Origin of the sequence: Nostoc sp., assembly GCF_036917375.1 — a bacterium.
Classification (GTDB): Bacteria; Cyanobacteriota; Cyanobacteriia; order Cyanobacteriales; family Nostocaceae; genus Nostoc.
This window is the reverse complement of the sequence record NZ_JBALDN010000092.1, coordinates 1-115,343: the sequence shown is the minus strand read 5'-3', so window position 1 is coordinate 115,343 and position 115,343 is coordinate 1. Positions and strand designations below refer to the sequence as shown.

The 115,343-nt window shown below is 42.2% G+C and carries 84 protein-coding genes and 1 pseudogene (1 of these 85 running past the window's edge); 54 read left to right on the top strand and 31 right to left on the bottom strand.

Translation table 11 applies throughout. From position 1 onward, the window contains the following. The 10 genes from V7K45_RS23950 to V7K45_RS23905 all read right to left on the bottom strand — a co-directional run. On the bottom strand, positions 1-769 hold the 5' portion of the coding sequence (locus V7K45_RS23950) for an aliphatic sulfonate ABC transporter substrate-binding protein (protein WP_335007456.1). 338 nt of this gene lie to the left of the window's left edge; only the first 769 of its 1,107 coding nucleotides appear in the window; it begins with the start codon at positions 767-769; its stop codon lies beyond the left edge, outside the window. A 742-nt stretch (positions 770-1,511) separates the two neighbouring features. Then, positions 1,512-2,333: a class I SAM-dependent methyltransferase gene (locus V7K45_RS23945; protein WP_335007455.1), complete on the bottom strand. Its 822-nt coding sequence runs from the start codon at positions 2,331-2,333 to the stop codon at positions 1,512-1,514. An 82-nt stretch (positions 2,334-2,415) separates the two neighbouring features. Beyond that, a complete protein-coding gene (locus V7K45_RS23940) occupies positions 2,416-3,597 on the bottom strand; it encodes an acyl-CoA dehydrogenase family protein (RefSeq protein ID WP_335007454.1) in 1,182 nt (393 codons plus the stop codon). Positions 3,598-3,927: 330 nt separating this feature from the next. Next, the gene (locus V7K45_RS23935) at positions 3,928-5,409 is read right to left on the bottom strand and encodes an amidohydrolase family protein (protein WP_335007453.1); all 1,482 of its coding nucleotides are present in this window, start codon (positions 5,407-5,409) and stop codon (positions 3,928-3,930) included. A gap of 110 nt (positions 5,410-5,519) precedes the next feature. Then, the gene (locus V7K45_RS23930; protein WP_335007452.1) at positions 5,520-7,010 is read right to left on the bottom strand and encodes an amidohydrolase family protein; all 1,491 of its coding nucleotides are present in this window, start codon (positions 7,008-7,010) and stop codon (positions 5,520-5,522) included. Between the two features lie 58 nt (positions 7,011-7,068). Beyond that, positions 7,069-7,224, bottom strand: coding sequence for a hypothetical protein (locus tag V7K45_RS23925; RefSeq protein WP_335007451.1), 156 nt, complete (start codon positions 7,222-7,224; stop codon positions 7,069-7,071). A gap of 56 nt (positions 7,225-7,280) precedes the next feature. Next, positions 7,281-8,339, bottom strand: coding sequence for an ABC transporter substrate-binding protein (locus V7K45_RS23920; RefSeq protein WP_335007450.1), 1,059 nt, complete (start codon positions 8,337-8,339; stop codon positions 7,281-7,283). 19 nt (positions 8,340-8,358) lie between these two features. After that, entirely contained in the window at positions 8,359-8,688 is a 330-nt protein-coding gene (locus V7K45_RS23915; protein ID WP_335007449.1) for a 4Fe-4S binding protein, read from the bottom strand. Continuing rightward, positions 8,685-10,301, bottom strand: coding sequence for an FAD-binding protein (locus tag V7K45_RS23910; protein ID WP_335007448.1), 1,617 nt, complete (start codon positions 10,299-10,301; stop codon positions 8,685-8,687). Before V7K45_RS23910 ends, V7K45_RS23915 begins: the two co-directional genes overlap by 4 nt. 512 nt (positions 10,302-10,813) lie before the next feature. Further along, positions 10,814-12,628 carry an iron uptake porin gene (locus V7K45_RS23905; protein ID WP_335007447.1) on the bottom strand — a complete coding sequence of 605 codons (1,815 nt, stop codon included), beginning with the start codon at positions 12,626-12,628 and terminating at the stop codon, positions 10,814-10,816. Positions 12,629-13,728: 1,100 nt separating this feature from the next. Between V7K45_RS23905 and ssuD the strand changes: the two genes are divergently transcribed. The 6 genes from ssuD (at position 13,729) to V7K45_RS23870 (ending at position 19,734) form a co-directional block, all read left to right on the top strand. Continuing rightward, positions 13,729-14,877 carry an FMNH2-dependent alkanesulfonate monooxygenase gene (gene ssuD, locus V7K45_RS23895; RefSeq protein ID WP_335007446.1) on the top strand — a complete coding sequence of 383 codons (1,149 nt, stop codon included), beginning with the start codon at positions 13,729-13,731 and terminating at the stop codon, positions 14,875-14,877. A gap of 98 nt (positions 14,878-14,975) precedes the next feature. Continuing rightward, the gene (gene ssuC / locus V7K45_RS23890) at positions 14,976-15,803 is read left to right on the top strand and encodes an aliphatic sulfonate ABC transporter permease SsuC (protein WP_335007445.1); all 828 of its coding nucleotides are present in this window, start codon (positions 14,976-14,978) and stop codon (positions 15,801-15,803) included. Positions 15,804-15,920: 117 nt separating this feature from the next. Beyond that, positions 15,921-16,691, top strand: a complete 771-nt coding sequence (locus V7K45_RS23885) for an ATP-binding cassette domain-containing protein (RefSeq protein WP_335007444.1) — start codon at positions 15,921-15,923, stop codon at positions 16,689-16,691. Between the two features lie 219 nt (positions 16,692-16,910). Next, entirely contained in the window at positions 16,911-17,441 is a 531-nt protein-coding gene (locus tag V7K45_RS23880; protein ID WP_335007443.1) for a GNAT family N-acetyltransferase, read from the top strand. 127 nt (positions 17,442-17,568) lie between these two features. Further along, positions 17,569-18,516, top strand: coding sequence for a D-2-hydroxyacid dehydrogenase (locus V7K45_RS23875; RefSeq protein ID WP_335007442.1), 948 nt, complete (start codon positions 17,569-17,571; stop codon positions 18,514-18,516). Between the two features lie 267 nt (positions 18,517-18,783). Further along, positions 18,784-19,734, top strand: coding sequence for a D-2-hydroxyacid dehydrogenase (locus V7K45_RS23870; protein WP_335007463.1), 951 nt, complete (start codon positions 18,784-18,786; stop codon positions 19,732-19,734). Between the two features lie 108 nt (positions 19,735-19,842). On the opposite strand, the gene V7K45_RS23865 is transcribed toward V7K45_RS23870, so the two are convergent. Beyond that, entirely contained in the window at positions 19,843-21,042 is a 1,200-nt protein-coding gene (locus V7K45_RS23865) for an acyl-CoA dehydrogenase family protein (protein ID WP_335007441.1), read from the bottom strand. 2,263 nt (positions 21,043-23,305) lie between these two features. On the opposite strand from V7K45_RS23865, the gene V7K45_RS23860 reads away from it, so the two are divergent. The 28 genes from V7K45_RS23860 to V7K45_RS23725 all read left to right on the top strand — a co-directional run bounded on the left by V7K45_RS23860 (position 23,306) and on the right by V7K45_RS23725 (position 68,594). Then, complete coding sequence (locus V7K45_RS23860; RefSeq protein WP_335007440.1) at positions 23,306-26,416, top strand: peptidase domain-containing ABC transporter; 3,111 nt, start codon at positions 23,306-23,308, stop codon at positions 26,414-26,416. A gap of 130 nt (positions 26,417-26,546) precedes the next feature. Beyond that, positions 26,547-28,091: an HlyD family efflux transporter periplasmic adaptor subunit gene (locus V7K45_RS23855; RefSeq protein WP_335007439.1), complete on the top strand. Its 1,545-nt coding sequence runs from the start codon at positions 26,547-26,549 to the stop codon at positions 28,089-28,091. 159 nt (positions 28,092-28,250) lie between these two features. Further along, positions 28,251-29,036: a peptidylprolyl isomerase gene (locus V7K45_RS23850; protein WP_335007438.1), complete on the top strand. Its 786-nt coding sequence runs from the start codon at positions 28,251-28,253 to the stop codon at positions 29,034-29,036. 438 nt (positions 29,037-29,474) lie between these two features. Further along, positions 29,475-29,720: a hypothetical protein gene (locus tag V7K45_RS23845; protein WP_335007437.1), complete on the top strand. Its 246-nt coding sequence runs from the start codon at positions 29,475-29,477 to the stop codon at positions 29,718-29,720. Positions 29,721-30,251: 531 nt separating this feature from the next. Next, the gene (locus tag V7K45_RS23840) at positions 30,252-33,344 is read left to right on the top strand and encodes a tetratricopeptide repeat protein (RefSeq protein ID WP_335007436.1); all 3,093 of its coding nucleotides are present in this window, start codon (positions 30,252-30,254) and stop codon (positions 33,342-33,344) included. 72 nt (positions 33,345-33,416) lie between these two features. Further along, complete coding sequence (locus V7K45_RS23835) at positions 33,417-33,830, top strand: Nif11-like leader peptide family RiPP precursor (RefSeq protein ID WP_335007435.1); 414 nt, start codon at positions 33,417-33,419, stop codon at positions 33,828-33,830. A 241-nt stretch (positions 33,831-34,071) separates the two neighbouring features. Continuing rightward, positions 34,072-35,334 (top strand): nif11-class peptide radical SAM maturase 3, encoded by a 1,263-nt coding sequence (locus tag V7K45_RS23830; protein ID WP_335007434.1) that lies wholly within the window; start codon positions 34,072-34,074, stop codon positions 35,332-35,334. Between the two features lie 6 nt (positions 35,335-35,340). Continuing rightward, positions 35,341-35,511: a hypothetical protein gene (locus tag V7K45_RS23825; protein WP_322703265.1), complete on the top strand. Its 171-nt coding sequence runs from the start codon at positions 35,341-35,343 to the stop codon at positions 35,509-35,511. Positions 35,512-35,619: 108 nt separating this feature from the next. Then, the gene (locus V7K45_RS23820) at positions 35,620-36,900 is read left to right on the top strand and encodes a calcium-binding protein (RefSeq protein WP_335007433.1); all 1,281 of its coding nucleotides are present in this window, start codon (positions 35,620-35,622) and stop codon (positions 36,898-36,900) included. 390 nt (positions 36,901-37,290) lie between these two features. Next, entirely contained in the window at positions 37,291-39,300 is a 2,010-nt protein-coding gene (locus V7K45_RS23815; protein ID WP_335007432.1) for a tetratricopeptide repeat protein, read from the top strand. 205 nt (positions 39,301-39,505) lie between these two features. Next, complete coding sequence (locus V7K45_RS23810) at positions 39,506-41,494, top strand: tetratricopeptide repeat protein (RefSeq protein ID WP_335007431.1); 1,989 nt, start codon at positions 39,506-39,508, stop codon at positions 41,492-41,494. Between the two features lie 3 nt (positions 41,495-41,497). After that, a complete protein-coding gene (locus V7K45_RS23805) occupies positions 41,498-42,526 on the top strand; it encodes an NAD-dependent epimerase/dehydratase family protein (RefSeq protein WP_335007430.1) in 1,029 nt (342 codons plus the stop codon). A gap of 19 nt (positions 42,527-42,545) precedes the next feature. Beyond that, on the top strand, positions 42,546-43,811 hold the full coding sequence (locus V7K45_RS23800; protein WP_335007429.1) for a class I SAM-dependent methyltransferase: 1,266 nt from the start codon (positions 42,546-42,548) through the stop codon (positions 43,809-43,811). A 39-nt stretch (positions 43,812-43,850) separates the two neighbouring features. Then, positions 43,851-44,648: a sugar phosphate nucleotidyltransferase gene (locus V7K45_RS23795; protein WP_335007428.1), complete on the top strand. Its 798-nt coding sequence runs from the start codon at positions 43,851-43,853 to the stop codon at positions 44,646-44,648. Then, a complete protein-coding gene (locus V7K45_RS23790) occupies positions 44,645-45,298 on the top strand; it encodes a PIG-L deacetylase family protein (RefSeq protein ID WP_335007427.1) in 654 nt (217 codons plus the stop codon). Before V7K45_RS23795 ends, V7K45_RS23790 begins: the two co-directional genes overlap by 4 nt. Before the next feature lie 39 nt (positions 45,299-45,337). After that, positions 45,338-45,895, top strand: coding sequence for a dTDP-4-dehydrorhamnose 3,5-epimerase (gene rfbC, locus V7K45_RS23785; RefSeq protein ID WP_335007426.1), 558 nt, complete (start codon positions 45,338-45,340; stop codon positions 45,893-45,895). A gap of 161 nt (positions 45,896-46,056) precedes the next feature. Continuing rightward, entirely contained in the window at positions 46,057-46,941 is an 885-nt protein-coding gene (locus tag V7K45_RS23780; RefSeq protein ID WP_335007425.1) for a hypothetical protein, read from the top strand. 37 nt (positions 46,942-46,978) lie between these two features. After that, positions 46,979-47,917: an NAD-dependent epimerase/dehydratase family protein gene (locus V7K45_RS23775; RefSeq protein ID WP_335007424.1), complete on the top strand. Its 939-nt coding sequence runs from the start codon at positions 46,979-46,981 to the stop codon at positions 47,915-47,917. Between the two features lie 14 nt (positions 47,918-47,931). After that, positions 47,932-49,272, top strand: a complete 1,341-nt coding sequence (locus V7K45_RS23770) for a DUF4910 domain-containing protein (protein ID WP_335007423.1) — start codon at positions 47,932-47,934, stop codon at positions 49,270-49,272. Positions 49,273-49,989: 717 nt separating this feature from the next. Continuing rightward, on the top strand, positions 49,990-50,157 hold the full coding sequence (locus V7K45_RS23765) for a CopG family transcriptional regulator (protein WP_335007422.1): 168 nt from the start codon (positions 49,990-49,992) through the stop codon (positions 50,155-50,157). A gap of 541 nt (positions 50,158-50,698) precedes the next feature. Then, complete coding sequence (locus V7K45_RS23760) at positions 50,699-52,480, top strand: ShlB/FhaC/HecB family hemolysin secretion/activation protein (protein WP_335007421.1); 1,782 nt, start codon at positions 50,699-50,701, stop codon at positions 52,478-52,480. Between the two features lie 123 nt (positions 52,481-52,603). Further along, positions 52,604-55,153 (top strand): S-layer family protein, encoded by a 2,550-nt coding sequence (locus V7K45_RS23755; protein ID WP_335007420.1) that lies wholly within the window; start codon positions 52,604-52,606, stop codon positions 55,151-55,153. 74 nt (positions 55,154-55,227) lie between these two features. Continuing rightward, complete coding sequence (locus V7K45_RS23750) at positions 55,228-57,717, top strand: S-layer family protein (protein WP_335007419.1); 2,490 nt, start codon at positions 55,228-55,230, stop codon at positions 57,715-57,717. Positions 57,718-57,864: 147 nt separating this feature from the next. Further along, on the top strand, positions 57,865-60,465 hold the full coding sequence (locus V7K45_RS23745) for an S-layer family protein (protein ID WP_335007462.1): 2,601 nt from the start codon (positions 57,865-57,867) through the stop codon (positions 60,463-60,465). 87 nt (positions 60,466-60,552) lie between these two features. After that, positions 60,553-63,111 (top strand): CHAT domain-containing protein, encoded by a 2,559-nt coding sequence (locus V7K45_RS23740; RefSeq protein ID WP_335007418.1) that lies wholly within the window; start codon positions 60,553-60,555, stop codon positions 63,109-63,111. 193 nt (positions 63,112-63,304) lie between these two features. After that, complete coding sequence (locus V7K45_RS23735; RefSeq protein WP_335007417.1) at positions 63,305-64,291, top strand: DUF928 domain-containing protein; 987 nt, start codon at positions 63,305-63,307, stop codon at positions 64,289-64,291. 194 nt (positions 64,292-64,485) lie between these two features. Next, positions 64,486-67,296: a CHASE2 domain-containing protein gene (locus V7K45_RS23730; RefSeq protein ID WP_335007416.1), complete on the top strand. Its 2,811-nt coding sequence runs from the start codon at positions 64,486-64,488 to the stop codon at positions 67,294-67,296. Next, positions 67,293-68,594 (top strand): hybrid sensor histidine kinase/response regulator, encoded by a 1,302-nt coding sequence (locus V7K45_RS23725; RefSeq protein WP_335007415.1) that lies wholly within the window; start codon positions 67,293-67,295, stop codon positions 68,592-68,594. The genes V7K45_RS23730 and V7K45_RS23725 overlap by 4 nt, the downstream gene beginning before the upstream one ends. On the opposite strand, the gene V7K45_RS23720 is transcribed toward V7K45_RS23725, so the two are convergent. Both V7K45_RS23720 and V7K45_RS23715 read right to left on the bottom strand, forming a co-directional pair. After that, positions 68,578-69,582 (bottom strand): HNH endonuclease, encoded by a 1,005-nt coding sequence (locus V7K45_RS23720; protein ID WP_335007414.1) that lies wholly within the window; start codon positions 69,580-69,582, stop codon positions 68,578-68,580. The genes V7K45_RS23725 and V7K45_RS23720 overlap by 17 nt on opposite strands. 433 nt (positions 69,583-70,015) lie before the next feature. Then, positions 70,016-71,689, bottom strand: a complete 1,674-nt coding sequence (locus V7K45_RS23715; RefSeq protein ID WP_335007413.1) for a mechanosensitive ion channel — start codon at positions 71,687-71,689, stop codon at positions 70,016-70,018. A gap of 253 nt (positions 71,690-71,942) precedes the next feature. On the opposite strand from V7K45_RS23715, the gene V7K45_RS23710 reads away from it, so the two are divergent. Continuing rightward, on the top strand, positions 71,943-72,392 hold the full coding sequence (locus V7K45_RS23710; RefSeq protein ID WP_335007412.1) for an SRPBCC family protein: 450 nt from the start codon (positions 71,943-71,945) through the stop codon (positions 72,390-72,392). Between the two features lie 103 nt (positions 72,393-72,495). Here the strand turns inward: V7K45_RS23710 and V7K45_RS23705 are convergent, their stop codons facing one another. After that, entirely contained in the window at positions 72,496-73,320 is an 825-nt protein-coding gene (locus V7K45_RS23705; RefSeq protein ID WP_335007411.1) for a SirB1 family protein, read from the bottom strand. A gap of 557 nt (positions 73,321-73,877) precedes the next feature. Here V7K45_RS23705 and atpD point away from each other — a divergent pair. The 4 genes from atpD (at position 73,878) to V7K45_RS23685 (ending at position 80,322) form a co-directional block, all read left to right on the top strand. Next, positions 73,878-75,326, top strand: coding sequence for a F0F1 ATP synthase subunit beta (atpD, locus tag V7K45_RS23700; RefSeq protein WP_322636279.1), 1,449 nt, complete (start codon positions 73,878-73,880; stop codon positions 75,324-75,326). A 139-nt stretch (positions 75,327-75,465) separates the two neighbouring features. After that, positions 75,466-75,879 (top strand): ATP synthase F1 subunit epsilon, encoded by a 414-nt coding sequence (atpC, locus tag V7K45_RS23695; RefSeq protein WP_335007410.1) that lies wholly within the window; start codon positions 75,466-75,468, stop codon positions 75,877-75,879. 282 nt (positions 75,880-76,161) lie between these two features. Continuing rightward, a complete protein-coding gene (locus V7K45_RS23690; RefSeq protein WP_335007409.1) occupies positions 76,162-78,276 on the top strand; it encodes an SPFH domain-containing protein in 2,115 nt (704 codons plus the stop codon). A 183-nt stretch (positions 78,277-78,459) separates the two neighbouring features. After that, positions 78,460-80,322, top strand: a complete 1,863-nt coding sequence (locus tag V7K45_RS23685; RefSeq protein ID WP_335007461.1) for a serine/threonine-protein kinase — start codon at positions 78,460-78,462, stop codon at positions 80,320-80,322. 10 nt (positions 80,323-80,332) lie between these two features. Here the strand turns inward: V7K45_RS23685 and V7K45_RS23680 are convergent, their stop codons facing one another. After that, complete coding sequence (locus tag V7K45_RS23680; protein WP_013190996.1) at positions 80,333-80,632, bottom strand: 30S ribosomal protein PSRP-3; 300 nt, start codon at positions 80,630-80,632, stop codon at positions 80,333-80,335. A gap of 136 nt (positions 80,633-80,768) precedes the next feature. On the opposite strand from V7K45_RS23680, the gene V7K45_RS23675 reads away from it, so the two are divergent. The 3 genes from V7K45_RS23675 (at position 80,769) to V7K45_RS23665 (ending at position 83,558) form a co-directional block, all read left to right on the top strand. Further along, entirely contained in the window at positions 80,769-81,239 is a 471-nt protein-coding gene (locus tag V7K45_RS23675; protein WP_335007408.1) for a DUF29 domain-containing protein, read from the top strand. 40 nt (positions 81,240-81,279) lie between these two features. Next, on the top strand, positions 81,280-82,083 hold the full coding sequence (locus tag V7K45_RS23670) for a TIGR01548 family HAD-type hydrolase (RefSeq protein WP_335007407.1): 804 nt from the start codon (positions 81,280-81,282) through the stop codon (positions 82,081-82,083). 86 nt (positions 82,084-82,169) lie between these two features. Beyond that, the gene (locus tag V7K45_RS23665; RefSeq protein ID WP_335007406.1) at positions 82,170-83,558 is read left to right on the top strand and encodes a cytochrome P450; all 1,389 of its coding nucleotides are present in this window, start codon (positions 82,170-82,172) and stop codon (positions 83,556-83,558) included. A 58-nt stretch (positions 83,559-83,616) separates the two neighbouring features. Here V7K45_RS23665 and V7K45_RS23660 read toward each other — a convergent pair whose 3' ends face one another. Together V7K45_RS23660 and ruvB are read right to left on the bottom strand one after the other, a co-directional pair. Further along, entirely contained in the window at positions 83,617-84,420 is an 804-nt protein-coding gene (locus V7K45_RS23660; protein ID WP_335007405.1) for a tetratricopeptide repeat protein, read from the bottom strand. 211 nt (positions 84,421-84,631) lie between these two features. Further along, positions 84,632-85,732 carry a Holliday junction branch migration DNA helicase RuvB gene (gene ruvB / locus V7K45_RS23655; RefSeq protein WP_335007404.1) on the bottom strand — a complete coding sequence of 367 codons (1,101 nt, stop codon included), beginning with the start codon at positions 85,730-85,732 and terminating at the stop codon, positions 84,632-84,634. A gap of 244 nt (positions 85,733-85,976) precedes the next feature. Here ruvB and hisF point away from each other — a divergent pair, with 244 nt between their 5' ends. Further along, complete coding sequence (gene hisF / locus V7K45_RS23650; protein WP_335007403.1) at positions 85,977-86,750, top strand: imidazole glycerol phosphate synthase subunit HisF; 774 nt, start codon at positions 85,977-85,979, stop codon at positions 86,748-86,750. Positions 86,751-86,849: 99 nt separating this feature from the next. Beyond that, positions 86,850-87,041, top strand: a complete 192-nt coding sequence (locus V7K45_RS23645; protein WP_094348875.1) for a hypothetical protein — start codon at positions 86,850-86,852, stop codon at positions 87,039-87,041. A 189-nt stretch (positions 87,042-87,230) separates the two neighbouring features. On the opposite strand, the gene V7K45_RS23640 is transcribed toward V7K45_RS23645, so the two are convergent. Next, on the bottom strand, positions 87,231-88,712 hold the full coding sequence (locus tag V7K45_RS23640; RefSeq protein ID WP_335007402.1) for a GTP-binding protein: 1,482 nt from the start codon (positions 88,710-88,712) through the stop codon (positions 87,231-87,233). Between the two features lie 234 nt (positions 88,713-88,946). Here V7K45_RS23640 and tpiA point away from each other — a divergent pair, with 234 nt between their 5' ends. Both tpiA and folP read left to right on the top strand, forming a co-directional pair. Continuing rightward, positions 88,947-89,678: a triose-phosphate isomerase gene (tpiA, locus tag V7K45_RS23635; RefSeq protein WP_335007460.1), complete on the top strand. Its 732-nt coding sequence runs from the start codon at positions 88,947-88,949 to the stop codon at positions 89,676-89,678. A 52-nt stretch (positions 89,679-89,730) separates the two neighbouring features. Next, complete coding sequence (gene folP / locus V7K45_RS23630; RefSeq protein WP_335007401.1) at positions 89,731-90,591, top strand: dihydropteroate synthase; 861 nt, start codon at positions 89,731-89,733, stop codon at positions 90,589-90,591. 3 nt (positions 90,592-90,594) lie between these two features. Here the strand turns inward: folP and V7K45_RS23625 are convergent, their stop codons facing one another. Then, positions 90,595-91,431: an SPFH domain-containing protein gene (locus V7K45_RS23625; protein WP_335007400.1), complete on the bottom strand. Its 837-nt coding sequence runs from the start codon at positions 91,429-91,431 to the stop codon at positions 90,595-90,597. A 71-nt stretch (positions 91,432-91,502) separates the two neighbouring features. After that, positions 91,503-91,637, bottom strand: coding sequence for a hypothetical protein (locus V7K45_RS23620; RefSeq protein ID WP_335007399.1), 135 nt, complete (start codon positions 91,635-91,637; stop codon positions 91,503-91,505). Positions 91,638-91,807: 170 nt separating this feature from the next. Here V7K45_RS23620 and V7K45_RS23615 point away from each other — a divergent pair. Continuing rightward, positions 91,808-92,153: pseudogene (locus V7K45_RS23615) on the top strand (hypothetical protein). 292 nt (positions 92,154-92,445) lie between these two features. Continuing rightward, entirely contained in the window at positions 92,446-92,625 is a 180-nt protein-coding gene (gene rpsU / locus V7K45_RS23610) for a 30S ribosomal protein S21 (RefSeq protein ID WP_069073049.1), read from the top strand. A 268-nt stretch (positions 92,626-92,893) separates the two neighbouring features. Here rpsU and pth read toward each other — a convergent pair whose 3' ends face one another. From pth to psbH, 3 genes are all read right to left on the bottom strand, one after another. After that, complete coding sequence (gene pth / locus V7K45_RS23605) at positions 92,894-93,535, bottom strand: aminoacyl-tRNA hydrolase (protein ID WP_335007398.1); 642 nt, start codon at positions 93,533-93,535, stop codon at positions 92,894-92,896. Positions 93,536-93,663: 128 nt separating this feature from the next. Then, the gene (locus V7K45_RS23600; protein ID WP_335007397.1) at positions 93,664-93,936 is read right to left on the bottom strand and encodes a TatA/E family twin arginine-targeting protein translocase; all 273 of its coding nucleotides are present in this window, start codon (positions 93,934-93,936) and stop codon (positions 93,664-93,666) included. Between the two features lie 141 nt (positions 93,937-94,077). After that, a complete protein-coding gene (gene psbH / locus V7K45_RS23595; RefSeq protein WP_094348882.1) occupies positions 94,078-94,281 on the bottom strand; it encodes a photosystem II reaction center phosphoprotein PsbH in 204 nt (67 codons plus the stop codon). Between the two features lie 85 nt (positions 94,282-94,366). Here psbH and psbN point away from each other — a divergent pair, with 85 nt between their 5' ends. Beyond that, the gene (gene psbN, locus V7K45_RS23590) at positions 94,367-94,498 is read left to right on the top strand and encodes a photosystem II reaction center protein PsbN (protein ID WP_292866665.1); all 132 of its coding nucleotides are present in this window, start codon (positions 94,367-94,369) and stop codon (positions 94,496-94,498) included. 196 nt (positions 94,499-94,694) lie between these two features. On the opposite strand, the gene V7K45_RS23585 is transcribed toward psbN, so the two are convergent. From V7K45_RS23585 to V7K45_RS23570, 4 genes are all read right to left on the bottom strand, one after another. Further along, complete coding sequence (locus tag V7K45_RS23585; protein ID WP_335007396.1) at positions 94,695-95,699, bottom strand: transaldolase; 1,005 nt, start codon at positions 95,697-95,699, stop codon at positions 94,695-94,697. Between the two features lie 149 nt (positions 95,700-95,848). Beyond that, positions 95,849-97,279, bottom strand: a complete 1,431-nt coding sequence (pyk, locus tag V7K45_RS23580; protein ID WP_335007395.1) for a pyruvate kinase — start codon at positions 97,277-97,279, stop codon at positions 95,849-95,851. A 228-nt stretch (positions 97,280-97,507) separates the two neighbouring features. Then, positions 97,508-98,551, bottom strand: a complete 1,044-nt coding sequence (gene gap / locus V7K45_RS23575; protein ID WP_335007394.1) for a type I glyceraldehyde-3-phosphate dehydrogenase — start codon at positions 98,549-98,551, stop codon at positions 97,508-97,510. A gap of 276 nt (positions 98,552-98,827) precedes the next feature. Beyond that, a complete protein-coding gene (locus V7K45_RS23570; RefSeq protein ID WP_335007393.1) occupies positions 98,828-100,666 on the bottom strand; it encodes a vWA domain-containing protein in 1,839 nt (612 codons plus the stop codon). Positions 100,667-100,925: 259 nt separating this feature from the next. Here V7K45_RS23570 and V7K45_RS23565 point away from each other — a divergent pair, with 259 nt between their 5' ends. Beyond that, positions 100,926-101,285, top strand: coding sequence for a Rieske (2Fe-2S) protein (locus V7K45_RS23565; protein WP_335007392.1), 360 nt, complete (start codon positions 100,926-100,928; stop codon positions 101,283-101,285). A gap of 254 nt (positions 101,286-101,539) precedes the next feature. Here the strand turns inward: V7K45_RS23565 and V7K45_RS23560 are convergent, their stop codons facing one another. Continuing rightward, positions 101,540-102,082 carry an Hsp20/alpha crystallin family protein gene (locus tag V7K45_RS23560; protein WP_335007391.1) on the bottom strand — a complete coding sequence of 181 codons (543 nt, stop codon included), beginning with the start codon at positions 102,080-102,082 and terminating at the stop codon, positions 101,540-101,542. An 825-nt stretch (positions 102,083-102,907) separates the two neighbouring features. Between V7K45_RS23560 and V7K45_RS23555 the strand changes: the two genes are divergently transcribed. Then, complete coding sequence (locus V7K45_RS23555; RefSeq protein ID WP_335007459.1) at positions 102,908-108,709, top strand: PAS domain S-box protein; 5,802 nt, start codon at positions 102,908-102,910, stop codon at positions 108,707-108,709. Positions 108,710-109,055: 346 nt separating this feature from the next. Here V7K45_RS23555 and V7K45_RS23550 read toward each other — a convergent pair whose 3' ends face one another. The 3 genes from V7K45_RS23550 to V7K45_RS23540 all read right to left on the bottom strand — a co-directional run bounded on the left by V7K45_RS23550 (position 109,056) and on the right by V7K45_RS23540 (position 112,173). Beyond that, complete coding sequence (locus V7K45_RS23550; RefSeq protein WP_335007390.1) at positions 109,056-110,702, bottom strand: ABC1 kinase family protein; 1,647 nt, start codon at positions 110,700-110,702, stop codon at positions 109,056-109,058. A 76-nt stretch (positions 110,703-110,778) separates the two neighbouring features. Beyond that, complete coding sequence (locus V7K45_RS23545) at positions 110,779-110,919, bottom strand: hypothetical protein (protein WP_335007389.1); 141 nt, start codon at positions 110,917-110,919, stop codon at positions 110,779-110,781. Between the two features lie 189 nt (positions 110,920-111,108). Then, complete coding sequence (locus V7K45_RS23540) at positions 111,109-112,173, bottom strand: mannose-1-phosphate guanylyltransferase (protein WP_335007388.1); 1,065 nt, start codon at positions 112,171-112,173, stop codon at positions 111,109-111,111. Positions 112,174-112,288: 115 nt separating this feature from the next. On the opposite strand from V7K45_RS23540, the gene V7K45_RS23535 reads away from it, so the two are divergent. The 3 genes from V7K45_RS23535 to V7K45_RS23525 all read left to right on the top strand — a co-directional run bounded on the left by V7K45_RS23535 (position 112,289) and on the right by V7K45_RS23525 (position 115,268). After that, positions 112,289-113,809 carry an LCP family protein gene (locus tag V7K45_RS23535; RefSeq protein WP_335007387.1) on the top strand — a complete coding sequence of 507 codons (1,521 nt, stop codon included), beginning with the start codon at positions 112,289-112,291 and terminating at the stop codon, positions 113,807-113,809. A gap of 126 nt (positions 113,810-113,935) precedes the next feature. Next, positions 113,936-114,442: a pentapeptide repeat-containing protein gene (locus tag V7K45_RS23530; protein WP_099100594.1), complete on the top strand. Its 507-nt coding sequence runs from the start codon at positions 113,936-113,938 to the stop codon at positions 114,440-114,442. Between the two features lie 46 nt (positions 114,443-114,488). Beyond that, the gene (locus V7K45_RS23525) at positions 114,489-115,268 is read left to right on the top strand and encodes a hypothetical protein (protein ID WP_335007386.1); all 780 of its coding nucleotides are present in this window, start codon (positions 114,489-114,491) and stop codon (positions 115,266-115,268) included. Positions 115,269-115,343: the final 75 nt, after the last annotated feature.

The window sequence follows — 115,343 nt, the reverse complement described above, 5'->3', positions numbered from 1 at the left end:
TCGAGTAAAAGTTGCCAGTATCGCGCAACTTACCACCATCTGCTAAAACACGAGCTATTTTATTTTGTACATTTCTGGTAGCGAATGGCTCCCAAATATACCAAGCATCCACCTTGTTCTGACTAAATGCCGCATTTGCATCTGGCGGTGGTAAAAAAACTGATTGGACATCGCTCAGTTTTAGTCCGGCATCTTCTAACGCTTTAACTAATAAGTAGTGACCGATAGAAGCTTTCTGGAAAGCTACTTTTTTACCCTTCAAATCGGCAACACTTTTAACAGGAGAGTTTACAGGAACTAAAAGTGAAATAGCTTTACCACTGGGGCGTGTAGTAGCTAAATAAACAAGAGGCGCTCCGGCTGCTTGTGAAAATACAGGAGGCGATTCGGCTGTAGATGCAATATCCAGTCCATTGGCATTCAATGCTTCTAGCTGTTGTGGCCCAGCCGCAAACTCAGGCCACTGTACTTTAAAACCCAGAGGCTCTAATCGCTTTTCTAAGGAACCCTGTTTTTCTAAAACTGCTAAAGCAGAAAGTTGTTTTGAACGTACAATCCGTACTACTTGCTTCTCAGTTGACTTCTGTGTAGTGCTAGATGCAGCTACAGACTCAGGGGAAGCTGATGACTGCTGAGTGTTATTTTTGGCTTCACCACAACTCGATAAGACTGTCGATAGCATTAAGCAGTAGCCCAAAGCAAACAACAACGAACGACGCGTTGTTCTCTGGTTTTTTCTGAATTCAAACTTTCCTTTTAAAGCTGGCATGGGTTGTTTTATTTATTCCTCGATCGGTGGTCAGAACAATTATGATTAACTGCGGTCTAAATAACCAAAAAAACTCTTGTTTATTAATATAGTTGAAAAATAGACTAATTCAATATTTTTTCAAACATAAAATAATGGTATTAATTTACGTCAAGCTATTATCATCATTGCCATTAAATTATGCGAATCTATTATAAGTAAATAAAAAATTTGTACGACACTGTTGATTGTAAATAGCTATGGCAGCCTGTAAAATCCTTCTCAATATACATCAAAAAAAGAATTCAGTACTGGGTCTAAATTTCCGACTGATTGCATTCTGAATTATGATTTCTCTTGTAATTTTTATTGGTGATTCAAATTTAAAAAGTAAAGAATTTGTTTTTCAAAATCCGATAATCCAAGACGCGATAAATCGCGTCTCTACAAGGGGATTGTGCTGATAGAAATGTATTTGGTTATAGATACTATGACTAATTTTGCAAGAACCATTTTTATCATGTTTACGTGTCATGGAGAACATTTTTTTAATAAATAAAAATAATTTTTGGCAATGTCTAAAATAGAAAAGAGAGTGGGTATTACCCACCCTATAACGACTCGAGGAACTGAGAATTTAAGAATTGAGAGGGAAAAATTTAGGAAGTGGAGTGAGAAGGGCCCACTCCAGGGTCGTGCTAGTGGAAGATTGAAATTTGTGGCGTTTTGATTCTGAATTATTTTTCAATCATGTTCAATTTTGTTAGTGCTTCCAAGCGACTAAAATTGTAGCTTTGAGTTCTTCTGTAAAATGTCCAGACGGCTCAACTGCTAGTAGCGCTTCTCTAAGATCCTTTTCAAATGCTGGGCCGTTATCGCCATAGAAAATTTTCAAAGAGAAAGCTGTAGTGTATAAGTAGCCAAGATAGCTATCGACAGTCCAAGATTTTTCAAATAGCACTTCATAGTTTTCTTGACGAGCAAAAGCCGAATTGCCAATTACGACTTCATGAGGAGGATCGACTGGCTTACGAGTGCCTTGTCCTCGTTGTCCAGTCCGCCGCTCATTGCCTAACCATTTTTTTACTACTCCAACAGCAGCTTGTTTCCAAGGTAGATTGCTTTCCCAAGGGTTATCACCAGTCTGAAGCAGTGCTAATCCACCATCATCAGTTAACAATTCATAAAGGCGTTCAAGCACTAGTTCGCGTTCCATCCAGTGGAAGGCTCTACCAATAGTGGTTAATTTAAATTTCCCTAAACTAGAGTCGATTAACTCTGCTCCTTGTTCTAACCAAGTGATATTATTTGCTCCGACTGCTGCTGCTTGCCGTTTAGCTTCTGCAATCATGTCTGGATCGGGATCGATCGCAACAACTTCCTCAAATTGGGTACGTAGAGGAATCGAAATTAATCCTGGGCCAGTACCTAAATCAAGGAGTCGTCCTTGACCATTGAGATTAAATATTTCGGTTAGTTTGTCGAATACAATCGGTGGGTATTTGGTTCTATATTGAGCGTAGCCTTCAGCAGCTCCCTCAAATAAACTTGGGTCGTAGGTAGGAAGTGTTTTGAGTTGAGTCATATCAATTTTGGATTTTAGATTTTGTAGAGACGCGATTCATCGCGTCTTTGGGATAAAGGTGGAGAGAGAAATAACCAATGTCCTAAGAATATTGGGTGATGACAGGTAGTTGCTCGTTGAGTACCCAATCACCGATCGCACGCAATTTGTAATCCACAGGATCGTGCAGGGTAAAGGTTCGTAAATCTCTCCAGTAACGGTCAAATCCATATTTGGTTGCTGTGGCGCGGGTTCCCGTCACTTCAAAGATGCGGTTGGTAATATCTATACCTACACGGGTAGCTAATGCCTTGGCTGCGGAAACTGCGATCGCAACTTCTCCTCTTTCTTGATGAGTCAGTTCGACATCCTTATCCCATGCTGCTTGTACCTTCTCGGCTGCTTGGTCAGCTAGAGCGATCGCAGCTTGGATTTCCAGCCAAAAGTCTCCGTAATGATGCAGAATATATGGGTCTTGAGTCGCACTATCTACTCCTGATGTAATCCACGCTTGAGTAGTAGTTTTAGTATATTCACGAGCAGCAGCGAAGGCTCCTTTAGTAATTCCTAGATAAACGTTGGTTTTTGTTAGCTGGGCAATAATCCCAAGAAAAGTTGAGAAGGCACTATCATGGGGATTTGGTGGCCCCAAAATCTCATCTTTTTCTACTAAGACATTGTTAAATGTATAACTGCCGCTATCAGTGCGACGTTGCCCAATATTATCCCAATCTTGATTAGAAACTAACCCTTCTCTATCTTTGGGAATTATGAATATGAAAGGCAATTCTACGCCATCTTCTAAAGCAGAGAATACCCGATAATCTGCAACGGAAATACCTGTACCAAAGCTTTTAACACCATTAACCCGAAAATTCTCGCCTTCTGGGTTAATTTTCAGCCTAGTATCTTTTGTATTAATTGCATTTGCCCAAAATAAGTTATTTTTAGCAGTTTCTCTATAATATTTTTCTTTTTGGGCTGGTGTGCCGGAAACATGACCCAAAGCTGTTAAATTGAGATGATTACCATATAATTGACCAATTGAACCATCTGCTTTTGATAGCTTTCTGACAATTTTTAAAGCATCAATCCAAGTTGCACCAATGCCACCATATTGCTTGGGTACAATCAGTGGCAACAAACCACTTTCACGCAGTTTATTAATTTCCTCTTCTGGAACTCCAGCTTTAGCATCCCGTTCAACTGCGGATTGAGCAAGTTCCTTGGATAGAGAAGTTGCTAGGTCAACGTAATCCTTTGGTTTTGTAATATCTAGCACCATAATTAAATCACCTTTTGTAATTCGTAATACTTCGGCTACGCCCTTCGACTACGCTCAGGACAAGCTCAGTACAAGTTCGTAATTCGTAATTAAGGCAAACACAATTACTACAAACAGTTTTTAATTCGTTGCTCTATGAATCTGAGACAAAACATCCTTTCCCAATGCAGAATTTAAATAAATGTAGAGTGGGCAAGGCCCACGCTACAAGTGAACAGAGGAAATGGAACATGGAACGTTGTAATTGTCCTTTGTCATTAGTCCTTTGTCCTTTGCAAATAACCAATACTTCGACTACGCTCAGTACAAGTGACTAATGACTAATGACAGTTATTTTTTAGCAGCCAGATATTCGTTGGCGGCTTTCTCAACACCTGTACCCTTGAAGAAGTCTTGATTAAGACTGGTGTACAACTCCAAGGGATGGATTGAGAGGAAGTAGCGGAGGTCTTCTTCGGTAATGATTTCGCGTTCTGCCATTGAGTAAGCGTTGGCAGTAACGGCGGTGATATCAGGTACATCCCAGTGACCTGAATCTGAACCTAAGAAGGCTTTAACGCGATCGCCAAATGGGTTAGCGGCACGATTAAAAGCTTGGCTTACACGGGTATCGTCTGATTCTGTACCGAAGTAGAAATGATTCAAGAAGCGATCGCGTACATCTTCTGGCTTCTCAATTCCTGCTAGTTCAAATTCGTCGAGTTCGCCTGGATCTTCTGGCGCTAATAGTTGATGGTGGAATCCTAAACCGTCACCAATCCGATCTAAGCGTCCATCTACAAGTTCGCCACCGTAGCGAGTATACAACTCTACTAATGCTTCCTTGTCGATAATCGCAGGATTGTTATTTGACAACAAATGTTGTTTGTTGCGGGTTTCCCAATGCCAAATAATATCAGCGTATAGACTAGCACCCCAAGCTGAACCACCTTCCAAGAAGGCAAACTTTAATTGTGGGAAGCGGCGGGTAACTCCACCAAAGAACAGCGATTTGCATAATGCTTCTGCTGCAAAGGCAAAGTGATTAATGTGATTGTACTGGGCGTTGGTGACAGAACGCTGTGTTGTCCAACCTTGGCTAGAAGCATGAGTTGTGGGTACAACTTTTAGTTCTACGCACTTAGCCCAGAATGGATCGTAATCATACTGGCTATCTAAGCCAAAGTTATCAATCCAAACCACTTCGTTAGCGACTTCTTTGCCGTATTTTTCAAAGGCAGGAATTGGACGACGGACATAACCTGGGATTTGAATCGCTTTGAGTCCGAGAACATTCACCGCATATTCCAACTCTTCAATCCCTTCTTCGGGAGTGTGGAGTGGGATGGCAGCGATGGGTGTTAATCGGTCAGAATAAGGGCGGAAAATATCAGCATGGTAGGTGTTAACTGCCCGACAAACAGCCCGCCGCATTTCTTCGTTGCCGATATTCGGGGCCATTGTTGCCAAATTGGGGTACACAACGGCAAAGTCTGTACCTGCTTCTTGCAAGCGTTCGTGCAGCAACTTGGGCAAGCTAATGGTAGCCAAATTCAAAGTATTTTTTGTCGGACGACCCCACCAGTTAGGGCGATTGGTGCGATAAGCAAAACGTTCTTCCCAACTTTGCTTGTACCACTTAAAACGGGAAGATCCTGGTAAATTTTCTTTGAAACGTTCGACAAGTTCAGTTCCACCAACTTGTTCTAAATAATCTAAGACTGCTGGTTCAAATTCCTGGGTATGTACATCGGTGTCAATGATAGGATAACCAAGTTTTTCCCGAATTTGAGCAGACCTGGTTTTTTGTGGGCGGTCTAGAGCAATCGTCATGATAATTTACCCTAAATTATTCAAATTTTTTGTAGGGATTGGCAAAGACGCAGAATCAATCCTTTGTAGAGACGGCGATTTATCGCGTCTCTTTAACCGAACCGTATTGCCTAGTTTCTAGTCTCTTTTGCAGCCAAAAATTCATCTGCGGCTTTCTCAACAGCCGTACCTTTGAAAAAGTCACGATTCAGGCTGGTGTACAACTCCAAGGGATGAATTGACAGGAAATATTGCAAATCTTCTTCGCTGATAATCTTGCGTTCTACCATTGAATAGGTATTAGCAGCGATCGCAGTAATATCAGGTACATCCCAATGACCAGAATCAGAACCCAAAAATGCTTTAACACGATCGCCGTAAGGATTAGCTTTACGGTTAAAAGCTTGAGCTACACGGGTATCATCTGATTCTGTACCGAAGTAGAAGTGATTCAAGAAGCGATCGCGAATATCCTCTGGCTTGGTAACTCCTGCAACCGCGAATTCATCTAAATCACCTGGTTCTAGGGGAGATAATAAATCAGCGTGGAAACCTAAACCACTACTTAGCCGATCCAAACGACCATGTACTAATTCACCACCGTAACGGGTATAGAGTTCTAACAGTTCTTCGCGATCGATATTGGCGGGATTGTTATTTTCCACCAAATGGTCTTTATTGCGAGTATCCCAATGCCAAATCAAATCAGCGTACAAACTAGCACCCCAAGCTGCACCTCCTTCTAAAAAGGCAAACTTGAGTGTGGGGAAGCGGTGAGTGACACCACCAAAAAATAGAGATTTACATAGTGCTTCCCCAGCCGATGCAAAGTGACCAATATGGTTGTATTGGTAATTGCTAATGGAACGCCGATTGATCCAGCCCATACCGGAAGAGTGGGTGGTGGGAACAACTTTCAGTTCTACGCACTTCGCCCAGAAGGGATCGTAATCATATTTACTATCCAAGCCAAAAGTATCAATCCAGATGGCTTCGTTGGCTACTTCTTCGCCATACTTCTCGAAGGCGGGAATCGGGCGGCGGACATGTCCGGGGATTTGAATTGCTTTGAGTCCCAGCACTTTCACCGCATATTCCAACTCTTCGATCGCCTCTTCGGGCGTATTCATGGGAATCGCAGCAATGGGTGTTAAGCGATCGCTATAAGGACGGAAAATATCAGCGTGGTAAGTGTTAGCTGTACGGCAAACAGCCCGCCGCATTTCTTCATTACCGATGTGTGGAGCCATCGTTGCCAAGTTGGGGTACACAACGGCAAAGTCTGTACCAGCTTCTTGTAAGCGTTCGTGGAGCAACTTGGGTAAGCTAATGGTAGCCAAATTTAGGGGATCGTTAGTGGGACGAGTCCAGAAAGGAGGGCGGGCGGTGCGGTAAGTGCGACGTTCATCCCAAGATTGCTTAAACCATTTAGAGCGAGATGCACCCGGTAAGTGTTCTTGGAAACGTTCTGCGATAGCAGTTCCAGCAACTTGCTCTAAATAATCCAAGAATGCTGGGGGAAACTCTTGGGTATGTACATCGGTATCAATGATCGGATAACCCAGTTTTTCCCGAATTTGAGCGGACTTAGTTTTTCTGGGACGGTCTAGTGCAATAGTCATAGGTTCTACCTTGATTTTTCAATTGGATTGGGTAGATAGTACTGATTAAGAAGGTTGTCTACTTTCTTCTTACCAGCATTTCTTTGAAGAAGTTGAGAGTTTTCTTTACATATAATGTGGCGGGATTAGTAAAGACAAAATCTCGAAAATCAGCAAAGCTGATCGTATCCTTCTCCACAAACTTGTATATATTAGTTGCAACAGCAATATTCATAAAATCTTCCTCTAAATTGAGGAGTATTTTTGTGTAACAAGCTCAGACAGATAAAATTAACGAGGCTGTTCTTTAGCAACCCAATCTGTTAATTTAAAGTCGGATTTTGCTAAACCCTGGGAGACTAAAAATTTCTTTGTCCCCTCTAAAAGTTTCACGCCTTCGGCTGGTAATGGTTCTTCTGAAACTTGTCTGAGCGGGTACGATATTTTGATGATATCGAGAGGATATTTAGTAGTTTGAGCATGGTACTGATAATATTCTTCAGAATTCGCTTTTAAATCCTTAGCTGCTTCTGTGAGAATTGCATTAAATTTCTGCGGAAAATCAGGCTGTTTCGCCAAAAAGCTTTCGGTTGCGACAACTAATGATGTCCCTGACAAACCCTGATGATTTGCCGAAGAATCAATCACTGGAAACCCTTGCGATTTGAGAAAAGGGCCTAGATCGCTTGAGGTTGCATAAGCTGCTACATCACCACGTTCTAAAGCCGCTTTTGCTTCAGTGGTCATTAAGTGAACAAGTTTTACATCTTTGGCAATTTTAGCTTCAGCTAATAGACCCAGCAGGTATCGATGCATATAAGAGCCTTTTTGGGTAGCTATTGTTTGACCCTTAAGTTCAGCAAGCGATCGCGCACCATTCTTTTTCGCTACTAACCAGGCGGTTGTATTAAATTGGCTGATCCGCAACAGTCGGGTTTCCTGACCCCTTGCTCTTAAAACTATGGCTGGTGTGTCGCCTAAAGAGCCAACATCTAATTGTCCGGCGACAAGCGCCTCATTTAGATCCGGCCCATTAGGAAATCTTGCAAAAGTGATGTTTTTAAATCCTGCTTTTTGCAACTCCCGATCTAAAATTCCTTTTTTCTTTGCCCAACCAAGTGCCCCTGTAGGTTCTGAACTACCTACATAACCTATTCGTAGGGTAGAAATATTATTAGATGCTGCGACAGAGTTGTTGACATTAACAGCCTCAATGGATTGAGCAGATTTAGTTTCGCCTTGGCTACATCCTGTAGTTACTAACAGTAGGATACAAGCTACTGAGGTTGATAATCTGGAAGTAAATTTATTTTTATTGATATAACCTGTTCCTACTGGTAACAACAGCATGACTATTTTCTCCGCCGCACTATTTCATCTGCTTCAAAATTTGGAATGTTTCATCGGCTTTTGCTGTTGAGGTGCGTTTATGTCCCCAACCAACGTTTTCACGGTAACTACCCAATAGCCCAACTTCTATTAATTCTGCCTCGTTGACTAAAGCCTTCGTATCGCTTTCTGGTGCAACATAAAGAGCATCAACTGGACAATACAACTCGCACATATAACAGGTTTGGCAGTCACTCTGTCGAGCAATGGTTGGCGGTGCATCAGGTACACGGTCAAACACGTTGGTTGGACAAATATTCACGCAGATATTACATTTTATGCACCGCGATTCGCTGACCAACTCAATCACACTGCTGCTCCTATTTTAGATAAAGACTTTTCTGTACTTAGCGGCTGACTCTTCACCCAGACTCGATCTAATCCGCCACTAATTAGGTGATGTTGCTGGTTAGCATCAAGTTCTGGATAGTCTTGATGTTTGTGCATACCACGAGTTTCTTTACGTTCTATGGCGCTGCTGTACATCCATCGCGCTGTGGCTACCATTGCCGCAGCTTCTCGCGCCCGGATTAGCTCTTTATCTGATGTTACCTGGCTACTGCGAAGTTCTTGCCAAAGATGATTTAGCTTACCCAAAGACTCGGTTAAGCCTTGTTCTGTACGGAAATAGTTCTTTTCGTAAGGGAATACTTCAGCTTGGACTGCTTGAATAATTTCATCAGTTGCTAAGGAGCGAGCGCTCCCACTTTGTAATCCTACCTCTCCAACACCTTTAACTTGTCGTTGAGTGTTGTGTTCCCCCAAACTGCGGCTATATTCAGCAGCCGATTTCCCCGACCAATAACCAGAAGATATTGCCCAAGCTGCATTATGACTTCCACCGCCAGTAAATCCGCCACAAATTAGTTCCCGTGTAGCTGCATCTCCAGCCGCGTAGAGTCCCCGTACAGAACTGGCACAACTCTCATCTACAATCCGAATTCCTCCCGTACCGCGCACAGTTCCCTCTAGGCGCAGAGTCACAGGGAAACGTTGGGTAAATGGATCGATACCTGCACGATCGAAGGGTAAAAAGAAGTTGGGCTGTGCTAAACGCATAGATGGGCGCATTGATTCCGCCGCTTTGTCTATGATGGCGTAAACTGGCTGTTGCAGTAATGTCTGGGCTATTACTGAACGTCTATGAGAACTTGCCCCTGGAATTACAGTACCGTCTTCGTAAGTGAAAGTTGCCCAATTATAAAACAGGGTTTTGGTAACTGAAGAAAAGGCGGGAGAGATGCCATAAGCATTAGAAAATTCCATACCCGACATCTCGGCTCCTGCTTCTGCCGCCATCAGATAACCATCCCCCGTCAGGACGTTGCATCCTAACGCTTTACTGAGAAACGCACAGCCACCAGTTGCGATAATTGTGGACTGCGATCGCACTATCCATTTCTCACCAGTCTGACGGTTCACACCTGTTGCACCAGCAACAGCACCATCTTCATCAACCAGTAATTCTAAGGCGGGACTGTTGTCTAAAATCTTGACTCCAGCGCCTTGAATTTGCCGCCGCATCAGCCGCATATACTCCGGCCCTTGCAGCGATCGCCGGTAGGGTTTGCCTTCATCGTCGGTAGGGAAGGGATAACCCCACTCTGCTAACTGATTAACGTTTTCATAAGTCTGATTTAGTACCCGATCCATCCAATTGCGATCGGATAAAAACCCACCCAACGATTCTCGACTCGCCTTTGCTGTTTCCCGTGCTTCTGGATCGGGTGGCACGTACCACACACCATTTCCAGATGCAGCAGCGCATCCAGTTGTGCCGCAATATCCTTTGTCCACCAGGATAACTTTAGCTCCACTTGAAGCAGCACTCCATGCCGCCCAAGTCCCAGCCGGGCCACCTCCAATCACAAGCACATCTGCTTGGAGGTCGAGTTCAAAATCGGTTGTTAACGTCTTCAGCATCTACCATTTCCCCCCATCGATAAAGTCTTAAGCATCAAGTCTTCACCCCGTCCATGCTGCAAAATCAATCAATATTTAAAAATCTAGAAATTGTAATCTCTTAATACAGGTTCTTACTAGCTCTGATATCGCCTAAATACATTATCTTGATCGATAAACCGTAGTTTATAACATAATAAAGTCTTTCACAGTTTTCAACAAAAAGCAAGTATTTTACCAAACAACTTCAAACGTAAATTTATGTAAAATCAACTGAGTTATCTTTCTCAATAGCTTGCTCTGTAACGTCTTTTGTGTAGTGGTTCAATTTTGGTTCATAAAATACTTAAATTCGATAAGTTTGCCGTAGTTTAATAAATTTTTTTAAACGGTTTTGTCTAGATAGAAAAGACGCGAAATTGGATTGTCTTTGTCTTGCGGCATTAACATTCGCTCACTTAAGACTCAAGAATCCCCGGACTTTTGATTAAACGAATGTAAAAATTTTTATTCAGTCCGGGGAGTGTCAAAGGTTAAAACCTAAAGACAGTACGAACCCAAGCAAATAAACTATCAGGATTGCTGGCATCCGAGTTCGGTGCAGTAATCCAGATCAAACCCGGTGTAACCTCAATATTATCTCCGATTCTATATTGGTAGAATGCTTCAACGTGCAGCGAAGTATCTTTATCCGCTTGTCCTGCACCCGCTCCCAAATCTACACCCCTACTGAGACTAATCATTTTTGGTTCCATACCAACTAAAACCCCGCCTAGAGCACCTTCACTAAAAAGATCCGGGAATGCCAGTCCTACCGCCCAATCCATAGCTTCGCCATCTCCGCGTCCCAAATAGCGGTGTGCTGCATAACTTACCCACGCATTGACTGCAAACTTGGAATTAACTTGATAAAACGCCTGTAGACCATAAAGGTTGCCTATAGTTGCCGCTCCCGGCACGGTGCTGTTTACCAGGTTACTCCCAACTGCTGGCCCGAAATTTGTTCCGCTAAAACCTATGGTATTTGGTGGGCTATAGGTATTAACGTAAGTTGCAGCTATCCGAAAATTCCTATTACCGGAGTAGTATATCAACTGTGCTAAAGCTAAATATCTGCCTGTAAATAAGCCGTTATTAGTTGTGGGATTACCACCGTTTGGTGCGCTGTAAGCTAGCCCTAATTGAACCTGTTTGCCAAATCCCTGGAGTATGGCAATTCCAGGGCCGCTATCTCCATAGTTATAGACCAAAGACCGCCGTGAAAATCGTGAAATCCCATTAGCACCAGTCGCAGAAGACGATTCAAAATATGGGTTAACTGGACCAGAAAGACCTATCTCACTAGCTCCATCGGACAAGGGATAAATGTTGACTTGGGTATTTGGAGTAGCTAGAAACCGATAGCGAACACCACTGAGAATTAGAGTGTTGCGTGCAAAAGTAATACTGGAGTTATCGGCAGTTCTCCCCTCATAAGTTCCCAATAATCCAGCTCTTGTTTGTCCCAGTGATTCAATATTTCCACCTCCTATTGTTATACCTAGTGAATCTTTTCCGTTAAAACTGGAGTTTAATCGTAAAGTCGTTGAGCCTTGAAGTGTGACATTATTAGGTGCTGGTCTCTTGGTGACAACATTATTGCCCGCTATAAGTTCGCTAGCAACAATCTGGACTCGACCTATAAGTTTGGTTGTGGTTGTAAACTGAGTTGCTTCTAACTTTGCAGATCGTGCTTCCAGGCTATCTACGCGTCCCCGAAGTTGGGCGAGTTCTGGAGAAAATTGTTCTTGTAGTTTTTTGATGGTATCCAAGTCTTCGCGTTTAACTAAATCTGTTGTCGAAGTCGCTATTAGTTCATTGAGGCGATCTAAAGCTGCATTCAACCCAGCGGCAAATTCATAGCGCGTTAGAGAGCGATCGCCTTTAAATGTACCATCTGTATATCCTGCAATTACACCGTAGCGCTCAACTAGAGACTGTAATGCTTGAAATGCCCAATCTGTCGGCTTAATATCTGATAGTTGCGAGACGGATGTAACTTGCCCTGCTGCATTATTTGGAGCTTTTTGCTTACTTGGCGGTGTAGCTTGCAACAATTGTGATACAGGTATCACTAGATCTTGCAGCTCGTTTGGAGCTTTTTTACGAGTGACTGGTGCAATTGAAGTGTCTACTGTTTGATTGACAACTGCTTCTGGAGCTTTGTTCTCTTCTACTTCAATAGTAGATACATCAGATTTAGGTAATTCAGCCTGACTTTTAGCTGGGTGAAAAACCAGTATAGCTAGAATATCTAGCACCGAAAGCAGGAACACTATGGATCTATAATTCCAGCGAAATTTCGACATGACTCCTTAACTCCTCAACCTTAAAGATGAATAAATTCGCTCTTAATTTGGCATAAAAGACAAGACAAATCATTGCTCTAATGTTTAAAAAAACGATTAGAACATAGATTAACCAGGCTTTAGCCGCTGAAAAAAGTGCAAAGTTCTGATAAATATCGAAACCAGTACTAAGTAGTTGAATGTCTAATCCTAAATTCGCAGCAAACTAGGAATTGTGATGTTTAAAATAATCCTAAAAACATCTAGAATCAGACAATGACTGCCTTAGCAAAGACTTTTCTATTTTTAAGGGAAACTCAACCACACCTTATATGAACCGATCCTTCTAATACATCCTAAAATCCTTTTTTTGGTTATGCTGTATAAAGTTCATCAATGGCTACTGACATTGACTCAAGCTTGATTTAAATGCGATTATTTGCCAATTAACATTAATTGAAAACACCATTTTCTAATCAGCTATATTTTGACAGCATCAATTGTTATGCAAGTACGATACTTCTATCGACTTACCGTACATTGGTAGCATTATCTTTGCATAGAGCTTGGTACAATGCAAGACCTAGTACTTTTTCATCAGAGCCATGAAGATGACCGCGGCCACTCTACTAAGCCTAAGTAGGTTGATAACTACAGTGGCACTATTGAAAAGGACACTAGACCATTGACAGCAAGGGCTAAGGATTTGCTAAAAGTGTATTTAACTCCGCAGCAAAGCGGGAATTGCGCTCGAACCGAATTGCTGTTTGCTGAAAGCCAACCCAAGAACGTAAAGATCGTAACCTTTATCCAAACACAGACTTAGAAAGTGCTAAGTTAGCAAGGTTTCTGTCGATGAAACCAGAAATGAACACTTCAAAGTCGCAAAAATGTGGGTAGTTGACACAAAACTTGTATTCTTCACGACAGCTATTGTTGCAAAAAAAGTGTCATGATTATTGGGATTGTGCGTGAAAACGTCAATCTTGTGGGCAGTTATTCTTTATGAATCATTAATCTATCACTGGCGTTTTAAATAATTTCCTGTAAAATGCTGATTATAAACTACGGTAATTCGATCGGTCTATCGTAGGAAGCCCCTTGTACCCTGCCTGACACAAATGCAAATTCTTTGGTTTATCCCTACTGGATCTCATGATGGACGCTATTTAGGCACAGATATTGGCTCTCGTGTTGTCACACCTGATTATTTACAACAAATTGCCCAAGCTGTGGATAGTTTAGGCTACACGGGCGCATTGTTACCGACAGGGAGTTCTTGTGAAGATGCTTGGATAACTGCCGCTGCTTTCATATCTGTCACCAAGCAGATGAAATTTCTGGTGGCAATTCGTCCAGGGATTACTTCCCCAGGTGCTGCTGCACGGATGGCAGCAACATTTGACCGAATTTCTAAAGGAAGATTGTTAATTAATGTAGTGACAGGTGGAGATCCGGTGCAGCTGGCTGGGGATGGCTTGCATCTTAGTCATGACGATCGCTATGATTTAACCGATGAATTTCTCAGAGTTTGGCGGGGTATCGTCAGTGGGGAAACAGTCGATTTTAAAGGAAACTACCTGGATATCAAAGGTGGTAAACTCCTATTCCCACCAGTCCAAAAACCTTATCCACCTTTGTGGTTTGGTGGCTCATCTGCTGCCGCCAAGCGGGTTGCTGCTAAACATATAGATGTTTACCTGACTTGGGGCGAACCTCCACAACAAGTGGCCCAAAAGATTGCCGAAGTTAGAAAATTGGCGGCTGAACAAGGTAGAACAGTCCGTTTTGGGATTCGCTTGCATGTAATTGTGCGAGAAACCGAGTCAGCTGCTTGGGATGCAGCCAATGAGCTAATTAAGTATGTGGATGAGGATGCGATCGCTAAAGCTCAGAAAGACTTAGCTCAATCTGATTCTGAAGGACAGCGGCGCATGAGTCAACTACATAGTGGTAGTCGAGAAGTTTTAGAGATTAGCCCCAACCTCTGGACAGGAATTGGATTGGTGCGGGGTGGTGCTGGTACGGCCTTAGTCGGAGATCCTGACACAGTTGCCGCTAGGATGCTGGAATATCGCAATTTGGGGATAGAAACATTCGTTTTCTCTGGATATCCCCATTTAGAAGAAGCGTATCGCACCGCTGAATTATTATTTCCCCGCCTACCTTTGCAAAGCGAACCTGCACCTTTAACACCACCAGTCTTGAGTTCTGTTGGCGAAATCGTCGCCAATGAAAAATTTGCGAAACAACTTACAAGTGCTTCATGACCTAATAGTTAGTAATTTGCTCTTTAATTACAAATTACTAATTTTGTTGGTGATGCTTCTAGATTCATCCTTTGGAACAATCTAAAATCCCAAATTCCATGACTATTACCTTTAAAAGCACCAAAAGCAAAAACAAGATATCCCTGAGCGAGGTGTTAAACAACCCGCAAATCGAGAAAATAGTTCCCTGGATTGTACCTGTTACCATATTAATTCTTTGGGAACTTGCTTCTAGAACTGGTCTACTTTCAAGCAGGATTTTACCAGCCCCTAGTGGTGTAATCGCTACAGCGATTAAACTTGGCTCAACTGGAGAACTATTCCAACATATAGGAATTAGTGCTGGGCGGGCGATATCTGGTTTTATAGTTGGTGGCAGTATTGGGTTCAGTTTAGGATTGCTCAATGGCTTTTCCCGGATCGCAGAAAAGTTATTGGATAGTTCCTTACAAATGCTCCGTACTATCCCTAATTTGGCATTAATTCCGCTAGTGATTCTCTGGTTTGGGATTGGCGATCAAGCTAGATTATTTCTAGTATCTATGGGGGTATTTTTCCCGATATATCTCAATACATTTCATGGCATCCGTAGTGTTGACCCCGGACTGATTGAAATGGGAAAAGTTTATGGATTAAAAACACCACAACTTCTGTGGCAAATCATTTTTCCAGGAGCATTGTCTTCGATTCTCGTTGGTGTCCGTTTTTCATTGGGGATTATGTGGCTGACACTCATTGTGGCAGAAACGATCGCGGCAGATTCCGGTCTTGGTTATATGGCAATGAATGCCCGTGAATTTATGCAAACCGATGTTGTGGTTTTGAGTATTTTAATCTATGCACTGCTGGGTAAATTAGCAGATGCTGTTGCTAGAGGGTTAGAAAAAAAATTCTTGTCTTGGAACCCCAGTTATCAAAAGTCATAAATGCTAAATTCACCAGAATCAAAGGTTGAAAAATCTTGATTTTAAATGTGGTTTCCTTTCTTCAACATCTCATCAAATAATTAAATTCCAATTGCTCTCAAAAAGGAGGTTTTGCAAGTGAGTTCAAATGTACAGGGTACACAACTAAGTATTTTGGATTTGACGAAATCTTTTGGCAAGAAAACTGTTTTAAACTCGCTGAATTTAGAAGTTGAAGCAGGTGAGTTTGTCGCTATTGTCGGACGAAGTGGTTGTGGTAAAAGTACCTTATTGCGTCTTGTGTCAGGATTAGATAGAGCAACTTCAGGTGGAATACTACTTGATGGAGAACCACTACATAGACTCAGCCGCTCTGTAACAGTGATGTTTCAAGATCCCCGCTTGCTGCCGTGGAAGCGCGTTGTTCAGAACGTGGGGTTGGGCTTAGAAGGTAATTGGCGTGAAAAAGCTTTGTGGGTACTCAATAAAGTCGGACTCAAAGATAGAGCTGATGAGTGGCCTTATGTTTTGTCTGGAGGACAACGGCAACGGGTATCATTAGCCAGAGCGTTAGCCAGTCAGCCCCGTTTGTTATTGCTAGATGAACCTTTGGGAGCATTGGATGCTCTAACTCGGCAAGAAATGCAGCATTTGATTGAAAATTTGTGGCAAGAGCGAAGATTTACTGCGTTTTTAGTTACTCACGATGTGGAAGAGGCTGTGGCGTTGGCAGACCGAGTGATAGTGATCGATCAAGGAAAGATTTCTATGGATTTACCTGTGAAACTTTCACGCCCGCGAGATCGAAGCAGCGAAGTGTTTATCAATATCAGAGAAGCTATTTTAGAACGAGTAATGAGCAATGATAATACTCAGGTAAACAACCAGTTATTACAGCTGAGTAGTTGAGATTTAAGCTTTTTGTAGTCAATCAATATTAAACTTGAGGTAGCTGCGGTAAATAGGCTACTTCGAGATTAAAACTTGCTCTTAAAAAACAGCTATATATAGCAATAAAAAATTATTAATTAACAATCAAAATACCTCTCAGTCTTGCTCTTTGCTAGTCTAGGTGATTTTTTCTATACTCACGATCTAGATAAACTAAAATATAATAATCTATATCGATTGATTGAAAAAAATAATAAATATCTAATGATTGTCAAAAAGTTAACAAAGTATAATGCAGAAGATTATAGACAGATCAGATTAGAAGCTTTAGATAAAAATCCAGATTCATTTGGCACAACCTATCAAGAAGAAGCAATTAAGACGATAGAACAATTTCAGGCTAGAATTCCAGTAGATAATAATAACTTTATTTTGGGATGTTTTGAGGATAAAAATTTAATTGGAATAGTCGCATTTCAGCAAGAATCAAGAATAAAACTCCGGCATAAAGCATATATTAGTAGCATGTATGTTCAAGAAAAGTATAGGGAAAAAGGTATAGGTAAATTATTACTAAATGAATTAATTGAAAGAGCAAAAACTATTAAAGACGTAGAAATATTATTACTTGATATTGTTAAGAGTAACTTTTTAGCAAAACCACTTTATTTATCATTGGGGTTTCAAATATATGGAACAGAGAAAAGAGCGTATAAATATAATAACCAATATTTTGATTTAGAGTTTATGTGTTTACATATTAAATAATTATCCATGAAATATTAGTAAATATCATCATAATTTGTGCCAAGAAAAAATGGCACTCATTTTTTTGTCACATATATATAGGCAATTTCCAGAAATAGCCTTGTAAATAAAGAAGAGGTAATCTACAATGAAGCTCATTTTGCCGCTCGATTTGGTTGCTGACATTGAGCCACATCTACCACCCAATACACAGGTTGTACGAGTAGATGTTGAAGGAAATTTAGATGGGGATGCTAGCGATGCTGAAGTTTATTTCAGTTGGTTTTTATCCAGAAGTCCGACGCTGCATAAAATACTAGAAGCAGCACCAGCACTACGTTGGCATCATGCACCAAATGCAGGGGTGAATCACATCCTGACACCAACTTATTTGCAAAGAGATATTATCCTCACAAATGGGGCTGGAGTACATGGAATTCCGATCGCAGAATTTGTCATTACTTACATACTGGCTCATGCCAAACACCTGCCAGAATTATATGCTTTACAGGCTGAACGTCACTGGAAAAGAGGTTTTGCTATCCAAGAGTTAACAGATGCAACCTTGCTAATTATTGGCGCTGGTGGTATTGGTCAAGAAATTGCCGCCCGTGCTAAACCCTTCGGCTTAAAAATTATTGGCAGTCGTCGTCATCCCCAAGAGCTACCAAACTTTGATAAAGTAGTGGGTGCTGATGAATGGCGATCGCTCCTGCCAGAGGTGGATTATGTAGTTATTGCAACACCTCTAACTCCCGAAACCAAAGAATTTATTGATGAATCTGTATTGCGATCGCTCCCAAATCATGCCTACCTAATTAATATTGCTCGCGGCGGCGTAGTCGATGAATCGGCATTAATAAAAGCGCTTACAGAAGGTTGGATTGCAGGTGCAGCATTAGACACAGTTAACTCCGAACCGTTACCACCAGAAAGTCCTTTGTGGTCACTTCCTAACATTTTTATCACCCCTCATACTTCCGGTCATTCACCCAAGAGTAAACAGCGTTCAATAGCTCTATTTATCGACAATCTAAAGCGTTACCAAGCTGGTCAGCCTTTACGAAATGTAGTAGATAAAAAAGCAGGATACTAAACAATTACAGCAGTTTTCTTTTGCATGAGGTACAAATTCACTGGTTTTGAGGCAGAAGGCAGTGTTTCGACTACGCGGCAGTTGAGCGTAGTCGAAACTCAACAACCAGGCAGGAGGGAGAAGAATAATTTGATTTGTGAATCCTTGGTTCTGTACCTCATTTAGTTGCAAACTGCTGCAAAAATTAAAAACTAAAACTGAAGAGGTGCTGCCAATTGGGTTGCACAATCCAAAATCCAAATCCAAAATGGAATTAGGGAGTAGTAAATTGTGAAATTAATTTTACCCGATCATCTCATTGCAGATATAGAGCCACACCTACCATCTAATATCGATGTAGTAGAGGTGGATAGTGAAGGTAATCTCGATGGTGATGCCAGTGATGCAGAGATTTATGTCAATGGATTTTACCTGAAAACCTCTACTCTTGACAAAGTACTGACAGCAGCACCCGCGCTGCGTTGGCAACAGTCACCAAGTGCTGGCGTAAATCACATCCTCACGCCAACTTTTTTGCAAAAGGATATTATCCTCACTAACGGCGCAGGAGTTCATGCAATTCCAATTTCGGAATTTGTACTGGCATTTATGCTCTATCACGCCAAGAATCTGCGGAAATTACAAACTTTGCAGAATGAACACACTTGGGTAAGAGGAGTGTTTCTCGAAGAGTTGGCAGACGCGACTTTATTAATTCTCGGTACAGGAAATATCGGTCAAGCGATCGCATCTCGTGCTAAAGCCTTTGGAGTTACAGTATGGGGTAGTCGCCGCCATCCGGAACCCCTGCCAAATTTTGACAAAGTAGTGGGTGCTGATGAGTGGCGCTCGCTCCTCCCAACCGCAGACTATGTAGTTATTGCCACACCATTAACTCCAGAAACTAAAGGCTCGATCGATGAAGCTGCGTTGCGCTCTATGCGTCAGTCTGCTTACCTAATTAACATTGCTCGTGGTGCGATCGTAGATGAAGCTGCATTGGTTACTGCACTACGTGAAGGCTGGATTGCGGGTGCTGGATTAGACACTGTTGCAACCGAACCTCTGCCACCGGAAAGTCCCTTGTGGTCGCTACCAAACGCCTTTATCACACCCCATTGTTCAGCCTTGTCGCCACGCCTGAGAGAGCGCATAGCACAACTATTTATCGACAATCTTCAACGCTACCAAAACGGTCAGCCCTTGCGGAATGTTGTAGATAAGCAAGCTGGATACTAAATATTGGGCATTGGGAATTGGGCATTGGGCATTGGGCAATAAATAATCAATAGTTTTTCTTCCTCACTTCCTCATCTCCTATTTCCCATTCCCTATGCCCCATGCCCATCATTTAACTTTCAGCACCGACTTTCCTAATGACTGGCAAATAACATCATTTTGCGGCGTATGTATACGGCTGCACAAAACGTCACGGTAGTGACGCTCTAAAGGATTTCTTTTTAATAAACCAGGATTGCCAGTTAATTCTAAGGCAATTTCTACAGCACGAATCGAGTTGGTTGTGGTGAGATATTTAACAGCTTGTGCCTGTAATCCTACGTTAGGCTCATACTCACCCTTGTCAATATCTTGAGCCAAACTATAAATCAATCTATTATTAGCAAACAGCAGCGCTTCTATCTCACCCACGGCAGTTTGGAAGCGTGGCAGAGTTGCCAGTGGCTCTTTGAGATTAGAAGGCGATCGCTCCCAAAGATATTTAACAAGCCAGTCTCGCGCACTACTAGCAACACCGAGATATAAGGCACTTAGTGTCAAACTGCCCCAAGTGGAAATTAGCGGATCAAAAGATGGTGCAACTGATATAGGGTTGATATTTAGAGCATACTCTGAGGGAATTAATACATTCTCTAAAATAAGGTCATGGCTGCCTGTAGCTCTCATCCCTAAGTGATCCCAGGTTTCGACAATTCGCAAACCTGGCAGATCGCGCGGAACCAGAAAATTCCCAACTTGTGGTTCATCTTCGGTTGTCCGTGCCCAAACAACAAAATAGCTGAGGATGGGACTGCCTGTGGTGTATTGCTTATGTCCTGTTAAACGCCAGCCGTCTTTTGTGCGTTCGGCAATTGTCGCTGGCAATCCGCCTCTCGCTGGCGTTCCTAGCTCTGGTTCAACACGGGCTGCATTCAGCAGGGCAATGCCTTCGATTGATTCACGACACAGCCGCTTATATACTTCTGGATGCCAGCGACGGCTACGGGCTGCATGAGCATGTTGAAGATAGTGCATTGTCAGTACTAATGCGGTCGAAGCATCGCCACGAGCTATCCCTTCAATCACCCGACAGATAGTTGCCAAACCTAAATCCTGGCCACCGAATTCACGTGGAATAGTGAGGTTGAGTAATCCTGCCTCATGCAAAGCTGTAAAATTCTCGAAAGGAAAGGAAGCATCTCTATCATGTGCCCCTGCGCGGCTGGCAAAATCTTTGGCCAGAGCCTCAACTTGGTCGAAAATATTGGGGATAGTTTCTAAGCCTTGGGCTACAAAGGTGTCTGGCACTGCTTGCTCCAACTGTGACATAAGTACTCCTTCGTAATTCACTGTACTACTAAATCAGAGATGTTTTTCAATATGGAAGCATCTCAAGTTTGTAGGAATATCAATTTTTCGCACGACGCCAGTCTTCCTTTACCCCCAATCCTCATTGCTTTAACTGTATTACTTCTAATGCTCCTAAAAATACTACTTAAAATCGACCAAGATTTAGTAATTTAGTGCTTTTTGTCAGTATGACACAAACTCTTTTCATAGAGCAAGCCAAGCAGAAAATTCAGCGATCGCCCCACAACTACTTAGGAACTGAATTCTCTACTGGTCTTTTAAGCTAATCATCATTCAAATTAAATCTCCGCGTTTGGAACCAAGCACGGAGAAACAAGCGTTTAAATATTCTCTGTTGAGAGTAATATAAAGATTCCTAGATAACCCAGGGATAATTTTCTCATCAAGTAGATTTTCCGATGGATAAATATACAGCAACAGCATTGGCGATCGCAACCAAGGTGATACTGGTTGCTTTTATAGCGGTTCCTCTATTACTGAGGTATAACTGGACTTGATATATAAATTTTTAACTTTGAGGATGTACCTTATCTGATTAAGAACCGTTATGGATGATTTTCTATATTTTACCAAATCGATGGTGTCGCACTTTCGTCAGGGCAGTGCCTCTATAACCACCATTCAATTTATCCATTTATTACTTTACTCGATCGCATCGCAATCTTAGGTTTTAAAAGACGAATTTGCGATTTATTGTCATTTTTTGAACTATAGACTCATTTAAACACGATGATTATTTCTCAACTTCTATCAAGCTGTAATATGTATTACTGCTATGCCCTTGATGCTAAAAATGCTAAGATTACGGTAGTTAACTAGTGTTGTGTGCCCGATCACAACATTAATGTGTTTTACCTCACAGCTAATTTAAACAACTTAATTGTTACCTTTAAGGAAACAATAGTTGCCTATATGACTACCATCATGTTATGCCACTTAGCTATTTAAAGATTTAATGTATAAATGGTTGTGAAATATATTTTTTTTGTTAAAAATCATCTATTAAGTGACTTGTCAGAAAATTTACATTAAGAAACTACTAAAATATCTAAATTTCAGAGCATAAGGAGTGTAAGCTAATTATGTAAATATCATGTTTGTATGTAAATATGATGATGTTCGCAAGTCTCTTTTGGTCACTTGCATTTGTTACACAATAGGAGGTATAATACAAACGTTAAATAACTTGCTAGATGCTCCCTAAAAGATACTAAGCAGTGCTGGAAAAAGATCCATTCTGGAATCTCCAAGCAAACTGAAGCAATATTTGTTTAAGGGGATTTTTGCTTAGTCGGTAAAATACTACTTAAACGAAAATTACCATGTGCTTTTATAGCTTGATAGTTTTTCTAGTCTTCTGTTTCCTGTAGCCTACTCAAAATCCTTTTTTGTTCCAGGTTGCACGATCGGGATGAAGCTATCCCGGAGACTATCCCCTAGACTCGCCAAAGCACTAGGGAATAATATGCTGGGAGCTAATTGCACATTGTGTAAATTTCTGATTAACACTACAACGTTAGTCAGATTTGTAGTTGTGGTTTTTTTGCTGTCAGGCTTTGATTACACAACTGCTAATGAATTACGTTTTCACAGAATTTACGACTCAATGCAATTTCTAACTACAATTATGTCACACCATTTAAGTCAAGACAAGGCTGTTAAAAAGTTAGGAATGTCTGAAAACATTCTTTTAAAAATTCTTCCGAGTCAGGTCTTGTTCAAGAGTATGAAAGCTAACTTTCAACCATAACATTGTCCTGAACTAGAAAAAACTTCAAAAGTTTGTGATTGAGAAACGAAATACTTTGCATAGCTATTGCTGCATACAGCAAATTATATTGCGAAAATAGTTCCTCTTAATCATCACCTACAACTACTGCTGATTGCAAAAATGAGCAATCCATATTTGTGCAGAGTCTGTCAATGCAGCTAGTTGCTTTTGAAGCTAAATGCCGATAAATAAAGCTCTAGCTCGATATTCTGGCATTTACACTAGTTATTGCTACATCAATAACTCGCTGCAACAAGTAGATTTGCCCACTCAATAAAAATACCTGGTATGTAAAAGATAGATGCTTTCCTAGCGTACTGCTTCTCTCTAAACTCTACTTTAATAAAGCTTAGAGTTTCCTCGGTGAAAATACGGGATTAAATAATATTTTTAATAAAGTTTTGAATTGGATTCCGACTGATAAGTAAATTTTTTTGTGGAGATTAGAAAATGCCACCAGTGCTTTCTGAGCAACATGTGGGTGAAAGAATTTTGTACACCTTGGGTACAAAACTTTCAGAAAAAGAATTAGAGAACTTCTTGGCAGAAATGGAGATTGTCGAGCCACCATCAGCAAAGCAATTCTGGGAATCTGCACAGACGAATCCTGGTATATACATTATTCTTACAGGTAAAGTCCGACTATTAGATAGCTCTGAAAATTTAATTACTACCTTTGGTGCATGGTCTGTTTTTGGTGAATTGACCTTGTTTCCCGAAGCTAACTTTAGTTCTTATGTAGCTAGAGCTTCGACAAGCTTAAAACTTGGCTATTTCAGGCAAGAAGCATTGCAAAGGTTGATAGACAAGTATCCTAACATTCGCGATCGCCTATTTGCCCGTGCAGAACTTTGGGATTTGTTGTTGTTATGTCGCCAAGTATCGCAATTCCCACGCCATACATCACAAGTTTCGGGAATGCTCAAAGCCTTATCTTTGTTTGAGCGACACCAGTTAGACACTGGCTCAGTAAGTCCACAAATATCTCAAGATTCACAGTTGTGGTTATTGTACAAAGGTCAACTGCGGCATTCTGAAGGCGATTCTTTGACACCAGGTACAATCTTTGCTCAACCAAAACAAGGAGATTGGGAAACAACGCAACCAACGATTGCTTACATTCTAAAAAACGACCAGATGCAAACAGCACTAGAATACTTCCCGGAGTTAGGGGAGTGGGCTTTTGCCATGAGTGTCAGCGGGACGGAATTGGAGACTGAGGACACAACGACCGGCTCAGTACATCGCAGGGGATTGGGTACTAGAGAAAAAACTTTCCCATCTCCAAAATCTAAAATTATTCCTTTTCCCCAAAAAGAGAAGCAGTCACAACAACAGCCAACAAAAAAATCGCGTTTTTACTTTCCCAGCCCAAAAGTACAAGTGGGGCATTGGTGGAAACGCATCACCAAAAGCTATCCTTTCTATGCCCAACAAAGTGCAGCTGATTGTGGCTCTGCTTGCTTGGTGATGATTGGTAACTATTGGGGCAAACATTTTAGTATCAATCGTCTACGGGATATGACCAATGTCACTCGCAACGGTGCATCCCTAAAGGCTATGGCAGCAACAGCAGAATACCTGGGTTTTGCCACCCGTCCAGTGAAAGCTACTCTTGATAAATTTGCAGAACAACCTTTACCTGCAATTGCTCACTGGGAAGGCAAACACTTTATTGTTGTCTATGAAATTACCAAAAAGCGGGTGATTGTATGCGACCCAGCTCTTGGTCAACGCAGTCTGACAAAAGCTGAATTTCAAGCGGGTTGGACTGGTTATGCATTGTTACTGCAACCGACAGCTCTACTAAAAAGTGCTAAGGACGAAAGTAGAAGCTTCTGGAAATTTTTTGAGTTAGTTAAACCTCACTATCGAACACTGCTAGAAATTTTCATAGCTTCGATAGTTATTCAATTATTTGGGTTAGTAACGCCAGTATTTACCCAGTTGTTGCTCGACAGAGTACTTGTACAACGCAGCGTTCCAACCTTAAACGCCATTGGTTTGGGAATGATTGTTTTTGGGTTGTTTGGTGTTGCTGTCAACGGTGTACGGCAATATCTCTTATTTCACACTGCTAACCGCATTAGTATTGCCTTACTCGTAGGCTTCATCAAACATACCTTCCGTTTACCCCTTGCTTATTTCGAGTCTCGTTTCGTTGGGGATATAATCTCGCGCATCCAAGAAAACCAAAAAATTCAGCACTTCCTGACTGGTCAGACACTCTCGATTGTGTTGGATATGCTGACATTAGTGGTTTATCTGGCTTTGATGTTTTCCTATAGCTGGCGGATGGCATTATTCGTGCTATGTACTGTACCGCCATTTTTTATCTTGGCGCTGGCCAGCACAAGTATTTTGCGCCGCATCTCCAGAGATATTTTTAATGCAGCTACCAAAGAACAAAGCTATCTCATCGAATCCCTAAGCGGAATTCGTACAGTCCGTTCATTAGCAATTGAACAGACAGTGCGTTGGCGTTGGGAGGAACTGCTAAATGATTTAATCAAAAAAGACTTTAATGCTCAAATAATTGACAATCGCTTGCAAATTATCAGTGGCGTAATTCACACCTTTGTAAATACTTCATTGCTGTGGTATGGAGCAACCCAGGTAATTAATAACGAACTAACTATTGGGCAATTAGTTGCTTTCAATATGTTGGTGGGTAACGTTTTGAGTCCTTTCCAGCGACTGGCTTTACTGTGGAATGAATTACAGGAAATCGTGATTTCCACTGAACGCATTAATGATGTGTTGGAGGCGGAACCAGAAGAAGACTTAGAAACTAAACCCCGCAAGTCGTTGGGTAAACTTCGCGGTAACATTTGTTTTCAAAATGTTACCTTTCGTTATCACTCAGAAAGCGACACTAACGTATTAGAAAATCTCAACTTTGAAATTAAACCGGAACAGATGGTTGCAGTCGTAGGGCGCAGCGGTTCTGGAAAAACAACTCTCAGTAAATTGATTTTGGGTTTATACCCACCGACAGATGGCAAAATCCTCATTGATGGTAACGATATCACCAGTGTATCTATGCGATCGCTCCGTTCCCAAGTCGGCGTTGTAGACCAAGATACTTTTCTGTTTGGTGGAACTGTTCGCGAAAACATTGCGATCGCTAATCCAAATGCTTCTTCAGAAGAAATTATCCAAGCAGCAAAATATGCTGGAGCCGATGAATTTATTCAAAAATTACCGCTGGGTTACGAATCAGAAATTGGTGAAAGCGGCGGAATGCTCTCTGGTGGACAGCGCCAACGCCTAGCTATTGCTCGTGCTTTGCTCGGAAATCCTCGGTTATTACTGTTTGATGAAGCCACTAGTCACCTAGATTCAGAATCAGAACGGATTATTCAAAACAACCTCAAAACAATTCTAAAAGGACGTACAAGTGTAATTATTGCCCATCGCCTCTCTACAGTCCGCAACGCGGACTTAATCCTGGTTTTAGATCAAGGTATTTTGGTAGAAAGCGGTACCCACGACGAATTAATCGCTAAAAAAGGTCATTATTACTACCTGAATCAACAACAGATGTCTCAAGTTAGTTGATGGGGCATTGGGCAGTCTTTTTATTCTCGACGAGACTCTGCGTAAACAATTTTGAATTTTGAATTTTGAATTTTGAATTTTGAATTGATTTCTCCCACACTCCCCATCTACTGTTATTGGAAAAAAAACCATGCCACATCCCAATAGATCGTCCCCACTTCCCCCAGATGAGCAAGATGAATATCAAGGTTATAAACAGCAAGAGGAATCGGTATTTGACGAACAGACAGAGGCAGAAAATGAAAGTCAAGATTTGTACTACGGTACAGAAAAACTACTCAATGCCTTACCTCGAATTTGGACTCGTGGTTTGTTATATACGCTCATCGGCTTTGCTGGTCTATTCTTGCCTTGGGCAACCCTGTCGAAAGTCGATGAAACTGGTAGCGCCAGAGGGCGTATAGAACCTAAAGGCGCAACTCAAAAATTAGACGCTCAAGCTGCTGGAAGTGTGAAAGCAGTTACGGTCAAAGAAGGAGATACAGTTAGAGCCGGCCAGGTTTTACTGGAACTGGATTCTGAGTTGCTGCAAACAGAACTGCAACAAGTCCAGAGCAAATTGCAAGGGCTACAAAATCGGCAATCTCAACTGGAACTGCTGAAAAATCAACTCCTAATGTCAACGAGTCTTTTAGAACAACAAAATAAATCCCAAGAATTAGAAAAATTGGCTCAACTCAACCAGGTGCAGCAAAACTTGGATGCCAAACTGAGTAGCTATAACCTGCAAAAGTTAGAAAAACAATCATCAGTTAAACAAGCACAGCAGCAAATTTCCACCAGTCAAGATGACCTGGAATCGGCTAAAAAACTTTTGAGTATAAATTCTAACCAAGTTGAACGTTATAACGGACTTGTTGACAAGAAGGTAGTTGCTGCAATCCAATTAGAGGAAAGCAAAAAACAAGAGGAAGAAAGCAAACGACTTTATAAAAAGTCTCTATCAGATATTAAACAAGCCGAATTGCGTTTAGCCCAAGAGGTAAATAATTATCAAGTAACTATCAAAACGTTGGAGTCTGATATCAAACAAGCAAAACTCCGACTGCAAGAAGAACAAAGTAGTTATAAAAGTGCCGTGCAAGCTGGACAACTAGCTGTAATGAAAAATCAAGAGCAGCTAAAAGATATACAGGCACAAATAACAGCAACGCAATCGGAAATCGCTCAGACTAAAAGTCAGCTTATATCTACAAGATTGCAAATTCAGCAGCGCGTGGTGCGATCGCCGATTAATGGGGTGATTTTTGAATTACCCACCACTAAACCAGGAGCGGTGGTACAAGTCGGTCAAAGGATTGCCCAAATTGCACCCACGAAAACAGACTTCGTACTCAGAGCAAGTATGCCTAATCAAGATAGCGGTTTCTTGAAGTTAGGAATGCCAGTAAAAGTCAAGTTTGATGCCTATCCCTTCCAAGAGTATGGCATCGTGCCAGGAAAAGTTACTTGGATCTCGCCTGACTCGAAAGTTAGCCAAACACCCCAAGGCAACATCGAAACCTATGAATTAGAAATCACTTTAGACCAGCAGTATGTCCAAAATGGCAACAAACGTATTCCATTAGGTGCGGGACAGACAGCAAATGCTGAAGTCATCATTCGTCAACGGCGAGTTATTGACTTTGTTCTAGATCCGTTCAAAAAACTGAAAAAGGGCGGTTTGGAGATGTAGTTAAAGGTATCGTACTGGAATCAGGAAATAGGACAAGGGAGATTGGAGGAATAATTAGTGCCCCGTACTTATTTGCCTTGAGCGAAGCTGTTCGCGTAGCGTCTCGCAGAGAAGGGATGCCCAATCCCCAATCCGCTTAATTATTGGAGATATCGTGTTATGCCCCACAATCTGACCATTTCTACCTCAGATATCATTCACAGTCTTAAACTCTCCTGTCAGATACCTGCTGTTGTGGAAGCGATCGCATCGCAAAGTATTATTGCCGAAGTTGCTCAAGCGGTAGGAATTACAGTCACGCCAGAAGAACTACAGCAAGAAGGAGATAACTTAAGGTTCGCCAAGAAACTTGTCAAAGCTAAAGACACCTGGTCATGGCTAGAAAAACACCACCTCTCTGTGGATCAGTTTGAAGAATTAGCCTATAACAACATCCTTTCGCGGAAGTTAGCGAATCATCTATTTTCCAATCAACTGGAAAAGCATTTTTACGAACATCAGCTAGATTATATTGCCGCTGTTACCTACGAAGTTGTCTTCGAGGATCGAGACTTGGCTTTAGAGCTTTTTTATGCTCTAGAAGAAGGCGAAATCAGTTTTCCAGATATTGCTCGTCTATATATTTCAGAACCAGAAGCCCGTCGTGCTTATGGATACAAAGGACTCCGATACCGCAAAGATTTTCGTCCAGAGATTGCAGCCGCTGTCTTTGCTGCTGCACCACCAGAAGCTCTCAAACCGATAACGACTCCCAAGGGAGTGTATTTAATTTGGGTGGAAGAAGTTATTCAACCCAAATTAGATGAACAGTTGCGCCAAAAAATCATTACAGAATCCTTTTCTGATTGGTTAAAGCAACAAATCAACGCGATGAAAATAGTTACTCAAATAGACTCAGATAGTTCGCAAGAGGAATTAAATATGTTATTCACCAAGACTAAATAGTTAAGGAAATCTCAAATGTTTTTGTCGCTAATTATCTCCCCTGATTTAGGGTAGATTTCTCTAGTATTCAAAAATGTTGCAGATACAGTTTTGATTTACCTTAAAAATTAATAGCTTTTGTGTTTTTAGTGTTTTGTAAATATATCTACAAAGTGCTGTATTTGCGCTATTTAAAACTTAAATTAAACCGCTATAACTCTTGCTAGGCAGTAATAATCTTAATTTCTGCTTAAATTTGTCATACGATTTTTTCTAACTTCAATTAGGGCTATATATAATGATTTTCCAACATAAATATATTAGTTTTTTTAATCATAAATTCCTCAAAAAAGCATTGACTTTTTTGAGGAATAAAGTATATTAGATGTATAGCCAAACGAAACAAGTTGGTTAGACCAAACATTCCCAACAACAGTTACAAAATTTAGGAGAACTCAAATGATCATTTCTGACCTGAACTACTTGGAAAATACCTCTGAAGAAATTCTTGGTGGTTGGAAGAAGATTGTAATCGTTAAGCCTGTAATCAAAAAATTCAACAGCGTTGCACAAGCTGATGCAGATGCTTCAGCAACTGGCGGCAGTAACAACGTAGCCGTAACCTTTACTAACGCTACCGTCACTCCTACTAGTGCTACTGCTTCCTCATCAAGCTTTGCTCAAACTACAGGTACCAAGCCGTAATTAGTAGTAATAATTAAACTCTACTCACAAAAAGTATTAACTTCTGCAAGTAGAGTTAGGCTCGAAAGCTTAGTATATTGATAAATGCCGAAGGCTCTTTGCTCATTTGAGCCTTCGGCTTTTAGCAAAGTACATCTTTTGATATTAAAAAACTGTTTGTGCAAGAAAATTTTACAATTTACAACATTTAATTCTCAACTCAGTTTACAGTCTGTGTTTTTGCCTACCCTGAATTAAAACTCTGGGCTAATAGTTATAACAGGAGTATTTTACCGTAGCCTTAAGCTTCTCGTAGACCCCCGAAAGTAGAGAAGGGTAAAATTCTTTTCGATTAAGTTTAGGAAGTAATCAAGCAGACATGATATCAATCGATATCAGTTATGAGTTCCAAAAGCTTGAGTTCCTTGCAGATATAGGAACAAAAGACATTTTAAATAAAAAAATTGTATAAATATAGCCCATAAATAACAGGATATAAGCTCCTGAGTTTATTTATGGGGATTGTTAATTTTGAATTTGGAGCAAAGCGACGTGACCACAATTCCTGATGCTCTCCAACTCGCAAGTCAATATCACCAAACCAAGCGCTTCACCCAAGCCGAAGAGATTTATCGTCAAATTATAGACGTAGATCCCAAGCAGTCAGAGGCATTCTATGGATTAGGTCTGCTGGCGCTGCAACGGGAACAATATCAGAATGCAGAACAATTTTTTCAAGCAGCCTTGCAATTACAACCGGAAGCAGGGTCAATACATAACAGTTTGGGGTTTAGTCTGCAACAACAGGGTAAACTAGAAGAAGCGATCGCCTGTTATGAAAAAGCACTCTTAATTCTCCCTGACAGCATAGAAGTACAAATCAATATCAGTAATATTCTTCACATTCAAGGTAAGCTGTCACCAGAAAAACAAGCCCACTATGCAGAGTTGAATGAGCAGTTTGCTTTAAGTAGGCAACAGGCAGGCGATTTCAAGATAGCAGAATTATATTATCGCCAAGCTATTGCATTGCAGCCAGATTTAGTATCATCTCATACTAATTTAGGAGAAGTACTCCAAAAACAAGGGCGATTCAATGAGGCCATCGATTCTTACCAACAAGCACTAAAAATTAAACCAGACTATCATTACGCCTATCACAACTTAGGGTATCTTTTCCAAGAGAAAGGAAAATTTGCAGAAGCAATAGAAGTTTACGAAAAAACTTTAAGCATTCAACCTGATTTTGCAATCACCTATAACAACTTAGGAAATATTCTCAGGGCACAAAATAAGTTCGATGCTGCCATAGAATCCTATCAAAAAGCGATTAAAATCCGACCTGATGTTGATTATATATATTGCAACTTGGGAACAACATTAAGAGATGATAACCAAATAGAAGCAGCAGTCCAGGCATTTGAGCAAGCCGTAAAAGTGACACAAAACTACGATCTGGCTAAATTTGGTGCTTGTATGAGCCAACTACCAGTTATCTATTCTGATGTTGAAGAAATTGCATTCAGACGCAATCAGTATCAACAGTATTTGCAAAGTTTAGCTAAATATTATGAATTAACTAATTGGGAAGAACGGGCAAAAGCATCTGAAGCTGTGGGAGTATTTCAACCTTTTTATTTGACATATCAAGGCTTAAATGACCGAGATTTACAGCGAACTTATGGGGAAATGATTTTCCAGATTATGTCGAGTCGCTATCCCCAAGATAGTCAGCCACTGGTTCTGCCAAATTTGGATAAAAATCAAAAGGTTCGTATTGGTATTGTTTCTGGGTTTTTATCTAGTCATTCTAATTGGAAAATCCCTATTAAAGGTTGGGTAGAAAATATAGATCGAAGTGAGTTTGAATTATTTGGTTATTATACTGGGGACAAAACAGATTACTCAACAATGAGTGCCAGCAAGGCTTTTGATAAATTTGTTCAAGGTGTTCGCTCAACTGAACAATGGTGTGAGGTAATCACAAAAGATAAATTACATATCTTGATTTTCCCAGAATTTGGGATGGACCCAATGACGCTCAAACTGGGTTGTTTGAGATTAGCGCCAATTCAAATGACATCTTGGGGACACCCTGAGACTAGTGGACTCCCGACAATTGACTATTACTTGAGCAGTGACTTAATGGAACCAGAAAATGCTCAAGAACATTATACAGAAAAATTAGTTAGATTACCCAATCTATCTATTCATTACATGCCTTTAGCAATTCAAACAGAAGAAATTAAGAAATCAGATATAGGTTTAAAAGAGGATGATATTTTCTTCTGGTGTTGTCAGTCATTATATAAATATTTGCCCAATCATGATGATGTTTTCCCCTCTATTGCTAAAGAATTAGGAAATTCTAAGTTTGTGTTTATTAAAAGCAAAAGTGAAGAAATTACAGAAAGATTTCGCCAGCGCTTAGACCACGCTTTTGCAGCATTAGGGTTGGATTATGAAAATCACTGTTTGTTTTTGCCTTTCCTCAATAACAGTAAGTTTGCTGGGACTACAGCTTTAGCAGATGTTTTCTTAGATAGTATTGGTTGGTCTGGATGTAACTCCACGCTCGAATCTATTGCTCATAATGTTCCGGTTGTGACTTTACCAGGAGAATTGATGCGATCGCGGCATTCTCTGGCAATATTGCAAATGATGGGTATAGAAGAGACGATCGCTTCAGATAAATCAGAATACGTCCAAATTGCCATCCGTCTGGGGAAAGATGCTAAATATCGGCAATATATTTCCCAGCAAGTTGCAGAAAATAAACATAAATTATATGGCGATTTAAAGCCAGTCAGAGCGCTGGAAGATTTTATTTTGCAACTGGTTAACAAACCAAGACAATTTAACGCCGAAGAAGTTGCTGAACTGTTTCAACTTGCACTTCAAGATCATCGAGCTAATCGCTTAGACACAGCCGAACAGCTATATCGTCAGGTGATAGAAAAACAACCAGACTATTCAGAAGCATTATACAATTTAGGGATGCTGGCACAGCAGAAAGGTGAGTTGCAGGAAGCTCAGAAGCATTTGAGTGCAGCTTCGCAAGTTCAGCCTAACTCGGTGAAAATTTGGTTTAGTTTAGGCAATTTACTTCAAGGCCAAGGACAGTTACCAGAAGCTGAAGCCGCTTACCGAAAAGCTATTGCTTTGCGACCAGATGCAGGGACAATTTACAACAATTTGGGCTACACCTTGCAACAACAAGATAAGTGGGAGGATGCGATCGCATCATATCAAAAAGCTTTGGAATTTCAGCCCAACTGCATAGAAGCAGAAATCAATTTAGCGAATGCGCTTTTTGCTCAAGGAAAGCTTTCACCAGAGAAACAAGCCTATTACGCAGAATTGAATTATCAGATGGGTATTGCCCACCAAGAAGCAGATGATTGGCAAACTGCTGTTGCTTACTATCGAACTGCGATCGCAATACAGCCTGATTTGGTAGAAGCCCATTATAACTTGGGGATGGTACTGCAAGCACAAGGGGAGCTAGAAGAAGCGATCGCTTGCTATCAAAAAGCTTTGGAGTTCAATCCCCAACACCAGGAAGCCAACATAAAACTAGGAGAGATTTACCAAAACCAGCAACAAAAAGTTACACAAGTTGACTCACTAAAAGTTTCTGACTAAACGGATTATTTCACGCGATCGTCAATTTTCATCAATCTAAACTTCAACTTTCAAATTAAGGGGGTAAAATTTATGTCATTAACAATTTTCGAGAAAGTTAAAGAGTTCATAATCAGACTAGTCAAAGACGAGGCTTTTTACACTCAATTGATGAGTGATAAGATTGAGGAAGTGATAAAAGTCATGGAAGAAGGTGGCTATAATTTTTCTCAAGAAGAATTTGAAACAGCCTCAATTAAAATCTTGGAGTTAAAAGAACTAGGCCAGTTTGACGACCTCAGTGAAGAGGAATTAGTAGGAGCCTTTGGCGGGCTTACAAACACAGTCGTTCAACCATTGTATGGAGTTGTAGTCTCACCTCCCGAAGAATGTGGAAAACCACCAGTTAAAAAATGTAGATGGATTCCTAAACCAAATCCAAAGCCAATAGCTCCAATTATACGACCGTTATATGGAGTAGTTGTTAGTCCAACAGAAGTACAATAACACGATAAAACGATTAAGAAATAGAATGCTTAGTTTATCCCTCTTTTGTCACTCTCGGAAAACAATAATCGAACCCAAATTCTGAGACTTTGAATTAATCAAGCTTTGAGACTTTATTTTCTAACAATAGCTATTTTTAATTAAATAGTGGGAAGTGAAGCTCCAAAAGGGTTTTAGTAATTGGATTTTACTATTCTGAGAAAAGAGGGTTATTTTGAGGGTTGAGATTGAGAATTAACCTATGACATATCACCGCAAAAGCTACGCAGTTTGGGAAATTACCTTAAAGTGCAATCTAGCTTGTAGTCACTGTGGTTCTCGTGCAGGACATGAACGCACCAATGAACTTTCTACAGAGGAAGCTTTGGATCTCGTCAAGCAGATGGCAGAAGTTGGAATTAAAGAAGTTACTCTCATTGGTGGTGAAGCATTTTTGCGTCCAGACTGGCTAGAAATTGCCAAAGCTATCAATGAGGCGGAAATGTTATGTGGTATGACTACGGGCGGCTATGGCATTTCGTTAGAAACCGCCCAAAAAATGAAGGAAGCAGGAATTCGTACCGTCTCTGTTTCTATTGATGGCTTGGAAGCAACTCATGACCGCTTGCGGGGAAAGAAAGGCTCTTGGAAATATGCATTTAAGACCATGAGTCATCTGCGAGAAGTGGGTATTTCTTTTGGTTGCAATACCCAAATTAACCGTCTGTCAGCGCCAGAGTTTCCGTGCATCTATGAGTGCATTCGTGATGCAGGTGCTCGTGCTTGGCAAGTTCAGCTAACTGTACCAATGGGTAATGCAGCCGATAACGCAGATATCCTCCTCCAACCCTATGAACTGTTAGATATTTACCCCATGCTTGCCCGTGTGGCGCGTCGTGCTTACCAAGAAGGCGTGCAACTTCAGGCGGGAAATAACATTGGTTACTACGGCCCTTATGAACGACTCTTACGGGGAGGGGGAAAGGAGGATGACTTCTTATTTTGGCAAGGTTGCGGTGCAGGACTCTCAACCTTAGGAATTGAAGCTGACGGAGCGATTAAAGGTTGTCCCTCACTGCCCACTACTGCCTATACAGGTGGTAACATTCGAGAACAGACCTTGCATGATATTATCGAAGGTGCAGAAGAACTACGCTTCAATCTAGGAGCAGGAACACCTGAAGGTACAAAACACCTGTGGGGTTTCTGTAAAACCTGCGAATATGCTGAACTTTGTCGTGGGGGTTGCAGTTGGACAGCCCATGTTTTCTTTAATAAGAGAGGTAATAATCCTTACTGTCATCATCGCGCTCTTGTTCATGCTAAACAAGGTATGAGAGAGCGTGTAGTTCCGAAAGTCAAGGCGCAAGGATTGCCATTTGATAATGGCGAATTTGAGCTAATTGTCGAGTCTACAGATACTTTATTGCCAGCAAATGACCGATTACACTTTACTGCTGACAGCATTCAGTGGTCAGAAAGTTGGCAACAAGAACCCCAATTTTATTACTCTATTGTGAGATAATAAATCATGGCAGAAAACTCCGAAATTAACACAATTTCAGAAGAGAAAACTGACCTTGAGTCATCACCATCTCAAGAATTAGAGAAAATCCCACTACTTCCACGTTCCGCTTGGAATAGTCAATTAACCTATTTCAAAGTGCTGTTAAAAGCGAAACAAATCCTGGATAAAAGCTAACAGGTTCATTAGGGATATCAAGAGATTTAGCTCGTAAATTAGGAGAGAATTACTCCGCAAATCTTTACGTGCAAATTTGTTAACTAACAAAATCAACACAGGTTTTTTATGGCATCAAGAATAAGTCTAACACTGACAGTCCCAAGGTTACTTTCTTTCAATGGTAGAACTAATCTCAATAATAGGCCCGATCCCAAGCCCGATCCTAGCCCTAATTTTGCCACCGCTGAAGGGGATGCTAATTTTTCTAACTATAGTGAAAGTGCTGCAAGCATTTTAACTACTACCCAGGCAGATACCTTAGTTAAAGGTGGTATAACTGCTGCAATTGCTGAAGCTAAAGCAAGTTTTGATCCAACTTTTTCATCACTTTTCACTCAAGCTGCTGTAGTTGGATTAAGTGGTCAATTTGAAGGTACTTCCAACAGCGAAGCAAAGGTACTTGCTAGTTTTGCAGTTGGTCGTAATGAAAGCTTCTCTTTTGATTTTTCAGCAGATTTAGAATTGGCAGCCAAAGAAATTGAAAATCCTGACGTTGAATATAACAAGGCTCAGTCTACAACTACTTTTTTGGTATTAGATACTACAAATCCTAACAAGGCCAAAGTATTAGATTATTTTGGCATCCAGGGTAAATTAATCTCCTCCGATCAAATCGGGGATCTAACATTTGGTCGTAGTCGCAATGTCACAATTGACAGTCGTAATAAAGATTCTGATATAGATGGCGACAATGGTAGTGACTTCCTCAATGGTAATGCTGTTGGGACTTACGAACGGAATTTTAAGCGCAATACCAACCTAACTATAGTCAAAATTAATACTAGTTCTGTTGAATTGGCAGGAGATACTTTAATCGGCAACCTGGGTAGAGATGTTATCTATGGCACGATTCGCAAGGATAATCTGACGGGAACCAACGGGGCAGACAAACTTTATGCCAGCTTGGGGGATGATAAGCTATCTGGAAAAAGAGGTAATGATAACCTCGACGCCGGCCAAGGTAATGATTCGCTAGATGGTGGCGATGGCGATGATACACTCTATGGCGGTAAAGGCAATGATACACTCTATGGTGGTAGTGGTAATGATGTCTTAGTTGGTGGCGATGGTAATGATACATTTACTTTCAAACGTAGCGATACCTTGTTTAAAAAAGACTTCGATGTCATTCAAGATTTCCAGGTTGGTGTTGATAAGCTTGTATTAGATGGCTGGGGAAGTCGAGGTAACATTACAGATACTAGCGATGGCGCTCTTCTCACCTTAAATTCTTTGTCTCTTGGTAATTCTTTGTCTCTTGGTAATTCTTCGTTTCTCAGTATTAATCCTCAACAAAGCATACTATTTTCAAACGTGAGTGCAAGTGATATCAGCTCGGTAATATAATTTGCTTAAGGCTAATTGCTCGTTTCATTTCCTAATAGACTCTGATTTACAAGTATCTCAGTCAAAACAATCGGGTGAGTAAAAATTCTGATTGTGCAAGAAAATGTAGATACCTTTTCTGGAAGAGGTTTTGCCAACAGGAACCCCTATGGTGTACGCACTGAAATTACTTGAGTTGGTGTAATTTTTAATTACTAACTTAAGGTTTATTTCTCGGACATACTGTTGACAAAATCTCTTTTTTATCTTAATTTAATGACTTTGCTTTATTAACAGCGAAAAATAGATAAATAAAATATTTTATTGATAGTTATCCCTTATGTTTTGAAGTTATAGTAATCTATAACAATCTAAGATCGAATTAAATATAATTATAAATACTCCATAGTTATGGATACTACAAACATTTCAGAATCTAAAGCTAAATCTCTTATTCAAATTGCGCTACAAACGCATCATTCAGGTGACAAGAATGAAGCTGAATCGCTAGATAAAACAGAAGTAGCTGAAATCCTCGAACTAGCAGCTCAACAGCAACGAGAGAATAGTTTATTGGAGGCGGAACAGCTATATAGTCAAGTTTTGCAAAAACAACCTGATAACCCTGAAGCTTTATATGGTTTAGGGATGTTAGCGCAGCAGATGGGGCAACTTCAAACTGCTGAACAGTTGTTAAGTGCGGCTTCACAAGTTCAACCAGATTCTGTTAAAACTTGGTTCAGTTTAGGTAATTTGTATTTAGTTCAAGAACAGTTTTCCGAAGCAGAGAAAGCTTATCGGCAAGCTTTAGTTTTATTACCTAATTCATTACCAATTTACAACAACTTGGGATATACTCTGCAACAACAAGGATTATTTGATGAAGCAATTAGCTATTATCAAAAAGCTTTAGAGTTAAAGCCAGACTTTATCGAAGCAGAGACTAATTTGGGCAATGCGTTACACGCTCAAGGTAAGCTCTCCAGCAATCAACAAATCTACTATGCACAATTAAATAATAAATTAGGTGTTGCCCAGAAAAAAGCAGGAGATTTGAAAAATGCTGTTACTTGTCACAAGCAAGCGATCGCACTACAGCCAGATTTCTTAGAAGCTCATTATAACTTGGCTTTAGCGCTGCAAGAACAAGGAGAATTACAAGAGGCGATCGCATCCTATCAAAACCTTTTAGAACTCAATCCTAATTATGGAGAGGCTTACCTCAATTTAGGCAAAATTTACCAACAGCAGAATAATTTAACAGAGGCAATTTCTGCTTATCGACACGGGTTAAAGCTAATTAATCCCCACTATGCCAAAGTAGTAGCAGCTACCCAAGCACTTGAAAACACAGATGAGATATCAGTAACTCCTCTATTGCCTCAAGGAGAAGTGCAAATAGGTAAGTATTACTTTCCACTAATCCCTCCAGTATCGGAAACGGAAGATAAACGACCTTTTTGGAGTGTGGTTATTCCTGCATATCAACGTCCTGACTATCTGCTAGAGTCCTTAGTCAGCGTCCTAGCTCAATGGTCAGGTATTGAGGAAATGGAAATTATTGTGATTGATGATGCAAGTACGCCACCTCTGTATCAACTAGTAAATGCGATCGGGCGAGGTATAGTACGCTATTACCGCAATCCGCAAAATCTCAGACAGCAAGGAACTTGGAATGCAGGAGTTACTAATAGTCGAGGATTGTGGATTCACTTACTTCATGATGATGACTATGTGTTGCCAGGTTTTTATACTCGCCTCAAGCAAGGTCTCGAAGGTTGTCCAGATTCCGTTGGAGCAGCTTTTACAGGTTATGAAAATATCAATGAAATAGGAGAAATTACTTTCCGCCAACAATTATACGGAACAGACAAAGGTATAGTTTCGGACTTATTGCTATATGTTGGTGTAGCAAACCCATTGAATCCACCTGCTGTTGTGATTCGTCGAACAACCTATGAACGGCTAGGTGGATATCATCCAGAATTAACCTCTACTCTCGACTGGGAACTCTATAAACGGATCGCTACCTTCTATGATTGGTGGTACGAGCCAGAAATTTTGGTTCATTATCGCGTGCATTCCCAAAGTATGAGAACTGAACTTTCCTTATCTGGAGATCGGGTAGCATCGATCCGTCGTTCTATTGAGATTTCTGAAAGCTATCTTCCAGCCGATCTTTGTGCAGAAATTACAGCACAATCACGTAAACACTACTTCATTAGTTGTTTAGCAGATACAGAAGTTCCTCTCCACGCTGGTCATCTTACTGGCGCTTTTCGCACACTTGAAGAGATTCTCAAAATCGATCGGTCTGCTGAGTCCCTAGCACAGTTATTTACTTGGCTAAGAACAGATATTGCCACTCCTCTGAGGGATGAGATCGCCTCCAGGTTGATCTCTTTGCCTCTCGATAATTAGATAGTCAAAACCTTAACTAAATACTGGGAGTTCGCCCATTTTTTTGAAGTTAGAGAAATTGGTAAATGAGGTATAAATAAGATTTTTGATAATAGCGATCGCAATCTGGGACAAACGCTATAACCCTTATTTTTACGTTCCATCTTTTTTATAACTGCCTAGAAAATGAGCCAACTGGGAGTAATAAATCATAAAAATACTTAAAATGACAACAATTACTGAATCTCTCCAAATAGCATCGAAACATTATAGAGCCAATGATTTAATCAAAGCCGAACAACTGTACCGTCAGATTTTGGAAAAAGAGCCTAACCACCCAGAAGCTTTATATGGGTTAGGCATACTGGCACAGCAAGTCGGTCAGTTTCAAAATGCCGAACAGTTGTTCAATGAACTCCTCCAGATTCAGCCCAACTCAGTCAAGGCTTGGTTCAGTCTAGGTAATTTATATCAAGCCCAAGGTGAGTTACCAGCAGCGGTGGCAGCATATCAGCAAGCCATAGCCCTAAAGCCAGACTCAGCGCCACTTTATAATAACCTTGGCTATACCTTACAACTACAGGGCAAATGGGAAGAGGCAGTTGCTTGCTATCAAAAAGCATTAGAGTTACAGCCCAACTGTATTGAAGCTGAAGCGAATTTGGGTAACGCATTGCACGCCCAAGGAAAGCTTTCTTCCCAACAACAGGCTCAATACGGGGCGTTAAACAATGAGTTAGGCAAAAGTCGGCACCAAGCAAAAGATTTAAAGACTGCCGTGGCTTACTATCGAGCTGCGATCGCTTTACAGCCTGATTTGCTCGATGCTCACTATAACTTGGGAATTGCGCTTCAACAACAAGGTGATTTTGAAGAGGCAGTAGCCTCTTATCAAAAAATATTAGAACTCTATCCTCACAACGGAGAAATTTACTTCAAATTAGGCAAAATTTACCAAGATCAAAACAAATTACCAGAGGCAATATCTGCCTATCAACAAGGTTTGAAGCTCACAAATCGCCACTACCTCAAAGCATTTGTAGCTGATGCAGAAACCGATAAACATCAGGAAGTGCCGATTACACCAGAGCTTCCTCAAGAAGAGGTAATTGTGAGAAACTATAAGTTTCCCAAGATTCCAGCAGTTGTGGCTAGTGAAAAAAAGAGGCCATTCTGGAGTGTGGTGATTCCTGCATATAAACGCACTGACTATCTTCTCGAATGTCTAGCTAGTGTTTTAGCACAATGGACTGGAGAAGAAGAAATGGAAATTCTGGTAATGGATAATGCCAGTACGCCACCACTATTCGATCTAGTGAATTCTATTGGCAGAGGTATAGTAAGCTACTACCGTAATTCGCAAAATATTGGGTTAGCGGGAAACCATAACACAGGTATTACACTCAGTCGAGGGCAATGGATTCACATACTTCACGATGATGATTATGTTCTCCCTGGTTTTTATTCTCAACTCAAGCAGAGTCTAGAAAATTGTTCGGATTCTGTTGGAGCAGCTTTCACAGGTTTTGATAATATTGACGAAAAAGGGGTATTTCTTTCCAAAGGAGATATTTTTTACTGGTATGGAGAGCACAGAGGTATTATTCAAGATTGGCTGTCACAGATTGTAGTGACAAATCCGTTGAGACCCTCGGCAATAGTTGTTCGTCGGCAAACCTATGAAAGACTAGGGGGATATTGTTCTGAGTTGAGCGATCTTAACGGGTGGGAAATTTGTAAACGAATTGCTACTTTTTATGATTGTTGGTATGAACCAAAAATTTTGGCTTGTTATCGCGTAGATACAAGTTGGTACACTAACAAAATGTCGAATAATCTTTTTTTGACAGGAAATCATGCAGTATTTCTTCGCCGTGCTATCGAGATTACAGAGAGCTATCTTCCAGACGATCTTTGTACAGAGATGACAGCAAAAGCGCGTAGCTATAACTTTGAATATCTTTTAGAAAGGAGAGTAATCATTCCTCTAAGAGCCGGTAAACTAACTGGTGCTTTGCGTATGCTCCAAGAAGCTCTAAAAATCGATTGTTCTCCTGAAGCAGTAGCCAAGTTATTTGCTTGGTTGACTAAAGATGAAGCTGCTCCCTTACGGAATGAGATTGCTACCAAGTTGCTTGCTATTCCTGGAGAAAATATTCCAGACAATACTCCTACTACTGAATTAAAATCCCCACAAACTGCGATCGCACTATAGGATATGAAAATACTTGTAACTGGAACTGAAGGTTATATCGGCTCATTATTAGCTCCTCTCTTGATCCAAGAAGGTCATGAAGTTATTGGTTTAGATACTGGCTTTTATAAAGTAGGTTGGCTATATAACGGCACCAAGTTAACTGCCAAAACCCTCAACAAAGACATCCGCCACATTACAACAGAAGACCTACAAGGTGTAGAAGCAGTAGTTCACATGGCAGAACTCTCTAACGACCCTTTAGGTCAGTTAGCCCCTGATATCACCTACGATATCAACCACAAAGGCTCAGTACATATAGCGAAACTGGCGAAAGCAGCTGGAGTCCAACGCTTTGTCTATACTTCATCATGCAGTGTCTATGGTTTTGCCACTGAAGACTACGTTAGCGAAGAGTCTACAATTAATCCCCAAACGGCTTATGCCAAATGCAAGGCACTTGTCGAACAGGATGTAAAACTCCTTGCTGATGATAGCTTTTCTCCCACCTTTCTCCGAAATGCTACAGCCTATGGCGCTTCTCCAAGAATGCGCTTTGATATTGTCTTAAACAATCTAGCAGGTTGGGCTTGGACAATTAAAGAAATCAAGATGAACAGCGACGGTACACCTTGGCGTCCCCTAGTACATTTATTGGATATCTGCAAAGCAATTATCTGTACCTTAGAAGCTCCGCGTGATGTAATTCATAACCAAATTTTCAATGTCGGCGATACAAATAGCAACTATCAAGTCAAACAAATTGCTCAAATAGTTGCAGATGTTTTTACAGACTGTCAATTGAGCTTTGGTAAACACGATCCTGATAACCGCAGCTATCGAGTTTTATTTAATAAAATTAACCAAAATTTACCAGGATTCAAATGTGAATGGGATGCCCAACGAGGTGCCCAACAACTATATAATGTTTTTCAGCAAATTGATATGGATAGAGGAACATTTGAGTCTAGAGGCTTTACTCGCTTGAAACAACTAGAATACCTCATTCGCACTCAACAAATCGATCGAGATTTCTTCTGGCAGACTGTTTAAAAATTTCAGATAATAAGTTATGAATTTGCTAAAACCAACAAATAATCAGCTAATAACTGGTAACTGTCTATTCTGTGGAACAGGGTTACACCATACCTTTGTAGATTTAGGTATGTCTCCACCCTGCGAAAGTTATCGTAGCCTCAAACAACTCAATGAAGTAGAGCCATTTTATCCGCTACATGTCTATGTTTGTGAGGAATGTTTTTTAGTTCAACTCCAAGAATACATTAGTCCAGAAAATATTTTTAGCGACTATGCTTACTTCTCTTCCTACTCTGATAGCTGGTTACAACACGCCAAAAAATACGTTGATTTAGTAGTAGAACGTTTTCAATTAAACCAAGAAAGTCAGGTAATAGAAATTGCTAGTAATGATGGCTACTTGCTGCAATACTTTGTTGCCAAAAGTATCCCGGTGCTGGGAATAGAGCCAGCAGCCAATGTTGCTGAAGTAGCAATTAAAAAAGGTATTCCTACAGTTGTAAAATTTTTTGGACAGAAAACAGCGCAAGAACAGGTTGCTCAGGGTAAACAAGCAGATTTATTACTTGGAAATAATGTTCTTGCTCACACTCCATATTTGAATGATTTTGTCAAGGGAATGAAAATTATCCTCAAACCGCATGGTATAATTACTATGGAGTTTCCCCATCTGATGCGTTTAATTGAGGAAAATCAGTTTGATACTATTTACCACGAACATTTCTCTTATTTTTCCTTTCTTACTGTAGACAAGATTTTTGCTGCTCACGGGTTGACAATTTTTGATGTAGAAGAATTAACTACTCATGGTGGTTCTTTGAGAATTTATGCGCGCCACAACGAAGACTCTTCTAGACCCGTTACTCAACAAGTATCAGCACTGAAATATCGAGAAGAAGCGGCTGGTTTTACACAATTAGAATACTATTTTTCCTTTGGCGAACAAGTTAAAGAAACTAAACGCAAGTTATTAGATTTCTTGATTAAAGTTAAGCAGGAGGGAAAATCAATTGTTGGTTATGGTGCTCCAGGTAAAGGAAATACTCTCTTAAACTATTGTGGCATCCGCACAGATTTTCTTGACTATACAGTAGACCGTAACCCTTACAAACAGGGTCAATTTTTACCAGGAACTCATATTCCGATTTTTCATCCAGACAAAATTGCCGAAACAAAGCCTGATTATATACTAATTTTGCCCTGGAATCTGAAAAATGAAATTATGACACAAATAGCTTACATTCGGGATTGGGGAGGTCAATTTGTTGTACCAATTCCTGAAGTTAATATCTACTCTTAAGTATTTAATATTTTTGATTATCAAAAAGGGGTAAGTGACATGAAAGTAGTTTTATTTTGCGGTGGTTTAGGAGCCAGAATGAGAGAATATTCAGAAAGTATTCCTAAGCCAATGGTGAATATTGGTTATAGACCAATATTATGGCACGTCATGAAATACTATGCTCACTATGGGCACAAAGATTTCATCTTATGTCTTGGTTACAAGGCCGACCTCATTAAAAGCTATTTCTTAAATTACAATGAATGGCTTTCTAATAACTTTAGCCTTTCCAACGGTAGCCAAATTCAGTTATTTAATCGGGATATTCAAGATTGGAATATTACATTTGTAGATACAGGGTTAACTGCCAATATTGGACAAAGATTCAAGGCAGTAGAAAAGTATTTAGAAGGAGAAGAAGTATTTTTAGCTAACTACAGTGACGGTTTGACAGACTTACACTTACCAACCTATATCAATAATTTTTATCAGCGTGATAAGATTGGTAGTTTTTTATGTGTCAGACCAAGCCAAACTTTTCACTTAGTTGATATGCAAGAGGATGGTTTGGTAAAAAATATCCAAGATGTAAAGCAATGTGATATTTGGATTAATGGAGGATATTTTATTTTTAAAAAAGAGATTTTTGACCATATAAATTATGGTGAAGAACTGGTCATGGAGCCTTTTCAAAGATTGATTGCGAAAGAAGAACTTTTTGCATATAAATACACTGGCTTTTTCGGAGTCATGGATACATTTAAAGAGAAACAACAGTTGGATGATATGTATGCTCAAGGTAGAAGACCTTGGGAAGTTTGGGGAGATGAACAAGTACAAGTCGACCATATATGATCCAACTTAGTTTGAATAAAATAGAAGAATCTGAGTACAAAATTCTTTGTCTCGGCTCTCATTGCGATGATATCGAGATTGGTTGTGGAGGCACAATCTTAAAGCTGATAGAGAATTATCAAGATGTTGTTATCTATTGGGTTGTCTTTAGTTCCAATGAGCAAAGAGCAGAGGAAGCAACCACAAGCGCTAATCTCTTCTTAGAAGAAATCCCAGTCAAGAAAATTATCATTAAAAATTTTCGAGATGGCTTTCTACCTTTTCAAGGGATAGAGGTGAAGGAATGCTTTGAACAGTTGAAGCAAGAATTTTCGCCAGATATAATCTTTACTCATCATCGAGACGATCGCCACCAAGATCACCGCCTAATTTCTGACTTTACTTGGAATACCTTTAGAAATCATTTAATTTTAGAATATGAAATACCCAAATATGATGGTGATTTGGGTATTCCTAATTTCTTTGTGCATTTAAATGAAACACTCTGCCGCCGAAAAATTCAATATATTTTGGATGCGTTTCCTACCCAGAATAATAAGCAGTGGTTTACAGAAGAGACTTTTCGTTCAATTCTCAGAATTCGGGGGATTGAATCAAATTCACCGAGTAAATATGCGGAAGCCTTTTACTGTCGAAAAATAGTTTTCTGAAAAATTAAAATTTGAATTTAATCTCAGGTTTGGAAATTCATGATATTTACTGAAACTAAAATAAAAGAAGCATTTATTGTTGATTTAGAACTGCACCGAGATATTCGGGGCTTTTTTGCTCGGAGTTTCTGTACTCAGGAATTTCAAAATCGTGGCTTAAAACCTACTATTGCCCAATGCAATTTATCTTTTAACTATAAAAAAGGAACATTGCGGGGTATGCATTATCAAATGCCTCCTTCTCAGGAAACAAAATTGGTACGTTGTATCAGGGGGGCTATTTATGATGTAATTATCGATTTGCGTCCAGATTCTCCTAGCTATTTATCTCATATTGGTATAGAGTTAACTGCTGAAAATCGTCTTGCTCTTTATATCCCAGATAGGTGCGCTCACGGTTTTCAAACTCTGAGCGATGAGACGGAGGTGATGTATCAAATGGGTGATTTTTATGCACCAGAATATGCTGGTGGGTATCGCTATGATGACCCAGCTTTTGGTATTCAATGGCCTCTATCTGTGACTGAAATTTCGGATAAAGATCGGGCTTGGAGTTTATTTGAATCGAAAAAAATTGTAACGCCTACGGTGATGTAAGACTTTTAAGATCGATTTAAAAATATATAGTTACTAAGTAAATATAGGATTAAGAACGCACACAGGCGCAGAGACACAGAAAATCAAAATTTAATTTTTCAAATTTTGATTTTCATACTTAAGACTGTGTTCAAACTTTGTTACAGCAAATAAGGGGCGAAGTGAGTACAATTTATTTTGATTCGATTTTTAGTGATGAAATCAGACGCAAGCATCTTTATAATGGACAAGTGTTTGTCTATTCTCCTTGCGCTAGTGCGATCGCACTATGTGATTTTGCTCGTGGTCTGGTTGAAGAAGCGTTTGCCCCTTTAGATCCGAGAGAAGCACAACATAGCCTGCCTGTAGAGAAATACGTTGAGATTTTAGCACAACTCAAGCCAACTTTTATCCATCATCCTGAATCTAAACAACTCATTCAAGGCATCTTGAAAGAAAGTGGATGTGACTTGAACAAAACCTATTTCGATGTACCTCGCCTGAGAACAGCAACTAGCGATCGCTATCTGACTGCTGGTATTGCTTACGCTTTCCATCCTCATCGTGACACCTGGTATTCTGCTCCTCTGTGCCAGATTAACTGGTGGATTCCTGTCTACGATATTACCCCAGAGAATGCGATGGCATTCCATCCCCGCTACTGGAGTCAACCAGTTAAGAATAGCTCAAGAGATTATAACTACGCTCAGTGGATTAAAGAAAGTCGCAAAAATGCGGCACAGCACATTAAAACAGATACGCGCAAGCAACCCCATGCCGAAGAAACTTTAGAAATGGAGCCGCAATTGCGGTTAATTACACAAGTCGGTGGTATGATTCTCTTTTCAGGAGCGCAGATGCACTCCACTATTCCCAACACATCAGGCTATACTCGTTTCAGTATTGACTTTAGAACTGTACATTTTGATGATGTCATAGCTCAAAAGGGTGCGCCAAATATTGATTCAGCTTGTACAGGAACTTCTTTAGGCGACTTCTTACGAGGCACTGATTTTTACCCGATTACTGACACATTGTTATTGTCTACAACAAACAATCTCTTATAGAAGAACTTTTGTTTTCCATCCAGTCTGTGAGCAATAAATGGTGAACTCTGTTGAAAAATTGTCTGGACAAACAATACTGATTACAGGTGCTAGCGGATTTCTGGGATCTCATTTAGTCCGTCATTTATGCCACAATGGTGCAGAAGTACATGCTGTTTCTCGCAGTTTTCATACTTCTGATATCAGCTGCTTGCGATGGTGGCACGGTGATATGGAAGACATTAAGTTTGTTCAAAATCTTTTCCACAGCATTAAACCTGACGTAATCTTCCATTTATCCGGTCTTGTGACAGCAGTTCCTAATCTAGAGTTCATATTGCCTACCTTTCATAGTTTACTGACTAGTACTATTAACTTATTGACGGTAGCTGCCGAAATTGGTTGTAGTCGCATTGTGTTAATAGCTTCTTTAGAGGAACCAGAACAAGATCGTCCTGAAGTAGTTCCTTCTTCTCCTTACGCTATTGCTAAATTTGCTAGTAGTACTTATGGTCGGATGTTCCATCGACTCTATCAGACACCTGTAGTTCTTGTTAGACCCTTTATGACCTACGGGCCAGGACAAAATGTGTATAAGATCGTTCCTTCTGTTATTCTTTCCTTGTTGCAAGGGCAAGCTCCAAAACTTAGTAGTGGAAAGCGTCAAGTTGATTGGATTTATGTCGATGATGTGATTGCAGGACTTCTCGCTGCAACACAAGTTCCTAGTGTAGAGGGTTGTACATTCGACTTGGGTTCGGGAGAACTAGTACCCATTCATGCAGTTGTGTCCCAGCTTGTTAATTTGGTCAACCCTCAAATCCAGCCACTATTTGGTGCTTTACCTGAGCGGCCGATGGAAAGAATAAGAGTAGCTGATACGGCTTATACATACGATAAACTAGGTTGGCAACCTTCAATTTCTCTAAAGAACGGCTTAGAATTAACTGTAAATTGGTATACAAAACATCAACAAAAGATTGGATACACCAGTTAACAAGGATTCTATTTATGGTTGCAGATAGACTTCAGAATATTAATTTAGTCGATCTAAAAAATTCATTTAACTTAAAGGATATCAGTCTAGAAATTTACCAACTAATTTCTGATTTATATCCCATTTGTCGTAGTATTACAGGTGATGGTTTTAGAGAAACTTTAAAAAGTCTCCAGCAGTATATTCCTTTGTCAGTTCATGAAGTGCCAACAGGAACAGAGGTATTTGATTGGACAGTTCCAAATGAGTGGAATATTAAAGATGCCTATATCAAAAACTCTCAAGGTGAAAAGATTGTAGATTTTACTAATTCAAATTTGCACGTTGTTAACTATAGTATTCCTATACATCAAAAAATATCTCTTCAAGAACTTAAATCACATCTATTTACACTTGCTGATTATCCTAATTGGATTCCTTACCGAACTTCATATTACAAAGAAAGTTGGGGTTTTTGCCTGACTCACAATCAGTATTTGCAACTAAAAGATGAAGAATATGAAGTATGTATTGATTCTTCTCTGCAACCAGGTTATTTGACTTATGGTGAGTATTATATTCCCGGAAACAGTACTGATGAAGTTTTGATTTCTTGCCATGCTTGTCATCCTTCACTCTGTAATGATAATCTTTCGGGAATTGCGATCGCTACTTTTATCGCTAAATATTTAAGGCAAACTACACCAAGATATTCCTACAGATTTCTCTGGATTCCCGGAACCATCGGCTCAATTACATGGTTGGCTGTCAATGAAGCTAAAGTCAAGAACATTAAACATGGCTTGGTATTAACTTGTTTAGGAGATGCAGGCAACTTTACCTACAAAAAAAGCCGTAGAGGTGACACTGAAATCGATCAAGTTGCTGCTTATGTACTCAAAAACTCAAAGCAAGATCACAAAATTATAGATTTCTTCCCCTATGGCTATGATGAGCGACAATATTGCTCGCCAGGATTTAATTTAGCTGTAGGTTGCTTCATGCGATCGCCTCATGGTAGTTTTCCTGAATACCATACCTCAGCAGACGATTTAAATTTCGTTCAACCCCAATATCTAGCCGAGTCATTCTTTCAATGTCATTCGATGTTGCATATCCTCAACAATAACGAAATCTACTACAACAAAAATCCCAAATGTGAGCCACAGTTAGGTAAAAGAGGAATATATCGGGCAGTTGGTGGTAACAAAGATAGCGGGCTAAATGAAATGGCAATCTTGTGGGTTTTAAATTTATCTGACGGTCAGCATACTCTATTGGATATTGCAGAAAAGTCGGGAATATCATTTGATGTCATTAAATCTGCTGCCGATACATTATTAACACATGACTTATTAACAATTAAAACCAATTAAGTTTGAAAAAGATTGGAAAAATGAAATTCGCTACGATACAAATGCAGGCAAGCCCTTCTCACCAGATTGTCTAAAACAAGATGCAGGCTTTACAGCTATTTTCAGATAAATAAACCACGCGGTAGGAGCGCAAGACCTTCATCGGTGTCAACTTAACGTGAAACCGCTCGTCCGCCGGGAATTGAAATTCCCGTCTCATAGCTAAAGTCATCTTCAGATGACTAAAAGATTGCCAAAAATCTCCAGTCTACTGAAGTAGACTTAAGCTATTAGCCCGAAAATTTATTGACGGGCGGGCATCGAAGCCAACAGATAAGCTATTTCCAGCTTAAGTTGACACCTATGCAAGACCTTGCGCCCCTATTTTTCCCCAAAACGCGAAAAGTATTGGGAGGTGGGTTTGATGTGTGTAGCCGCGAATTCTATTTGCTAGGGCTGTCAACCTTTTCTATATTATTATCCTCAATTGTTCTGTGAGAATACTTATTTTGTATTGATATATTTAATATTAGTTTTACATTCTATTTATAATTACTGCCTAGAAAGTAGCTTAACTTTATAATCTAGAATATACTTCATATCTTCGCTATTGCTAGGAAAAATATCCTATTTAACTTCATGATTACTTGAACTAAATGTCATTACTTATACCATTGTAAGAGCAGTTTAGATGATTGATATTAGAGAAGTAGTTTCAAAACATACTTTGTCTAGTACATGAATAAAAAATGGGCTGTTAAACGACTTACAATCAATCTCACATCAGGTGAGGCACAGAAGCTTGAACAATATTGTTCAACAACTGGCAGACCAGCAACTGATGTAATTCGGGAGTTAATTCGCTCTCTTTATCCTAAAGATGAAAAACCCTCTGAAAGCTCGTGAATCAAACTGCAAAAAAGTGAAACAGGATAAGTACATCTTAATTTGTCAGTGAAATATGCTGCTTAACAGTTATCAGCTAACAGTGAATCCCTATAACTAAAGTTAGGGAATTTAAATAAGAATACTCTCTTACAAAGTTCAGAGCCGAGGAAATCTTCGCTCTGACTTTTGCTTTGAATATCGTGCAATCATCTTGATACACTTACATAATTAAAAATATCAAATTAATTGAATAAAAGGTAGAATTCAGCATCAAGATGTTTTTACTAGCTTGCTTACTTGTAGCGGTAGTGAGTCTGCAAGTGTTTTGTAAACCACCAAATTTGAAATTTTGTGGCTGTTTTTAAGCAGTAATTTATCCATTTTTTCGCGCAAAATACCCTTCTTGTATCTGGCTTTCCTCCTGAACTATTTTTTGACAATTAGTAATATTACTGATCTTTTCGGAAAACTTTTAAGTTAGATATGGTACTTACCACTTATTTACTTATACTTTCCAAAGTATTAAGAATTTAATTCCTAATTTATTTAATTACAAATAATGCTTAGAAAAACCTTGGTTATAAATCAGCCGAAGGTAAGCAAGTCCTTGGGCGAACTGAGAATTTTTGCTGGATTTATAACACTCAGCTTTGCGATCGCCGCAATATTGTGTAACTATCAGGATGCAATCGCCCAAACTCCCGAACCTCAGACATTACCCCCAGGTCGGTTAGACGATCTTCCTGAGACTCCGTTACCCTCGGATGTGCTACCCAAGCCACCAGACGAGAATCAATTGCTTCCATCCCTAAAATTACCGAATCAGCCGATTCTGGAGCAGAATGACCCTAATACCAAATTTCGGGTAGATCGCATTGAAGTTTTGGGCAGTACAGTTTTCAAAGCAGAACAGTTTGCCGCTGTCACGAATCCCTTTGTGGGACGGGAACTGACATTTGCAGAGTTGTTGCAAGTTAAAGATGCCATCACCAAGCTTTACACTGATAACGGCTATGTCACCACAGGCGCATTGATTGCACCGCAGACAATAGAAGCTGGAACAATCAAAATTCAGGTGATTGAGGGTAGTTTGCAAGAAATTAAGATTGTCGGTAATAGGCGATTACACACTCAATACATTCGCGATCGCATCAAACTTGGTGCAGGTAAACCCCTAAATGTACCGCGTTTAATAGAAAAGCTGCAACTACTCCGTCTCGATCCGCGGATTCAAAACCTGTCAGCCGAGTTGCAGACAGGCGTGCAACCGGGAACCAATGTGTTGCAAGTGGAGGTTAAAGAAGCAGAAACTTTTAAGCTGACAGCAAGCCTGGATAATGGGCGATCGCCAAGTGTGGGTAGTTTCCGCCGGGGAGTGGATCTGCAAGAAGCCAATTTATTGGGTTTGGGCGATACCCTGAGCGTGGGATACGCCAATACCGATGGCAGCAATACAATCAATGCCAATTACACGCTGCCGATTAATGCCCGTAATGGCACTGTATCCTTCGGTTTTAGCCAAGGGTGGAACCACGTGATTGAAGAACCATTCAGTGTCCTTGATATTCAGTCAAATACCCGCTCTTACGAATTGAGCTATCGGCAACCACTGGTGCAAAAACCAACCCAAGAGTTGGCAGTGGGGCTATCGTTCTCGCGCCAGTCAAGCCAAACTGAGTTAGGTATTGATAATATTGGGCCGTTTCGGCTTTCCCCAGGTGCAGATGCGAACGGAAAAACCAATATTTCTGCCCTGCGCTTTTTTCAAGAATATACCCAGCGAAGCAACCAGTATGTATTTGCGGCGCGATCGCAATTGAGTTTTGGTGTAGATTGGTTCGATGCTAATGTCAGTGAGAATGAACCAGATAGCCGCTTTTTCGCGTGGCGGGGACAGGCGCAGTGGGTGCGACAATTAGCACCCGATACTCTATTTTTAGCTAGGGGCGATTTCCAATTGGCAACAGATTCCTTAGTGCCTTTAGAGCAATTTGGTCTTGGTGGACAGCTAAGTGTACGGGGCTATCGCCAAGATGCATTACTCACAGATAATGGTCTGTTATTTTCGGCGGAATTTCGAGTCCCAATTGTCCGGGCTGCCAAAATTGGCGGAGTGTTGCAACTGACACCCTTCATTGATGTAGGTAAAGGCTGGAATACCAAAGGCGAAAATCCATCACCGAGTACGCTTGTTAGTACTGGGTTAGGGCTGTTATGGAAACAGGGTAATGACTTATCAGCCCGCGTAGATTGGGGCATTCCCCTAATCTCGGTGGACGGTGAAAAGCGATCGCTCCAGGAAAATGGATTGTACTTCTCAGTGAGTTATTCAGCGTTTTGAGACAATCAATAATCCTTATGACTATGAATATATAAATACGGATTGCTCAGAGAGTTTTATTCAAAAAGCTCTTAGAGTTTTGCTAGTCATGGTTTTAGGCAATTTGAAATGTTGGCAAACTAAATGAAAACAACCTTTATTTGGCTGGGTTTGGTGAATAGTATATTCAGAAGTGGGATGTTTATACCTCTGGCTGCTATGCTCCTCTGGAGCAATTCAACCAACGCCCAGGTGACACCTGATAGCACCCTCAACACCACCGTCTCCCAAAGTGGTAATAACTTCACCATCATCAATGGCAATCAGATTGGGAAAAACTTGTTCCATAGCTTCAGCCAGTTCTCTTTGCCTACAAATGGTTCCGCCTTCTTCGATAATGCCACCGATATCCAAAACATCTTTGCCCGTGTTACAGGTGGTAGTGCGTCTAATATCGATGGGTTAATCCGTGCCAACGGTAGCGCCAATTTATTCCTGCTCAATCCTGCGGGTATTTTGTTTGGGGCCAATGCCCAACTGAATATTGGTGGATCGTTTGTTGGTACAACTGCAACCAGCATTAAGTTCTCTGACGGGGTGGAGTTTAGTGCTACCAACACTACACCAGCCCCTTTGTTGACGATCGATGTGCCAGTTGGCTTGCAATTTGGTAGTAGTCCAGGAGCCATTACCGTCCGAGGGTCAGGACACAATGCCCAATTAGGCGACTCACTTCAGGTTTCTGGATTAAACCTTGGTACGAGAGGATTACAGTTGCAACCTGGAAAGATGCTGGCATTGCTGGGTGGGAATGTTGCCTTAGATGGAGGATTACTCTCCGCACCAGGAGGGCAAATAGAATTGGGTAGCATCACTAACGGAAGCGTCACCCTCAATTCCATCCCTGAAGGATTTGCACTGAGTTTTCCTAATGCTTCGAGTTTTGGCAATATTCAGATAACTCAACGAGCTTTAGCATCTACACGCGACCTCAGTGGGCAAAGGGGAGGAGCCATCCAAATTCAGGGTAAACAGGTCAGCATCCGAGATGGTTCGCTGATATTAGTGCAAAATCGCAGCAACCAAACTGCTGGTAATATTGCAATCAATGCTACAGAGTCCCTCCAGATTATCGGCAAGTCTCCTGATTTTCAAAGTTCCAGCAGTTTAATTAATGAAACTATATCCCCAAGTGCGGCAGGGAATATTATCGTTACCACCCCACAATTGAATATTGATGGGGGTGGGTATATCTTAAACCGTACCTTTAGCACAGCACCGGGTGGCAATATTGCAATCAATACCGATCGAATGCGGGTGAATGGTTTTGCATTTGGCGATCCTTCTCCTTTTCGAGCAGTCAGCCAGATATTAGCCGCTTCCTATGGGGCTGGAAAAGGTGGAGATGTCAACATTTCCACTCAAAACCTGTCTATTTTAGCTGGCGGCAATATAGCAGCAAGACCCTACCGTTTCGGTAATGGCGGCGATCTTATCGTCAAGGCAGATACAATTCAGGTGACAAATGAGGGAGCGCCAAAGGGTTTGTATTTTAGTTTGTTGTCTACTGCCACATTCGGGTTTGGTAATGCAGGGGATTTGAAAATCGATACCCGCAAGCTGTCGGTTCAAGCTGGCGGCAGAGTGTCAGCTTCTAGCATAGTTTTAGGAAATGCGGGTTCACTGACTATCAATGCGTCTGAATTGATTGATGTGAATGGTGTCAAAGATGCAGAAAATCCCAGCTATATTGGTACTGCTGTTCGTCCTGTTTTTGGAGTTTCCAGCGCTACTTCAGGTAACACCACAATTAACACCCCACTTCTTAACATCAGTAATGGTGCAACAGTTTTTGTCCAAAACCTTGGCTTAGGTAAAGCTGGTACTTTAAACATTCAGGCGAACACCTTACGACTCGACAATAGGGCCAGTATTTCAGCATCCACAAAAGCAGGCGGTGGCGGTAACACTAATTTACAACTGCGGGATTTACTACTGATGCGTCATGGCAGCTTTATCAGTGCAGAAGCAGGTAGCAGTGGTAATGGTGGCAATATTACGATTAATGCTCCCAACATTGTGGGTTTAGAAAATAGTGACATTATTGCCAATGCTGTAAAAGGAAAGGGTGGCAATATTCAAATCGCAACCCAAGGGATTATCGGACTCAAGTTCCGTCCCCAACTCACTCCCGAAAATGACATTACCGCTAGTTCTCAATTTGGGGTTAGCGGTACCGTTCAAATCAATAATATTGGTGTCGATCCCAACTCTGGGTTAGTTCAACTACCAACCAATGTAACCGATCCATCGCAACAAATAGCCAGTGGTTGTTCTGCAAAGCAAGACAGTCGATTTGTGGCAACGGGACGGGGTGGTGTGCCGCAAAATCCCAATCAAGATGTGACGAGCGATGTCTACGACGGGCTACACCTAAGCACTTGGTCTGATGTCCGCGATATCTCTGAATATCGCAAAACTGGGGAAGTCACAGCACAAATGCTTGAATCTTCAAAGGTTCTTGTCCAAGCTACTTCCTGGCATCGGAACACCCAAGGCAAAATTGAGTTAATTGCGGCTCAACCAACCCATGTACAACCATATTTAACCTGTGGTGCACAAACTGAAGTTCCAGGAATTGCAATGCCTGCGGCAAATTTCGTTTTTAGAAAGCTACACCAAGATGACTACTAAAACTGTTGATGCTGTTCAAACACAATACCGTTTAGGGAACCCTATATATATTAAGTATTGATAGAAAGTGAGCGATGAAAGCACCCTCTGTTTGCTGGGGTTTGATCGATATAATGCTGACAGGTGGGATGCTCCTTTGGTGTGCCTCTGTGAGTGCCCAGCTAACTCCTGATGGCACCCTTAATACTACTGTCTCCCAAAGCGGTAATAACTTCACCATTACTAATGGTAGTGCCGCCAACAGTAACTTATTTCACAGTTTCCAGCAGTTTTCGGTTCCCACAGGCGGTTCGGCTACTTTTGATTTAACGAACACGCCCAACATTTCTACCATCTTCAGCCGTGTTACTGGCGGTAATATATCTAACATTGATGGCTTGATTCAAACCATTAACAGCAACAACCCCGTTAGCTTATTTTTGATCAATCCTAGTGGCATTGTCTTTGGTCCCAATGCCCAACTAAACATTGGGGGTTCGTTTATTGGTACCACTGCAAATAGCATTAAGTTTGCTGATGGGGTAGAGTTTAGTGCCAGCAACACTACAGCAGCACCTCTGTTGACAATCAATGTGCCAGTTGGCTTGCAGTTTGGGCAAAACTCAGGCGCGTTGGCGCAGCCTGCCGTAGGTATCGCAGTACAAAACTCGATTAATGGCATCCCCCAAACTCCACTAGGTTTACAGGTAAGTTCAGGTAAGACCCTTGCTTTGTTAGGAAATGGAATTGACTTAGCGGGTGGCGTTCTCAAAACCGTAAATGGCTCCATCGAACTCGGTAGTGTGCAGTCAGGACAAGTTCGCCTAACTCCCACAAGTCAGGGATGGACATTTGATTATTCTAATGCTGGCGAATTTAACGATATCAGGTTGACTCGGCAAGCACAAATATTTGGCTCTGGGCTTGGAAGTACTGCCATTCAAATGCAGGGTAGAGATATCAGTTTTTTGGAAGGTTCGACTGTTATCACTCGAAATCAAGGTTCCCTCTCATCAGATCGGATTACGATTAATGGTACTCGGTCGTTCGCCCTCGCAGGAACAAACCCACAGGGAACTAAAAGCAGCCAATTGGCAAGCAATACAATCGGGGTAGGGCAGGCTGGAAACATTACTATCTCAACCGGGCAACTATTGCTGCGGGATGGAGCGCAAATCAAGTCTCAAAACTTGAGTTCGGGGCGGGGTGGGAATATCGTAGTTAAGGCTTCCGAGTCTATCTCAGCCAGTGGATTTAATCCTGTCAATCCTTCAGTAATGACATCGATTCTGACAACCTCGCTTGGTTCTGGAAAATCAGGAAACGTTACTCTTTCAACTCAAAAATTTACAGTTACGAACGGCGCCAGTATTGGGTCAACTACTCTTACAACTGGTGATAGTGGCAATGTCCAAATTGATGCCTCAGACTCGATAGATGTTTCTGGAATTAATAAGGTCACATTTCTCCCTACTACTGTGGCGTCATCAACAGTAGGAAGTGGAAATGCTGGGAATCTGACCATCACAACTGCACGATTAACAGTGCGGGATGGAAGCTTAGTCACCTCCTCAACTGGCGCAACCGGAAATGCTGGTAATGTAAAGATTTTGGCTTCAGACTTTATCGAAGTGAGCGGCACATCACAAGATAGCATTGTCAGTAGCAGTATTGGATCTAATGCACTACGCCTCGATCCTGTCACCCGTGCGACTTATCATCTGCCGGAATTTCCTAGTGGTAATGCGGGAGGGGTAATCTTAATGACGCCTCAATTGCGCGTTACGGATCGAGCTGACATCGGGGTGAAAAATGAGGGTACGGGTAATGCAGGTAATTTCGAGATTTATGCTAACTCGATTTTCCTCACTAATCGCGGAACGATTTCCGCAGCTACACAATCTGGCAACGGAGGTAATCTCGCTGTTAATGCTCAACAACTATTGCTAATGCGGGGTAATAGCAAAATTTCTGTTGAAGCCAAGGAAGCAGGGGATGGTGGTAATATCACGCTCAACGCTCCGCTCGTTGTGGGTTCAGAAAACAGTGACATTATTGCTAATGCCATTAAAGGCCGGGGGGGCAACATTCAAATCACCACCCAAGGCATCTTTGGGCTGAAGTTCCGCAACCAACTCACTCCTGATAGTGATATTACTGCCAGTTCCCAATTTGGGGTAAGTGGCACGGTTCAAGTTAATACTATCGGTATCGATCCAAATTCGGGTTTAGTCGAACTGCCTGCAAATGTCACCGATTCATCCCAGCAAATTGCTACAGGCTGCGCAGGCGGTGAAGGCAGCCGCTTTGTGGCAACGGGACGGGGTGGTGTGCCGCAAAATCCCAATCAAGATGTGATGAGCAATGTCTACGACGGGCTACGCTTACGAACCTGGGATGATATACGAAATTTGTCTGCTTACCGCAAAACTAGCAATGTCATTGCTCAAATACCCCCATCTCCACATATTCTAGTTCAAGCTATAACTTGGCATCGCCGCGCTGACGGCAAAATTGAATTAATTGCCGCTCCTTCTGTTGGCAATATACAGCCGTCGCTCACTTGTATGGCTGTGCCAAATTAAATTGGTGAAACGCGATCGCCGTTCAATTCCAAAAGTGACTATTATATATGACACCATTTTGGGAACCCTAGTTAATTAGGTACAATTGGAAATTCCGTGATGAAATTAACTTCTACTAGGTTCGGTGTCAGTAATAGAATTTGTAAGATGCTGCTACCATTGGGGGTAATCTTCTTGGGGTGTAACAGTGCGATCGCTCAAGTGACATCCGATGGCACAACTAACACCATTGTCAATCCAAGTGGTAATAATTTTAATATTCTTAACGGAATTGAAAAAGGTAATAATTTATTTCATAGCTTCAGTAATTTCTCTGTACCTACAGGTGGTTCAGCCAGATTTGATTTAATTAACACACCAAATATTACAACTATATTCAGTCGGGTTACAGGTGGAAATGTTTCCAATATTGATGGGTTAATTAGCACGCTTAATAGTAGTAACCCGGTAAATTTGTTTTTGATGAATCCTGCGGGGATTGTGTTTGGGGCAAATGCCCGCTTGAATATTGGTGGCTCCTTTCTGGGGACGACGGCGAATAGTATTAAGTTTGCCGATGGGACGGAATTTAGTGCTGTGAATGCTTCGGGTACTCCTTTGCTGACTATAAGTGTACCTGTGGGTTTGCAACTTGGGGCAAATGCTGGAGCGATACAAGTTCAAGGGGCAGACTTGCGAGTTAAAACCGGACAAACACTAGGGTTAGTTGGTAGTCAAATCGACATGACAGGGGCAAAACTGACGGCACCAAATGGGCATATCGAACTATGGGCTGTGCAGAATGCTGGGATTCAAATGGAAAATCAAGCTCAATGGCAACTGACGAGTCCTGTGGCTACGACAAATTGGGGCACAATTACGTTACAACAAGCTTCATTGGTTGATGCAAGTGGAATTAACGGGGGTGCAATCAACATCCGTGGACGTGGGTTGACGGTGCAGGATGGGTCGAATATTAGTTCCACTACCTTTGCTGGGCAAGGTAAGGGAATTACTGTCAACACCACAGACTTTGTTGATCTGCTGGGTGTTTCTCTCCCAGGACAAATTAATCCTGGCATTGGAACTTCTTTAGGTAGCTTTTTTGGGCCTCCAGCAACTGGACGAGCTGGAGATGTAACAGTAGAGACAGGACACTTAAAGTTAGCAAATGGAGCTTGGCTTCAGTCCTTTTCTAATGGCAACAATTCTCGATCGGGAGATGTAACTGTTCGGGCTTCAGATGTAGAGGTGGTAGGTTCTAATCCATTTTTTCAAATCCCCACCTCGATTACCACCACTCTCTTTAGTGGCAAGAACAATCAGAGTGGAAATATTTCCATCGAAACAAATCGGATGCGGGTGCAAGATGGTGGAATCGTCAGTACATCTTTGATACCCTTTAACGGTGTTTCTCCTCCCACGGGCAAGGCTGGAAATATCTCAATCCGAGCAACTGAGAGCCTTGATATCTCAGGATACACACCCTCTCTACTACTGTCTGGAGTGGGTACGAGAATTGGTCAAACAGAAGGAGACGCAGGAAATATCTCAATCGATGTTGGACGTTTGCATCTTTTTAACGGCGGGTCTATCCGCAGTACTTTATCAGGAAAAGGGAAAGCGGGAAATATCACCATTCAGGCGCAAGAGGTAGCAGTTAGCGATCCAGTAATTGATGTTATCAGCAAATTACCTGGTGGCATTACTGTTTCCGTGGGTGATAATTCAGTAGGTTCAGGTGGAAATATCGCCCTAACTGCTGACAACCTACGGCTCTTTAATGGAGGACAGATCACCTCTTCTAGCCAGGGTCAGGCAAATGCGGGGAATATTAACTTACAGGTTAAAAACATTGATATCCAGGGTATGTCTCAACCTTTAACTAACGGTCAAATTGTACCCAGTGCGATCGCAGCATCTTCAACAACTAATTTTAACGCTGGAACAATAAAAGTTATATCTAATACGGTTAAAATACGTAATGGCGCGGAAGTGACCGTGAGCAATATAGGAGGCGGAGATGCAGGTAATTTGAATATTACAGCCAATAATATTTTCCTCGACAATAAAGCCAGTCTGCGATCGGAAGTTAAAGGAGGTAGTCAAGGTAACATTCACCTCCAAGCAAATGATGTTTTGCTGTTACGTCGTGGCAGTAATATTACAACTAATGCCACTGGTACTTCTACCGGAGGTAACATTGATATTACTGCTGGAGCTATTATTGCCCTTCCTGACGAAGATAGCGATATCGTTGCCAATGCAGTACTCGGAAGCGGTGGAAATATTCAAATCACCACTCAAGGCATCTTTGGGCTGAAATTCCGTCCCCAACTCACCCCAGAAAGCGACATCACCGCCAGTTCCCAATTTGGAGTGAGTGGTACAGTTCAAGTTAATACTATCGGTGTCGATCCAAATTCCGGCTTAGTCGAACTGCCTGCAAATGTCACCGATCCATCCCAACAAATTGCTACAGGCTGCGCTGCTAGTGAGGGTAGTCGATTTGTGGCAACGGGACGGGGTGGTGTGCCGCCAAATCCCAATCAACAAGTAACGAGTGATTCCACTTGGTCTGATATCCGCAATCTAACTGCATACCGCAAAACAGGCGAAGTGATAGCCCAAATACCCACAAAAGAGGCAGTTCTTGTCCAGGCTACAGGTTGGCGACTTAATACACAAGGAAAAATTGAGTTAATTGCAACTCAACCAGACGCTCATGTGCAACAGCCCTTAACTTGTGCTGCGGTGCCCAAGAGTTAATTTGCTCAGGAATCTTATAACCAAGTTGATTAAATTTTAAAGTGATATAGTATACAAGCCACTCAACTATTGTAGTGATAATTACTTATGGGTTTTCAAATTAAACAACTTCGTTGGCTATATATCAGTCTGAGTATTTTGAGCTTGTGTTTGGCAATAACTATTACACCTAGTAGAGCGTCTCTGCCAGTACCAACAACTTCTACCCTGAATGTGTCAGCATCTACTTCTCAACCGACCAATTGGCTAGAACAGGGACGAAACCTCTACCATTTAGGACGCTTTGCAGAAGCAGTGACAATTTGGCAAACGGCAGCACAACAGTATCATACCCAAGGCGATCGCCAGGGCGAAGCTCTAAGTTTAAGTTACCTCTCACTGACACAACAGGAGCTTAATCAATGGCAAGCAGCCCAACAGTCTATTGAGCAAAGTCTGAAACTGTTGCAAACCTCCATTCCCTCTGCTGATGCAATTCTCTGGGCACAAGCGCTCAATACCCAAGCAAATTTGCAATTGCATACTGGCAAAGCCGAAACCGCCCTCGAAAGTTGGCAAAAAGCTCAAAAATTTTATGAGCAAGCAGGCGACACAATGGGAAGCCTGGGTAGTCAAATCAACCAGGCACAAGCTTTACAAACTTTAGGATTTTATCGTCGTTCTAAACAACAGTTAGAGGTACTGACTCAAAAGCTGGGAGCAATGCCAGATTCAGAAGTCAAAGTCAGTGGACTGCGATCGCTTGGTTTAGCCTTGCAAATAATTGGCGACTCTGGTAAAAGTCAACAGATTTTAGAGCAAAGTTTAGCGATCGCTCGCCAAATTTCAGCCCAACCCCAATTAAGTTCTATTCTGATCGCCCTGGGCCAAACTGCCGTTGACTTGCAAGATCCAGAAGCCGCATTAGATTACTTTGAACAGGCTCAACTCTTAACAACTAACCCAAGCGATCGATTACAAGCGCGTTTAGCTCAGTTCAAGCTTTTTCTCAATTACGACAAACTGGAGTTTGCTAACCCACTCGCACCTCAACTACTCCAACAACTCCGAGAACTGACCCCCAGTCACACCTCACTCTACGCAGCGATCAATTTTGTTGCCACTCTCAACCACCAGTCAAATCGCGAGCAAATCCTACCGCTGAAAGATTTGGCGCAACTGATGGCAGTCACAGTCAAATCTGCACAGCAAATCCAGGATACTCAAGCCGAAGCTCATGCACTAAATCAGTGGGGAAAACTCTATCAGCGTACACAGCAATTATCTGAAGCACAGGAGTTAACTCAGAAATCCCTTAACATTGCCCGCCAACTTCAAGCTAACGATATCATTGCTCAATCTGCTTGGCAGGTAGGACAATTGTATAAACAACAAAGCGATCGCTCAAAAGCGATTACCGCTTATACAGAAGCAGTCAACGCTTTAAAGGCACTGCGGGGAGATTTGGTGGCTATCAACCCTGATGTCCAGTTCTCTTTTCGCACCAGTGTGGAGCCTGTCTACCGAGAACTGGTTGATTTACTTCTAGAGAATCAACCCAGTCAAGCAGAACTAATCCAAGCTCGTGAATTGATTGAGTCCCTCCAAATTGCGGAACTCGATAACTTTTTTCGGGAAGCCTGTTTAGATAAAACTCAACAGATCGATCGGGTCGATCCCACTGCAACCGTCATTTATCCAATCATCCTGCCAGATCGTTTAACAGTAATTCTCTCCAAAGCAGGGCAACCACTCCGTTCCTATGTCACTCATAAATCGCAAGCTGAAATTGAGCAGACTCTAGACAATTTTTTGGTTGCGCTTAACCCTGTTTCAGATTCTAAAGATCGAGATCGATTGTCTCAACAAATTTATGGTTGGTTGATTCGTCCAGAGTCAGCAGATCGAGCATTTATTGATACCAAAACATTGGTGTTTGTTTTGGATGGTCGATTGCGGAATATTCCCATAGCAGCTCTTTTTGACGGTAAGCAATATCTGATTGAGAAGTATGCTGTGGCACTCTCACCAGGATTGCAACTAATGGCAACGCGATCGCAAAACCACATCAGTGCGATCGTGGGTGGCATTAGCCAATCTCGCGCTGGCTTTAGTGCTTTGCCCGCCGTTGAATCAGAAGTGAAACAAATCTCCAAGGCGGTATCTTCTAGGATGTTACTGAATCAGGAATTTACCAGTCAAGCCCTTGCTGAACGTGTGAAATCTAGTAGTGCAGGTATTATCCACCTAGCAACCCACGGACAGTTTAGTTCCCGCCTCGAAGACACCTTCTTGCTCACTTGGGATGGACAAGTCAATGTTAAAGAATTATCTGAACTCCTGAAAAATCGCGGTAGCGATCCATCAAAAGCCATCGAGTTGCTGGTACTAAGTGCCTGCGATACTGCCGCAGGCGACGATCGCGCCGTCCTGGGACTAGCGGGCTTGGCTGTCAAATCCGGCGCTCGTTCAACTATCGCCACCCTATGGCCCGTCAAAGATCGGGCAGCCGCGATGCTCATGACTCGCTTCTATGACCAACTCCGACAACCCAAAATCACTAAAGCTGAAGCACTAAGACAAGCACAAATTAGCCTAATTCGCCAAACTGATTTCCACGAACCGTTCTTTTGGTCTGGCTTTGTTTTGATCGGCAACTGGATTTAGCTAAGTAATACAACGGACTTCACTGCAAATAATTTAGGCTATTTTTTACAGCGTTTCATCTAAAGCTCGCCTATACTGCTAGTAGAAGTTCCCTGATTTTACTCTTACTTAGACTTATTCTCTGAGCTTCTGAACATAGTCGAAAGAAACGTATTTTGTTTGTATCACATTTCAATGACATAAGGAAAAAATCATGAAACGTCGATATTTAGCTAGTACATTGAGCGTCATCGCTCTAATCGCTAGCAGTATATGGACTACTGCCCTTGCTGTTACATTTACCCCACCCCCCAACAGTACCTCTCCTAGACAATCAACGGGAGGAGCTTCTCGCGGTAGTATATTTACCCCTGCTGTCGGCAAAGGTGCGCCCAGACAAGCAACTGGAGGAGCTTCTCGCGGTAGTATGTTTGCCCCTGCTGTCGGTAAAGGTGCGCCCAGACAAGCAACTGGAGGAGCTTCTCGTGGCAACCTCTTTACACCTGCCTCTGGCAAAGGTACACCCAGACAGGCAACTGGAGGAGCTTCTCGCGGCAACCTCTTTACACCTGCCCCTGGCAAAGGCGCTCCCCAACAAGCAAGTGCGGGTGCTTCTCGCGTTGGTACTTACTACTTGAATTCATCGATTATAAGTACAACGCAACCAGCAGCACTAATCGCCCTTTTACCCCAAAATTTCTATGGCACAACAGTATCTGAACGTCCCACAATCTTGGTGTATCTCCCAGCTTCCAATGCCGAAGAAGCAGTGTTCAGCCTCAAAGATGAAGCTGGCAATATGCAACATCAGATGAACATTTCAGTTGCAGGAAAAACTGGGGTAATCGCGATCCAATTACCAGCTAATGCACCTGCTTTAGCCGTTGGTAAAAACTATCAATGGTTCCTAGCACTCAAAGTAGATGGTCAACTCAGTCCGAGTACGCCTTACGTTGATGGTTGGATTCAGCGTATCCAGCCCAGCGCGGAGTTGGCAACAGCAATCCAAGAGCAAGATGCTTTGAAGCGGGCTACTATTTTGGGTAAAAACGGTGTTTGGTATGACTGTGTGGCAACACTTGCATCGGTATATACCACTCAACCTAACAATGCAACTCTCCGCAAACAATGGGAAGAACTTCTCTCTTCAGTTAGTTTGAAGGAGATTGTAACAGCGAACTTATTAGCATCTACTAACTAATCCCAATTTGGGCATTGGGTATGGGAACAGACAAAGTAGACAAAGGAGAGGGGGGAGACAAAGAAGAAACTTGTTCAATAATTCCTCCTTGTCCCCTTTGTTCCACTCTTCTTACTTCCACCCAGTCCCCATTACCTCTTATCTATCCCCAGAGGGAACCCCACCTTCCCCAATCCCCATTGCATGACACAAATATGTGGCGCAGATTCCAGGCTTTTATCCAACGTACTCGCAGCGTTTTGATTATTACTCCTAGCGTTGCCTTGACGGTTATAGTTGGGCAATCGTTGGGACTTTTCAATTTACCGGAATGGAAAATTCGCGACGAATGGGTTCGTCAGCGATCTTCACAGGCGATGCCTATGGCGGGCTACGCCTACGCTGATGAGATTGTGATTGTTACAATCGATGAGCGCGATATCCAATCGGTGCGTAAATGGCCAGTTCCAGACTGGGCGCTAGCACGATTACTAGAAAAAATCCGGGCGCAGCAGCCGAGAGCCATTGGCTTGGATCTCTATCGAGATTTACCGGAAGGAAGCGGACACGAGCAACTTGTTCAAGTCTTTCGCAATACTCCCTATTTAATCGGAGTTGAGAAAATTACTGGCGAACGCGTCGATCCCCCGCCGGAATTGAAAAAACAAGATCGAGTAGGATTAGCAGATTTAGTCTTGGATGGCGATCGCTTTGTACGTCGCGCCCTCTTGACAGCTGAAGATGCCAAAGAGAAAAACACGATTAAAGCCGGACTGGCAACCCTTGTAGCTCTAAAGTACCTCGAAGCTGAAAAAATTAGTTTAGAAAGCATTAACCCCCAAAAACAAAAGTTTAAGTTGGGTAAGGAAATTTACTTACCACTGCAAAATCAAGAAGCAGGTTATACCGATGCCGATTTAGGAGGCTATCAAATTCTGCTCAATTGGCATGGTTCAGAAGCAGCATTTCGGACAGTTGCGATGCGCGATGTGTTAGCAGGGAAAATTCCAGCAGATTTGATGCGCGATCGCATGGTATTTATTGGATCGATTGCCTCCAGTACCAATGATTTCTTCAGTACACCCTTCTCTTCCTGGATCTCTGCTCAAAAACCGACTCCAGGTGTGGTTGTTCATGCCAATATTGCTCATCAGCTAGTACGAGGAGCAAAAACAGGAAATGCCAGTCTGCACGGTGTTTCTGGCATTTATTTATCACTCTGGATTGTTTTGTCGTCTGTCATTGGTTCTACAGGCAGTTGGTTGTTATCCAGTAACAGGCTGTGGATTCCCGGCGGCAAAATTCTTTGGGCAACTGTAGGCATCAGTGGAGTCTGTATATGGGGTGGCTATGGGATGTTTTTGTCTGGTGTTTTAATTCCGGTAACACCCACCTTAGCCGCGTTTATCAGTAGTGTGATTGCAACAACTAATGCCTATAAACAGCGAAAGTTAGAAGAAACAAATCGCCAACTAGAAATTGCCAACAGTCAACTATTGGATTATTCCAAAACCCTAGAGACAAAAGTCGAAGAACGCACTCATGAATTAATGGAGGCAAAGCAAGCTGCCGATGCTGCCAATCAGGCCAAAAGTGAGTTTCTCGCCAACATGAGCCACGAACTACGTACACCTCTCAATGGCATCCTTGGTTTTGCCCAGGTACTAGAAGGATCGCCAAACATGACAGCTAAAAATCTAGAAGGAGTCAGCATTATCTACCAATGCGGCTCGCATCTTTTGATGCTGATCAATGACATTCTCGATCTCTCGAAGATAGAAGCAAGGAAATTGGATTTAGTTGTTACTAGTGTGCATCTGCCTAGTTTCTTACATGGTGTGACTGAGATTTGTGGTATCCGGGCTGAACAGAAAGGGATTAGATTTAATATCTTAATTAGCGATCGCCTACCACTGGCCGTTGAAGTTGATGAAAAGCGACTGCGGCAAGTGTTAATTAACTTGCTGGGCAACGCGATCAAATTTACAGATAGCGGTAGCGTAACGTTCAAAGTGGAAGTCATTAGTCAAGAGTCTAAACAGATGACTAATGACAATGGACAAATGACACATCAAAAGATTCGTTTTCAAATTGAAGATACGGGTATTGGGATGTCACCAGACCAACTTGAGAAAATCTTTTTGCCCTTTGAGCAAGTGGGTGAAGCAGGACAGCGATCTGAAGGTACTGGCTTGGGATTGGCGATTAGCCAAAGAATTGCAGGATTGATGGATAGCCAAATTCAGGTGCAGAGTCACCTGGGTGAAGGAAGTCTATTTTGGCTGGATTTGACAGTATCAGTACCACTCGATCATGACTGGCTTGGAGGAGAGATGTCTAAGATGGATTACATCCCAACTCCCCAGAAAATTACTGGGATTCAGGGTAGTGCGCCTCAGATTCTGATTGTTGATGACGATCGCAACCACTGTTCTATGTTAACCAGTCTGCTGCAAGAAATTGGCTGTCGAACCCTAGAAGCGACCGATGGCAAACATGGGCTACAAGTAGCAATTGAACACAATCCAGATGTGATTCTACTCGATTTAGCCATGCCCAATATGGATGGTTTTGAACTAATGGTTCACCTGCAAGCGAATCCACAAACCTGTTCTATTCCGATTATTGTCTCTAGTGCCAGCGTTTTTGAGGAAAATCGTCAGCGGAGTTTAGAGGCAGGGGCAACAGCATTCTTGCCTAAACCTCTCCAGATTGACGAACTACTTAATAGACTGCGATCGCTCTTGGGAGTGGAATGGATATATGCCGAATCTTCGCCTCCCAAAGGCGAGCAGATTACTGGTAGCGAATGGGTTCTACCATCCCAAGATGTTTTGCAACAACTCTATCATCTGGCAATGATGGGAGATATCTCGGCGATTGAGGGAATGTTAAGAGAACTAATTGAGGAAAACAGTCAACTAGCTCCTTTCGCAGCAGAGTTAAGCAAACTCACTGCCAATTTCCAAACCGGAAAAATCCGTAAGTTACTCAAATCATTTGTCACAACGGAGTTACATCCATGATCGCTGTTCCTATCTCGAAACCCATACATATTTTATTAGTGGATGACAATCCAAACAACCTCAAGGTGCTATCGGAAGCGATTCAGAGGTGCGGCTGGAAAGCCCTCATGGCAACAGATGGAGAGTCAGCGATTGAACAAATAGAATATGCTCATCCCGATCTGATTCTTTTGGATGTGATGATGGCAGGTATTGATGGATTTGAAACTTGTCGCAGACTGAAAACCAATCCTATCACTGAGAATATCCCAGTAATTTTCATGACTGCCCTATCCGATTCTACAGACAAGGTGGCGGGATTGGAAATAGGTGCAGTTGACTACATTACCAAACCCTTCCAACACGAAGAAGTCATTGCCCGTTTAAAGTTACACCTCAAAATTTCCCATCTCACCCGTACATTAGAAGAACGCGTGCAAGAACGCACCGCAGAATTAACTCAATCTCTACAGCAGTTACAACAAACCCAACTACAAATGATCCAGAGTGAGAAAATGTCCACTTTAGGGCAGATGGTTGCAGGTATTGGTCATGAGATTAATAATCCGGTTGGTTTTGTTGGCGGAAATTTATCTTATATTGAGGAACATGTAAATAATCTACTTCGCCTAGTGAGCCTGCAACAGGAGAAGCTAACGCAGTCAGACTCGGAAATTCAAGAGCTTCTTGAAGAAATTGACTTGGAGTATCTGACAGAGGATCTGCCGAAACTACTGGCATCAATGCACCAAGGAATTACCCGTCTGAAAGATATCAGTCTCTCTTTGAGAACTTTTACTCGCGCAGATATTTCATCTCAGGTGGAGTTTCAGATTCACGAAGGAATTGATAGCACCTTAATGCTGTTGAAACATCGACTCAAAGGTAATGGCGATCGTACTAAAATCCAGGTTGTCACACAATACGGTGAGTTACCTCCAATCAGTTGTTATCCCGGACAACTGAACCAGGTGTTCATGAATATCATCGCCAATGCCATTGATGCATTTGATGAACTGCATCAAAACAATTGCGATCGAGATATTGCTGCTTGCCCGAACATCATCACCATTACCACATCGGTTGATCCCCAACAAAAAACCGTCACAATTTGTATCCAAGATAATGGCCCCGGTATGCTTACTGAGGTGCAATCTCGAATTTTCGATCGATCTTTCACAACCAAGGCTGTGGGCAAGGGAACCGGGCTGGGATTAGCGATTAGCTACCAAATTATTGTTGACAAACACAACGGACAAGTCAAATGCTTGTCAATACCTGGTGAGGGGACAAAATTTATTATTACTCTACCGATGTAGTTTCTATGCCAAAACCTCCAGCTTCGAGATGACGAACTAGCGATTGAATAATGGGTGTAGCAATACTAATACCAAATAAAGCATTGAAGCCTGCAACAACCACTGGTGCTGACAAAATAACTGTAAATTCTGGAAATAAAGCTAACACAGCCACCAAGACCAAAAAAACAATTGGTGTCGCAATACCTGCTGCCTTCGCTGCTTCAAAAATTAGATTTTTATACTCTTCAACAGTGATGTCACCTCGATAAAGATCCAAAGAGTAAGAAATTGCCGTGACTACAACCTGAGTGAGAATAGCTGTTCCCGTTGCAGTAATCCCAAGTTTCGCGATCGTCCCAGAATTGCTGACAATAGAATCTACCGCATTATAAACCCGAATATAAAACTGTTCGCCAACGGTCATGACTTTGGCTCCTCGGCGGAGATTGTCAATACCTACTTCCCAAAGAATATTATCAGCAGCATTCGAGCCACCTTGGGAACGTGGATTGATGTGGCTACCATGCTTATCTCTAAGAAATTGACGAATTGTATATTCTTTACCTCCAAGCTTTGATGTGCCAGGAATTTTCTCAAAAAGCTTCATGACATCTGCATCAGAGCGAGGTAAGTCCCCCACTCGAACACCAGCACGATATCTTAGCCTATTTGCAATCTTGGGCATTTCTTGAGCTAATTCGGCAGCTGTCTTTGGTAAATTTTGCAAAGCATCAGCCATAACCATGCTAGATGCAGCAACTCCAACAGCAGTTTGTTGAAATGTTTGACTAACATTTTGAACAGTTTGAAAACCTGATTGTGTTGCGATGGTTGATAAACTTTGTAAATCATTAACTGCATGAACACTTGAAGTAGTCATCTCGCTAGTAGCGTTCTTAATTCCATCAACTACCTCATTCATCCCGTTTACTACATTGTTGGCTGCTTCTTGAGCTTTATCTCGAACTGTATCTGCCAACTTTTGTGCTTCGTTGATAAAATCCATGTTTTCTGCCGTGGAGTATTTGCTCCAGTTTCTCTTTCTAAAACTAAGAAGCACCTCAGCATTCATGACGAATTTACTTCCAAAATTTTTAAAGAGATAGTAATCACTTTATATTGTTTGTGTATGTTATACCAATTCAATTAATGATTGCAACACATCCTTGGGTGAAGACGCGATGAATCGCGTCTCTACAAATGGTCTATTTGTTGCATTCTTTTTTTAAACTTGAAAGCGATCGCCGATTATTATTGAGCTTCAAAACTCGGAACTTGAGCTTCAGAACCTGACATCAGCAGTTCTCTACTCAAACTCCGAGTTTCTGAGCTTCTAACTTTCAACCTCTTAAGCAAAATTGCCGATAGATTTTCTGCACTATTGATGCTTACGGCTACACTTTTCCAGATTTACAGATAAATTGTGCCTTCATCAATTTTTAGTTTCTACCTTTGAAAGAGTTTAGCCATTCTTGAACTTGCTCTCGTGCAATATCGCGCCCCCCAAGACCAAAGGCTAGGGCAATAGCAACTGCGATCGCACCTAGTAAAAGTCCAAAGGCTAAATTCACAATATCACTGGCAACTCCAATCTGTTGCAGTGCCATTGCAGAAACTAAGGCAATAATTGCAATCCGCGCCACTTGTCCCAAAATCTGGGCTTGGCGATCGCCGGAACTGGTAATGATGTTAAAAGCCAGATTTGCCAGGAATAAGCCAATGGCAAAGATTACCAATCCCGCCAAAATCCGCCCGAATATAATCACAATCCCAGACACTAATGCTGTCAGGGCTGGAATATTCAAAATATTCACCGCTGCCACCGTGGCAAACAGCATGATCCCCACTAAGGCAACAATGCCTACAATTTCCGATGGAGTGCGAGTTGGAATCGGGGGGGTTGCTGATTCTGTGGAAATGACGATTCGTCTGCTGGGTGTTGCCAGACCCAAAATAGTGAAAATGTTATTAAACCCTAAATTGGTGAGGATACTTGTAACCAAGTCCGCGATAAATCGCCCGATGAAATAGGCAACAATCAAAATTGCTGCGGCTGTAAAGATGGCAGGTAGGGCGTTGAGAACCTGTTGCAGCATAGCGATCGCAGGTACAGAGATCGCATCAATTCGCAAAGCATTCAGCGCTGCGATCGCCACAGGAATCAAAATCAAAACATAGACAATTGTGCCGATAATACTCGATAGAGGTTGTACCCCCGCACTTGTAGATAATCCCAACCGACTACCTAAATGGTCAAGACCAGTTGTCGCCAACAAGTTCGTCACAATCCGCCGTACTACATTAGCGATGAACCAGCCAACTACAGCAATCAAGATCGCCGCTAAAATGTTCGGCAGAATTAGCAGAACTTCTGTAATTAAAGCTTGTACTGGTTGTAAAGCCTGCTGTAGGCCAAGAGTATCCAAAACTGGGGCGAGAAACAGTAAAAATATAAACCAATACAGAGCATTGCCAATAGTCTCACTTAGAGACAACTGATTCAGGCTGGGTGGGCTGTCTTCTGGTTCTGGATTCAAACGCTCATCCAAATTCAATGCCTGTAATGAGCGCACAGTGATAATCTTCACAATGGTCGCCAAAAACCAGGCGGTTCCCAAAAGAATTCCCGCACCAACCAACTTTGGCAAAAAGCCAATAAGTTGATTGAGAAAATTATTTAGAGGTCGAGAGGCTACCTCAAGATCCAATGCTTGTAAAACAGCTACCGCCGTCAACAAGATAATGCTCCAAAAAACTAAGCTGGAGATTAATTTCTCCACTTGGGGAACATCTTGACGACCCGTTATCCCTGCGGCAATGCGGTTATCAATGTTTGTGCGATTGAGGATTCTTCGCGTCAGCCAGGCTGCTAAGAAGGCAATTAGCAAACCTACTGCCAAAATTGCCACTGCCCCTAGTAGACGGGGTATAAACAGAATCAACTGTTGACCAATACCTTGGAGATCAGCGATTCCTTGATTTACTGCTGGTTGCACCGGTTGCAGGCTGGGCGATTGTGCCAAAAATTGCTGCACCCTCGTGGATAAACCAACTCCATAGGCGTAGCCCGTCGTAGACATCACCTGGGTTATTTCTTGCCAAGTTGTGTTCATGGTTTTCGGGAATTATGCTTAAGTATTCGCCGCAAACACTGAGTCAGTGTTTTGCCTATCAATTTACCAGTAAAAACATACATATTTACTCATATTTGATTTAATATACGGGGATTGGGCATAAGGGGCAGAGGGGCAGAGGTGCAGAGGGAAAAACTTACTGCAACTTCTCCCCTGCTCGCCTTCTCCCTCATCTTCCACTGCGCTGAATTTTGCGTTACTCTAATTGCAGCAACAGCACCAAAGATGTGGAATGTCCCAAGTTTTGGAACAATCGATTCAAATTAATGCTACAGCTACGGTGGTGGAGCGCTGTATTAGCGATTTAGCTCTCATGCACCGTTGGCTCAACCCCGTTCTCCGTTGCGAACCTGTGGGCGGAGCTTGGAGTACCGATGTCGGCAGTAAAAGTCGTTTTATTATTCAAATTCCTCTAATAAAACCCACCTTGAATAGCGTAGTTGTAGAACGACAACCGGGTTTAGTAGTTTGGGAATTTCAGGGATTTTTTCAAGGGCGCGATCGCTGGGAATGTCAACCTACAGAAAAGGGAACGCTTTTACTCAATCGCTTTGAGTATGATATCCCTAATCCCTTAGTAAGTTGGGGCTTCAACACCTTTGCTGCATCTTGGACAAAAGAAGATATGCAAGCCCAACTGCGTCGCCTCAAACGAGTCGCAGAAGAAGAAAATAATTCGTAATTCGTAATTCGTAATTGGGCACAAGAGGCAGAGGGGCAGACGGAAAAAACTTACTGCAACTTCTCCTCTGCTCCCCCGCTCCCCTGCTCCCCTGCCTCTTCCCCTACTTGTCTTTACCCAATTCGGTAAGTAGCCGCCGAATCACAGATGCATCGTCGGCATCGGGAACTTTTGCTAAATAATTTTGTAAGTCATCTACGGCTTGGGGGTAGTAACCGAGTTGATAGTAGATCAAACCGCGATCGCGTAATTCTAAAGTTAAACCAGGAAATAGCAATAAAATTCGTTCAACTGCTGCTAGGGTTTTTTCTAACTCTTGCTGTTTGAGGTAAATAAATTTTAAATTTGTCAACATCCGGGCTAAAAATTGCCGATTACTGACTACAGCTAAAAATTCTGGTTGTAGCGTCACGGGTTGCTGATAAAGTTGAGACAGGCGTTCTTCACAATCTTGGGCAAATATTATTTCACCCCCATTAAAAGCATCCACAAAAATCTCTATATCGGGAATATCTGGACGGATCAAGAAATGTCCTGGCATTCCTATACCCACCATTGGAAAATCAATCCGTCGAGCAACTTCCAGGTAAACCAGCGCTAAGGTAATGGGAATCCCCAATCGGCGATCGATTACATCATTGAAAAAGCTGTTGCGCGGGTCGTAATAGTCAATTTTATTACCAGAAAATTTTAAGTCTTCGTAGAGATACTGATTAATACTTTGAACTATCCGCAGAGGATAGCGTGAGTCAGGCAGACGTTCTTGTAGCTCCCACGCCATTGTATCAAGGGCGTTGAGATATTCCTCTGGGTCTAGCTTGGGATATTCTTCTTGTGCAATGTACAAAGCTGCCTTTGCTAAGTCAATTTGCTCGTCAGACTGCTGAATCTCCTGGTAAAAATATTGTCGTGCTGACGATAAATTCATAAGCTGTTGCTCGGTGGAGGTGTGAGGATGAAGCCGCAGGTACGCCCAACTCAGGCATCATAGCTTGGCTAAAAGCTATTTTTTATATCTATCTTCATCTTATGGATATTCAGAAGTTTTGGAAATGTAGTTTACATATATCTATTACTAACTAACTTTTAACAAATGCAGTGTTGGTGATGTCTTCAATGGGCTGTACTCACGCAAAGTACATAACGTAATACAAAACATTATTTCAAGCCCAAAATTAGATATCAAATATCTAGCTTTTTGCTTGCAAGTGTAAGCATCTAAGTAATTGAGAGTAGTAGTATTTTTTAATACAAAGTAGGATAGCTAGGGCGATCGCATCTGAAAAAATAAGATTAAGATCGACTTGAGCATATTCTGTCAATCTGGTCAGGATGAGGATCGCAACCACAGCCGCCAAACTCCTTTTTAAGGAATTACTAAGAGAGTTATGTCCCCGTCCGATGCTAGAGTGAAAGGTGACATTGCTTATTCTTATGTCTTCTCCGACCTTAATCTGAAATCTAGCTTCACTCATTAGGCGCAGCATGGTAACAACCGCAGAAAAAACAAACATTGGTTACATTACCCAAATCATTGGCCCAGTTGTAGACGTTAAATTTCCCGGCGGGAAATTGCCACAAATCTACAACGCTTTGAAAATCGTTGGCACCAACGAAGCTGGACAGGAAATCAACATCACCGTTGAAGTACAGCAACTGCTGGGCGACAATCAGGTGCGGACTGTGGCGATGAGTTCTACCGAAGGCTTAGTCCGCGGTTTTGAAGTCACCGATACAGGCGCTCCCATCAACGTACCAGTTGGTAAAGCCACTTTGGGTAGGATTTTCAACGTCCTTGGCGAACCTGTGGACAACAAGGGTCCTGTAAATGCTGAGGCAAGTTTACCCATCCACCGCTCTGCTCCCAAATTCACTGACCTGGAAACAAAGCCTTCCGTGTTTGAGACTGGGATTAAAGTTGTTGACCTTCTGACTCCCTATCGACGCGGCGGTAAGATTGGTCTATTCGGCGGTGCTGGTGTTGGTAAAACCGTGATCATGATGGAGTTGATCAACAACATCGCTACTCAGCATGGTGGGGTATCCGTTTTTGCTGGCGTGGGTGAACGCACCCGTGAAGGTAATGACCTCTACAATGAAATGATTGAATCTGGGGTTATCAACAAAGACAACCTCAATGAATCAAAAATTGCTCTAGTTTACGGTCAAATGAACGAGCCACCCGGAGCTAGAATGCGGGTTGGTCTTTCGGGATTGACAGTAGCAGAATACTTCCGCGATGTGAACAAGCAGGACGTGCTGTTGTTTATTGACAACATTTTCCGGTTTGTACAAGCAGGTTCAGAAGTATCGGCGTTACTCGGTCGGATGCCTTCAGCGGTAGGATATCAGCCCACATTGGGAACCGACGTAGGTGAACTGCAAGAGCGGATTACCTCAACTACCGAGGGTTCGATTACCTCCATTCAAGCAGTGTACGTACCAGCGGATGACCTCACTGACCCCGCACCTGCTACCACCTTCGCCCACTTAGACGGTACAACAGTACTATCTCGTGGTTTGGCAGCTAAGGGAATTTATCCCGCAGTTGACCCCCTTGGTTCAACTTCCACCATGCTTCAACCCAATATTGTCGGTGACGAACACTACAATACAGCGCGGGCGGTGCAATCAACTCTGCAACGTTATAAAGAACTCCAAGACATTATCGCCATTCTCGGTCTAGATGAATTGTCTGAAGAAGACCGTCTCATTGTCGCGCGGGCCCGGAAAGTTGAGCGTTTCTTGTCTCAGCCGTTCTTTGTAGCAGAAGTATTCACCGGTTCACCTGGTAAATACGTGAAGTTGGAAGACACCATCAAAGGGTTCCAAAAAATTCTGTCTGGTGAGTTGGATGCTCTGCCAGAACAGGCTTTCTACTTGGTTGGCGATATTAACGAAGCGATCGCCAAAGCTGAAAAAATCAAAGGTTAGTCATTAGTCACTTGTACTGAGCGAAGCCGAAGTATTGGTCATTAGTCATTAGTCATTAGTTAAATTGCTAATGACTAATGGCAATTACAAAAGACAAAGGATAAAGGACGAAGGACGAAGGACGAAGGACAAAAGACAAATGACATTAACCGTTCGTGTAATTTCCCCAGATAAAACAGTCTGGGATGCTCCAGCTGAAGAAGTCGTTTTGCCTAGCACTACAGGTCAACTAGGTATCCTAACTGGACACGCACCACTTTTGACTGCTCTAGATACTGGCGTTATGCGAGTTCGTGGCGCTAAAAATCAGAATTGGGAAGCGATCGCTCTTTTGGGTGGCTTTGCCGAAGTCGAAGAAAATGAAGTGACAATTCTGGTTAACGGCGCTGAACGTGGCGACAAAATTAACCTTGATGAAGCTCGTACTGCTTACAACCAAGCAGAAGCGCGTCTAAGTCAAGTTTCCGCAGACGACCGCCAAGCCCAAATTCAGGCAACCCAAGCCTTCAAACGCGCCCGCGCTCGGTTTCAAGCTGCTGGCGGTTCGATCTAATTTAACTTTATATTTCCACTTTGTAGGTTGGGCAATTTCCAACCTACAAAATATTTATTCAGAAGAACTCAGGAGTCAGGAGTCAGGAGTCAGAATTTAACGTGAATTCTGTAAGGATGCTAAAACTCCATCCCTTTACGGATAGAGCATTCTGAATCCTGAATTCTGACTTCTGGCTTCTTATTTATTAATTTTAAAAAAATTACGCCAAGTTTAAGAAATCGAGGCAAGCTTTGGTGGAGTGTTAAATTAGCTAATTAGTTGCCCAGATGGGCACAGATTATGAAAAGCTTTTCATCTTTGCTTGGTACTCGTAAACAAAATAAGGTAGCTCGTTTAGCAGCATCTATCGTAGCAACGTTAGCACTTGCTGGTAGTATTCATTCTGCCAATGCTACTTCTGTCAAAATAACTACTGCAAAAGAAATCACTTCGGCATCAATCCAGCTAAATCAGACCACATCAAATATTGCTCAGTTACAAATTAGCAAGACTCAATATCAAGCTGCTGGAATTAATCCTGTTGTAGTGGTTCCAATTCTACTTGTTGGCGGTTTAGTTATATTTGTCCCCCTATTCTTTGGCGGACTTGTAGTAATTGGCGAGCGTGAAGTAGGCATTGTAGTTAGGAAATTTACCCTTTCCGGGCGCGGACTCCCCGCCGGCAGTTTAATTGCCCTCAACGGCGAAGCTGGCTTACAGGCAGATACTTTAGCTCCTGGCTGGCACTGGGGCTATTGGCCTTGGCAGTATTCTGTAAAAAAAGAGCCAGTAGTTGTCGTTCCCCAAGGGGAAATCGCTTTGATTGTGGCAGCAGATGGCGCATCCAACCCACCAGAGCGGATTTTGGGTAAAATTGTCGCTTGCGACAACTTCCAAGATGCTCGGAAATTCCTCACTCAAGGTGGCGAAAAAGGGCGGCAAATGGGTTTTCTGACGGCTGGTACGTACCGGATTAATACCGCCCTGTTTAAAGTCATTATGGCAGCAAATGCCAGCGCTCATGGCATGGCTCCAGAACAGTTGCGGGTCTACAGTCTAGCATCTGACAAAGTTGGCATTGTCACTACTTTAGATGGTTTACCAATCTCTGCCGGTGAACTTGCAGGCCCGATAATTGAGGGACACGACAACTTCCAAAATGGTCAGAAATTTATTAATGGCGGGGGGCGGCGAGGTTTGCAGGAACAGACTTTGCTTTCTGGTTCTTGGAACTTGAATCCTTGGTTTGTCCAGGTTGAGCAAGTACCGATGACGGAAATTCCCATTGGGTATGTGGGTGTGGTAATTTCTTTCGTAGGTAAAGCACATCAAGATGTCAGTGGTGCAGCTTTCACCCACGGTAATTTGGTGAATCAGGGACATAAGGGTGTGTGGGTCGAACCACTATATCCTGGTAAGCACCCGATTAACTCTCGGATCATGAAGATTGAACTCGTGCCAACGACCAACATTGTTTTAAACTGGTCAGGTCGGACTGAACGCCACAGTTATGATGCTAAATTGGCTTCTTTAACAGTGCGATCGCGTGATGGGTTTGCCTTTGATTTGGAAGTAGCACAAATTATCCATGTCGGTGCTTTAGATGCTCCGAAGGTAATTTCTCGCGTTGGTGCAATGCAAAATTTGGTAGACCACGTATTAGAACCAACTATCGGCAATTATTTCCGCAACTCAGCCCAAGACTATACTGTACTAGACTTTCTCACCGCTCGGAGCGAACGACAATCTGAGGCTGCTGAGTATATTAAAACAGCATTGCGGGCTTATGACGTGCAAGCGATCGACACCCTGATTGGTGATATTCAGCCACCAGCGTCGTTAATGCAGACACAGACAGACCGGAAAATTGCTGAAGAAGAACGCAAGACTTATGAAGTCCAGCAGATGGCGCAAACCCAACGGCAGCAGCTTGTTCGGGAAACAGCACTGGCTAATATTCAGCAAGAAATGGTGAAATCGGAACAGAGTGTGCATATAGCTGACCTCAAAGCCCAAGCCCAAATTAAGCAGGCGACTGGTGAAGCTGAGGGGACAAAACTCCGGGCAATTGCTGAGGCTGAAGGTATCCGAGCCACAGGTAACGCTAAAGCTGAAACCTACCGCGCTGGTGTGGAAGCCTTGGGTTCACAAGGTTATACAGCAATGCAATTAATGCAGATTATCGGCGATCGCAATGTCCGCTTAATACCAGATGTTTTAGTTGGCAGCAATGGCAGCAATAACGGTTTAGTGGATGGGCTACTATCCATGATTTTATGGAATCAAACTGGTAAGGGTGAATTGACACCAACACCTTTGCATCCACAACCAATAGTTGTTAACAAAGGACAACCAACCACAGAAAACGGTTATCCACCTATAGCTGTGAATTTTCCGGGGGATAAGTTAACTTAACGTTAAAAGGGCGGTTAGAAACCGCATTTATACAGACAAAACCCATCCCCGTGGGTTTCAAACCCTCAATTCTTTCTTAGTCCGCCTCTGCGGACTAAGTTTCTGTCGCCGCGAATTCTATTCGGACTGGCTGGCTGTAACTCTAGCGGAGTAATTTTGCTTTTACAAGAGCGCTATCGTTTAATGAAACGGATTGGTAAAGGGGGATTCTCTAAAACCTACCTCGCTGTAGACGAGGGTGAGTTTCCTCCAATTCCTTGCGTCGTTCAAGAATTATCGCAAGAATACGAGACTTCTATTACTTTTCAAGAAAAGGCGCAACAGCTAGAAAAATTAGGCAAGCATCCGCAAATTCCTGCATTATTAAATTATTTTCAGCAAGATGGGCATTTCTATTTAGTGCAGGAGTTTATTGCAGGTACTAATTTAGCTCAGGTGGTTGAAGAAGAAGGCGCTTTTAATGAAACTCAGATTTGGCAACTGTTAGAAGATTTGTTGCCAGTTTTGCAGTTTATTAGCGATCGCCACATCATCCACCGCGATATTAAACCCCAAAATATCATCCGTAGATCCCCAATTACCAAGAAGGGGGATTTCGTCATAGTCGATTTTTCCACTGCGAAAATTGTCACAGAAATCGATCGGCTAACATTGGAAACCAGTATCGGCAGTCCAGAATACGCTGCACCAGAACAAACGAAGGGAAAAGCGGTTTTTGCTAGTGATTTATATAGCTTGGGTGTAACTTGTATTTACTTACTGACCCAAATTCCTCCCTTTGATTTATATGATATTGCTAACGATTGCTGGGTTTGGCAACAATATCTTACGACTAATGTAAGCGATGTCTGGCGACAAGACTCAAAGAGTCTACGCTTGGCGCAAATCCTCGACAAGCTGCTGCAAAAGACTATTAACCGCCGCTTTCAATCGGCTGATGAAGTTATGCAAGCAATGGGTATGGAATGTAAAACTCAAAATTTTAAATTACCAAATCCTCCTTGGCGCTGCTTGCATACCTTAACTGGGAATTCTGGGACATTAAGTAGTGTGAATGCCCTTGCCATTAGTGCTGATGGTTACACTTTAGCCAGTGCTAGTGATGACAAAAACATCAAATTGTGGGATTTAAATACTAAAAAAGTCCTAGCTAGCTTATCAGGACATTCCCAAGCTGTAAAATCAGTTGCTTTCAGTCCAAATGGTCAAATTCTGGCAACTGCTAGCGATGATAAAACTATCAAATTGTGGCAGGTTGAGACATTAGAGCAAATCTGCACTCTTTTGGGACATTCCCAAGCTGTAAAATCAGTTGCTTTCAGTCCAGATGGGCAGATTCTCGCTAGTGGTAGCTGGGATAAGACAATCAAACTCTGGGATGTCAATACTGGCAGAGAAATTTGCACTATAGCTGGACACCAATTAAAGGTAAATTCAGTGGCATTTAGCCCCCAAGGACAGTTTTTAGCCAGCGCCAGTTATGACAGAACAATTCGCCTGTGGCAGATACCAACAAGAGACAGGGGAGCAGGCAGCAGGCAGCAGGGGGATATGAATAGTGCTAAGTTAAAAAACTATCCACAAGGGGCGGAGGATATTGCCCCTTTCCCCCTGCCCTCTGCCCCCTTGCCTCCTGTTGAAAACCGCCCATGCTATAGCTTGTTAAGCACCCTTTCGGGTCATGCATGGGCGGTTTTGACAGTCGCTTTTAGTCCCGATGGTCAAATTTTGGCGACGGGTAGTGATGATAACACTATTAAGTTGTGGGAGGTAAACACAGGTCAGCTAATTTGCACACTTGTAGGCCATTCTTGGTCTGTGGTGGCTGTGGCTTTTACTGCCGATGGCGAAACACTCCTAAGTGCAAGTTGCGACAAAACAGTTAAACTTTGGAGGGTAAGCACAGCAGAAGAGATTGTTACTCTCTCTGGTCATGTAGACTCAGTATCTGCTGTTGCTGTGAGCAAAGTTACACAATTAATTGCAAGCGGCAGCCGGGACAAGACTATCAAACTGTGGCAGCTTGTAGAACGGGACAATAGCTAATTTTGTAATATCAAGCGCTACCTGTAAAGGCAACTTCTGGAAATTTCAATTGAGCTTCTGCCATTGGACGGTTTCTGCCTTCCTCTTGCCAGTAGTTAATCACTTCTGTTGCTTTATTAAGCAACTCGACACGATCCACGTCAGTAATCCAATGTTTGGACTCTAATTCCTTTTTTAACTCTTCCCAGGCGTCATTTCTGGGCCAAAAAAAGTACTTAGTCAAGGGACTGGTGCCTTTGCCTACAACTTGATCGACTGCGAGAGCAACGTTCTCGTCTAACCACAGAATTTTCAAAATAAACTTGGTCAATCACACCTCCGGGAATTTCCGGGCATTATTTAACTAGGATAGCGATCGCTTATTTTAACGCAATACCCTATCAAATGACCAAACAGTAATTGGATTGGGCTAGCATAAGGTGTAGTCGGCGCTAAAAGAGATGCTTATGACTGCTCAACTGCCCCAATCTCAAATAACATCTGGTTCAGATTTGTATGAGCAAGATTATTACCTGTGGATTCAAACCACAGCAGAACTGCTCAAGCAAGGTCGGCTCACAGAACTGGATTTAGAGAATTTGATTGATGAAATTGAAACAATGGGCAGGAGTGAAAAGAAAGCACTAAGAAGCAATTTGGAAGTGGTGCTGATGCACCTCTTGAAGTATAAATATCAAGGTGAGAAGCGCTCTGGTAGTTGGCGAGCAACAATTCGGGAGCATCGCAAACGCCTCAGACAAGCTCTAGAAGAAAGTCCTAGCCTCAAACCATATTTTGATGAGGTTTTTGGGCTGTGTTATGACGATGCTAGACTCTTGGCTGCCGATGAAACTGAATTGCATCTAGCTATCTTCCCCGAAAAATCTCTCTTCTCGCCAGAGCAAGCCCTTGACCCCGATTTTTTACCTGAGCCATGAGCGCATTATGATGATGTAAAACTCTTTTGCTTCTTACTCCATGACTCAACCAACTTCTGTAAAAGCGATCGTTGTTTTCGATATTGATGGCGTTGTGCGCGATGTTAGCGGTTCTTATCGCCGGGCGATCGCAGATACCGTAGAACATTTTACCACCCAAGCATATCGTCCAACCCCACTTGATATTGACCAACTCAAGTCTGAAGGCGTGTGGAATAACGATTGGGAAGCATCGCAGGAATTAATTTACCGCTACTTTGAAACCCAAGGACAGACTCGCGAGCAATTGCAACTAGATTACAGTGCGATCGTTGCGTTTTTTCAATCACGTTACCGAGGCTCAGATCCAAATAATTTTACAGGGTATATCTGTAATGAACCCTTATTATTACAACCTAGCTATTTAGAGCAACTTACCCAAGCCGGGATTGCTTGGGGATTTTTTAGCGGTGCGACTCGTGCTTCTGCTAACTATGTATTGGAAAAGCGCCTCGGTTTGCAATCTCCGGTGTTGATTGCGATGGAAGATGCGCCAGGTAAACCAGACCCCACTGGGCTTTTCGCTACAGTTCGTGAGTTAGAAAATGGAATTGAGCAAAAATTAGCGATCGTGTATGTGGGAGATACGGTAGCAGATATGTATACCGTTGAGAAAGCGCGGAGTCTAGATTCTTCTCACACTTGGATTGGTGTAGGGGTTTTACCGCCCCACGTCCAGGAAACAGCAGCCCGTAGTGATGCATATAGTGAGACATTAATAGCAGCAGGAGCAGCAGTAGTTTTGCGTAATGTGGAAGAATTGACTCCGAGACAAATTCAAGAATTGGTAAGTTCATTTGCTTGATCTGTCTTCTAAGCTTAATTAAGCTAGGGGTGCATGAATGACTGGCTGATAACAATCTTGCTTTAATTATTGGGAGATTAATAAAAATGTCTGCAATTAAACTGCCTAACGGCCCTCAAACTCACCCTTGGGTACAGACGTATCAGTGGCTGACTAATCCTTTAGAGTATATGGAAGCCTGTGCTAAACGCTATGGTGATATCTTCACTCTTCGGATTGGGCCAGTTTTTACTCCCCAAGTATTCATTAGTAATCCCCAAGCGATTCAGCAGATTTTTACGACAGATCCCAAACAGTTAGATTCTGGTGCAGCAGCAGGTTCAGGAACGCCTTTATTGGGACCAAATTCTCTACTATCCTTAGAAGGAAAACCTCACCAGCGCCAGCGTAAACTGCTGACACCTCCTCTACATGGGGAAAGAATGCAGGCTTACGGTGATTTAATCTGTGAAATCACCAAGCAAGTAACTACTAAGTGGCCAGTCGGGGAAACCTTTACAGTCTTGTCATCCATGCAAGAAATCTCCTTTCAGGTGATTTTGAAGGCTGTATTTGGTCTAAAGGACGGACTTCGTTATGAAAAACTCAAAGAAACACTGATTGCTATCTTGAATCCAAAAAGACCTGTTATACGGGCAATAATGCTGTTTTTCCCATTATTACGACAGGATTTAGGGCCTCGCAGTCCTTGGGGAAGTTATCTACGTTTGCGGCAAGCAATGGACGATCTCATCTATGCTGAAATCCAAGAAAGGCGATCGCTTGCTGACCAGTCTCGAACTGATATTCTGTCTTTAATGATGGCGGCTCGTGATGAAGCAGGTGAGCCGATGACAGATTTGGAATTACGTGATGAATTGATGACTTTATTGATTGCAGGTCATGAAACTACGGCTAGTTCTTTAGCATGGGCCCTTTACTGGATTCATCATCAGCCTGAAGTCCGTGAAAAACTGGTGCAAGAATTGGATAGCCTGGGTGAGAACAAAGATGCAAACACCATTTTCCGATTACCTTATTTAAATGCAGTTTGTTCAGAAACAATGCGCCTGTATCCGGTGGCGATGTTGGGATTAAATCGATTGGTTAAATCACCTTTAGAAATTGCAGGCTACAAATTTGACCTTGGTACTATATTGGTTCCTTGTATTTATTTGAGCCATCATCGAGAAGATTTATACCCCAATTCAAAGCAGTTTCAGCCAGATCGTTTTCTGGAACGCCAATTTACTCCATCTGAATATTTGCCTTTTGGTGGTGGTAATCGTCGCTGTATTGGCATGGCATTTGCCCTGTTTGAAATGAAACTGGTATTGGCAACTATACTATCTGATTGGCAAATGAAACTAGCTGGTACACAGTCAGTACTGCCAGTTCGCAAAAGCTTCCTGTTAGCACCAGGGGGTGGTGTACCAATGGTGGTAACTGGAAAGCGTCAGCAAAATCAGCGAGTTCTTGAGACTAACTTAGTGTAAAAAGTCTCAGAATCAGGTGGGAGCGATCGCTTCGCATCCCTTTTGATTTACTTGCTAATTACTGGATTTTCAAGAATTTATCCAAAGCTGTAACTAGGCTGGGGGGCCAACGGCGGATATTTTTTACCCAGTCGATATCTTTATAGCGGCTGTCAAGTCCATAAGCTGCTACCCAGTTACTTTCAGCTTCACCTTGTTCTCCATTTACCCAATATGCAGCTGTGAGGGCGGCACGCACATCAGCAAATTTGGAGTATTTACGGGCAATATTTCGCATTTCACGGATTGCTTGCTCTTTTTGACCAGTTTCATACAGAGCCAGGGCGTAGTTCGCACGGGCGAAGGCAAAATTTGGGGCTATCTCATTAGATTTTTTGTAGTCTGCGATCGCATCTGACCATTTTCCTAAACCTGTTTTGGCATTTCCCCGATTGTTATATGCCATCGCATCGTCAGGATCGAGTTCTAAGACATGATTATAATCTGCGATCGCATCTTCCCATTTTCCCATCCCTTCCAACGCCGCCCCGCGATTTAAATATGGATCGGTGACATTTGGCGCTAGTTCTATCGCTTTGTTATAATCTGCCAGCGCCTCTTGCAATTTATTCTGACTCACCCGCGAATTTCCCCGGTTACTCCACGCCCCTGCATTTGTCGGAAATTGCTCAATAATCTTTGTCCAGTAAGTTTCAGCCGTCGCAAAATCACCTTGATTCGTCGCTATAAACGCTTGATTTGCCCACTCATCACCTTGTTTTAACTGTTCTTGAGTAATGGGTGGTTGAGATTGTGCCATGACTGGAGTAGCCCAGCCAAATACAAGTAACAGACTGAGAAAAATACCAATCAACTTAATCATGTAGGTTTACCTAATTTGTCATTTGTCATTTGTCATTGAGTATGGGGTATGGGGCAGAGGAATAGAGTTCAAAGACTCATTTGACGAGTATCAATACCCAATGCCCAATGCCCAATGCCCCATGCCCTCAAGAGTGCTGAGTTGGACAGAGGGGAGAATAACTCAGTACTCAGTACTCAGCACTCAGCACTGTTTTGCCCAATGCCCATAATTACAATAATGACAACTGTTCATTAGGAGGCGTGAATCCCAAATGTTTATATGCTGCCTTAGTCGCCATCCTCCCACGATGAGTTCTAGTTAAATACCCAATTTGCATCAAGTAAGGTTCGTACACCTCTTCAATTGTTTGAGTATCTTCACCCGTGGCTGCTGCCATTGTTTCTAACCCCACTGGCCCGCCATTAAATTGTTCAATTATTACACTCAGCATTTGGCGGTCTGTCCAATCTAAACCGCAAGGATCTACTTGGAATAGTTGCAATGCTTCAGATGCAATGCTTTCATTAATATCCCCAGATTCTTTTACTTCCGCATAATCACGCACCCGCTTTAGTAGCCTATTAGCAATCCGCGGTGTTCCGCGCGAACGACGGGCAATTTCTGTGGCTCCATCTTCTGTAACGGGGGTTTTGAGTAATTGAGCGGTTCGCAGTACAATTTGAGTCAATTCATCAACTTCGTAAAATCGGAGTTTTTGAATTAAACCGAAGCGATCGCGCAGTGGTGAAGTTAAAGCACCGACACGCGTTGTAGCTCCCACGAGGGTAAACTTTGACAGAGGCAAACTTCTGATCCGAGCGCTAGAACCCTTACCAATAGTAATATCTAAGCGATAATCTTCCATCGCCGGATAGAGAATTTCTTCTGTCATCCGCGAGAGGCGATGAATTTCATCCACAAATAAAATATCCCCAGGCTTGAGGTTCACCAGCAGCCCGACAATATCTCGTGGACGTTCTAGGGCTGGCGCACTGGTAATTTTGTAATTTACCCCCATTTCTGATGCTAAAATCATTGCCATTGTGGTTTTACCCAATCCTGGCGGCCCATACAGTAGCAAGTGATCCAGTACTTCACCACGAGACTTAGCTGCTTTAATGGCAATATCTAGCACATCCTTTAAATCTTTTTGCCCAATGTAATCGGCAAATCGGTGTGGCCGAATACCCTCTTCCTGCTGTTCTTGTTCATCAATAGCAGCTTCAGGCTTCAATATGTTCTCTGTGGATGGTGCTTTCGCCGACTCTCGGTGCTGCTTTGGTTCTCCGTTGGGTTCTGGAGGCTGTTTTTTCGAGGAGATTATCGCCATAATTCAGCTATCTACTTTTAAGGGACTAGGGAGTGAGCGGGGTAGGGGAGCAGGGGAGGCAGAGGGGCAGGGGAGGCAGAGGGGCAGGGTGACAAAAGTTAGACCCTTGTTCCCAATTCTCCTTGTCCCCTTGTCCTCTTTCCCATGCTCCATGCCCAATACCTATGAAAATTTTCGGTTGAGAATACCCGCGCCAATTTAAAATTTAAATTTCGGTCAATTATCCAGAAGTACAAAAGTTATTATGTTATCTAAAAGAATCTTACCGTGCTTAGATGTGAAGGCGGGACGGGTTGTAAAAGGAGTTAACTTTGTTAATCTCCAAGATGCAGGCGATCCGGTAGAGCTGGCCAAGGTTTACAACGAAGCCGGTGCTGATGAGTTAGTATTTCTGGATATTACAGCTACTCATGAAGACCGAGCTACAATTATAGATGTGGTCTACCGCACTGCTGAACAGGTCTTTATTCCATTGACTGTAGGTGGTGGCATTCAATCCTTAGAAAATGTTAAAGCTTTGTTACGAGCAGGCGCAGATAAGGTTAGTATTAATTCTGCGGCAGTGCGGGAACCAGACTTGATTAATCGGGCAAGCGATCGCTTTGGTAATCAGTGCATAGTTGTTGCTATTGATGCCAGACGCAGAAATAACCTGGAAAATCCAGGTTGGGATGTGTATGTGCGGGGTGGCAGAGAAAATACAGGCTTAGATGCCCTATTGTGGGCACAGGAAGTTGAAAAACGGGGGGCCGGAGAACTGCTAGTCACAAGTATGGATGCTGATGGAACCCAAGCTGGGTATGACATTGAGATTACACGGGCAATTGCGGATGCTGTAGAAATTCCAGTTATTGCCTCTGGTGGTGCAGGTAATTGCGAACATATCTACACTGCCCTAACTGAAGGTAAAGCTGAAGCCGCATTACTTGCATCCCTGTTACATTACGGACAATTAAGCGTAGCAGAAATTAAAACTTACTTGCGCGATCGCAACGTGCCAGTAAGAACATTCTGGTGATCCACTATTTTTCATTTAATGACATCTATCTAAGGTTAGACACACTTCCCTGAAAGGGTGTTAATATTATTTTACAAGTATTAACAAATATTAAAAAATATGTTGCTTCCTATTCTACTTTTTGATGTCGCCCTGGTGGCGTGGTCACTGCACTTAATGGAAAAAGCCTACGAGAGTAAAGAATTTTCTCTAATGTTAGCTGGTACCTTGGTTGCTCTTGCTGCTGCTGCCATGTTAGTAGTTTACTTTTTGATGGGTCATTGTATGACCTATTTGTTGCAAGTATCCTAGAGAGGGCTGAGTGCGAGAGGGGATATTTAAAATTTAGTTTCCAGAAAGCTTGACAAAGTAATAATAACTAAGCAATTATATATAGCTGATTTTAAGAGGATGTTTTAACGGTATCCAAAAGTATAATTTTTAGCCTTCTGGACTAAGTAAATGCAAGCTAAATATAGCTGACTAAACCTAATTTATACATCACTTTTTGAGTTTTACTTTCTGGAGTAATTCATCTTTAATCCGGTTAAGAATTGAAGTCTCATCCAAATTAGTCAAAATCCGATTAATCACTGCTTTCGGCCCATCAGGCCCCCAAGTTGCGCCGTTGGCTAAATAAACTTTGATAACTTGTCCAATACCGTAAGAAGAAACACCAGCTACTCCTCCTTGTGTAATCGCCACCGATATATAAGGACCTAGCGCAATACCACCCGTAGCTGTTGCAGAAATTCCAAGTAAAGTTTTTAATCCACTCAAGCCTAGATTTGCTAGCAATTCACTAGCACCGATGCCGCCCATACTCAGGGCGATTTTTTGTAGCAACTGTACAGCCCCAGCTTCGGTCATAGAGAAGCCATAGAGTTTAGATAAACCCAAAATCAGAGCAATATCAATTACCACACTACTGAGAATATCTACCACAGTTACAGGATTGAGTGCGATCGCTAATGCCTTAGCCATTACAGCCTTCCAAATCAACTGATTGGCATTCTGTTCCCGAATCATCAGTTTTCGTTCTATCAACTGCTCATTTACGATATCGGCATAAAGCATGGTATTTAGAGCAACCAAGGCTTTGCCCTCACGATGCAGAATTTCCAAGATTTTCAGCTTCAGTTCCTCGACTTGGGCATTCCCTGTACGCAACTGTATGCCCCTAGTACCATCAGGGCGACGAATCGCCGTCTTCACCAATGGCGATGCCGCCGCCATGACAATTTCTAGAGGTGTGAGTAATTCCCGCACTCTTTCATCTCGGATTTTGTGATAAATTGCCATCCGGTCTGCTTCTGGATACTGGTCTACTTTGTTAAACACCAGAACGATCGGTTTACCTGCTTCCCGCAATTGCGAAAGGGCGGCGTATTCTAACTTTGTCATATCACCAGAGATCACAAACAAAATCAAATCTGCAAGTTTTGCAATCTGTTCAGCTAAAGCGGCGCGGGTTGCACCATCTACTTCATCTAACCCAGGAGTATCAATTAATTCCACCTGGGATTGACCTACACCAGGAAGAGTGACACGCAAAGCACGTTCATTTTCCCCAATCGCCTCCTCACTAATACTCCAATTAACTCTTTGTGCAGCACGGGTGACACCGTGCAGCGGCCCAGTTTCAAATACTGTTTGCCCAACCAAAGCATTGAGTAGCGAAGACTTACCACGTCCCACCATACCAAAAGCCGCAATCTGCACCACCATGCGGTCTAACTTCCCTAGCATGGTTTCCAAATCAGCAATTTCTACCTCCAATCCGGTTTTTTCCTGGGGAGTAAGGTCAAGATTGGCTACCAAGTTTCGCAACGCTGTTTGTGCTTGTTTATAGTTCAGTTCCGTCTGAATATCTTCAAAACTGAAAATAGCACTATCCAATTCTTCCTCCCAGCTGAGAGAATTTGCGTCAGTGTTAGCGGAATCGCTTTGATGAGGTTCAGGCACGGGCAATGTCGAAGTCATATCAATTGGAAATTTGAAATTTGGGATTTTTAAATTAGCCCTGTCTCTTATCCTAGTTATTTTTAACAGAGGTTTGTGCAGATTAGGGAGCAGGGGGGCAGGGAGCGGAGGAGAATAATAAATAACTAATGACCAATGACCAATGACCAATGACTAATGACTAATGGCTAACAAAAAGTCATAAACTGAAAAATGCATCTAATATAACGCGTTAGGATCTTGACTAAATTACCTGTGCGGAAAATCGTTATTGCCGGCAACTGGAAAATGTTCAAAACCCAGGCAGAAACCCAGGAGTTTTTACAGGGATTTCTGCCCCACTTAGAGGAAACCCCCCAAGGGCGAGAAGTGATATTGTGTCCTCCTTTCACTGATTTAAGTGTTTTGTCCAAGACCTTGCACGGTAGCCTCATCCAACTGGGGGCACAAAATATCCATTGGGAAGAATATGGAGCATATACGGGTGAGATTTCTGGCCCGATGCTGACAGAAAGCGGTGTACGCTTTGTGATTGTCGGTCATAGCGAACGACGGCAATACTTTGGAGAAACGGACGCCACCGTTAATCTGCGCCTCCGAACTGCTCAAAGGTTTGGTTTGACTCCAATTCTTTGTGTTGGCGAAAGCAAACAACAACGAGATGCGGGAGAAACTGAATCTCTGATTACTCTCCAACTTGACAAAGCCTTGGTAGATATCGATCAGGATAATTTGGTGATTGCCTACGAACCGATTTGGGCGATTGGCACTGGCGACACTTGTGAAGTAGAGGAAGCTAATCGAATAATTGGCTTAATTCGCAGTCAGTTGACTAATCCGAATGTATCAATTCAATATGGCGGTTCAGTCAAGCCGAATAATATTGATGAGATTATGGCTCAACCAGAAATTGATGGTGTCCTCGTGGGAGGAGCAAGTCTAGAACCTGAGAGTTTCGCTCGGATTGTGAATTTTAAGTCAGTGTGATGTGCTTTTTCCTCGTTCCCATGCAGAGCATGGGAATGCCTAATGTAGATTTATGCCAAGGAACTTGATAATTCGAGGACGCTGTTTCGATTGGGGACAGCGGACTTATTTGATGGGCGTTTTAAATGTAACGCCCGATAGCTTTAGTGATGGGGGTGAGTTTAACACTTCCTCAGCCGCTTTAGTACAGGCGCAAGCACTGGTGGCTGCTGGTGCTGACATCATCGATGTGGGCGGTCAATCAACTCGACCAGGGGCAAAGCAAATCACTCTGGTGGAGGAACTTGACCGGGTATTATCTGTATTACAGGCGCTAAGACCAGAGATTTCAGTCCCAATTTCTGTAGATACAACCCGTGCTGCTGTAGCCAAGGCATCTGTAGAAGCTGGAGCCGATATTATTAATGATATTTCTGGCGGCACTTTTGACTCAGAAATGTTGGCAACAGTGGCAGAGTTAGGTGTGCCGATGATTTTAATGCACATCCGGGGAACACCACAGACAATGCAACAACAGACCGATTATCAAGATTTGCTCGGTGAAATTTATAGTTTTTTGGCTCGACAAATTGAGGCAGCAACTACTGCTGGCATTGACCTGGAAAAAATTATTATCGATCCTGGTATTGGTTTTGCTAAAAACTATGAGCAAAATTTAGAAATCTTTCGCGGCTTGCGATCGCTCGCACCACTTAACTGTCCTATCTTGATAGGAGCATCCCGTAAAAGTTTCATTGGTCGCATTTTAAATCAACCAGATCCCAAAGCACGAGTTTGGGGAACGGCAGCAGCTTGTTGTGCTGCTATTTTTAATGGCGCTGATATCCTCCGAGTTCACGATGTTCAAGAAATGCGCGATGTTTCATTAGTCGCCGATGCCCTATTGAGACAAGCTAGACAGCGTGACTCTTAAGTGTTACCGTTCTTCGATTTTTTTGCCGTTACCTTCTTGAGTTACCGACTCGGCTATCAACTCCTGAAACATTTCACTTGAGTTAGCTGGGTCTACAAAGACAATTTTGGCATTACTGCTCTCACCAAGTTTTTGGCTAGCATCTACATAATCTTGAGCCACAAGATACCGCAGAATGTCTCTACTGTCGGGATTGGAACGGAGAGCTTGAGAAATGATTTGCACTGAAGCCATAGTTCCTTCTGCTTTCTTAATCGCAGCTTCCTTTTCCCCTTCTGCTTCGGTAATCAACGCCCGTTTTTTGATGACGGCGGCTTGTTCCTCTTCCCTAGACTTTCGGACACTCTCAGGTAGAGTAATTCTCTGAATATCTAACCGAAGAATCTCAACTCCCCAATCTGCCGTTACATGATTCAACTGATCTAAGATAGCTGAGTCCATCTCTGCTCTAGAGACGTTGGTCTGCTCTAGGGTATTTTGGGCAATGATTTCTCGGAGCGTAGTTGTGGTGATCTGTGTTAATGCTCCTTGCAGATCCTCAATCGCGTAAAAGCTTCTCTCGATATCTCGAATACGCCAGTATACAATAGCATCCACTTCTACGTAAATATTATCTTGGGTGATCACATTCTGAGGTTTGATGTCTGTATACTGCTCTCGTGTTGTATCTTCCATGACAATCTGATCTACCAAGGGAACAATAAAGTTCAGCCCTGGCTTAAGTTTTCGATGATACCGCCCTAAACGTTCGACTAAGGCTTCATTTCCTTGATTAATCAGTTTTGCAGAACCTAATGCATAACCTATAAGGGCTAAAACTATAGCAATAATTGGCTCCATGTATGCTCCTATTCAGCTTTGGGGAGAATTTAGTGTCAAAGATATGCTACTAGCTTGTCATATCTTTGAGTTTAATGTTTTGAGTCTGTAATTTTATCAACATCGGCAGCGATGTCGGGTCGCTGCACGTTTTGTACATATTTTGTAAGTAAAACTATTTTGCGGAATGCGATCGCTATTAAAGCACCTTGATAAAACGCTGGCAAGGACTACTTGATGTAATCAACATTACTTGTACTGGCATTTTTAGACAACTTGAAACCTTTTTAAGCATATTTACGTAATTAAAATTTAAACAAGTAATATTGGCAACATATAAAAACCCAACTATAATCGGAGAAAAATTGGCTTGGGTCATTAAAAATATCAAAATATTATGGGCAGGTTGTTAATCAAAGCTTATAGGTTTAATTCTACTTTTTACAGGATTATACTTTTTTGGTCAAAACATCATATTTGTTAGCGGTTACTATTCATATTTTTATCGGAGCTTACCTGCTACAGCTTCAGTTTTGGCAACGATGATAGGTATATTTGCATTAGTCTTTTTCCAAAGAGAAACTGGTAACTTGGGATGGATTTTTCTGGGTATTGGTATAGTACTAATTTTCTTAAGCGGTGGAGTTATTTTAAAGCCTACTAGCTTATGGAATTTCATCATTGCTTTTACAGCATTAGCAACTGGATATAAATTACTAAATGAGGGCAAAATCAACTTTTAAAATCTGTTTTCATTATATATCTTAGTAACTAAGATTACATTATTAGCCTATTCAGAGTACAGTCAGAAAAATTTAGCATTATAATTTCTCCATCTTCGCTATTGGTTCTGAGAGTGCATTAGGGCACTGAGATTAACTTTTAGTTAAGTACCGATTTCAAGAGGCAGAAGCACGCAGAACCCGCCTCAAACCGACGAATAGCCTCTTAATCGTGACTTTAGCTCAGAGGGGTTTTACTAAGGTTGAGGGTAATATTAGAATGGAAACTATTGATGATGAGGAAAAGGGAAGAATGACCCAGGTGGTTCTAGGAGAGAACGAAGGAATAGACTCAGCTTTGCGTCGGTTTAAACGCCAGGTTTCCAAAGCTGGGATATTAGCTGATGTAAAATATCATCGGCACTTTGAAACACCAATAGAAAAACGCAAACGTAAGGCAGTGGCAGCTAGACGCACAAGACGTTTTAAATAAACCTATTTGGTGTGATATCGGCGTTGCTTGAGGTTATGACCAAAAACAGGCAATAGCGCTTGCGCCATTATTCATACAAACATTAAGCAAAGTCTGCCGCACCGCTAATTAGGGTGTAAATGAGTTACTTTTCCTATACGTAGAGAGCGTTAGAGACTTTATCTTGGTTAGATGGAGCAAGCTAAAATCGCTGCCCATCAACCAAAATAAGCGCCTTTATATATCGGTTAGCTTTCTTTAATCAGCTGATAGGATAATTCATCCAGCCCTAAGACTCAGAATTATTAATGGTGCGGCTATTACAAACATTCATCGCCTTTTCTACTCCCTGCTTGAGGCTTAGTTCAATACACTCAACTACGAACTGAAGTACAAGAGACATCTGCTGATTTTCGGTAGCGGAAAACCGCCCCAGCACATGAGAGATCGCACCGGAATCATCTTTATTAGCTGCATCTTTGGGTTTACCAATACCGATTCGCAAACGGGGAAAGTTTTGGGTATTAAGATGTGCGATCGCACTTTTCATACCGTTATGTCCGCCAGCCGAACCAGATAAACGCAAACGAGTTTTTCCCAAGGGCAAATCCATATCGTCATAAATCACCAGCACTGACTCAGGCGGCAATTTATACCAACTTGTCACCGATTGTATTGCTTGCCCTGAGCGATTCATATAAGTTAACGGCTTTAGCAAGCGAATCTTACCTCCACCTGGGGCTATACCCTCGCCATACTCACCCTGAAACTTCCGGTTTTCTGTTAAGGAAATGCGCCAAGAACGGGAGAGAGTTTCTAAAGCAGCAAAACCGATATTGTGGCGTGTTTGGTCGTACTTAGCTTCTGGATTCCCTAATCCGACGATTAGTTGGGGAATTACCAAAGCTGGTTGCGTAACAGCTTCTGTCATTTTGCCTACAGTCAATTGATATTCATCACTCTTCCAGTACAATCTCTAAGCTAGTAATGAAGGGTTTGTAGTAAGGACTTTAGTGCCTAGAAAATAAGGACTAAAGTCCTTACTACGAACTTGACAGACTAGCTAGGTTGGGAAGAATTAGCGGTATCCTGCTCAGATTTCGCAGGGTGGATTTGCTTAGGTTCCAATTCAGCAGTAGTCTGTACAACTTCTTCTAACTGTTCTGCTTCTTTTTGAAACTCGTTTTGAAACTCCTTAGAAGCTTCTTGGAAACTACGAATTGTTTTACCCACACTCCGGCCGATCTCTGGTAGCTTTTTTGGGCCAAAGATTAACAGCGCTACTACCATAATTACAGCCATTTCCGGCAGACCGATACCAAATATATTCATTTTTTCTCTCCTGTAAACTCTAAAACCACTACAGAAACTTACATATATAGTTAGTCTAGTCGGAAATCGCAACTCACAAAAAAACCCGGAAGAACCGGGTGTAACTTAACTTGTTATCCAAACTCGCTCGCTGTGTATGTGTTAGCGTCCTAAACTGCGCCAATCGACAAATACATCCTGAACCAACAGTGATTTATTGTAAAGTTGCAGAATAATCAGCAGAAACACGAAAAATAGTGCCATAAAAACAGCCATCACAGGGGTAGTACCCCAACCTGGAGCCACTTTCCCATACTCAGAGTTAAGTGGTTTCAGGATATCTCCCAACCTAGTCCTTTGTGCCATAGTTCACCTAAGATTACTTGCCAAAGCTTTTTTTAATCTTCTGTAATATTCTATAAGAATAGCACTCATCATCTATCTCTCAATTATGGAACCCGCAATAGTTCTTAGCATTTCTGTGGCTGCCGTGGTGATTGCCATCACTGGAGTTTCGATTTATACTTCTTTTGGCCCTCCTAGCAAGGAATTGAACGATCCGTTCGATGACCACGAAGATTAGTGCGATGTCTACGACGGGCTACGTCTACGTAGACAAACATTGCTGTTGCTTGTCGCAGTTTTCTTCATAAGCAGCTGCCGTATCGGGTGAAATGACTATGGAAATCATAGCTAATTACCCAGACATGATATTTGTAAGTGGGTTACGGCATAAGCCGTAACCCACACTACTTTGGATGTTTTTTAATTGGAAGTCTCTAATGGCTTGCCACTACCTGTCCTTCCAGGCGAACCAGTCGGTCTGCCAAAAGTTTCTCAAGGTCTTCTAGTGCCTTGGTGAAACCTTTAATACCTTCGTCTAGTTTGTCAGTTGCCATGCGGTCAGCAGCATGCATCTTGTCATAACTAGCTTTGTCAATGGATATCTTTTCGATTTCCAAGCTTGCTGCCTTCGCAGGGTCAAGTTTGCGTGGCAGTTCTCCAACAGTTGCTTGCAATTCAGCCAGAAGTGAAGGTGAAATGGTCAGCAAATCACTACCTGCAAGTTCAGTAATTTCACCAAGGTTACGGAAACTAGCTCCCATAACTTCGGTTTTATAGCCAAATTTCTTGTAGTAGTTGTAGATTTTGGTGACAGACAAAACACCTGGATCTTCGGGTGCTGGGTAGCTATCGCGTCCGGTATCTTTTTTGTACCAGTCGAGAATCCGACCGACGAAGGGAGAAATCAGGGTAATGCCGGCTTCAGCACAGGCGATCGCTTGGTGAAGACCAAACAACAAAGTAAGGTTACAGTGAATACCTTCTTTTTCCAGAATTTCCGCAGCGCGAATACCTTCCCAAGTGCTGGCGATTTTAATTAAAACGCGATCGCGGCCAATTCCGGCAGCTTTATACTGGGCAATTAATTCCCGTGCTTTAGTTACGGTAGCTTCGGTATCATAGGACAAGCGAGCATCCACTTCCGTAGATACGCGACCGGGAATGATTTGCAAAATCTTTAGTCCAAAGGCAACTGCCAAACGGTCAAAAGCCAGAGAAACTATCTGTGCTTGGGTGGCTCCGGCTCCAGCATCTTTCTTCGCTTGGAGTAAAGTTTGATCGACAATTCCCTGATATTCTGGCATTTGTGCCGCAGCAGTAATCAGCGAAGGATTGGTGGTAGCGTCTTGGGGTTTAAACTTTTCAATTGCCTGGATATCCCCTGTATCTGCGACTACAACAGTCACTTGTCGCAATTGTTCCAGTAAATTCTTAGACATAAAATACTCCGTGATGTTTGTTACAGGATTTACTTATTCCCCAGTTCTTTACACTCTTTACTCTTCCTTCAATTCTGATTCTGGCAATTTTTCTTAATGATTGCCCAATTTTGCTTACTATCTTGAGCCACAGCCTTATTCTAAGTGCCTTATGCCGAAATTGGCTGTCCAATGGAATGCACTTTGATTAAACTAGTTGTTCCTGATTTACCAATTGGAACACCAGAGGTAATTACTACTTTATCGCCCTTATTCGCTAGACCCATGTCTACAACTGTGTTCACTACATTAGTAAACATCTCTTCAGCATTGTGGACTGGTGGAATCAGCAAAGCTTCCACACCCCAAGAAAGTGCTAGCTGACGGTAAGCGGTAATGTCGGAGGTGAGGGCAATAATGGGAGAAGTCGGCCGATATTTAGAAACCATTCTCGCCGTACTTCCTGATGAAGTGTTACAAAGAATTGCCCGTGAGCCTGTTTCATAGGCGATGCGACAGACGGATTCTGCCACAGATTCAGTAACGCTAAGACTGCCCGCTTCATGACACCAAGCGTGTTTGCTACCCTCATCTAGAGCTTGTTCTGTCCGCACGGCGATGTTGTGCATCATCTGGACGGCGGCGACGGGATATTGTCCGACAGCTGTTTCACCAGAAAGCATTACCGCATCTGTTCCATCCAAGATCGAGTTAGCAACATCGGTTGCTTCGGCGCGGGTGGGATCGGGAGCGCTAATCATCGACTCTAGCATTTGGGTGGCTGTAATCACCGGCTTACCAGCACGATTGCAACGGCGAATAATATCTTTTTGAATTAGGGGTACTTCGTGAATTGGTACTTCCACCCCTAAATCGCCACGGGCAATCATAATCGCGTCGGCAACGTTCAGAATAGAGTCAAAGTTTTCTACTGCCTCCGATCTTTCGATTTTGGCAATTAAGCGAATCGAAGCGCCAGCGGCTTCAATCATGCGCTTGGCGGGTTCTAAATCTTGTGGTGATCGCACAAAAGACACCGCCACCCAGTCTACACCCAACTGAATCCCAAAACGCAGATCCAGCAAGTCTTTTTCGGTGATTGAACTGACAGGTAAAGGAGTTTGGGGCAGGTTTACTCCCTTGTGCGTAGAAATTAACCCGCCATTTTTCACTTGGGCCCGAATGCGATCGGCATCGCGATCGGTAACTATCAATTTGACACGACCATCATTAATTAAAATTGGTTCGCCTGGTCGCACCATTGCGAACAAAGTTGGTAATGGTAAGGGTAGTTCGTCAATACTCTCACCCTTTTCTTGCAAAACAAAAGTAACTTCAGTACCAGCTTCTAAATTTAAGCCTTCCGGTGGTAAAGTTCCCAAGCGAATTTTGGGGCCACACAGGTCTTGCATAATGGCGATCGGCTTTTGCAACTCAGTACTAATCTGCCTGAGATAGTGAGCCGTTTGGGCGTGGAATTCATAAGCTCCGTGGGAAAAATTCAGCCGTGCCACGTTCATTCCAGCTTTTACCAAGGCTTGCAGCTTTTCCGGTGCAGATGTAGCCGGGCCAACAGTACAAATGATTTTGGTTCGACGCATAGGGATTGGGGGTTGAGGAGTAACCTGCAAATTTGGATGCTTTGAGCGCTCGCACAAAACATCCAAATTCACACGTGCTTCATATCACTGGTTTGCTAAATAAAAATACTAGATTCCGTTTTATTTTCGGAGTATTTACCATTTGACCCAAATCCCAAAAGTCCCTAGTCAAGAGTCAGCAGTCACAAGTTAATGACCAATGACTAATGACTAATGACTAATGACTAATCAAACCACAGCCGCAGTCGGGGCGAGTTGTTCTTTCTGTGACATAGACAACATCAAGTCAATCACGCGATTTGAGTAACCCCACTCGTTGTCATACCAGGCTATTACCTTGAAGAAGTTGGAATTCAACTCAATCCCAGCACCTGCGTCGAAGATACTGGAATGGGTATCACCTTGAAAATCTGTGGAAACTACTTCTTCATCTGTGTAGCCCAAGATACCCTTTAGTGAACCTGCGGCAGCCTCCTTCATAGCAGCACGGATTTCCTGATAACTGGTGGCTTTGGCTGTTTTGAAAGTTAAATCAACTACAGAGACATCGGGAGTCGGAACTCGTAATGCCATCCCAGTTAACCTGCCCTTCAATTCTGGTAAAACCAGTGCTACGGCTTTCGCTGCGCCTGTGGAAGAGGGAATAATATTTTGGGATGCACCTCGACCACCCCGCCAGTCTTTCTTGCTGGGGCCGTCTACAGTTGGCTGAGTCGCAGTCATGGCATGGACTGTGGTCATCAACCCTTCTGTCAACCCAAAGTTGTCATTAATGACCTTAGCGATGGGAGCTAGACAATTTGTAGTGCAGCTAGCATTGGAGACAATGATATCCTTACTAGGGTCAAATAGGTGATGATTGACACCCATTAACAGGGTAGTAACTCTATCTGGATCTTTGGTGGGAGCGGAAATTACCACTCGCTTTGCACCTGCCTTCAGATGGTTTGCAGCTCCTTCGTAATCAGTGAAGAGTCCGGTAGCTTCCACGACATAATCTGCACCTAATTTTCCCCAAGGTAACTCTGCTGGATTCCTAACTGATACACAAGGAATAAAATGTCCGTCAATCAGGATGCCGTCTTCCTTGGCTTCAACCTTCTGCTTTAATTTACCGTGGGTTGAGTCGTACTTTAATAGGTAAGCGAGGTTATCTGGTGGTACTAGGTCGTTAATGCCCACAAACTCAATGTTGGGGTTATCGATGCCAGCACGAAGCACAAGTCGTCCGATTCGACCGAAGCCATTGATACCAACTTTCAATTTAGTCAAGATTAAACCTCCCGTTGTGGAAGTTGAACAAAAGGAGAAAGTTAAAAGTCAAAATAGATTGCCTTTTACTCTTTACTCTTTGATCCTGACAGTCTCAGTCGGCTAAGGCATATTTACTTGGCATATTTTAAGGATTGGGCATGGGGCATTAGGAGTGCTGAGTGCTGAGTGCTGAGTTAGGAGTTAGGAGTTAGGAGTTAAGAGTTAGGAGTTTTGTTTATCTCCTTGTCCCCTCATCTCCCTGCTCCCCTGCTCCCCTGCTCCCCTGCCCCCAATTCAAGTAGGTTGGACAAACCGCTTAATTTCACCACAGGCAATATAAGACTTACCATCTGGTGCGGTTTTGACTTCATCAACGACGTAAAGCATTCCTTCCTCGCGCACCGATCGCGGAAAACGCATATTCCAATCTGGTTCATATCCGTCGGAAACCACCCTAGCGCGTAGCTTGCTGCCATCTTTAACACATTGAACTAAAATGCTGTCCCCTACACTGTCAGTTGTAGGAAGATCGGCAGCACTGGCAGGGCCTTTGGAAGCTTTACCTGTGTTAGCTCTATTGGATTGTCTAGGGGCAACAAAGATATCTGCTTCACCGGGTTGAGCAAAACGAGTGATTTTACCACGTACCCGGTAGAAAGTAGCATCGCTTGAGAGTTCCAACCCTTCAACAACATAGCGTGCCCCCTCGGCACGAATGGCGCGGGGAAACTGGATGTTCTTGGTTGGATCGTAGCCTGCGGACATGACCTTGACCCGCAGTTTACCCCCTTCACGAACGCAGTGCAATTCAACACCTGAACCGACTTCATTCACAATGGGCATGGCGTACACTTCATCGCCAGTAGTGACACCGCGACCTACCAAATCGCTGCGATTGCGCGTCATCGTTTGGTAAGTCTGATCCCGCATCTCTTTCCGTCCAGCATTGCCTAAAGCTTTTTGAGCGATCCGACTGGCGAAATATTCAAGCTGATCGATTTCTTCAGCAATTTCAAAATTCTCATTCAACCCTTTATCCCGCAAATCTTTCACAAGCGATCGCAGGGTTTGTTCAGCTTCCTGATGCTTGCCATGTTCAGCGAGATTAAGGCTAGTCTCTTTGGCCTTAGCAATGGTAAGGCGACTCAGTTCCAGAATGATATGGCTTGTAGCAGCAAAAGCTGCTTCCTCAACAGTGCCAACTTTGGCAACGACATCAACTGTACCTGAAACGCTTTGAATGCGGTCATCTTGCACAACATCGGCGCTGTAATGCAACTTCATCACAGGTAAATCGCCAACTTGAGCGCTTGATATCCCCAGACTCAAACCGAGAAGTTTGTCCTCATCCTCGTAAAGCTCTCCTAAGGTGATGACAGCTTGACCTGCGTCATTCTGGCTAACTTTAGCCAGACTTAATGTATCAACCAGGCTGACACCATCAGCTAATTCAAGTGTCACCTTGAGGTTCTGTCCCACTACTGCTCTGAGACTGTCTAGCTCAATACTAAACACTTCAGTTGCTTCGTCGATGCTCTGAATAAAATAGAAGTTGCCTGTGGCTGCCCTTGCCATTCCAATCAGCAGGTCTTCATTGAAACCCTGAGCAAAACCTAACGTAGTTGTGATAATGCCTTCCTCAGCTTTTTGCCCTGCTGTCGCCGTCAGTATTTTGGGGTCTTGAATGCCCATATTGGCGTGACCATCGGTAAGCAGGAGAACACGGTTGATTTTTTGCGGATCGAGTCGCGTTTTCACGTGTTCACAACCTTTGAGCCATCCCCCCGATAAGTTGGTAATACCGCCTGCTCTCACCTTGCGAATAGAATTTTTCAGTGCGGCTTTGTTAGTCACAGCCTGGGGTGACACAACGCTGTCCACTTCATCGTCGTAAACGACTACTGAGAGAATGTCATCTGGCTCAAGTCGATCCACCACAGACTCAGCGGCTTTGAGTGCGTGATGCAAAGGAGCGCCTGCCATAGAGCCGGAACGGTCAATTACAAGCGAAAGGTTAAGATTACGTCGAGGAGATTTAGCTATGTCAGCACGAAAACGTAGCAGAATATTTGTCTTTAATGAAGATCCTGCGGTGAGGATAGATTGGTCAAATTCGTAACTTGTCTTAATCATTTTTTATATTCCTCAGAATTGTCTTTTATCAGCTACAAGCCTTGTAATACATAGACAATAAGTGCTTTATTTAGTTTACCCAGAAATAAGTTTGTTCAGTATAGAGATGGAATTTAATGTAAAATTTTATAGTTTTCGTACTTTACCAGCGTAGACAAAGCCCGTTATGGGCATTCTCGACTCTCTGGTACTGAAAGGCGATCGCACTGGTCACAATTGCGGGAAACTGTAAGCAGATATATTAGGAGAGGAGAACCTAATGAGTTGGACTAAAGTTCTTGCAGCCGATGCACTTTCCCCAGGTACGCGAGAAGTGGTGAAAGTTGGCAACCGGAAAATTTTGCTTTTGAATCACGAAAGTCAGCTTTATGCTGTAGACAACACTTGTCCTCACTTAAAATTACCTTTGAAAAGTGGGAAAATAAATGAGAATGGCGCAATTGTTTGTTCCTTCCATCACAGTGCTTTTGACCTGCGGACTGGTGAGGTAAAAGATTGGTGTTCTTGGCCACCTGGTGTAGGTAAGGTACTCTCGTTAGTTTCACAACCAAAGGCACTACCAGTGTTTCCGATTCGTGTTGAAGAGGGCAGTATCTGGGTTGATGTCCAAGAGGAATAGCACTCTTTGCCTGAATTGATACCGTTTCTATGTGAAGCTGCATATCTTTACCTCCGGCTACGCCGTTTCCTAAAGCATCAGGGGATTAACAAGGGGTCTTTAATGTGCATCTTTATACAGAATTGGTATTACCGAAACAGTGCTAAGTAAAAAAACAATAAAAACCCCAGCCGATAAGTTTAGCTGGGGTTTCTATCAAGATTTACCTATTTCAGAAAGATTGGAACTATTGAATGAGAAAATAGAACCTCTTCTCAAGTAGTTTGAACGCTTTGCTGTGATGTAATATTGGGTTGTGTGTTACCATTGCCAGCTTCTATAGAAGCTGTAGCACTTTGAGATTGGCCTAAATTCACTTTGAATACCTTGTTCTGCTCTTGCTCCAGTTTCGGTAAATTCAAAATTAAAATCCCATCTTTTAAGTCTGCCTTAACTTGTTGATTCTGAACTTTGGTTGGTAGAGGTATTACTCTAGTGAAATTGCCATACCGGAATTCAGAATGAACTTTAGCGTTAGATTGGGAATGTTTTTCGTAACGATGCTCACCAGCTATCGAAACTGCATCTTGAGTAACTTGAATATCCAAGTCTTTAGCTTCCACGCCTGGAATCTCAACTCTTAATAGCAACTCTGAACCATTATCATGTAATTCAACCGCAGGAACCCACGCTGTTCTCGGTGATGCAGAAATCTCGGAGTTACCGCGCTCGGCTACTGTAAGCTCAGAGAATAATTGATCCATTTGACGACGCAGAATTTCCATTTCACGGAATGGTTCCCAACGAATGAGTGCCATACTTTAATCTCTCCTTAACTTTCTAATTCAATCTTGGGTAATCAAACAAAGTTTTAGAGGTATTTTTTAGAGAGGAGCTTTATTTGCTTTGTTTCTTCTCTCTAGTAAGTAATTTAATAAAAGAAGAATCTAAAAACAGTTGGGTAAACCGTACAGCCATAGGTTGGATTTACCGTATCAAACAAAAAAAGGATGAAAAGCTTGAGAATAGTTAATGTCCAAAGTAAATAGGCAATCGTAAATTAAACTATATTATGTAATGTAAATTTAATTAAATTCGCTTGTAGTCAGAAGCTCTAGCCCGATCTAAGGGTTAGATTGACAAAGACGCTGGACGTAGCTTGCCGTATGAAGACTTGCTAACGCTTTTGGCGTCTCCCCAATTCGAAGGGCTATGGTGTGAACACAAGTAGAAAAAAGCTCGATTTCCCATTGTTCTCAGATTTATCTCGTTCCCATGCAGAGCATGGCAATGGCTGATTGCGGCTGCCTCTAGTTAGACATGGAGTCAGAGACTCAATGAATGCATTCTCAGTCGGAGACTGAGAACGAGTCAAGCCTCATCAAGCTAGGTTTTTAGGGCTTGTGTGTACACTGTAGCTTTGGCTGTTTGGGATTCTTCGGATTTAATTAAGTAATGAAGCAGACATGAGATAAACAGTTATCCTGCTTTATATGCAACTTTTATATACACCCAGCGCTGAAGTATAGTTGTAAGCGACGATGATTTTATTTACAATCTGGTGACAGAGTTTTGCTTTCTGATTTTATGTTCAGTTTTATTCCAGAAATTCTTTCTGATTGAAAATTAACTTAGTAACTGATATGGATGCTCAAAAAATAAAAATTTTATTAGTTGATGACAACTTAGAGAATTTACATTTTTTATCAGACATCCTTCAACACCAAGGTTATCAGGTAGAAAGTGTCATTTCTGAACAATTGGCAATCAATACAGCACTTGCTTCTCTCCCGGATTTGCTTTTGCTAAATGTTCTCATTATAAAGAAAGATAATTATCAATTATGTCAATATTTGAAAGCCAACGATCAAACTCAGGATATTCCGATAATTATTTTCGGAATATTCGATGATTTTTTGGAAAAAGTAAGCGTTTTCAATTTAGGCAATATTGACTATATTACTCAACCATTCCAAACCAAAGAAGTTTTATTACGGGTGCAAAATCAACTCACTCTCCAAAGACTGAAAAAACAGTTAAAAGAAAAAAATGCCCAGCTGCAACAGGAGATTAAAGAGCGTCAACGGATTACAGTTGAGTTAAATATTTGCAACAGACAAATAGAAGATATTTTTAAAGAAATTCCCGTTAGCATTAGCAAAGCCTTTTGTAGAGAAGTTTATCAAAGCGAACGCCTGGTAGTCGAAGCCGCCCTGAAGAAGAGTGAAAGTCAGTATCGGCTCCTAGTGGAGACATCTCAGGACATGATCTGGTCGGTGGACATTGATGGACTAATTACCTTTGTCAATCCAGCAGTCAAGCAGATTTATGGCTACGAACCGCAAGAAATGATCGGGCGTGCCTTAATTGATTTCATCTCACCTACACAAGTTGCTCAAGATAAAGTAGCCTTTGAGGGTGTTCTTCAGGGAAAGTCTATCTTTCAGCATGAAACTACCTGTGTAGCTAAAGATGGTACTTTACTTTATCTAATGTTGAATGCGATCGCATTACGCAACGAAGAGGGTCAAGTTATAGGCATGACGGGCACTGCTAGTAATATTACGCAGCGCCGAGGTGTAGAAAAATTACTCCAAGAAAGCGCGATTAAGCTCCGCAATCATAATCTCGTGCTGACAAAATTGGCACAAAATCAAACGCTTTATCAAGGTGATTTGAAAACAGCCTTGAGTAAAATCACAGAAGCAGCTGTCAAAAATATTGGCATGGAACGAGCTAGTGTCTGGCTGTATGACGCAACAGGCATAGAAATCCAGTGTTTCGATCTATTTGAGGGCAGTTGCAATCAACATAGCGAAGGACTTTCCTTATCAGTGGCAGACTATCCAATTTATTTTGCAGCTTTGCAGCAAAACCAATCAATCGCCGCAGATGATGCTCATACCGATCCCAGAATTAAAGAATTTTCTGCCTCTTACTCAAGATTAAACATCACCTCTATACTCGATACACCCATTAGGTTGGAGGGAAAGACCGTAGGAGTTTTATGTCTGGAGGCAGTAGAAGTTACTCATCATTGGACGCTAGAAGACCAAAATTTCGCTCGCTCTCTGGGTAATTTAGTATCTTTGGTATTGGAGGCAAAAGAACGCCAACGCGCAGAAGCAGCACGACGAGCTTCTGAAGAAAAGTTAGCATCCGCTTTCCGGTCATCTCCCGATCCAATTGCCTTAATTACTGTTCCCAACAAATGCTATATCGAAGTAAACGACAGCTTTTGTCGGTTTTTTGGTTATTCTCGCTCTCAAGTGATCGATCGCACCGATGAAGAATTACATATTTGGGTGAATCCAGAAGAATATAATTTTCTTACCCACATTCTGCAACAAGCAAAAGCCATCCGCAACTATGAAATTGATGTCTGCACTTCAACAGGAGAAATCAAGACAACACTGTTGAGTGCAGAAATGATCGAGATTGATGAGCGATGGTACGTACTGGGAACCGCGAAAGATATTACTGAACGCAAACAGGCAGAAAATGAAAGCCGTTTGTTGCTGTTGACAACCCAAGCTATTACTCGCGCTAGTGATGTCAACAGCGCCTTAGCAGTGGTCTTGCGCTTAATTTGTCACACCATTGGCTGGGATTTTGGTGAAGCCTGGATACCTAATGAAGATGGGACTGTTTTAGAACACAGTCTGGGGTGGTACGGAGAGGAAAGCAGCTTAGAAGAATTCTGCCAGCAAAGCCAAACTTTTAAATTTGCTCTGGGAGCGGGATTACCAGGAAGAGTTTGGCAGAGTCAAGAACCAGAATGGATAAAAGATGTTTCTAAAGTTACAGAACCAGTTTTCTTGCGATCGCCACAAGCCGCAAAGGTAGGATTCAAAGCTGGTTTTGGTGTTCCCATACTGGCTGGGAACCAAGTATTAGCTGTTTTAGTGTTTTTTAAACGTAGCTCAGTATTGGTAGATCGGCGTTTGCTCTTGCTAGTCAGTGCTGTTGCGGCTCAATTGGGTGGGTTGATTGAGCGCAAAACCTTAGAACAAGAATTAGCGCTCAGAGAAGCTCGTCTCAATGCTTTTTTTAGCAGTGCTCCCGTCGGCATGAATATTGTAGATAACCAGCTGCGGTTTGTGCAAATTAACCAACTGCTAGCGGAGATTAATGGACTACCCCAGCAAGCTCATATTGGCAAGACCATCCATGAAGTCTTACCCGACATCGCCCCTTTAGTAGAACCAATTTATCAACAAGTTCTGATAACTGGTCAACCGATTATTAATCAAGAATTAAGCAGTATATCAATCAAACAACCAGATATTATCCGCCACTTCTTAGCTTCTTATTTTCCGATTATTGGTGAAAGCGATCGCCCCTCTGGTGTTGGCACAGTTTTAGTAGAAATAAGCGAACTACATGCAGCGTTACGCGAACGCAAACACGTCGAACAAGAACTGCGTTTAGTCAACGAACGCCTACAATATCTGCTCACCTCTAGCCCTGTAGTCATTTATAGCAGCAAAACATCAGAGGATTTTGGCATTACTTTTATTAGTGAAAACGTTAAAGAAATGGTGGGCTATGAAGCGCGGGAATTTATCGAGAACTCCAGTTTTTGGCTCGATCGCGTTCATCCACAAGATATTAAACCGATCTCAGAAAAATTTTCCCATCTTATTAAGCAGGAGTACATTTCTTACGAATACCGTTGGTTACACGCTGACGGAACTTATCACTGGTTCTACGAAGAGATGAGGTTAATTCGTGACGAAGCGAATTCCCCGATCGAATGGGTTGGTTATTGGGCAGACATTAACGCTCGCAAATTGGCAGAACTGGCTTTGCAATCAGGTCAGCAACGATATCAACTTCTCGCAGAAGCCTCACCAGCTTGTATATTTCATACTGATGTAGATGGCAATGTTTTATATTTTAATCAACGCTGGAGTGAAATTACTGGATATAGTTTAGAAGAATCTCTGGGAACACATTGGGCAAATGCCGTACATCCAGACGACCGCGAGCAGCTATTGTTGGCATGGAATCAAGCAACAGCTGCTAAGTCAACCTATAAATACGAACATCGTTTTTTGCATGATGATAGTACAGTTGTCTGGGTAATTTGTCATGCTTTGCCAGAATTTAGAGATGATGGAGAAATTAAAGGCTACATCGGTACAATTACAGATATTACTGAGAGAAAATTGGCAGAAGAAGCCTTGCGTGAGAGTGCAGAGCGAGAAAGAGCGATCGCGCAAGTGATTCAAAGAATGCGCCAAACACTGGATTTAGAGACGATATTTGCGGCGACAACCGAAGAATTGCGCCAAGTACTTAACTGCGATCGGGTTGTTGTCTATCGTTTCAATCCCGACTGGAATGGGGAATTTGTTTCTGAATCAGTGGGTAACGATTGGATTTCTCTTATAGAAGAACATAACAACGATCCTCATCTTACAGAAGGTGTTTTACAAGATGGGCGTTGTCTAGCGAAAATTTTGGATAGCGCAGATAACCAGGTGGAATATCCCGATCTGCAAGTAACCCCAGGTGCAAGTTTCCTCTGTGTCCCAGATATTTACAACGCTGAATTTCATCCTGCTTATATCCATCTCTTAGAGCGTTTTCAGGCCAAAGCCTATATTATTGTTCCGATTTTACATGGTAGTCAGCTTTGGGGATTGCTGGCGAGTTATCAAAATTCCGATCCCCGCCAATGGAAACCAGGAGAAATCAACATCGTAGTTCAAATTGGCAATCAGTTGGGTGTTGCTTTACAGCAGGCACAATTGCTAGCGCAAACTCAAAGGCAGTCACAAGCATTGCAAGAAGCTGTGATCGTTGCTGATGCTGCTAATCGTGCCAAAAGCGAATTCCTGGCCAACATGAGTCACGAACTGCGTACCCCACTCAATGCCATCCTTGGTTTTACCCAAGTCATGAGCCACGATCGCGATTTATCAACTGAACATCAGCAAAATCTAGCAATCATCAATCGTGCTGGCGAACATCTCCTGAATTTAATCAACGACATTTTGGAAATGTCTAAAATCGAAGCTGGCAGAATAACCTTAAATCTCAACAGCTTTGACTTAATTCGCCTCTTAGAAAACCTTGAAGAGATGTTGCGCTTCCGCGCCACCTCCAAAGGATTAGAATTGGTCTTTGAATATACATCTCAGCTTCCCCAATACATTCAAGTTGACGAAAGTAAACTGCGTCAAGTCTTGCTTAACCTCCTGGGAAATGCCATCAAATTTACCGATACTGGCAGGGTGACGCTGCGGGTGGGGATTGGGGAGCAGGGGAGCAGGGGAGCAGGGGAGCAGGGGAGCAGAGGAGCAGAGGAGCAGGGGAGCAGAGGAGCAGGGGAGCACAAGAGAATAATTAATCCCCAATACCCACTTGCCCTGAGCGTAGCCGAAGGGATGCCCAATGCCCAATGCCCACTTGTCCTGAGCGAAGTCGAAGGGATGCCCAATGCCCAATCCCTAACCTTTGAGGTACAAGACACTGGTCGCGGTATTGCCCCACAAGAAATTGACTTGCTCTTTGAAGCTTTTGGGCAAACTGAAACCGGAAGAAAATCGCAACAGGGAACAGGACTAGGTTTAGCAATTAGCCGCAAATATGTGCAACTAATGGGAGGAGATATTAGCGTCACTAGCACTATTGGCGAGGGAAGTAAATTTACTTTTGATATTCAAATTGGTCTAGCTATAGCCAGCGAAATTCAAATTGAACAAACTAGACCCCAAGTTATTAGTTTAGCGCCTGCTCAAAGTGAATATCGTATTTTAGTAGTTGATGATTCCACAGACAGCCGCTTAGTGTTAAAGAAAATTCTGACATCTATCGGTTTTGCAGTTCAGGAAGCAATAAATGGCATTGAAGCGATCGCACTTTGGCAGACATGGCAACCACATCTAATCTTAATGGATATGCGAATGCCAATTATGGACGGCTACGAAGCCACAAAACTTATTAAAACTAGAGAAAAAACCTCAATCCAAAATACCGAATCTCAAATCCCTAATTGGAAGACAATTATTATTGCCTTAACTGCTAATGCTTTTGAGGAACAACGAGAAGCAATAATCAAAGCGGGTTGCGATGATTATATTAACAAGCCTTTTCGCGAGGAAGAATTACTAGAAAAGTTAAGTGAATATTTGGGAGTTCAATATATTTATCAAGAAGAAAGCTATCAGCTAACAAACCTAAAACAACAAAGACCAAAATCAATATTGACGCTCACGGATTTAGTGAATCTATTATCTGAAATGTCGCCTGAATGGGTGAAACAGTTATATACTGCCGCCGCTCAATGTAGTGATGACCTAATTTTAGAATTGATTGAGCAAATACCCTCAGAAAATGCTGTCCTGCAAAATTTTATCAAGAATTTAGCTCATGATTTTCAATTCGAAAAAATTATGGAATTGACAAGTATTGCAGGAGCAATACGGTTCGGTTAAAGGGGAAAGGGGAAAGGGACTCATGTTTTGAATACATCCTTTACCTTTACCCGCAAACCCATTCCCCAGACCATAAGGAAAGTGAAAAATGCTTATCTGAACCGTATTGATTGCAGGAGTATTATTCAGTTAATAACAATTGTGGCAAAAGTGACAATGCAAACCTATGTTGAAGTATAAAATTGTACGCTTAAAAACGTGATAAATCGCCGTCTCTACGAAAGACTGATTATTGTAGAGAGGGCGATTCATCGCGTCTTTTGCTTTAACCGAACAGTATTGGGAGTCATTAAATTTTGAATTTTAGATTTTTCCTTCAATTCAAAGTCCAAAATTCAAAATTATTTTACCGTAAACGTCCCGATCGCAATGTACTAATAATTAACCACAAACCCAATAAACTAGCGACTGCAAACAGGATGGTGCTTAAAAAAGATAGCTGAGTTGTTTGCGCTCTGGTGGAAATAATTGCCGCACCCATAATCAGCGAACCCACTAAAATACTAAAAGATAGGCGGTTAGCGGCATCGTCCATAGTGCGCCGGACACCATCTAAACCCCGCAGTGATAGATTCCACTGTAAGGTTTCTGAGGTAACTCGGTCTAATAATAGTTCGATTTGGCGGGGAGATTGGAGAGACAGACTTTTAATATCTAAGGCTGTCCGTAATAGCGATCGCACTGGATTATCGCCCAGTAATTGCCGACGAAACAAGTCTGTAATTAATGGTTTGACTTCATCAAAAAAATTAAGCTCTGGGTTGAATGTCCGCGCCACCCCTTCTAAATTCGCTAGGGTTTTGGCATACAAACCCATATTACTAGGCAACCTAATTTTATTGTTGCGGGCAACTTGTAAAACTTCATAAATTATCTGACTGAAGTTTATTTGTGTGAGGCTGACATTGTGATACTTTCGCAACATACGATCGTAATCATTTTCTAACCGCGATAAAATCACTGGTTGAGCAGAATCAGATAGCTGTAAAGTTAACTGAGCGCACCTTTGAGCATCTAAATCAACGATCGCTAACAACATCTCTGTTAATATCTGCTGTGTCCGAGGATCGAGTCTTCCCACCATGCCACAATCTAAAAGAGCGACACGCCCATCTTTGAGATAAAACAAGTTTCCTGGATGGGGATCGGCGTGAAAAAAACCATCAATATATAGTTGTTGGAAAAATACCCGAAATAACAAAGTAGTTATTTCTTTACGCTTTTCGGCAGAGTCTTTAACGTTGGGGTCATTATCCAAATCCGCCGCCAGGAACGGTACTCCATCGAGCCATTCCATTACCAGCAATTTCTCTGTGGTCAATTCCCAGTTAATTTCCGCAACTACTATTTGTGTAGGATCGTACCAGCGACTCTTGGATAAGTTGCGCCGCAGTTGGTCTGTAAAACCCGCTTCCCGTGTAAAATCCAACTCAGCTTCTAAAGCTTTGGTAAATTCTTCGGCGATGGATTTGATTTCGTAGGTTTGCCCAAAATCAGTCCGCGCTACTAAATCGGCAATACCTTGAATTAAAGCAATATCTTGAGCAATGGTCAGATCGATTCCCGGACGTTGCACTTTCAGAGCGACTTCTCGACCGTCTGCTAGTGTAGCTCGATGTGTCTGGGCAATCGATCCTGCTGCTACGGGGATCGGGTTAACAGTGCTGAAGGTTTCTGCTAATGGACGTTTTAATTCTTTGCGAAGGATTATTTCTATCTCTGACCAAGGAACTGGCGGTACTTCATCTTGTAGAGTTGATAGTTCCTCAATGTAGGCAGCGTTCAGTAAATCTGGACGTGTAGACATTAGCTGGCCAAGTTTGACGTAAACTGGCCCCAAGTCTACCAAAATATTTTTTAGAACCGCAGGTGTCGGCAGCTGGGGTTCATCAGCTTTGCCACCAGTAAGTAACCTTCGCATATAGTCCCAGCCATTGCGAAGGAAGACTTCCAGGATTTCTCGTTGACGGGGAACAGTTTGGGTGAGGAACATTTTGTAAAAAACTGCAAAGAGGCAGAGGAGTTAAAGAGGTAGACAGCAGGGGATGACAATACAACGGAAATCGGCTCTAGTTTTGATGCAAGTCACAAGTTTTGCTAGCTGCGGCACAATCTTGAAATCTTTTTATGGATGATTGTACGGCTTCGTGGAGCTTCTGTTCGTTCAGCATTCGTTTGACATAACTAGAGTAGGAATCCCCACCGTGCAATAAGCGATGGGAGCAAGAAAATCCTTTGGACGGAGAAATATATTTTTAATAGGCAGTAATAGAATCGATTGCCATTGTCTTGGCCAGAGGCTAAAAGTTAATAATGTCCATAACTGTCAGATAGAATAACAGACAGTCAAGTTATAATGTGAAAATAGACTTTTTCGCCTCTGCCAAGGGTTCTAACTTTTATAGCAGATCGGTAAATCGGGAATCACTTTGGAGAATTTTAAGGATCTGCTTGATTTCCTGGGTACGTTCTTTTTTGACAACGAGGGTGACATTGCGATCGCGCACAATCACCACATCCTCTAAACCAATAGTAACAACTACATCCTCTGGATTTGAAGCGTAAATAATCGCCCCTTGCGTATCTAAACCTACGTGAGTAGCGAGTTCCACATTGGGAGTATCTTCCGTTTTCAGTAAGCGTTCGATCGCATTCCAATCTCCTAAATCATCCCAACCAAAATCAACTGGCAAAACGTATGCTAGAGTTGTCTTTTCCATTAACGCATAGTCTATACTCTTCTTAGGCAACTGGGGATAGATATCAGGGCCATGTTGTTCTAAAGGTTCGATAATTTCTGGAGCATGGGTATGTAGTTCCTTGAGAACAACCCCTGCCCGAAAAACGAACATTCCACTATTCCAGCTAAAACGTCCCGTAGATAAAAAAGTTTCTGCCGTTTCCCGGTCGGGCTTTTCAGTAAAGCGGTTCACGTGATAAGCTGGCAACTCATTAAAGCTACCTATTTTTTCACCTTGTTCAATGTAGCCGTAACCGGTTGATGGAAAAGTAGGCTTGATCCCCAGTGTAACGATCGCTGCTGTGCTTGTTGCCAGTTGCGTAGCTGCATTTAATGTGTGTGCAAACGCCTCTTGGTTAGCAATCCAGTGGTCAGCAGGGAAAAAGCCAATCACAGCGTCTTCACCATAGCGCTGCTTGATTTCTAAACTTGTCCAAGCAACGGCTGCGGCAGTGTCTCTGCCTTCCGACTCAATCAGCAAGTTTTCAACTGGTAAATCGGGTAGTTGTTGTCTTACGCCTTCAGCTATCTGACTAGAAGTGATGACCCACAGGGAATCCCACCTGCCACCGAGTTCAATCAATCGATCGGCGGTTGCTTGTAATAGACTTCTAGAGCTACCATCAAGACTTAAAAATTGCTTGGGTCGGTCTTTGCGGCTTAGGGGCCAAAAACGTTCACCTTTACCACCAGCTAGGATTACGGGGAACAATAAAGTATTCATGTTGTCATACACGCCTACCGAAGAACATTACAAGTTTACAGTGAGCTTTTCCACTGGCAATATTTGTAGCTTGGATTAACATACTTTTAGGGAGTGGTTGAGTGGGGAGATAATTGTGATAAAACAAGTCGAATGGTCGGAAAATCCGGTTACGTCTCAGCAAGTAGTAGAGTTTGAAAGTGACGTGCGATCGTCGCAAATTCAACGGACAGAAAATCAAGTAACACCAGCACCAGTAGCCGACTCAGAGGAGGAGCAGGTCGAACTAAACCAGCCAGCGAATCCGAACCGTAGCATCATCGAATCTGTGGGCGCGTTTCCCAATCAGCTTTCTGAGAGACTGGGCTTAACCATGCCTCGATGGCTGTTATGGTTTATGACGGTTGTCATTGGCATCATCTTATCTGGGCTGCTGGTGTCAACATTAGCGCTGTGGACTCCTTTATGGAGCAATCTAGATCGAACAGACGACGATTTAGGAACTACTGCTAAAGACGAAGTAAAAATCCCATTACCAGGAGAGTTATGGGGCAAACTCTCCCAGTACAAGCTTTCACGTCCGATGAATATTTTAATCATGGGGATTGAACCAGTCAGCGGTACCGTTGATGGCTCACCAGAAAGCTTTGCCGGGAAAAGCGACTCCATGCTGCTGGTACGACTGAACCCTAGCGAAAAATCTGTAAGGGTGCTTTCCATTCCCAAAGATACAATGATCGCCATCCCCGAGAAGGGAGAAAAGGGATTAACTAAGGTATCTGATGCCAATGCCAAAGGCGGCCCAGTCTTAGCTGCACGGGTAGTTAGCCGTACCTTAAACAACGCCCCAATCGATCGTTATATCCGTATTTCTACTAGTGGATTACGCCAGCTAGTCGATCAATTAGGTGGAGTAGAAGTCTTTGTTCCCAAATCAATGGAATATAAAGACTCCAGTAGTCGGCTGTCGATTAATTTAGTTAGTGGCTGGCAAACCCTTAATGGCGAACAAGCAGAACAGTTTGTTCGATTCCGCGAACCAGGTTTGGGAGATTTGCCGAGAGTACAGCGTCAGCAAGCACTAACAGCAGCCCTACTGCAACGCTTAAATAGTCCCACCATCTTACCCAGGTTGCCTCAATTAACTCGCCTAATGCGAAAGTATTTTGATACCAACCTGAAGATGGAAGAAATGATGGCGTTGGTCAATTTCGGACTCAACCTAGATCGGGATAATTTCCAAATGACTGTGTTGCCTGGTACCTTTAGCCGCTTCAGTAAAGACCCTGATAGCTATTGGCTAAATATGACTGGACAACAGAGCCTGTTGAATGATTATGTTGGGGTAAATGTACCTGGTTTAAAGCCAGATATGCGTCAGGTTCCTAACCTCAAAATTGCTATTCAAAATGCTTCAAATCAACCTCAGCTAACAGAAAAAGTTATTGCTTATCTTAAACAGAAAGGCTTTAATAATATTTACAAAGTGCCTGATTGGCCAGATACCCAACGTCAAACTCAGATTATTGTCCAAAAAGGCAACCGACGAGTTGGGGTTGATTTGCAAAAAGTCTTAGGCTTAGGTCAAATCGAGGTGTCTGCTATTGGTGATTTAGAATCCGATCTGACAATCCGCATTGGGAAAGATTGGAAATAGCTAAGAGTCATGAGTCATTGGTCATTGGTTAAATGACAAAACGCAAAATCTGAGCGGGGGTTTCCTCCGCTCAGAACTTTGTAAGATAGAACTAATGACAAAAGACTACTGAGAAATAATAAAGTTATGAAAAAGATTTTACTACGCTTTTTGGGTTTGATTGTAATTTTGCTACTAGCCTTTGGGTGGATAATACTTAATCCCAAACCGGCTTTTGCTCAGATAAACACAATCAATTACAACAACATAAATTTAGAAAATCGTGACTTTTCTCATGCTGATTTGGCAGGTGTAACTTTTGTCGCAGCAGAAATGCGGGGGACAAATTTTCAAGGAGCGAATTTAACCAACGCAATTCTGACTAAAGGAGTTTTATTAAAGGCAAATTTGGAAGATGCGAACTTGAGCGGCGCTTTAGTCGATCGCGCCACTATGGATGGTGCTAACCTGAAAAATGCCATCTTTACTGAAGCAACTTTGACCCGCAGCCGCTTTTATGATGCTGATGTCACTGGTGCTGATTTTACCGATGCTTTAATTGACCGCTATCAAGTGTCATTGCTGTGTGAAAGAGCCGATGGCGTAAATCCAGTTACGGGGATGTCAACGCGAGATAGTTTGGGTTGTAGGTAAAAAATCTCAGCGTTGAACATAAAAACAGAGACATTTTTGCGAAAAAATGGAAAATACAAATTCTTTATTAAAATATGTATTATTCGCTATCGATTTGATTTTAATTTGGGATTTGTTCAGAGATAAAAAGATACAAATTTATGAGCAAACACAAAATAAGCTTAAGTGTATTGTTCAACCGAAATTACTTAGATTTATTGGGTTCTTTATTGGACAAATAGGTATAATTTGTTTATATGCTATTTTTATGTTTATACCTGTCACACAACTTGATTGTAACCGTGTTTTACAAAATATAGATAGTTCAAATATTGAGCAAAAGTCATCAAAAATTATATGTCAACTGAGAGAATTTGATTTTTTTGGTCATCAAAAAAGCCAAAAACCAATTTCTGGATTAATTGGAAGTCGTTTAGAAAAACAAACTAAAACTGATATAGAGGGAAAAATAATATATAAATATCAAGTTCAGTTATTAACTAAAACAGAAAGTATTCCATTTAGACGAACTACTTACAGTGATTATTTTTCTGAAGAAGCAGAGTTTATTATATTAAAAATTAAGAATTTCTTAGTACAACCTTTAGAAAAAAGTTTAGTAGTTAAGCAAGATGATACTTTAGTTGGCTACGCTGTAATTGGCATAACCATATTTTGTCTATTATTAGGTTTATTAATTATAGCGTCAGGTTCATTTATCGACTGTAATTTTGATAAAGAGTCAAATAGCTTAAGTATCAGCCACTATAAATGGTTTGGAAAATTGGAAAAATCAGTTTTTTTGTATTCGTTAAACGAAATTGTTGATGTAAGGATTCAGGTCTAATATTTAGGAAGCAGGGATGGGATAGACAGATAATTATTGGAATTAGCCAGCAGTGCTTGTGCAAAAAAATCAATC

What these genes read in the sequence shown, in the direction of transcription:
- V7K45_RS23945 (WP_335007455.1), bottom strand. Translation starts at nt 2,333, where the DNA reads ATGACTCAACTCAAAACACTTCCTACCTACGACCCAAGTTTATTTGAG.
- V7K45_RS23940 (WP_335007454.1), bottom strand. Translation starts at nt 3,597, where the DNA reads ATGGTGCTAGATATTACAAAACCAAAGGATTACGTTGACCTAGCAACT.
- V7K45_RS23935 (WP_335007453.1), bottom strand. Translation starts at nt 5,409, where the DNA reads ATGACGATTGCTCTAGACCGCCCACAAAAAACCAGGTCTGCTCAAATT.
- V7K45_RS23930 (WP_335007452.1), bottom strand. Translation starts at nt 7,010, where the DNA reads ATGACTATTGCACTAGACCGTCCCAGAAAAACTAAGTCCGCTCAAATT.
- V7K45_RS23925 (WP_335007451.1), bottom strand. Translation starts at nt 7,224, where the DNA reads ATGAATATTGCTGTTGCAACTAATATATACAAGTTTGTGGAGAAGGAT.
- V7K45_RS23920 (WP_335007450.1), bottom strand. Translation starts at nt 8,339, where the DNA reads ATGCTGTTGTTACCAGTAGGAACAGGTTATATCAATAAAAATAAATTT.
- V7K45_RS23910 (WP_335007448.1), bottom strand. Translation starts at nt 10,301, where the DNA reads ATGCTGAAGACGTTAACAACCGATTTTGAACTCGACCTCCAAGCAGAT.
- V7K45_RS23905 (WP_335007447.1), bottom strand. Translation starts at nt 12,628, where the DNA reads ATGTCGAAATTTCGCTGGAATTATAGATCCATAGTGTTCCTGCTTTCG.
- ssuD (WP_335007446.1), top strand. Translation starts at nt 13,729, where the DNA reads ATGCAAATTCTTTGGTTTATCCCTACTGGATCTCATGATGGACGCTAT.
- ssuC (WP_335007445.1), top strand. Translation starts at nt 14,976, where the DNA reads ATGACTATTACCTTTAAAAGCACCAAAAGCAAAAACAAGATATCCCTG.
- V7K45_RS23875 (WP_335007442.1), top strand. Translation starts at nt 17,569, where the DNA reads ATGAAGCTCATTTTGCCGCTCGATTTGGTTGCTGACATTGAGCCACAT.
- V7K45_RS23865 (WP_335007441.1), bottom strand. Translation starts at nt 21,042, where the DNA reads ATGTCACAGTTGGAGCAAGCAGTGCCAGACACCTTTGTAGCCCAAGGC.
- V7K45_RS23860 (WP_335007440.1), top strand. Translation starts at nt 23,306, where the DNA reads ATGCCACCAGTGCTTTCTGAGCAACATGTGGGTGAAAGAATTTTGTAC.
- V7K45_RS23855 (WP_335007439.1), top strand. Translation starts at nt 26,547, where the DNA reads ATGCCACATCCCAATAGATCGTCCCCACTTCCCCCAGATGAGCAAGAT.
- V7K45_RS23850 (WP_335007438.1), top strand. Translation starts at nt 28,251, where the DNA reads ATGCCCCACAATCTGACCATTTCTACCTCAGATATCATTCACAGTCTT.
- V7K45_RS23845 (WP_335007437.1), top strand. Translation starts at nt 29,475, where the DNA reads ATGATCATTTCTGACCTGAACTACTTGGAAAATACCTCTGAAGAAATT.
- V7K45_RS23835 (WP_335007435.1), top strand. Translation starts at nt 33,417, where the DNA reads ATGTCATTAACAATTTTCGAGAAAGTTAAAGAGTTCATAATCAGACTA.
- V7K45_RS23830 (WP_335007434.1), top strand. Translation starts at nt 34,072, where the DNA reads ATGACATATCACCGCAAAAGCTACGCAGTTTGGGAAATTACCTTAAAG.
- V7K45_RS23825 (WP_322703265.1), top strand. Translation starts at nt 35,341, where the DNA reads ATGGCAGAAAACTCCGAAATTAACACAATTTCAGAAGAGAAAACTGAC.
- V7K45_RS23820 (WP_335007433.1), top strand. Translation starts at nt 35,620, where the DNA reads ATGGCATCAAGAATAAGTCTAACACTGACAGTCCCAAGGTTACTTTCT.
- V7K45_RS23815 (WP_335007432.1), top strand. Translation starts at nt 37,291, where the DNA reads ATGGATACTACAAACATTTCAGAATCTAAAGCTAAATCTCTTATTCAA.
- V7K45_RS23810 (WP_335007431.1), top strand. Translation starts at nt 39,506, where the DNA reads ATGACAACAATTACTGAATCTCTCCAAATAGCATCGAAACATTATAGA.
- V7K45_RS23805 (WP_335007430.1), top strand. Translation starts at nt 41,498, where the DNA reads ATGAAAATACTTGTAACTGGAACTGAAGGTTATATCGGCTCATTATTA.
- V7K45_RS23800 (WP_335007429.1), top strand. Translation starts at nt 42,546, where the DNA reads ATGAATTTGCTAAAACCAACAAATAATCAGCTAATAACTGGTAACTGT.
- V7K45_RS23795 (WP_335007428.1), top strand. Translation starts at nt 43,851, where the DNA reads ATGAAAGTAGTTTTATTTTGCGGTGGTTTAGGAGCCAGAATGAGAGAA.
- V7K45_RS23790 (WP_335007427.1), top strand. Translation starts at nt 44,645, where the DNA reads ATGATCCAACTTAGTTTGAATAAAATAGAAGAATCTGAGTACAAAATT.
- rfbC (WP_335007426.1), top strand. Translation starts at nt 45,338, where the DNA reads ATGATATTTACTGAAACTAAAATAAAAGAAGCATTTATTGTTGATTTA.
- V7K45_RS23775 (WP_335007424.1), top strand. Translation starts at nt 46,979, where the DNA reads ATGGTGAACTCTGTTGAAAAATTGTCTGGACAAACAATACTGATTACA.
- V7K45_RS23770 (WP_335007423.1), top strand. Translation starts at nt 47,932, where the DNA reads ATGGTTGCAGATAGACTTCAGAATATTAATTTAGTCGATCTAAAAAAT.
- V7K45_RS23765 (WP_335007422.1), top strand. Translation starts at nt 49,990, where the DNA reads ATGAATAAAAAATGGGCTGTTAAACGACTTACAATCAATCTCACATCA.
- V7K45_RS23760 (WP_335007421.1), top strand. Translation starts at nt 50,699, where the DNA reads ATGCTTAGAAAAACCTTGGTTATAAATCAGCCGAAGGTAAGCAAGTCC.
- V7K45_RS23755 (WP_335007420.1), top strand. Translation starts at nt 52,604, where the DNA reads ATGAAAACAACCTTTATTTGGCTGGGTTTGGTGAATAGTATATTCAGA.
- V7K45_RS23750 (WP_335007419.1), top strand. Translation starts at nt 55,228, where the DNA reads ATGAAAGCACCCTCTGTTTGCTGGGGTTTGATCGATATAATGCTGACA.
- V7K45_RS23745 (WP_335007462.1), top strand. Translation starts at nt 57,865, where the DNA reads ATGCTGCTACCATTGGGGGTAATCTTCTTGGGGTGTAACAGTGCGATC.
- V7K45_RS23740 (WP_335007418.1), top strand. Translation starts at nt 60,553, where the DNA reads ATGGGTTTTCAAATTAAACAACTTCGTTGGCTATATATCAGTCTGAGT.
- V7K45_RS23735 (WP_335007417.1), top strand. Translation starts at nt 63,305, where the DNA reads ATGAAACGTCGATATTTAGCTAGTACATTGAGCGTCATCGCTCTAATC.
- V7K45_RS23730 (WP_335007416.1), top strand. Translation starts at nt 64,486, where the DNA reads ATGTGGCGCAGATTCCAGGCTTTTATCCAACGTACTCGCAGCGTTTTG.
- V7K45_RS23725 (WP_335007415.1), top strand. Translation starts at nt 67,293, where the DNA reads ATGATCGCTGTTCCTATCTCGAAACCCATACATATTTTATTAGTGGAT.
- V7K45_RS23720 (WP_335007414.1), bottom strand. Translation starts at nt 69,582, where the DNA reads ATGGATTTTATCAACGAAGCACAAAAGTTGGCAGATACAGTTCGAGAT.
- V7K45_RS23715 (WP_335007413.1), bottom strand. Translation starts at nt 71,689, where the DNA reads ATGAACACAACTTGGCAAGAAATAACCCAGGTGATGTCTACGACGGGC.
- V7K45_RS23710 (WP_335007412.1), top strand. Translation starts at nt 71,943, where the DNA reads ATGTCCCAAGTTTTGGAACAATCGATTCAAATTAATGCTACAGCTACG.
- V7K45_RS23705 (WP_335007411.1), bottom strand. Translation starts at nt 73,320, where the DNA reads ATGAATTTATCGTCAGCACGACAATATTTTTACCAGGAGATTCAGCAG.
- atpD (WP_322636279.1), top strand. Translation starts at nt 73,878, where the DNA reads ATGGTAACAACCGCAGAAAAAACAAACATTGGTTACATTACCCAAATC.
- atpC (WP_335007410.1), top strand. Translation starts at nt 75,466, where the DNA reads ATGACATTAACCGTTCGTGTAATTTCCCCAGATAAAACAGTCTGGGAT.
- V7K45_RS23690 (WP_335007409.1), top strand. Translation starts at nt 76,162, where the DNA reads ATGAAAAGCTTTTCATCTTTGCTTGGTACTCGTAAACAAAATAAGGTA.
- V7K45_RS23685 (WP_335007461.1), top strand. Translation starts at nt 78,460, where the DNA reads ATGAAACGGATTGGTAAAGGGGGATTCTCTAAAACCTACCTCGCTGTA.
- V7K45_RS23675 (WP_335007408.1), top strand. Translation starts at nt 80,769, where the DNA reads ATGACTGCTCAACTGCCCCAATCTCAAATAACATCTGGTTCAGATTTG.
- V7K45_RS23670 (WP_335007407.1), top strand. Translation starts at nt 81,280, where the DNA reads ATGACTCAACCAACTTCTGTAAAAGCGATCGTTGTTTTCGATATTGAT.
- V7K45_RS23665 (WP_335007406.1), top strand. Translation starts at nt 82,170, where the DNA reads ATGTCTGCAATTAAACTGCCTAACGGCCCTCAAACTCACCCTTGGGTA.
- V7K45_RS23660 (WP_335007405.1), bottom strand. Translation starts at nt 84,420, where the DNA reads ATGATTAAGTTGATTGGTATTTTTCTCAGTCTGTTACTTGTATTTGGC.
- ruvB (WP_335007404.1), bottom strand. Translation starts at nt 85,732, where the DNA reads ATGGCGATAATCTCCTCGAAAAAACAGCCTCCAGAACCCAACGGAGAA.
- hisF (WP_335007403.1), top strand. Translation starts at nt 85,977, where the DNA reads ATGTTATCTAAAAGAATCTTACCGTGCTTAGATGTGAAGGCGGGACGG.
- V7K45_RS23645 (WP_094348875.1), top strand. Translation starts at nt 86,850, where the DNA reads ATGTTGCTTCCTATTCTACTTTTTGATGTCGCCCTGGTGGCGTGGTCA.
- V7K45_RS23640 (WP_335007402.1), bottom strand. Translation starts at nt 88,712, where the DNA reads ATGACTTCGACATTGCCCGTGCCTGAACCTCATCAAAGCGATTCCGCT.
- folP (WP_335007401.1), top strand. Translation starts at nt 89,731, where the DNA reads ATGCCAAGGAACTTGATAATTCGAGGACGCTGTTTCGATTGGGGACAG.
- V7K45_RS23625 (WP_335007400.1), bottom strand. Translation starts at nt 91,431, where the DNA reads ATGGAGCCAATTATTGCTATAGTTTTAGCCCTTATAGGTTATGCATTA.
- rpsU (WP_069073049.1), top strand. Translation starts at nt 92,446, where the DNA reads ATGACCCAGGTGGTTCTAGGAGAGAACGAAGGAATAGACTCAGCTTTG.
- pth (WP_335007398.1), bottom strand. Translation starts at nt 93,535, where the DNA reads ATGACAGAAGCTGTTACGCAACCAGCTTTGGTAATTCCCCAACTAATC.
- V7K45_RS23600 (WP_335007397.1), bottom strand. Translation starts at nt 93,936, where the DNA reads ATGAATATATTTGGTATCGGTCTGCCGGAAATGGCTGTAATTATGGTA.
- psbH (WP_094348882.1), bottom strand. Translation starts at nt 94,281, where the DNA reads ATGGCACAAAGGACTAGGTTGGGAGATATCCTGAAACCACTTAACTCT.
- psbN (WP_292866665.1), top strand. Translation starts at nt 94,367, where the DNA reads ATGGAACCCGCAATAGTTCTTAGCATTTCTGTGGCTGCCGTGGTGATT.
- V7K45_RS23585 (WP_335007396.1), bottom strand. Translation starts at nt 95,699, where the DNA reads ATGTCTAAGAATTTACTGGAACAATTGCGACAAGTGACTGTTGTAGTC.
- pyk (WP_335007395.1), bottom strand. Translation starts at nt 97,279, where the DNA reads ATGCGTCGAACCAAAATCATTTGTACTGTTGGCCCGGCTACATCTGCA.
- V7K45_RS23570 (WP_335007393.1), bottom strand. Translation starts at nt 100,666, where the DNA reads ATGATTAAGACAAGTTACGAATTTGACCAATCTATCCTCACCGCAGGA.
- V7K45_RS23565 (WP_335007392.1), top strand. Translation starts at nt 100,926, where the DNA reads ATGAGTTGGACTAAAGTTCTTGCAGCCGATGCACTTTCCCCAGGTACG.
- V7K45_RS23560 (WP_335007391.1), bottom strand. Translation starts at nt 102,082, where the DNA reads ATGGCACTCATTCGTTGGGAACCATTCCGTGAAATGGAAATTCTGCGT.
- V7K45_RS23555 (WP_335007459.1), top strand. Translation starts at nt 102,908, where the DNA reads ATGGATGCTCAAAAAATAAAAATTTTATTAGTTGATGACAACTTAGAG.
- V7K45_RS23550 (WP_335007390.1), bottom strand. Translation starts at nt 110,702, where the DNA reads ATGTTCCTCACCCAAACTGTTCCCCGTCAACGAGAAATCCTGGAAGTC.
- V7K45_RS23540 (WP_335007388.1), bottom strand. Translation starts at nt 112,173, where the DNA reads ATGAATACTTTATTGTTCCCCGTAATCCTAGCTGGTGGTAAAGGTGAA.
- V7K45_RS23530 (WP_099100594.1), top strand. Translation starts at nt 113,936, where the DNA reads ATGAAAAAGATTTTACTACGCTTTTTGGGTTTGATTGTAATTTTGCTA.
- V7K45_RS23525 (WP_335007386.1), top strand. Translation starts at nt 114,489, where the DNA reads ATGGAAAATACAAATTCTTTATTAAAATATGTATTATTCGCTATCGAT.